This window comes from Streptomyces sp. NPDC012508, assembly GCF_042902595.1.
Lineage (GTDB): Bacteria > Actinomycetota > Actinomycetes > Streptomycetales > Streptomycetaceae > Streptomyces.
The window spans coordinates 1-104155 of record NZ_JBIBEO010000013.1 but is presented as its reverse complement, the minus strand read 5'-3'; the positions used below and the strand labels follow the sequence as shown (position 1 = coordinate 104155).

Sequence of the window (104155 nt, the reverse complement as noted above, 5' to 3'; positions counted from 1 at the left end):
ACGGGGGTGGCGCATGCCATGGCCTCGACCAGCACCATGCCGAAGGACTCCGCCGCGGTGAGTGAGGGGAGGACGAGCACGGCGGCGTTGCGCATGGCGTCGAGCAGGACGTCTCCGGGAACGGTTCCGGTGAACTCCACGCGGTCGGTGATGCCCAGGTGTTCGGCCAGTGCGGCGTGGTCTGCCGCCGCGTCCCCGCCGCCCACCAGGCGCAGCCTGGCTTCGGGCAGCTCGGACGCCAGGAGCGCGAACGCGCGCAGCAGCACGTCGACGCCCTTCCATGGCGAGGCCCGGTCCAGCCTCCCCACGAACACGATCGTGCGCGGCCGGGTGGATGCCCTCGGTCCCGGAGTGAACCGCTCCACATCGACCCCCGGCGTGATCTCCAAAGCTCCGGGACGGCCGAAGGCCAGCGAGACCGGGGAACTTGCGACGAGTGCGTCGGCGCGGGCGAACACCCGGGGCAGGGCGTACCGCTCGTAGGCGCGGACCAGCAGATCGACGTCCTTGTGCCCTTGGAGCATGGACCCGGCGTGATAGGTCATGACGGCAGGCCTGCGCCCGGAGCAGGCGATCGCCAGATCGCCGAGGCCGGGAGCGGGCGCGTGGGCGTGGACGACGTCGACGCGGAGCCTGCGCAGCCAGCGGCGCAGCTGGAACGGCCACAACGGGTTGACCGGTGTGTTGAGATGGCGCACCCAGGTGCCCAGACGGACGACCGGCACGCCGTCCTCGACGCCCACCGAGGTGCGCCAGCCGGTCGTGCTCGCGGTGATCACGGCGGCGCGCATCCCCGGATCCGCCGCGACGGCCTGCGCGACGCGGTGCGCGTAGTGCTCCACACCGCCGCGCCGCGGGGGGAAGTTGGGCGCGACGACAGCGACGGTGCGTGCCCGGCGGGCGGGGTCGGCGGCGCGGTCGAAGACCTCGACGGTACGGTCGCTCTGCCGGTCCCAGGTCAGCTCACGGGCCACGTGCTCCCGGCCGGCGCTGCCGAGGCGCTGCGCCGTGGCGTGATCGCCGAGCACCGCTCCCAGCGCCTCGACCAGGCGCCGACCGTCGCCGGGGGGCACGAGGAGTCCGTTGTCCCCGTCCTTGACGAGCCAGGGGATGCCGCCTACACGGGTCGTCACCACCGGGCGCCCGCAGGCCATCGCCTCGACGAGCACGCAAGGGAAGCTGTCGAAGTGGGTCGGCAGCGCCAGGACGAGGGCGTCGCGGTAGGCCGAGGCCAGATCCGCGCCCTCGACCCGTCCCCGGAACGTCACGTACCGGGAGATGCCGAGCCGGTCTGCGAGCGCCGCGTGGCCGGAGGCCCCCGAGCCGTCTCCGACCACGTCGAGATGCACCTCGGGAAACTCGCCGGCCAGCTGCTTGACCGCTCGCAGCAGGTCGGGGAGCCCCTTGTAGGCGGCGGACCGGTCCAGCGAGCCCACGAACAGGATGCGCGGCGCGTCGGGCACCGGGCTCGCCGGGAAGCTCTCCAGGGACACCCCCGGTGAGATGGTCGTGCACCGGCCTGCGAAGAGTTCGGGCAGGTCGCCCGGGATGTAGTCGGAAGAGCACACGATCTCCTGTGCGCGCCCGGCCGTCCGGGCCAGCATCGTCCGCTCGTAGGCCGCGCAGACCAGATCGGGCAGGAGGTGGCCCTTGCGCATCCGGCCCGTGTGGTAGGTCAGCACGAACGGCAGATCGCCGCAGGCCTGTGCGGCGGCGTCGGCGAACAGGGGCACCGGCGCGTGCGCGTTGACGAGTTCGACTCCCTCCCGCTCGATCACGGTGCGCAGGTGGCGGCTCCAGTACAGGCCCAGCGGTGTGTGGGAGACCCGCAGCGGAGCCGACAGGCGGTACACCGGGAAGCCCTCAGGATGGTCGTACCGTCCGCTGCGCGTTCCGCGCGGCGCGGTCGTGGCGACGACGACCCGCATGCCGTGCCGGGATCTCAGCGATCGCGCGAGATTCCGGACGTACTGCTCCAGTCCCCCGAGGGCGGGGGGGAAATACGGGGCGGCGAGCAGGACGGCGCGCGGTGTCATGACGTTCCTCCTTCGGCGCGTGTCACGTCACATGGATGGGCGTGACGCCATGAGGCTTGTGGTCGGAGTTCCCGGCGCCGCGCGGGACGGCGGGGTGGTCGCGATGACGTCATCAGCGGTCTCCCTTGCTCGGGGAGGGCCTCGGCGCGGCCGCCGGACGGTTGGGGGTTCGCCGGCGGGCGAACAGCGCCAGGCAGGCGTAGACGCCGGATGCGAGATTGCCTATCAGCCATGCCCAGCCGATCCACAGCAGTCCCCTCGGTGCCCACGCGACGGCGAGGCCGACGGTCACCGCCGTGAGGACGACACCGCTCGCGACGAGATGCCCGAGGCGGCCGGCCAGCTTGAGCCCGAAGCTGGCCCACGTCCGCAGGGCGACGGCGAGGGCGCCGAGCGTCAGCACGATCAGCGGGCCCCGGGCGTGGTCCACGTACGAGCCGCCGAACAACCGCAGCACCAGGCCCGCGGCGGCGACGAGGACGACCGAAGCGGGTACCTGCACCGCGGCGAGGATGACGGCCGAGCGCTTGAGCATCTGCGCGAACCGCGTCTCGTCGTAGGAGACCTCGGCGAGCAGGGCCTCTCCCACGTTGTCGGACAGGGTGTTCAGCAGGTTCGCGATCTGGAATGCGACGAAGTAGTAGCCCGCGGCGGCGGGGCCGAGCCAGTGCAGGGCGATCAGCGGTGTCACCAGGATCGGCACCAGGGTCAGCGCGCTGAACGCGTAGCTCGCGGCCGAGAAGCCGGCCTGCGGGAGCAAGGGGGCGCGGCGCAGCCGGAGATCGAAGCGGAAGCCGGCTCTGCGCCACAGGAAGAAGAAGGAGGCGAGCACCGCCGCGGCGCAGGCGCCACCGGAGGCCGTGACGATTCCGTACGATCCGAGGCCCACGAGGAACAGGGGAAGAATGATCTTCGTCAGACCCTGGACACCCCCGTCGACGAGCAGGTTGTACTGGGGCTTGCGGGCACCGATGAAGACGGCGTCGGTCAGCTGGTTGAGGGCGGCGAAGACACAGAACGCCACGAAGGCGGCCGAGAGCACCAGATCGGCTCGCACGAACAGCAGGTCCCGGCCGTACCACCGCAGACCGAAGAGGTAGGCCGACGCCAGGATGGCGGCGGCGCCCGTGACGAGGAGTACCGACTTGGTGATCTGCGCGTTCCGGGTGCCCGCCGGGGCGAGGAAGCGGATGAGTGTGCTGTTGAGCCCGAAGAGGCTGAAGAAGGCGATCAGTTCGGTCGCGGAGATCAGGGTGGTGGCCAGACCCACCTGCTCGGGAGTGTAGAGGCGCGCGACGATGATCCAGAAGACGAAGCCGAGCACGGCCATCGCCAGCGACGAGGCCATGAGGAAGAACGAGCTGCGGGTCAGCTGGTCCTGACGCCGTGTCCGCCTGCCGCCGGAGAGGCGGGCGGCAGGCCCCGGGTACCGCAGCGCAGGCGCCTTCATCGGTAGATCTCCGCTCCCTCGCTGCTGTAGATCTTGTTCTTCGTCTCCTCCAGGAGTGCGGTGGGATACGTGTAGGTCACCAGGTCACCGCGGTAGAACATCGTCGCTTCGCCGTTACGGGCCGTCGTCGTGCCCAGGAGCACGGTGGCGTCGTCGCGGACGAGGAGAGGGTGTATGTCGTTCCTCGCCGTGATCGGGACGACCGTCCCCGCCTTGCTCAGGTTGAAGCGGTTGGTCAGGTTCTCCGACTGGATGTCCCCGAGTTCGTCGGGCGGCGTCCGAGCGGTCAGCCAGGCCAGCGCCGCGCGCTCCTCGGCATGGGGGTAGTAGATGTCGTAGTACGTGCCCGCGTTGTCCAGGTGCAGCTGGGGTGGATTCCCGCCGAAGAGCCGGGGCAGCACGCCGGTCAGGTCGAAGAAGAGCAGCAGGACCACGGAGCAGGCGAGCGCTTCGGTCCATCTCCGTCCCACCCACCGGCACACCCACAGCACACCGGCCGCGATGAAGGGCGCGAAGACGAAGAGGCCCTGCTGGAAGGCGCGTAGTACGCCGTACTCGACGGAGAGCTGCGGCAGAACGGTGAGCATCCCGATGACTCCGACCATGCCGGCGGTCAGTGTCACCTGGTCACGGGTCGGGTGGAACTCCTTGCGCCGTCCCCAGAGGGCGGTGACGACGCCGAGCAGCAGGAAGACCTGCCACAGCCGTGCGGCTGCCTGCCGCAGGAAGTCCCCGACCGCCGACACGTCGACTCCCCGGTCCTCGGCCTCCTGCCCGAGCGAGGTGAGGGGGAGGCGGGGCTCCGGTACGGCCTCGACAGCATCGGCAGAGGTCGCCGACCACGGTACGTACACCCCGGCGGCCCGTTCGGCGGCCGTGCCGCGCAGCGTGACGGTCTGGAAGTCGCGCAGCCGCTCTTCGGGGCTGCTCCGCTCCCCGCCGAACAGGCTGTACGACACATCGGACGACCAGGCCATCGGCTGCCTGCCTCCCGTCACCTCCTGCACGGTGGTGACGAGGGTGGACTTGAGATGGCCGCCCGTGTGGGTCAGCGGGCCGGTCCACACGAGGGCCGCGGCCGCGGCGGCGACGACGATCCACCAGGTCACGAAGGCCGGCTGCCCGGTGGCCACGGGCCGCCCTCGCCGGGTGCGTGAGAGCAGCCGCCAGCAGAAGTCCGCTCCGAGTGCCAGCGCGAGGGCCGCGAGGAAGACGTAGGCCGTGGAGTAGTGCGCCAGGACGACGCCGATGGCCAGCACCACGAACATGATCCGACGGCTGCGCAGCGCCCGGCCCCTGTCGGTGAGCACCACCATGGCGCATCCGAGGAGGACGAAGGCGACCTCCTGACGGGCCAGGAACATCATGTCCGTGAAGAACGTCGGAAAGACCATGAACAGGACGGCAGACAGCAGCGCCACGAACGGAGGCGCCACATTGCGCACCGAGCGATGGACGAGCACGGGTGCGAGCGCGAAGAGGAGAGGCAGAACGACCTTGAAGACGTACGGGCCGGGTATGTCGGTCAGCCGGGTCCAGGCCGTCGGCAGCAGGTTGATGCTCAGGCAGGCGTTGTAGGGGTCGCCGAACGCGGACATGTCCCAGCGGCTCCGGTCCGACGTCAGCTCGAAGACCTCGTACTCGCGCTGTATGTCGTGGCCCGTGATGTACCAGCCGCGCAGCGAGCTGAGGAGCAGCAGTCCGGCGGAGGCGAAGAACAGGCCGACTCCCACGACGGAGGAGGAGTAGCTCCGATGCCTGATCATCAGGAGCGCCAGGAGAGCCGCGATGGTGACCAGCGCGGCGACGCTGACCGACGAGCCCAACTCGTTGTTGAGCCGAATCGGCCCCGCGACGGACAGTGTGAGCGCGAGCGTGCCCAGGACCGTCACGGCGGCAAGGCCGGGCGGCAGGCCCTGCGCACGGGCCCGCAGCCACCATGCGGGAGCGGCCGGGTCCTTGGCCGGAGGGTCCACGACGGCGGCGACGACCATGACGGTCAGGGCCGAGCCGACGGCGAGCGCGGGGCGGGTGAGGGGCCCGTCCACTCCGACGAGCGGAAGCACCGAGTTGACCGCCAGGGCCACCACGATGGAGGACAGGACGCTCAGGCCGACGGCCAGCAGCACGCGCGCGTCCCGGGTCGACACGATCCGGGAGGCGGGCCCGAACCACACCACGGTCGGCGCGCCGAGAAGGAGCCACACACCGGCCAGGGTCGGCAAGGGCATGAGAGCACCGGCCAGGGTCGGCAAGGGGGTGAGAGCACCGGGCAGAAGCTCGACGAGAGTGGCCAGAGCGGTTGCGGCAAGGACGCCCCGGCGGGCGGCGATGCGCCGTCCGATGCGGCCCGCCGCACGCTCCACCGGCGGGACAGTGGTCGTGGGGCCTCCTCCGGGCGGGTTCGCGGTCATGGCTACGCCAGGTCGGGGAGGTTGCGGTTGGGAAGGTAACTGACCCCCGGGCGCCCCGATATGTGGGTGAGCACCCGCTCCAGACGGTGCCAGTCGCGGTGTGCGTCGACCTCCCAGCTGTGGCCCCAGAGGTGGAACACGCCGCCTCGTTCGAGGCAGAGGTCGAACCATCGGAGGGCAAGTTCGTCCCACTGGAGGAACAGGCTGGCGGCTGTCCGCGGCCGTCCCCGCGCCAGGCGCAGGGCGACCGGCCCGTCGACGCGGTGGGCGCAGGCGTGGACGGTGGTGGGCAGTTCCAGAGGCGGACCGGCGGCGAGCGAGTTGCGTCGCACGGTGCGCGCGCACCGGAAGCCCACGGCGCGGGCCGAGTCGATGTGGGCCGCGGTGTACTCGCCGCGCGGGTAGCAGAAGCTCGTGACCGCTGTGCCGACCGTCCCCTCGAGCTCCTCCTTGCCGGCACGCATCTCGTCGGCGGCCGCGCTGTCCGTCAGCCGTGGAAGCCGCCGGTGCGTCAGTGTGTGCCCGCCGATCTCGAACCGCTCGGCCAGCCGGCGGACTCCCGCCGGGGACAGCCGGTCGCGGGCGGCGATCTCGACGTTGCGCGGCGCGATGTAGAACGTGCCGGCGATGCCGTACCGGTCGAGCAGCCCGGCGAGGCGGTCGTCGAGCCGGTGCCCGTCGTCCCAACTCGTCGTCACCACGACACGGCGGTGCGCTCGTGCCCCTGCGGTCATGGCGTACTCCCCGGTGCCGGAGCGCTCTGGGCGGGCAGCCGGAAGTGCAGACTCTGACTGCCGTCCAGCAGCGCGACGCGGACGATGACGGACCCCGCACTCAGCGGCAGTCGGGAGACGACCGTCGCGGGCGCGTCGGGGCCCGGGTCGAGGGCCGTGGTGGTCGTCGCCGTGGTGCGGCCGTCGGACGCTTCGACGGAGATCCGCAGCTGGTGCGTGCGCTCACCGGGCCCGCGGTCGTCCACGGTGACCGGGACGATCACCGAGTCCCCCGCGACGACCGGGGCGCTGGCGAAATACAGCTCGGTGTACCGGGCCGGCACCGGTGAGAAGGACTGCTTCAGTTCCTTGCGGACCGCGGGCGTGGCCACGGCGACCACGGCGGCCACGACGACAGCCAGGAGGACCAGGACGAGCTTGCGCATTCGAGGCGACATGGGCCTCCTGCGCGGGCGGGGGCGGAGCCGGCGCATCGAGCGTCGGCAGACTTCCGACGCCTCGTTCAACGCGTGCTTGGCAACCGACGGACTGCTCATCGCAGGTCACTCCGTGGGAACACCCGTAGCGGGCCCTGAGACGCTTCCAGCGCACACGCGCGAACACTCAGCCCCGAGCACGCAAGGCGCACATGACCTTCCGATCGGGAGTGATCCCCCGTCCACGGAAGATATCCATCATAAAATGATTCCGTCTATTTACGCCGTATACGCCCATAGTGTGCCCTCTCCAGGTCAGAGTCAAGACGGCGAGGGAGGTCTCCCGCGCGGCCCCTCCTCTTTTCGGCCGTACGCCATAAAGTCGGGTGGTGAGGAGGAACGCTCATGGCACAGGACTCGGCAGCCCGGCCCGCCCGTCGGGCGGGCGACCACGGGCACCGCGGCAGGCTCAGCCGTGAGGTCGTGCTGGCGGCGGCCCTGGAACTCGTCGACCGAGAGGGCCTGTCCGCACTGAGCATGCGCCGCCTCGGTGCCGAACTCGGTGTCGAAGCCATGGCCCTGTACCGCTACGCCAATGGCAAGGATGCGCTTCTGGACGGGCTGGTCGAGGCCCTCTACCTGCGGTTGGAACGGAATCTCGACCAGGCGCCGGCCGCCCCCGACGCCGACTGGAGAGCCGGACTGCACCGGATGGCACTGCAGACGTACCAGGCGTGCCTCGCGCACCCCCATGTGGTGCCCCTCCTCGCCACCCGCATGCTGGCGGTTCCCCTGGCGCAACGGCCGCTCGCGGTCCTCAGGAGTCACGAGCGCATGCTCGCCCTGCTCAGGACGGCGGGACTCGGGCCGGTCCAGACCGCAGCCGCCTTCCGTGCGGTCACGGCCTGGATCCTCGGATACGTCTCGGTGGAGCTGGGGGCCATGGTGGACAACCCCGCGGAGCCCGATCCTTCGTTCCGCCTCGGCCTGCACCGCATGCCGGCGCAGGAGCTGCCCAACCTGCGCGAGATCACTCCCGTACTCGCCGAACGGGGAGGCTACGCGGGCCTCATCGCCGGCTTGGACGCCCTGCTCGAACGTTTCACGAGCGAGGAACCGTAAGCCGTGTCAGGCGGGGGACCGGGCCGGGCCCGGCGGCGGGTGCCGACGGGCCCGGAGAGCCGGGCGATCTCCGCGCACCACGGTCCACGGAAGTCCCCACGGTCTGCGCTCAGGCCGTACTGCGGCCGGTGAGGGGCTCGGAGGTGCGGGCCGGGCCTTCCGCGGGGAGGACGGCGGACGCGCTCCTGCGGCGGAACCGGTGTGCGAAGAGCTGGCAGAGGTTCGCCGTGCCGTCGTGCAGGGCGTGCAGCTTCACTTCGCCCCCGCGTACGCGGTACGCGATCGGGACTTCGAGGCAACGGCACCCCGCGAGCGTCGCCGCGTTCTTGATCTCCTGGGAGAACGCCATGCCCGTCGACCGGACGTCGAGGCACTGCCAGACGTAGCGGCGGAAGACCCACATGCCCGACTGGGAGTCGTGCAGTCCGTTGCGGAACAGCATGCGGCTCACCATGCTCAGCACGTGATTGCCCATGGAGTGCGTCGGCTGCATCGCGTCGCGGTTGGCGGGGACGAGCCGATCCGTCGTCAAGAACTCGACGTCCAAGGCCTCCAGGACCTTCAGCAGCCCTGGCAGTGCGTCGAACGGGTATGTGCGGTCGGCGTCACCGGTGGCGATCACGTCCCCGAGCGCCGCGTCGAACCCCGCGTGATAGGCGTTGCCGTAGCCCCGCTCAGGCTGGGAGACCACGCGTGCCCCCAGTGATCGGGCAATGTCCCCCGTGCCGTCGGTGGAGGCGTTGTCCACCACGACCAATTCCGTCTCCCACCCCGCTTCCGCCAGCTCTGTCACGGGAACAGCGGCAATCACCGCGGGCAGATTGGACGCTTCGTTGTATGCAGGCATGACAACCGACAGACTGCTCATCGCAGGTCACTCCGTGTGGAACACCCTTTGCGGGTGGTGAGGAATGTCAGCGCACGCGCGCCCCGAGCCGGCGCGGCACCGCGCGGACTCCGGCCCGACGAAGAAACAGCCGGAAGTATCCGCTGTAGAACAACATCGCCCATTTACGACGTATACATACACTCTGCGCCCTCTCGTGGCCGGCGTCAAGAGCAGCGGTGCCCCAGGGCTCACAGGGGGAGGCCCGAGCGGTGCGGAATCATCGTCCCGGTGCGTCGAGCACCGAGTCGCGATGCTCGACCCAGGCCAGGGCGTCGGCGATTCCCTGCTGCAGGGTGAGCCGGGGCCGCCAGTCGAGCAGCCGGCCGGCAAGGCCGATGTCGGGGTAGGCGCCCTCGACATCGCCGGGCCGACGATCGGTCAGGACCGTGGCCAGCGGAGCGCCGGTCACCTCCTCGAAGGCCTTGACGAGCTCAAGGACCGTGGTCCCGGTGCCGGAGCCGAGGTTGACCGCACGATAGGAGTCCGGCCCGCCCGGGACCACCTGGTCGAAGCGCCGGACGGCGGCGACGTGCGCCCGGGCGAGGTCCCAGACGTGGACGTAGTCACGGATGCCCGAGCCGTCGCGCGTGGGCCAGTCCGTCCCGGTGACGGGGAACGGCTCCCCGGCCAGGTACTTGTCGATCATGACGCCCAGGGCGTGGGACGGCGTCCTGGACTGGAGGCCCGTACGCAGCTTGGGGTCGGCCCCGATGGGGTTGAAGTAGCGCAGGGAGACGGCACGCAGCTCCGTCCCGTGGGCGACGTCCTCCAACGCGTTCTCGAAGGCGGCCTTGGTGCGGGCGTACGGGGACAGCGGCTTGAGCGGTGCCGACTCGGTGATGCCCTGGCCGGAGGCGTAGATCGACGCGGAGGAGCTGAACACGAACCGGTGGCACCCGTTGCGCAGCAGGTGCCCGATCAGGGCCAGGCCTTTGACCACGTTCGCCTCGTAATAGCGCAGCGGCTGCGCGACCGACTCGGGGACGGCGATGAGCGCGGCGCAGCCGATCGCGGCCTCGATGTCGGGGTGGCCGGTGAAGATCCGGTCGATCAGGTCGCCGTCACCGATGTCGCCGCGGTAGAAGTCCCGGCCCTCGACGAACTCGGGCCGCCCCGTGGCCAGGTTGTCCAGGACGACGGGCTTGAGGCCCTCGTCGAGGCAGGCCGAGGCGATGGTCGAACCGATGAACCCGGCACCGCCGGTGATGAGGGTCTTCAAGGTCTTCTCCCCGGTCGACGACGCACACCGCGCACAGCCTAGCGGCGTTTCGTAGCGGTTTGTTCTGACTCGTCGTCATTCGCGACCGCGGAAAGGCGGCTTGTACTCGGCCCCCGGCCCCCCCGGCCCCCGGCTCCGTGGTTCCGCCAGGTGCCGCACGCGTACGCCTTAGACGCGACTTCGGCGGCCTCATGCCAGCAACTCCCGGTACAAGGCCTCGTACTGGGCCGCGAACCGTTCGGGCCCGAAGGACTCCTCCACGGTCGCCCGGCCGCGCTCCGCGAGCATGTCCCAGACCCGGGGCTGTTCGAGCAGCCAAGCCAGCTGCTGGCCTGTCCTGCGGGCATCACCGGCGGGAGCCCGCAGAACCGCGTCCCCGAAGTCGGCGAACTGCGGAAGGTCGCTGAGAATGGCCGGCCGGCCGGTCGCCAGCGCCCGCAGCACCGTGAGGGGGATGTCCGCCGTGCCACCGATCACCGGCGGCGGGAAGAGCAGGACGTGCGCCGAGGCCAGCAGGGCCTGCATGTCGTCGACATAGCCCCGTACCTCCACGTCGGTCAGGCCCCCGGCCCCGGCCCGCTCCCTCAGCTCCCTCCGTAGCGCGCCCGTGTTCTGCCCCGGCCGCCCGCCCATGGCCAGGACCAGTCGGAACACCACCCCGGACCGAGCCGCCTCCGCCGCCGCCTCGAGGGCGGTCAGGGCGCCGCCCTGAGCATCGAGATGTCCGGCGAAGAGAACGGTCGGCACACCCCCGGGGCGCGGGAGGAAGGGCCACTCGCTCAGCCGGATCATGGGCGGGATCACCCGGACGTCGCCGAAGTTCGCGGCGCGCAGCCGCCGGGCCATCGACTCCGACAGCGCGACCGTGGTACCCAGCGGCCGCGTCCTCGCGAGCAGCCGGGCCTCCATCACACCGGGCACGGTGTGGACGACCGGGCGGGCTCCCAGCATCAGGGGGCGTAGCCAGGAGTAGGCGGGAAAGGCGTGCCCGATCGACACGAACGCGTGGACCAGATCGGCGCGGCGTGCAGCGACGGCCCCGGCGAGTGCGGCCTGCAGGCGGACCGGAATCTGCTGCGTGCCGCCCGGCGACCAGAGACGGACCGCCCGTCCGACGGGCGGGGGCGGTCGGCCACGCCGGGCGGGCCACTGGCAGAACCAGAGGAACTCCATGTCGGGCAGGGCTCGGAGAACGTCCCTGGCCAGCCCCACGTCCGAGCCGTCCGCGCCGTCCAGCGGGCTGCCGGTCAGGAGCAGGACACGCGGCGGACGCGCGCTGACGGTCATGATCCACATCCCGGGTAGGCCGCGGGTTCCGTGCCGCCCGGCAGCGGAATCCGGCAGAGCGCGAGCGTCCGGTACGGCTCACGCTCGAAGGCGAACAGCGGCTCGCCCCGCCCGGTCAGCCGCGCGGCCTCGCCGAGGCTGCTCTCCTGCACGTCGAAGACCCGGGGCTGCCGCGCGCCGTCCGGATGCGGCGACCGCACCCCGTCGTCCGGATGCGCCGACCGTACGACCCACGGGTGGTCGTACGGGGTCGCGGCGGTCAGCGGGCCGTCGGCCATGGCTCACCCCTCCGGTCTTTTTTCGGCCGTCGCCCGCGGACGGACCCGTCCACCAGACGGCGCGTCAGGGCCAGGTACCGGCCCGTCATCTCGTCCCATGTGTAGTGCTGCGCCGCCTGCCCGGCCTGCCGCCCGAGCGCCCGCCGCAGCCGCTCGTCGGAGGCCAGCATCCGCATCTGGTCGCCCAGCGCGGCGACGTCGAACGGCGGCACGGCCACATCGCCTCCGTCGCGCATCCACCGCAGTGCGGGCAGATCGAAGTGGAGGACCGGTTTCCCGTACGACATGCCCTCGAGCGCCACCAGGCCGAAGGTCTCGCGGCGCGACGGCATGACCAGGAAGGCACTGTTCCGCAGGAGGTCCCGCTTGAGCGTCTCCCCGGCGAACCCCACCCAGCGGACGCTGCCCGGGTGCGCGGCGAGCAGCGCCGCCAGCTTGCGTTCCTCCGCCTGCGTTCCGCTGCCCGCCAGCAGCAACGGCAGCGGAGGACGGCTCTGCCGGTACGCCTCCAGGAGCAGGTCGAGCCCCTTGACCCAGGTGTCGATCCGCCCGAGGAACAGGATGTGGTCGCCCGCGCCGATCCGTGCGTCGTCGATCTGCCGCTGCTCGACTCCGTTGGCGATGACCTGGACGTCCGCCCGGGGGCTGAGCCGCCGGACGGCGGAGGCGTCGGCCTCGTTCATCACCACGATGTGCCGGTAGCAGCGCAGCCCGAGCCGCTCCACCAGGAAGAACGGGATGTGGTAGCGGCGCCACAGCGCCTCGGCGCTGCGGCCCTGGTCGATCCCGACGACCGGCGCGCGGGAGAACAGCGGCAGGAAGCTCGTCGAGAACGGCGGCGTGAAGTTCTCCAGCCACGCGTCGTGCGGAAGCCTGCGGGCCAGGAAGGGGAGCAGCGTCAGGAAGAGCAGCTGCCCGGCGCGCGGACCGGCCCAGCGGACCGGGAGAGAGACGTACCGGATGCCGTCACGGCGAAGAGAAGCACCGCGCCGGCCGCCCGTCACTACCGTCACGTCGAAGTCGTCCGACAGCCGCCGGGCGACCTTCTCGACCACCAGGGCGCCACCGCCCCGGTGGTCGGGATTGCCCGCGTCGTCGTAGATCGAGACGGCGATCCGCTTCCGCCGCGCCGGGCGCGCCCCCTCCCCGGCGTCCGGAAGACGCCGCGTCCGTACGCAGTCGAGCACCCGCTCCAGCGCCTCCGCCGCCACCCGCGACGGGGCACGCTCGCCGTCGAGCCGCACCACCCGGGGCAGTCGCGAGGCCCAGGCGCGGTATCGCGCCGACCGGAAGGCGGAGGCCGTCCGCTCCCAGCCGCCTCCCCGCGACGCGGCGGGCGCCGTCTCCACCAGCAGGGTCACGTCGTAACCGCATACGAGTCTCACGAAGGCGTCCGATGCCCGATGCCCGGGCGGAAGGCCGAACGCGACCAGCCCGTCCAGCGGTCCGCCGTCCGTGAGGACGATCGCCGGACGGCCACGGAAACGCGCCGCCAGCGCACGGCGGGCGGCTCGTGTCCGTACGGTCAGGTCACCGGCGTCGAGCACGGCGTGGGCACGGCGCGCCCACGATCCCCGGCACATGGGATCGTCAGGGCGCCGTACCGTCTCCTCCCTGTCCCTCACCCGTGGAGGAGACCCGAATCCACGGCACAGCACGCAGCCGTGGCCGTGGAGCGTGGTCACCGCGAAGCCGCGCTGCCGCAGCAGCCCGGCCACGTGCCCGACCAGCGAGGACCTGCCCGCGCCCGCGGGGCCGGACACCGCGATCAGAAGAGGCCGCGCCGTGTTCATGAGCTGCGCCTCCGCAGTCGCTCGGTGACGACGAGCGGCACTCGCAGCGCTACCTCGCGTGCCGCCGTGGAGGCGCGCCCGCGCGACAGCAGGTGCCCGGCGTGCCCCATGCCGGTGCGCAGCGACGTCGACACGGGCAGCGGCAGGGGAAGCAGTACGAGCTCGCCCCGGTCGAGGGCGGCCATCGCGCCGGTCGCGAGGTCCAGGGCCCGGTCCGCTCCCGCGGACCAGCCCTCCCGAGCGGTCTGGGCGCGCGCCTCGGCCACGACCTCGGGCGCCAGCAGCTCGCGCAGCGCGAGGAGTTCGGACAGGTCGAGCGACTGGTTCCGGAACAGCCCGTGGGCCAGCCAGATCCTCAGCCGGTCGGCGGGGCAGGGGACCAGCCAGGCGCGGCCGTCGTGGTCGGGGACGGCGTGGGCGAAGAGGCGGTCCGTCGCCATGACCGAGACGCCGTGCCAGGCCACCGAGGTGTGCAGCTGGGCAGACGGGCCGCCGGGCGGCGCCAGAAGCACCGAGGTCGACCGCTCCAGCCAGCGCGTCGACCGCTTCACGAACCAGCCGCTGAGCGCCTCCTGCGCGGCCTTCCAGCGGTCCGTGGGGACGACCAGGTCGAAGTCTCCGTGTACGAGATCCCCGGACAGATCGGCCTTGACGAGCACCGTGGGGATGTCCGCCGCGCCCAGCCGGTCCGTCGACTCGACGAGGTTGCGGCGGAAGAGGTGGGCGGCGTCGCTCACCGCGTCGAGCGTGGTGGCCAGTTGGCGGGGGTAGGCCCGCGCGAGCCGGCCCTCGACCCGGTTGACGCGGGCGGCGGCCAGCGCGGCCCGCAGTTCCTCGTCGGACGCCGGCCTGGGGTCCCCGCGCCAGACGGCGTCGACGAGCAGGCGGAGGGCGGGCTCGGAGTTCCGTCCCGTGTCACGGCCCGGGCCCACCCGGTCCGGCCGGCTCTCGCGCCGCTCCGTCCCGTCCGACCGGGTGTCGTACGGCTCCGTCCCGTCCGGGTCGGGGTCCGGGGCACCGCCGCGGGCCAGGAACCGCCCCAGAGCCAGGGTGGTGGTCAGGATCGCCGCGAGCAGCCACAGCACCGGATGGGGCCGGAGTGCCGGCAGCACGCTGCCCGGGACCAGGGCGGGAGCCAGGGCTGCGAGCACGGCGGCGTGCGGCGCGACGCCGTGCTCGGCGGACCCATGACGCCCCGCCTCGCGGATGAGCGGGACGCCCAGAGCGACCACCGTCCCGCACATCCCGCCGATCGCCATTCCCCGCACGCCGCCGGCGACCCAGCCGGCCGTCAGACCGGAGACAGGACCGAACAGGCCGATCGACAGCGGACGCGGCACCACGCGCCCGTTCACCGTCGGCGAGAAGGACACCAGGAGGCTCATCGCGCCGAGCGCGAGACCGGCGGCCGCCGTGCCCGCCATGAGTGTGCTCAGCTGCGGATACCCGCCTGGGAAGACGGTGGTGAGCACGACGTCCGGCGCCGTGGCGCCGGCGACGGTCAGGGGCAGTGCCACCATGAACACGCCCGTGGCGCGCGCGGTGAGCGGTGCCCCGGCGCGCCGCAGGGTGAGCATCGGCAGAAGGGCGATCGAGACCGCTCCGGCGAGGTGGAGCGGGACCCGGCCCAGGTACGAGCCGATGCCGAGCAGCCGGGGGAGCGCAAGCGCGTGCACGTAGTCGACCACTGCCACGGTGACCGCCGCGGTGGCGATCCAGCGCGCGCCGCGCGCGACGCCGACCTCGTCGTGGAGGACGGGCGCGCGCAGGGCGACGGGGCCGGCGGTCGTCATGGCCTGATCCCCCGCGGAGGGCTCGGCGTGCCGACGAGTACGCCCCGGCCGCCGGCGGGCGAGACGGTCGCCTCGCGCACGTCGAGCCTCCTCAGGGCCTCCGGCGTCTGCACCTCGTCACAGCCGTGCAGCAGCCGGAAGCCGTCTCCGGGGTCGCGGCCCGACGCGTCGGTCGTGCGCGGCGCCCGACGTGGCGGCCGCTCCGTGGCCTCGGCGCCCGGCGCCATGCGGCGCGTGACGACCGAGAGACCGCTCGCCGTGCGCCGCGAGCGCCGGGTGCCCGGTCGTTCCGGCCCGGGCCCGTCGCCGAGGGCGGCCACCCTGGGGCCGGGCGCCTCGCGCGGCAGGCCGGAGAGGGCCCGGTGGGGCGCGATGCGGGCGTGAACGGCGGGTGCCGCCGGAGTGGTGGGCGGGGCGTGGCCCGCGGCTCGGGAGTGTCCGGCGGGTTCCGATGGTGAGCCGTGCGAGCCGCTGCCGCGCCGGTTGCTCGCGGCGCGGGCGCGGACGGTACGGGAACGCCGGCGCCGGGCGGTGGTCCGCGGGCGGCGTACGGCGGAACGGCAGGTGCGGACCGTGACACGGAGCCGGTCGGTCGCCCGCCGTCCGGGATGGGACGCCGGGCGGCGGGCCGGTACGCAGGGGCTACGGCGCCGGGACTCGGCGGAGGGCCAGTCGGTCACCCGTCGCAGTGGATGCGGAGCGGGTGCCGCCGGGGTCCTGCCGATGAGATGTGACCTCACGGGAAGCTTCTTCCGGCAACCGGCCCTGCCAAGGGTCCTTCGTGCGTGCAAAATGCCTGACTTCAACCGTTAGCATCGGATTTCTGATCCGTCAAGCGTGGTGGGCCCGTTCCGCTCGGCCCGCGAGACGAGGTGACGGCGCAAGCCGGTGCAGCGCGTTGTGCGGGCGCTCGTCGAGCAGCCCGCCCAGGATGCGCGCACCGTCACGGACGGTGCGGGTTCGCGACAGGCCGTGGCGGCAGGGCAGTTCGAGACTCGGCACCTCGGCGATGCGCAGCCCGTAGTGCAGGGCGTGGGTGACCAGTTCGGCGCCCAGCTCCACCCCGCCCTCCCGCAGGTCGAGAAGGTCGACGAAGCCGCGGCGGAAGGCGCAGAAGCCGTACCAGAGGTCGGTCAGATGCTGACCGTACAGCTGCCGGGCGAGGCGCAGCAGCGCGCCGTGGCCGAGTCTGCGTACGAGCGGGTAGTCGGCGAAGTCGCCGCCCGCGATGAAGCGCGAGCCCTTGACGAAGTCGTAGCCGCTCTCCAGGTAGTGCAGGTAGTGCGGGATCTCCTTCGGCGACATGCTGCCGTCGGCGCCCATCAGCACGATGTGCTCGCCGCTGGCGGCGAGCAGCCCCGCGTGCGGGATGTCGCCCGCCTCGCAGTCCCACGGCCCGAGCCTGCGTACGGCCACGGAGGCCTGGGCATCGCCGGGGGCGGTGACCGTGACGGCGCCGGCCTTCGATTCGCCGGACGCGCTCCCGACCAGGACCACCTCACGGACCTCGGCCGGCACCTGCTCCAGCAGCCGGCCGGTGTCGCGGTCCCCGGGGCGTACCGGGATCACCAGACTCACCGTGCGGGTGTCCGCGTCGGGTGAACGGTCGGTCGACCGGCGCATCGGATGTGGCCCGTTACCCATTGGTACGGCTTTCTCCAGAATCGCGGGAGCGACTTTCAGCATCCTGCGGGAAATGCCGCGACGTCAAGGGCCGCGTCCTTCCGTCCGTGCGCCGAATGGCTCAGAGGAATACAATCCGTTCATGGCAGGGCGAATTGAGGACTACGCCCTCATCGGTGATCTGGAGACGGCTGCCCTTATCGGGAAGGACGGGGCTGTCGACTGGTGGTGCGCGCCTCGATTCGACTCACCCGCCTGTTTCGCCGCGATCCTCGGGGACGAGTCCCACGGGAAATGGAGTCTGGCGCCTGTCGGAAATCGCCCGTGCAGTCGCCGGAGTTACCGACGCGATTCGCTCGTCCTGGAATCGGTCTGGGAATCCCTCTCCGGCACCGTGCGCGTCATCGACTTCATGCCGCCGCGCGAACGCGCCCCGCAGATCATCCGGTTGGTGGAGGGCGTCTCCGGACGCGTCGACCTGCACGGTGAGTTGCGCATGCGGTTCAACCACGGCACCGTGACCCCCTGGTCCCGGTCGGTCGACCGGCGTACGGTCGCGACCGTGGCCGGCCCCGACGCCGCCTATCTGCGGTGCGGGCCGGGCACCGAGATCAGCGTCACCGATGAATGCATCTCGCTGGACGTGTCGGTGACGGCCGGTCAGCGCACCTCCTTCGTCCTCGGCTGGAGCCCTTCCCATGCCGCGCCGCCCCCGGAGCCCGACGTGGCAGGGGAATTGGCCCGTACGCTCGCCTTCTGGGACGAATGGTCCTCGCAATTCCGCTACGAAGGTCCTTTCCGAGAGGCCGTCATCCGATCGCTCGTCACCCTCAAAGCCCTCACCTACGAACCGACCGGCGGCGTCATCGCCGCGGCCACCGCCTCGCTCCCCGAACGCATCGGGGGAGAGCGGAATTGGGACTATCGATTCTGCTGGCTGCGCGACTCCACCTTCACCCTGTCCTGCCTTCTGCGCAGCGGATACCGACGCGAGGCCCTCGCCTGGAAGGACTGGCTGGTCCGCGCCGTCGCGGGTGATCCCGCCGACCTCCAGCCGCTCTACGGCGTGGGCGGTCAGCGCAACCTCCCCGAGGTGCGCGCCGACTGGCTGCCCGGCTACGAAGGCTCCAGGCCGGTCCGGTTCGGGAACGCGGCCGTCGACCAGTTCCAACTGGACATCTACGGAGAGGTGCTGAGCACGATCTACTCGGCCGTCCGCGCCGGAGTCGCCATCGACCCGCACGTCTGGAGCCTGATGGCCTCACTCCTGGAGTACGTGGAGAAACGCCGGCGGGAACCGGACGAGGGCATCTGGGAAGTGCGCGGCCCGCGCCGCCACTTCGTCCACTCCAAGATCATGGCCTGGGTCGCCGCCGACCGCGCCGTGCGCCTGGCCCGCGTCGCCGGGCTGCGCACCTCGGTCCAGCGCTGGCAGGCCATGCGCCGCGAGCTGCGCGACGAGGTGTGCGCGCGGGGCTGGAGCGACGTCCAGCAGTCGTTCGTGCAGTACTACGGAGCCCGGCGCATCGACGCGACGGCGCTGCTGATTCCCCGGCTCGGCTTCCTCCCCCCGTCCGACCCGCGCGTCCTGAGCACGATCGAGGCGATGGGCAGGCTCGACGACCGCGGATTCATACGCCGGTACGCGGATGTCGGCAATGGCGAGGTGCACGAGGTGGACGGCCTGGACGGCGCCGAAGGGGCCTTCGTGGCCTGCACGTTCTGGTACGCGGACGCCCTGGCGATGACGGGGAGGCCGGCCGACGCCCGTACCGCCTTCGAGCGGGTCCTCGACGTCCGCAACGACGTCGGACTGCTCGCCGAGGAGTGGGACCCCCACGCGGGCCGCCAGCTCGGCAACACGCCCCAGGCGCTCAGTCACGTGGCCCTGGTGAACACGGCGTTCACCCTCTTCGGAACACGGCGCCACGACCGTTCACCCGCCGGACGGTCCGCCGTGGCATGATCCCGCAGGCATCGGGGGCTGGAGCGGCTGACGCGCTCAGAGCGGCTGACGCCGCCCAGGACGGTTGATCCCCGAGGTCGCACGGGCCCGCCAGGACCGCCCACGCGCCACGACCGCCGAAGGCGCCGGTAGGGCCGCTCGGCGATTCGTTCGGGTGCGCCCAGCGGGCGCGCGGGACCCTGCCGGGTTCGAATCGGAGCATGGCCCCCTACGACAGGCACCGCGCCGACGGCACCCCGCAGTCGCTGACCGGCACCTGGTGGTACGCCGCCGTCGCCGGTGAAGCGGCCGACTCCTTCAGCGCCCGCGTACGCAAGAGGATGCGCCGCGCCTGCCTCGGCGCGGTGCTGCTCATGGCGGTCGTCTACGCCGGACTCGTCCTGACCGCGACGGGCCAGCGCTGGGAGAACGCCGTCCTCGCCGGCCGCTTCACCGACGAGACGCTGGCCGCCGCCCATGAGGCGAACAGCACACTCCAGCACATCACCGTCTACTCCCTCGCCCTCGCCCTGCTCGCCTTGACCGGCATCGGGATGCTGCGCCGGCGCTACACGCTGACCGTCGCCGCCCTGGGCCTCGTCGCCGTCTCACTGTTCCTCGCCGAGGTACTCAGACGCCTCCTCCTGGCCCGCCCCGACCTCGTCGAGGCGCCGGCACACCTGATGCGCAACAGCTTCCCCAGCGGGCACACCGCGATCGCCATGAGTGTGATGTTCGGTCTCGTCCTCGTCGTCCCCTACCGGGCTCGCGGCATCGCCGTGGGCCTGTGCGCCCTGTGGGCGACGGCCGTGGGCGCGTACACCGTGGCGGCCGGCTGGCACCGGCCCAGCGACGCGATCGGGGCCGACCTGCTCGTCCTCGCCCTGGCCTGCGGGCTGCTCGCGGTCCTCGCCCGCCGGGGCAAGGTCGCCCCCGCACGCACGCGCCGCTTCCCGCTGCGGACGCTCTTCGTCGTGGCGCCCCTCTCCCTCGTCGCCGTGGGCGGCCTCGGCACCGGGATCGTCCTCCTCGTCGACTCCATGTACGTCCTGGATCCCACCGACCCGTCCGTCCCCCGCCTCGCCTACCGGGCCGGACACGCGCTCGTCGCAGGGACGGGCGCGGCGGTCACGCTCGTGCTTCTGGCCCTGGTCCGCCGCGTCGACCCGGGCGCCACCCCCGCCCCGTACCGGCTCACGGGCACCCTCGAACCCGAGCCGACAGGGCCCTTTCCCACCGAGGCCGATCACGAGATATCTTGATGTCGAGCAATCTCGCAGACGCAGACGTGGAGCGGAGCACACCCGGTGACTGACTCGACCATCATCTACACCCACACTGACGAGGCGCCCGCCCTGGCGACGTACTCGTTCCTGCCCGTGATCCAGGCCTACGCCTCGACGGCCGGAGTCAATGTCGAGACCCGTGACATCTCCCTGGCCGGGCGCATCATCGCCGGATTCCCCGAGCGTCTCGAGGCGGGGCAGCGCATCGACGACGCCCTCGCCGAGCTCGGCGCGCTGGCGAAGACGGCCGAGGCCAACATCATCAAGCTTCCGAACATCTCGGCGTCCATCCCGCAGCTGAAGGCCGCGATCGCAGAGCTCCAGGCGCAGGGCTACGCCCTCCCGGACTACCCGGACGACCCGCAGACCGACGAGGACAAGGACGTCCGCGCCCGCTACGACAAGGTCAAGGGCAGCGCCGTCAACCCGGTCCTGCGTGAGGGCAACTCCGACCGCCGCGCCCCCGGCTCGGTCAAGAACTACGCCAAGACCCACCCGCACCGCATGGGCGCCTGGAGCGCGGACTCCAAGACCAACGTCGCGACGATGGGCCAGAACGACTTCCGCTCCACCGAGAAGTCCGCCGTCGTCACCGAGGCCGGCACCCTGCGCATCGAGCACGTCGCCGCCGACGGCACCACCACCGTCCTGCGCGAGTCGGTCCCCGTCCTCGCCGGCGAGGTCGTCGACGCCTCCGTCATGCGCGTCGCCGCCCTGCGTACCTTCCTCTCCGAGCAGGTCGCCCGCGCCAAGGCCGAGGACATCCTCTTCTCCGTGCACCTCAAGGCCACGATGATGAAGGTCTCCGACCCGATCGTCTTCGGTCACGTCGTGCGCGCCTTCTTCCCGAAGACCTTCGCCGCCCACGGTGCGGCGCTCGCCGCCGCCGGCCTCTCCCCGAACGACGGCCTCGGCGGGATCCTCAACGGCCTGGCCGCCCTCCCGAACGGCGCCGAGATCAAGGCGTCCTTCGACGCCGAGATCGCCGAGGGCCCGGCCCTCGCCATGGTCGACTCCGACAAGGGCATCACCAACCTGCACGTGCCGTCCGACGTCATCGTCGACGCCTCGATGCCGGCCATGATCCGCACCTCCGGCCACATGTGGGGCCCGGACGGCCAGGAGGCCGACACCCTCGCCGTCCTCCCGGACAGCAGCTACTCCGGTGTCTACCAGGCCGTCCTCGACGACTGCCGCGCCCACGGCGCCTTCGACCCGTCGACCATGGGCTCCGTACCGAACGTCGGTCTGATGGCGCAGAAGGCCGAGGAGTACGGCTCCCACGACAAGACCTTCGAGATCGCCGCGGCCGGCACCGTCCGCCTCGTCGACGCCGCGGGCAACGTGGTCCTGGAGCAGGAGGTCGCCGAGGGCGACATCTTCCGCGCCTGCCAGACCAAGGACCTGCCCATCCAGGACTGGGTCAAGCTCGCCGTCACCCGCGCCCGCGCCACCGGCGCCCCGGCCGTCTTCTGGCTGGACGAGACCCGCGCCCACGACGCCCGGCTGATCGCCAAGGTCGAGCAGTACCTGCCGGAGCACGACACCGAGGGCCTGGAGATCAAGATCCTCTCCCCGGTGGAGGCCACGAAGTTCTCCCTGGAGCGCATCCGCCGCGGCGAGGACACCATCTCGGTCACCGGCAACGTCCTCCGCGACTACCTGACCGACCTCTTCCCCATCCTGGAGCTGGGCACCAGCGCCAAGATGCTGTCGGTCGTCCCGCTGATGGCGGGCGGCGGTCTCTTCGAGACGGGCGCCGGCGGCTCCGCCCCGAAGCACGTCCAGCAGCTCGTCAAGGAGAACTACCTCCGCTGGGACTCCCTGGGTGAGTTCTTCGCCCTGGCCGCCAGCTTCGAGCACCTGGCCACCACCACGGGCAACGCCCGCGCCCAGGTCCTGGCCGACACCCTCGACCGCGCCACCGGCACCTTCCTCAACGAGGACAAGTCGCCGACCCGCCGCGTCGGTGGTATCGACAACCGCGGCAGCCACTTCTACCTGGCCCTGTACTGGGCCCAGGAGCTGGCCAGGCAGACCGACGACGCGCAGCTCGCCGAGGCCTTCGCGGGCCTGGCCAAGACCCTGACCGAGCAGGAGGAGACCATCGTCTCCGAGCTCAACGCGGTCCAGGGCTCCCCGGCCGAGATCGGCGGCTACTACCAGCCCGACCCGGCCAAGGCCGCGGCCGTGATGCGCCCGTCCGCCACCTTCAACGAGGCCATCGCGTCCCTCGTCTGACCCCGGCGCGACAGCTGTGCCGCCCCGGCCGGAATTCCTCCGGCCGGGGCGGTCCCGTCAGTGGCGGATGTGGCATCCGGGTGTGAACCTGGATGGATGAGCTGGGCATCATGGACGACCCCCGGCGTCTACACCGGGCGCGGTGGGGTGCTCACCGACGAAGTCGGTGCGGTCACGGGTGACCTGACCGTGCACACCACCTGGGCAGATGGCGAAGCACGCGTAGCCGTGCAGTACAGCGGTGCCTCCGACTGGTTCACGATGGCGGGCAGTCCGGTGCCGTGCTCCTCCGAGGCGGAGAGCCGCGAACTCCACGAGGCCGCCGTCGAGGCCGTACGGGCGGGGCAGGGCGCGACCTTGCCGTATCTGCCCCACCCACCCGCATAGCCGGCTTCGCGGCCCGGTAACCTCGCGTCCCCGGCCGCGAAGTGTTATCCCACCCGCTCCCACGGGTCTCCTCACGACGGGGACGGACAGACCCAGGTACGAGGGAGCAGGGCACATGCACAGCGACGAGCGCGGCACGGCCGCACTGGTGGACGCGGCGGCGGCGGGCGACGCCGACGCCGGTGAGCTGCTGATACGCGCCTACCTTCCGCTGGTCTACAACATCGTCGGCCGGGCGCTCGACGGGCACGCGGACGTCGACGACGTCGTCCAGGAGACGATGGTCCGCGCCCTCCACGGTCTGCCCGGGCTGCGCGACCCCGAGCGCTTCCGGTCCTGGCTCGTCGCGATCGCGATGAACCAGATCCGCCGCCGCTGGCGCGAACGGCAGAACGGCCCCGTCCCCGGCCTCGACCGGGCCGCCGAGCTGGCCGACCCCGACGGTGACTTCGTCGATCTGACCATCCTGCGGCTCGGCCTCTCCGGCCAGCGGCGCGAGGTCGCCGAGGCCACCCGCTGGCTCGACGAGAGCGACCGCGAGGTGCTCGCGCTGTGGTGGCTGGAGGCCGGCGGCGAACTCAGCCGCGCGGAGCTGGCCGAGGCGCTGGAGGTCACACCCGCGCACGCGGCCGTCCGCGTCCAGCGGATGAAGGAGCGCCTGGAGACGGGCCGGGAGGTCGTACGCGCCCTGGCCGGGCGGCCGCAGTGCGCGGAGCTGGCCCGGCTCACCGCCGACTGGGACGGCCGGCCCTCCCCGCTCTGGCGCAAGCGCCTCGCCCGCCATGTGACGAGCTGCGCCCGGTGCGTCCCCGCCGGCACGAACCTCGCCCCGGCCGAAGCGCTGCTGGTGGGCCTCGCCCTCGTCCCCCCGCTCCTCCTCTGGGCGGCACCTCCGCCGGAGACCGAGACGGTCGCCTGGGCGGAAAGCCAAGCGGACCCGAGCCTCTACGGGACGACGGGATCCGACCCGGCTCCGTACGCCGGCACGCCCGCGGATCCGGTCGCCGGCCAGGCCGCAGGGCCGGCAGCGGGCGGGAATCCTGCCCCGCACGCCGGTACCGGCCCGGTGCCCGCCGACTCCGGCGCCGGGACGAGCGCCGCGGCCGGGGGCTCATTGCGGCGGGCCTGGGTCGCCGGGGCGGCCACCCTCGGCGTACTCGGCGGGATCATCCTGCTGATGCCGTCCGAGCCGGAGGCCCGTGAGCCCGCGCCCCCCGTCACGCCGGTGGCGGCGCCGCCACCGGCGCCGACCACCCCGCCCTCGCCGAGCCCCACCACCCCCGAGCCCACCCCGACCCCGACCCCGACGCCCACCCCGACACGGACGGCCACCCCCGAGGAGCGGTTGAACCGCCTGGTCAACCAGCGGCGGGCGGAGGCCGGGTGCAAGCCCCTGAAGACCGATCCCCGGCTCGCCGAGGCGGCCCGCGCCTACGCCCGTGACATGGTGCGCCGCGGCTACTACGCGCACAGCAGCCCCGAGGGCCGGTTCGCCGACGCGCGCATCTCGGCCGCCGGGTACACCTGGTCGGCCTGGGCCGAGAACCTGGCGCGCGGCACGACCGACCCGGCCGCCGTCTTCGACGGCTGGATGGACGGCGCGATGCACGAGCAGAACATGCTGAACTGCCGCTACCGCGACACCGGCGTCGCCGCCGTGCCCGGGCCCGACGGCACGGTGTGGGTGCAGAAGCTGGCCGCGCCCGCGTCCTGAACCCGTACCGCCGCACCGACCCGCCGGATCAGCGCCGGACGGCGAAGTTCTGGACCCACCAGGGCCCGTTGGACGCCAGCGCCACCCCGACGCCGACGTCCTTGAACGAGCAGTTGAGGATGTTGCGGCGGTGACCGTCGCTCTTCATCCAGTCCTCCATGGCCTCCACGGGGGTCTTGGGGCCGCGGTGGATGTTCTCCGCCCAGCTGGACCATGTGTATCCGGCCGCCGTGATGCGGTCGCCCGCGTCCCGGCCCTCGGGGGTGGTGTGGCCGTAGTAGTCGCGGTCCGCCATGTCGTCCGCGTGGGACTGCGCCGATTCGTGCAGCCGTCCGTCGGCGCGCAGCGGGGAACAACCCGCCTTCTCCCGCTCGGTGTTGGCGAGCGCCACGACCTGCTCGACGAACTGCGCGGCCTTCCCGCCACCGCCCGCCTTCGGCACAGGGGCCACCGCGTTCTCCGGCGCGGGGGCCCGCACCGGGGTCCGCGCGGCGGGCGCCGAGGCCGACGCGGACTCCTTCGGGGCAGGGGCGGGCGCCGAGGGCGCGGACCGGTGCGCGGAGGGGGGCACGGATGGTGCGGCCCCCGAGGGGACGGCCTTGGCCGGGGTGGGTGAGACGGGCGCGGCCGGCGGTGCGGCGGGCGGATCCGACCGGCCGGCGAGGGGCGCCACATTCGTCAGCGCGACCTCCTCCGAACGGGTGTCCACCGCCGACGGGCCTCCCAGGGACGCCACGTACGCCCCGGCCGCGACCGTCAGCGCCACCGTCGCCGTACCCGCGAGAGCCACGGCCGTACGGAAGGACGGCGCCCGGCGGCCATGGCGTCGAGGACTCCCGCCTCTGCGGTGCCGGCCGCCGCCGTGCGTCCGCTGCTCGTCTGGCCTTGGCTCGTCGTGGTGCTGCATGGGCTCCGCTCTCTGCTCCGGGGCCGCCGGACGGTCCGGCGGCAGGGGAGAGCCGCCGGGGCGACAGTCCTCACCCTTTCCTGGCCAGGACCGGCCGACACACCGCGTCAACCTGCCGCGTCACCCCGCCGGGTCAACCCGTAGCGCCACCGCATCACTCGTGCGGCACGACCGCCACCGGGCACGGAGCCAGATGGAGCGCGGCGTGCGCCACGGAACCGATCCGGGGACCGATCGCCCCACGCCGGGCCCGGCGCCCGACCACGAGGAGCCGCGCCCCGCCCGATGAGGTGAGAAGCACCTGCCCGGCGCTCCCGATCTCCACCTGCTCCGTCACCCGGACGTCGGGGTACCGCTCCCGCCACGGGGCCAGGGCCTCGCGCAGCGCCTTCTGCTCGTACGGGACGAGTCCGCCGGCCTCGTCGGCGAGCGCCATCGACCCGGGGCTGTAGGTGTACAGGGACGGCAGGCTCCATGCCCGTACCGCCCGGATCGACGCCCCGCGTGCCGCCGCCGTCTCGAACGCGAAGCCCAGCGCGGGGGCGCTGTCCTCCGGCCCGCCCAGCTGGCCGACGACGATCTCGCCGCCCTCGGGATCCGGCTCCTCGTCGCCGTGCGCACGGACCGCCACGACGGGCCCGGTGGCGCCCGCGATGATCTGCTGGCCGTACGAGCCGAGCAGGAACCCGGCCACCGCCCCGTACCCGCGCGAACCGATGACGAGCATCTCGGCCCGCTTCTCGGTGCTCAGCAGCGCGGCGACCGGCGTGTCGGGCAGGACCTCGGCGGAGAGTGCCAGGCCGGGAAAGCGCGAGGCGATCGCCGACTCTGCCTCGCGCACCACCTCGGCGGCCATCCGCTCCTGGTGGGCCGGATCCTGGGTCAGCGGGAGGTCGAGCGGCTGCCATCGCCAGGCATGGACCAGGCGCAGCGCCAGCCCGCGGTGCGAAGCCTCACGCGCGGCCCAGTCCGCCGCTGCCAGACTCTCGGTCGAACCGTCCACTCCGGCGACGATCTCACGGCTCATCAGGCTGCCTCTCCACTCGACGAATCCGGCCTGTCGGCCGGCGCCTTTCCTCTCCAGCTTGGGTCAAACGACCGCGCGGCGAGAGGGCCGGAGGTCCCGACATGCCGACAGCATGCCGACGACATGCCGACAGCGCCCGTCACGCGAGCAGTCTGAGCCCCGGCCGCGTGCCGTGGAGATAGTGGTCGCCGATGTCGCGCAGGCGGTGCGTTTCGGAGGACCGGGCCGTCAGCGCGCGGGCGTTGCGCCAGAAGCGGTCGAAGCCGGGGCCGCCGCCCGGGGCGTCGGCGGGCTCCGTGGTGTCGACGAGTTCGAGGATCCGGCTGGTGATCCGTACCGCCGCCCGGCTCGTCACGGCCTCGGCCGCGGCGACGAGCACGGCGATGTCGGCGCGCTCCTCGACCCCGAGCGCGCTCCCGGTCACCAGACCGCGCGCCAGGACGTCCGTCGCCCGCTCGACGACGGCCGCGGCGGCATGGGCGGACGTGGCCAACTCTCCGTACGCCAGCAGGAGGAACGGGTCCTCGCGGCCGAAGGGGTCGTCGGACGTGTCGTCGGGCGCGCCCGTGCGCGATCCGGTGCGTCGCGGGACCGCCCGGGTCGCGCGGCTGACGTCCCGGGCCTCGGCCAGCGCTCCCTCGGCGATGCCGAGTCCGACATGGACGAGCAGGAGACGCAGCGCGAGCGGGGCGAGTGTCGTGAAGGGGGCGACGGCGTGCTCGTCGCGGGGGAGCGCACCGAGGACGTTCCGCGCGTCCACCCGTACCTGGTCGAACGTCACCGTCCCGGCACCCGAGAGCCGCTGCCCGACCCGCTCGGCACCGGGCTCGATGAACACGGCGGGGTCCGCGGGGTCCACGAGGAAGACGAGCAGTTCCCCGGTCTGCGTACAGCGCGCCCCGACGACGAGACGGTCGGCGACGCTCACCCCCGAGGCGAAGGAGCGCCGTCCGTCGAGGAGATACCCGCCCGGCGCCGGGGTGAGGGTGAGGCCGGGCTCCGCGGGCGTACGGGACGGCTCGATGCCGCCGGCGAGCAGCCGTCCCTCCCGTGCCGTGCCGTCCTCGAAGGCGGTGTGCGGGGCGCTCGCGGGGACGGGTGCCTCGCCGCCGGTGAGGAAGCGGGCGGTCCAGGAGAGGACGTGGTGGTGGGCGAGGAGCTCGCCTATGGAGCTGTCGGCCGCGGAGATCTCCCGGATCACCGCGCAGGCGGCCCGCCAGTCGGCTCCTCGGCCGCCCGGTCCCGGCGGGGCGAGCAGGGCGGGCAGTCCGGCCTCCTGGAGCCGGGCGACCTCGTCGAACGGGGGCTTGCCCGCCCGGTCCCTGGCCGGGGCGTCGAAGGCGAGGTCGTCGGCGAGCTCCCGGGTGACGCGGGGCCAGATCTCGTCGTCACCACGGCGGTCGGCCGGTCGGGAGGTGGGGCGTAGCGCTGACTTCTTCGGCGTTCTCACGTCACCTCTTAGGTTCCCTAGGTTCCCCACTGGAATGGTAGGGATATTCGCAGAGGGTCGCCGGGCCGCCAAGGGGCGTTCACATCATGGACGGTCGAATCTCGTGAGCCGAGACATCGAGGGCTGTGCCGTGGGGAGTTGTCAGGGGTTGGTCCAGGCGTCCGGGGCCTCCGCGAGCCCGGAGATCTCGTCCGGCAGCTTCGCCGCCGCCAGATCCGCGAGCGACACCCCGTCGAGCACCTGGCGCACATTCGCCCGCAGCGCGATCCAGAGCGTCAGCAGGGACTCGGCCGGGCCCGTGTACGAGAGCTCCGGCGGTCGCACCCCGCGTACGGACACCAGCGGGCCGTCCACGCAGCGGATGACGTCCGCGACGGAGATCGACTCCGCCGGCCTGGCCAGCCAGTACCCGCCGTTCCCGCCGCGCTGGCTCTGCACCAGGCCGCCTCGGCGCATGTCGCCGAGGATCCCTTCCAGGAACTTGTGCGAGATGTCCTGGTCGTCGGCGATCGCCTCGGCCTTCACCGGCCCCGTGTCCTGGGCGGCGGCCAGCTGGAGCGCGGCGCGTACCGCGTAGTCGGCCCTGGCTGAGATGCGCATGCCCGCATTATTCCGCACCTTCGTGACCGGATTCGTACGCCCGGCCAGGAGTGTGCCCGGGGTTGGTCCGCGCTCTTGACGCGGACTGTGACCGCGTCGACACTCAGGAACGGGAACCCGAGTGAACAGGTAGGGAATGATGGGAATCGCCGGAACGCAGGACACCGCCGGGGCCGCCCGGCAGCCGCTCTCACCGGCCCTGACCTCCCGTCGCCACATCGACCTCCTGCGGATCTGCGGCGCGACGCGCCGTCACCGCAGCCGGGGCGCGGGCTCGGCCCGCTGAGCGGCCGCGCCGAGGCCCCTGCGCACGGCTGCGCGCTCTCCTCCTTCCCGTATCGCCGCTGCCTCCGGGCGCGCGCCGACGTCGTCGTGCGCTGCCGTGACCCAGCACCGAGCACCCTCAGGGAGAAGCATGTCCGTCATCCAGCACCACGGTCCGTACGCACCGCCGTACCTCGCCCCGTTCGTCCCCCCGGTGACCGCCCGGCCCGCCTTCTCCGGCCGGATCGGCCAGGACGTCCGCAGCGGCCACTACCCCGTGCCGCACCGCTACCGGCTCCATGTCGCGCGTGCCTGTCCCGGCTGTCTGCGCATCGCCGTCACCCACGGCCTCCTCGGCCTCCAGGAGACCGTTCCGCTGTCCTTCCTCCCGGCCGCCCCCGACACACCCGGCGGTGGTTACGCCGTGCTGCGCGCCCTCTACGAGGCCAGCGCCCACCAGTACGCCGGACCGGCGGCCGCGCCCGTGCTCAGCGACGGGTGGACCGGCCGGATCGTCAGCACCCACGCGCCCGACATCCTGCGCGACCTCGCACTCCGGTTCCGCGGCCCGGACCGGCCCGACCTGCTGCCCGAAGGGTGCGACGCGGAGATCGAGGCGATCGGCGACCTCTGTGCACGTGGCATCGACGGAGCCGTGCGCGACGCGGGGCAGCCGGGGCTCGACACGGAAGCCGTCCGCCGGGGCCCGCTCGTCGTCCTCTTCGCCGCCCTCGGTGAGCTGGAGCGCATGCTGGAGCGGCGGCCGTACGTGCTCGGCGACGCCGTCACCGCGGCCGACGTCCAGGTGTGGGTGACCCTGCTCCAGCTGGACACGGTCCACCGCAGGCACCTCGACGGTGCCACGCGGGACCGGATCGCGGGACACCGGGCGCTGTGGTCCTACGCCCGACGCCTCGCCGCGCACCCGGCGTTCGCACCCCACCTCGACTTCGGGAGCGGCGTCGGCGACGGTCAGGCCGCGAGCGGCTCCCAGTCCTTCCTGACCTCGAAGCGGTATGTGCTCCGGTCGAGCACCCGCCCGTCGCCGTCGACGAGCGCCGCCTCCACCTCGTACAGGCCCCGGGCGCGTGGGCCGTTCGGTACCCGCTCGGGCGGGAGGGCCAGCTCGTACGGACCGCCGTGCCGGAAGTCCCCGAGCGTCACTTCGCGACCGCCGAGTTCGGCTCCGGCCCGGTGCCGGACGTCGACCACCTTCAGGCCCGTCACCGACGTGCCGTCCACCTGGAAGCGGACCACGGCCCGGCACTCCGTGCCTTCCTTGACCGTGAACGGGGCGGACGCCTGCTCCGCCGCGGGCACCGGTACGGAGATGTCCTCGTGTCCGGTGTATTGGAGCTCCAGTCCGAGCAACCGGACGGTGGGACGCTCCCGGGGAGGGACGGCCGGGGCCGTGTCGGCGAGGGAAACCATGGTGTGCTCGCCTCTCAGGGCAGGGCCTCGCGAACGAGGGGGACGGTACGACGACGCACCAGCGGCTACCCGCTAGGCCCCCGCCCATGCGGGGCGGTCGACGCGGCGCGGCGGGCGGGCGGCGCGGCGGGGGAGACGGCGCGCGACGCGCCCGTGTCTCTCAGCCTACGCGGCGCCCCGTGAGCGGCCCGGTGGCGTCCCCGCTGCCTGCCCGTACACCCCGCAGAAAGGCACCCAGTGCCTCCAGGGAGGTCGAGGACGGCTCCCAGTCGAGCTCGCGCCGCGCCCGGTCCGGGGCCAGCAGCGGAATCCTCAGCACCGCGTCGAAGAGGTCGGGCGAGGCGGGCACCACCCGCAGGTGCCAGGCGGCCGAAAGCAGGCTCCGTGCCGCGCCGTTCGGCACCTTCACGGGCCGTGCGTCAAGGAGCGAGGAGAGCACCGCGGTGTCGATCACCGGGTCCGCCGCGAGGTTGAAGGGGCCCCGGACGTCCCGTACGAGCGCGCGGCGGTACGCGTCGGCCGCGTCGTCCGTGTGCAGTGCCTGGAAGCGCAGCCCCTGCAGCTCCGGCAGGACGGGCAGGAGCTCGGGACGGAACAGCCAGCCCGGGAAGTACCGGCCGGCGAAGATCCGGCGCTGCTCACTCGCCGACTCCTCCTTGAAGAGGAAGCAGGGCCGCATCCGCACCACCCGCGTCTGCGGGTGGTCGCGCTCGAAGGTGTCCAGGACGCGCTCCAGATACGCCTTCTCCCGGGTGTACGCGGCGCCCGGCCAGCCATGGGTCGGCCAGGACTCGGAGACGGGCGTGCCGTTCTCCGGCCCCGGCGAGTAGGCGGCGACGGACGAGGCGCACACCAGGGTCGGCACGTGCGCCGCCGCCACCGCGTCGAAGACCCGCAGGGACCCGAGCACGTTGGTCCGCCAGGTCTCGACGGGATCGTGGGTCGGCTGGAACCGCCACGCCAGATGGACCACGGCGTCGGCGTCCGCGATGTACTCCGCGAGCCGCGGCTCGTCGCTCTCCAAAGACAGGTCGACCTCGGCCCACTCGGTCTTCTCCAGCGTCAACGCGGGGGTGCGCCGGGCGAGTCCGAGGACGGAGGCGATCCGTGGCTCGCGCGCCAGAGCCCGCATCAGGCTCGTCCCGACATTGCCCGTGGCACCGGTGACGACGACCTTCAGTTCCGTACTCGCCTTCATGGAACGACCTTCCGTCATTCCCGGCGGACGCGCATGTCGACCGGAAGGCGTGACGCATCGTGTTCGCATGGGTCGCGCGGGTGACGCGGTGACCCGAATATGGAGCGACGGAGGGAAGGGGGCCGCGCCAGGAGGAGCATGATGTTGCTGCCCGACAGAAACAAGATCGACCGGCTGCTGCGGCACTACCGGGCCCAGGAAAGGGTGGTCCTGGCCCGGCCGTGCGACCTGTCGATCCGCAGGAGGTTCGAGGACACGGCGTACACGCTCTGCGTGTTGATGGGGGAGCGGACCGCGCGCGAGGCGGTGCACGCCGCCGAGCGGTACGTGGGACGGACGAGCCCCGCGCCCCGGCAGGCGCTGGAAGGGCTCCCCGGTGCCTGACCGTTACGGCATCCCGGGGCACCTCGTCGCGGCCGATGGGACAAGAGAGGCGTTCCGGGGTAGGTCCGGGGCATGAGAGAGATGGACCCCTGACTCTGTACGACCATGGAGGGAGGCGGGTGATCCGATGACGTCGGAGCGGTTCGCCGTCACGGCCGAACCCGGACCGCAGCCCGGTGCCGTGGTGCTCTCCCTCGCGGGGGAGCTGGACCACGACACGGCGGACACACTGCGAAGCGCTCTGGAGGAGCGGACCGGCGCGGTACGGATCCTGGTCGACTGCGAGCAGCTGAGCTTCTGCGACTCGACCGGCCTGAACGTGCTGCTCCGCGCCCGCCTGCGCGCCCTGGAGGAGGGCGGCCGGCTGGAACTGGCGGCCCTTCGCCCGCCCGTGGCCCGGATGTTCGAGATCACGGGGGCGCGGACGGTGTTCCGGGTGTACGAGGACGTGGCCGAGGCGCTCACCGACCACCCGGCCGGTGGCTAGGCGCGGATGGCGGAGGGAGTCGTGGGCGGGAAAGGCGTGGACGAGGGACAGGTGCGGCGGCTGGTGCTGTTCGGGACCAAGGGCGTCGTGATGCGCTGTCGTGACTTCACGGCGGAGGCGCTGACCGACTGGGGCTGGATCCCGGCCGAGGACGACGAGGGGCGGGAGCGGGCGGAGGACGTCCTGCTCCTGGTCTCCGAGGTCGTCACCAACGCCTGCCTGCACGCCGGAGGCCCCGAGGAACTGGTCCTGCGCCACCGGGACGGACGGCTGCGGGTCGAGGTCTTCGACGGGAACCCGGAGCACCCGCGTAGGCGCCAGCCCCGCGCGCCGTCGCTGCCCGGAGGCCACGGTCTGATGGTCCTGGATCGCCTGGCGCGCGCCTGGGGCTCCGAAGCCCGTGAACGCGGCAAGGTCGTCTGGCTGGAAGTCACCCGCCCCGCACCGCGCGGCGACGCGTGACCGCGTCGGGCCTCGTACGTGGTCACTCGCCCAGCACCTCGTGGCGATGGCTGCCCGACCGCGTCGGGCTCCGTGCGTGACGCCCTCGCTCCCGCGAGGGCGTCAGCGGCTCGGTGGCCCGGTTCTGCCTAGTCGTCCGCCGGGTCCTCCAGGAGGCCCGTTCGGAGCTCGTCGAGGATGCGGGCCAGCAGGCGCGAGATGTGCATCTGCGAGAGGCCGAGCCGTTCGCCGATCTCCGCCTGCGTCAGCTCCTCGCCGAACCGCAGTGCCAGGATCCGCCGGTCGCGCTCCTCGAGCCGCGCGATCAGCGGCTTCAGCGACTCCAGCGCGTCGATCAGCTCGAAGGCCCGCTCCTCCTCACCCAGCCGCCGCGCCCCCACAGTGACGGCCGACTCGTCGTCCCCGGTCGGCGTGTCGAGCGACCGGGCCACGTAGCCGTTCGAGGCCTGCTCGCCCTCGGCCACGCTCTCCTCACCGATCCGCAGATGGCCGGCGAGCTCCGCCCGGGTCGGGCGCCGACCGAGCCGCTGCTCCAGCGTGTCGATGGCCTTCGCCAGCTCGATGCGGAGCTCCTGAAGGCGGCGCGGCACCTGGACGGCCCAGCTGGTGTCACGGAAGAAGCGCTTCATCTCGCCCACGATGGTGGGCAGCGCGAACGCCGAGAACTCCACGTCGCGGCCGGCCTCGAACCTGTCGATCGCCTTGATCAGTCCGATCGTGCCGACCTGGACGATGTCCTCCGTGGGCTCGGCCCGGTTCCGGAAGCGGCGGGCGGCGAACTTGACCAGGCTGAGGTTCAGCTCGATCAGGGTGTTCCGCACGTACGCGTGCTCGGGCGTGCCCTCCTCCAGTGCCTCCAGGCGGGTGAAGAGAGCGGTCGAGAGCGTCTGGGCGTCGGTCGTGCTCACCTCGGTGGGCCGGTCGACCTCGGGCAGACCGTCCAGCGCGCGCTCGCGCACGGCCGCGGCGTCGTCGACCTGGATGCGGGTCGAGACGGTGGGCTTGCGGAGGGTGGACATGAGGGCTCCCTCGACGCGATGGGACGAGCTCTCGCCGCCGGTGCGGCGGCCGGCTCCGTCGTTCGAGCGTCCACAGGCAATCATTCCCCTTCCTGGCGGTTTGACACTGAATGTCCGGGAAGCGGAGACGTATGACGAGTGCACCGAGGGTTGACGGAACGGCCCGCGCCCCTGACCGGTCCCGGCTTTTCACGCTGGGCGACGGCCCGGGCGTGGTCGGGGAATGCCGCGACCTCACGCGGCGGGCGCTCCAGGACTGGTTCGGCACCCGGGCCCTCGTCGGGAACGTCGCGGTGGACGACATCCTGCTGCTCGTCTCGGAGGTCGTCGCCAACGCGTACGAGCACGGGGGAGCCCCCTACGAGCTCCGTCTCGACCGCACCGGCGGCCGGCTGTGGGTCCAGGTCAGCGACACCAGCCCCGTCCGCCCCCGGCCGCACGGCCCGCACCGGGCAAGCCGCACCTCGGGACACGGGCTCTACCTGCTCGAACGGCTCTCCGTCGGATGGGGCTCCGTCCCGCGCGGCCAGGGCAAAGCGGTCTGGTTCGAGGCGGCGGTGACCGACGCCGCCGACCCTGCGGGCCCTGCTTGGAGCGACGCTGCCGACCCCCGCGGGCGCTGCCTGGAGTGACACTGCCGACCCCGCGCGCGGTGCCTCGGGCGGTGCCTAGAGTGGAGAAGCGGAACGGTGTCGCCGCGGCTGCGCCCGGTAGGCGTATCAGGCGCCGCGTGGCACGAGCACCGCGCCCGTACCGCTCTCGTACCCCCTCCGTGGAGCGTGAGGTCCGCGATGGAGAGTTCCCCCCGGCAGCCCCACCCCGATCCGTACGCGCCCGCCTACCGACTCGGTGAGGACGGGCTCGGCGAGCTTCTGGCCGGGCTCACCGCCGTACGGGACGGTGACCTCGCCGTCCGGTTGCCGGAGTCCGCCGGAGGCATCCTCGGCGAGATCGCGGCCGTCTACAACGACATGGTCGACCGGCTCTCCCTGGTCACCTCCGAGGTCACCCGGGTCGCCAGCGAGGTGGGCGGACAGGGCCTGCTCGGCGGCCGGGCCCGCGAACTCCGTGTGAGCGGCGTCTGGCGCGAACTGACCTCGGGCGTGAACACCATGGCGGACAACCTGACCTCCCAGGTCCGGTCCATCGCCCAGGTCGCCACCGCCGTCGCCCAGGGCGACCTCACCCGGAAGATCCGCGTCGACGCCCGCGGCGAGATCCTGGAGCTGAAGGAGACCATCAACACCATGGTGGACCGGCTGTCCTCCTTCGCCGAGGAGGTCACCCGGGTGGCCCGTGAGGTCGGTACGGAGGGCAAGCTCGGCGGCCAGGCCACCGTCCACGGCGTCTCCGGCACCTGGAAGGACCTCACGGACAACGTCAACTCGATGGCGGACAACCTGACCAACCAGGTCCGCAACATCGCCCAGGTGACCACGGCAGTCGCCCAGGGCGACCTCACCAGCCGGATCGACGTCGCGGCGCGAGGCGAGATCCTGGAGCTGAAGACCACGATCAACACCATGGTCGACCAGCTCTCCTCCTTCGCCGCCGAGGTCACCCGGGTGGCCCGTGAGGTCGGTACGGAGGGCAAGCTCGGCGGCCAGGCCGAGGTCGAGGGCGTCTCCGGCACCTGGAAGCGCCTCACCGAGAACGTCAACGAACTCGCCGGAAACCTGACCCGCCAGGTCCGCGCCATCGCCGAGGTCACCAGCGCCGTCGCCGAGGGCGACCTCACCCGCTCCATCACCGTCGAGGCACCCGGCGAGGTCGGCGAGCTGCGGGACAACATCAACGCGATGGTCGAATCGCTGCGCGTCACCACCCGCGCCAACGAGGAACAGGACTGGCTCAAGACCAACATCGCCCGCATCGCCGCCCTGATGCAGGGCACCCGCAGCCTGCCGGACGTCGCCGAACTCATCATGACCGAGGTACCGCCCCTGGTCTCCGCCCAGTACGGCGCCTTCTTCCTCGCCCGGCACGACGACCGCGGCACCGAACTCGTCGTGACCGCCTCCTACGGAGCGCCCGACGAACCCGACGCCCCGGCCCGTCGCTTCCGTCTGGGGCAGTCCCTCGTCGGCCAGGCCGCCGGCGACCGGCGCACCCTCGTCGTCGAAGGGGTGCCCGCCGGGTACGCCACCATCGCCTCGGCGGCCGGTTCCGGCGAACCGGCCATGCTGATCATCCTGCCGATCGTCGTCGAGGACCAGGTCCTCGGCGCCGTCGAACTCGCCTCCCTCCGGCCCTTCACAGCCATCCACCGAGACTTCCTCGAGCAGTTCGTCGACACCGCGGGCGCCGTCGTCAGCTCGCTCGTGGCCAACCTCCGTACCGACGAGCTCCTCGGCCAGTCCCAGCGGCTGACCGACGAACTGCGCTCCCGGTCGCAGGAGTTGCAGGCCCGGCAGCAGGAACTCCAGGACTCCAACGCGGAACTGAAGGAGAAGGCGGCGCTGCTGGCCGAGCGCAACAAGGACATCGAGTCCAAGAACCTCGTCATCGAACAGGCCCGGCAGGAACTGGAGGCACGCGCCCATCAGCTCTCCCGGACCTCCATGTACAAGTCCGAGTTCCTCGCCAACATGAGCCACGAGCTGCGCACGCCGCTCAACAGCCTGCTGATCCTGGCCCGGTTGCTGGCCCAGAACCCGGAGGGGAACCTGACGGAGAAGCAGGTCGACTACGCCGAGGTCATCCACTCCGCAGGATCCGACCTGCTCCAGCTGATCAACGACATCCTCGACCTGTCCAAGGTCGAGGCGGGCAAGATGGACATCCGTCCCGAACGGTTCGCGCTGCACCAGCTCCTGGAGTACCTGGAGGCGACGTTCGGGCCGGTGGCCGACGAGCGCGCGCTGACCTTCTCGATCACCGTCTCCTCGGACGTACCCGAGGAACTCACCACCGACGAGTCGCGGTTGCGGCAGATCCTGCGCAACCTGCTCTCCAACGCGCTGAAGTTCACGGACGAGGGCGGGGTGGAGTTCAGCATCGAGTACGCGGGCGACGACGAACCGCCCGTCGCGCTGCGGGGTGGCGGGCCCGTGCTCGCCTTCCGCGTCAGCGACACCGGCGTCGGCATCCCCGCCGAGCGCCTCGAAGGGATCTTCGGCGCGTTCCAGCAGGGTGACGGGACGACCGCCCGCCGCTACGGCGGTACCGGTCTCGGGCTCTCCATCAGCCGCGAGGTGGCCGGGCTGCTGGGGGGTGCGATCGACGTCGACTCCACCCCGGGCAAGGGGAGCCGGTTCACGTTCTATCTGCCCGCCCCGCAGCCCGCCCCGGCGGGAGCGCGGGCCGCCGCGGCCGGCGCCGACGCGGGCCGGGCCACGAACGCCGGATCCCCCGGGGCCCACCCCACCGGCGCCCAGGACTCCAGGACCGCCGGGCGTACCGTCCTCGTGGTCGACGACGACGTGCGCAACGTCTACGCGCTCACGGAGGTGCTCGAACGCCACGGTGTCCAGGTGCTCCAGGCCGACAGCGGAGACGCGGCCCTCACCCTCCTGGAGCGGCACGACGAGGTCGAACTCGTCCTGATGGACGTGATGATGGCGGGCATGGACGGCTACGCCACGACCGAGGCGATCCGCCGCCTCCCGGGCCGCGGCGGGCTTCCCGTCATCGCCGTCACCGCCAAGGCCATGCCGGGCGACCGCGCCCGGGCCCTCGCCGCCGGCGCCAGCGACTACGTGGCGAAGCCCGTGGACGCCGACGAACTCATGGGCAAGGTCCGGCAATGGCTGACCGCACCGACGCGATGACGCGGCAGCGAAGTCGCGTGGCCTTGGTGCGAAGGCTCAGGGTCGTGGACCCGCCGGGCGCCCTCGTCAGCGTACGAGCACGGCGACGAGGCTCGTGTCGTCGTCCGTGTCGCCGTCGGCGACGTCGAGAAGGCGCTCCACCTGTTCGTCCGGTGAGAAGCCGCTGACCAGTTCCGCCTGCGCCGCGAGCCGCGCGAGCCCGTCGTCCAGGCCGTCGTGACGGCGTTCGATCAGCCCGTCCGTGAACAGCAGCAGCGTGTCGCCCGGTCGCAGCGCGGTGCGCCGTTCCTGGTACGCGTACGAGGGCACCGCCCCCAGCAGGACGTCCTGCGGCGGGTCGATCAGCCGCGCCGCGCCGTCGCGCACGAGGAGCAGCGGCAGGTGCCCCGCGCTCGCCCAGACCAGCTCCCGGTCCGCCGGGTCGTACAGCGCGCACACCGCGGTCGCCGTCGGATGCCCGCTCGTGCGCAGCGTCATCTCGTTGAGCCACTCCATCAACCGCCGCGGCGACTCCCCGGTGATGGCCAGCCCCCGCTGGGCGTTGTGGAGCGCCACCATCCCGGTCACCGAGTCGATGCCGTGCCCGGCCACGTCCCCGACCGCCACGAGGACCTTGCCGCTGGGCAGCGGCTGGACGTCGTACCAGTCGCCGCCCACCCGGTACTCCGCTGCCGCGGGCCGGTACCGGGCCGCCACCACGAGACCGGAGAACTCCTGGAGATCGGGGACCTCGGGCACGATCGCCTGCTGGAGCTGCTGCGCCATCTGGTGCCGCAGTTCGGCCCGTGTCCGTACGGCCGTCAGCTGGTCGAAGGTCGCGGTCAGCGCCGCCTCGGTGCGTCGGCTCGCGGACACGTCCTGGTACACCCCCGCGAAGCCCGTGACCGTCCCGCCGTCGAGCAGCGGCTCCGCCGCCACCCGGACATGGCGGACGGCCCGGTCGCCTACGACGATCCGCAGCACGGCCTGAGCCCCGGTGCGCCGCTCGGTGAGCACCCTGAGCAGATCGGTCAGCGCCTCCCCGTCCTCCGGGTGCACCAGACCGCGCAGCCCGAGCAGGGGCACGGGAGGCTCCTCACGCCCTCGGCCGAAGACGGCGTACGCCTGCTCCGACCACACCGTGTCACCGCCGGTCAGGCTGTCCTGGAACAGCGCCACGCTCTGCAGCCGGGACACCGCGCGCTCGGACGCGAGCCAGGGATCGGTGACGGCGTGCCACAGCACCACCACCCGCTCGTCCCCGGCCGGCAGGACCCGTACGTCGAGCAGCGGCGCGTCGTCGTCCTGCCCGGGGGTCGCCGACGCCGGGAGCCGCGCCACCCGCTGGGTGCGCGCCGTCCGGTGGGCACGCCGGGCCAGATGGGCGACGTCGGCGTGGACCCGGGGGAGGGCGAGCGCCAGGGACCGGTCCTCCGGCGGGTGCGCGCCCCCCAGAGCCGCCACGGCGGACTCGTTGAGATGCTCGACCGTGGGAGGCGACGCGGGCAGGCCCACCCGCAGCAGCATCGCCGGGTGGGAGAGCGCGTCCAGGACGTCCACGAGCGCCGGAGCGCCCGACGGGGAGGAGTCCGTCGCGTCGAGCACGGTGCCCGCCACCTCGATCAGGCCCATCAGGGCCTTTCGCAGGGGCTCGTCGAAGGTCGTGGGGCCCGGCCAGGCGGCCAGCGCCAGGCCGACCGTCCCGCCGCGCAGCCGCAGCGGGAGGACCGCCCGCCCGGCGCGTGGAGCGGGGCCCGGCAGCACCTCCGCCGCCTCGGGGCCGGCGTCCAGCCAGACAGGCTCGCCGTCGGAGAGGACGGAGCGGAACGCGGGCGGGGCCGCAGGGGGGATCCACTGCCAGGCCGCCGCCTCCGCCGCACCGACGCCGGCGTGTCCGGCCAGGCGCAGACAGCCCCACGCGTCCCGGCGCCAGAGCCACAGGCTCTCCGCGCCGAGCGGGGCGAGCCCGCCTTCGAGCAGGGCGTGCGCCGCCTCGCCGACGGTGTCCAGCGTCTCGGCCGCGCTGGCCGCCCGCCGCGCCCGGCGCTCGTCGGGGGTGCTGAAGACGACGGGAGGGGGAGGGGCGGGCTCCGCACGCGCGGGAGCCGAGGAAGAGGAGGAGAGCGACGACGTGGAGGTGGGAGAGGCGACGGAGGCGGCCGGAGCGTCGCCGGACGCTCCGGCGACGCCGTTGACGATGTCGGCGGACAGGTCCTCGACGCCGAGCCCGGTCGCGTGGGACAGGGCGGTCAGGTGCTCCGCCGCGTCGGCGGGGGAGGCGCCCAGCTGGGCCGCGAGGACGCCGGTCGCCAGATCGATCAGATGGCGGCGGGTGAGTTCGGCGCGCAGTCGCCTGTTCTCGGCCGAGAGGCCGGCGGCACCGGGCCCCTCGGGCCCCTCCGCAGACGTCGTCACGACTCCTGCCGTCCCTCCACCACACGGATGTCCCTAGATGCTCCTATTCGCTCTGGATTCTACCGTTGTGCGTGATGGCGGGGCGTGTCCGAACGCTCGTTGCGGGTACGCGCTCGGCGGAACGGATTCGGCGTCCAGGTGGGAGGTGCCCGGCGATGGACCGAGCCCGACTCTCACCGCGCGAGCGGCGCGTCCTGGCCGAGATCGAGGAGACGCTCGGCGAGGACGCTTCGCTGGAGCGCGGATTGCGCACGATGAGCGCCGAGCGCGCGGGCCGCCGGGCGTGGGAGCAGCCTGGCCCGGGTCCGGGCGGCCGACGCGAGGCGATGGCCGTCACGTTGCTGGGGGGCCTCGCTCTCGTCCTGCTCGTGCTCGCGGTCGTGACCGCCGAGCCTGCCCTGATCTGGGCCTTCGCGGCCGTGTGGGTGATCACCCTGTCCGGTCTGCTGCGCCTCGTCATCCGCTGGTCCCGACGGCTGAAGCCGAACGCCTGGCCGCCCTGACACCGAGGCGTCGCGGTTCGACCGACCCCACGCCCCACACCCCCACGCCCCACATCTCCACGCCTCCACGCCCTCACCTCCACATCCACGCCCCGACATCGGAGAGGAGCACGTCATGCCGCGCGGATCGAGCCCCAAGCGGGAACGGCAGTACGAGCACATCAAGGAGAGCGCCCTGGACAGGGGCGAGAGCAAGAAGCGCGCGAAGGAGATCGCCGCGAGGACGGTCAACAAGGAACGCGCCCGCTCCGGCGAGTCGGAGACGGCGAGCAAGAGCTCGACGCAGGACATGTCGTCCTCGAAGCGGGGCGGACAGCGCTCGCACAGCGGCTCGGAGGGGCCGACGTACGACCAGCTCTACGCCGAGGCGCAGCGGCGCAACATCCAGGGCCGCTCGTCGATGAACAAGGCCGAGCTGAAGCGTTCCCTCGGCCACTGAGACCGGCCCGGCGTCGGCGAGGACCGCTGTCGGCCGGCGACGACGATCGGCGGAGGACCCGTTGTCAGTGGTGACCGGCACGATGGACACATGACGACGACTCCGGTTCTCGCCGATGCCGCCGCGTACGCGCGTGCGGTCGAGGACGCCCAGCAAGCCGCTGCCGCCTACTACGCGGGCGGCACGTCCCCGCTCGACGACGACGCCTACGACCACCTCGCCCGGGCGATAGCGGCCTGGGAGGCCGACCACCCGGACGAGGTGCGGAGCGACTCCCCGACGGGCAAGGTCGCCGGGGGCGCGGCCGTCGGCGACGTGCCGCACACGCGGCCGATGCTCTCGCTCGACAATGTCTTCTCCGCCGAGCAGTTCACCGCCTGGGCGGCCTCGCTGGAGCGCAGGATCGGCCGGAGCATCGAGCGGTGGAGCGTCGAGCCCAAGCTCGACGGCCTCGCGATCGCCGCGCGCTACGAGCAGGGCCGGCTCACGCGGCTCATCACCCGGGGAGACGGCACGGCCGGGGAGGACGTGTCGCATGCCATCGGGACCATCGTCGGGCTGCCGGAGCGGCTCACCGAGCCCGTCACGGTCGAGATCCGCGGCGAAGTGCTGATGACCACCGAGCAGTTCGAGGCCGCCAACCCCGTACGGGTCGCCCACGGCGGCGAGCCCTTCGCCAACCCGCGCAACGCGGCGGCGGGCACCCTGCGCGCCAAGGACCGTCCGTACCGCGTCGAGATGACGTTCTTCGCGTACGACCTGCTGCCGCTGGACGAGCCCGGGCAGGGGGCGGAGAGCACGGCCGCACTCGACGAGACGGCCCACAGCGAGCTGCTCGCCCGCGCCGTCGCCCTCGGCCTGCACGCCTCGGGCGCCACCGCCGTCCCCGGCCGGATGGTGACCGGTGTGGCGGAGGTCCTCGCCCGGGTGGAGGAGATAGCGGCCCTCCGCGCGGAGCTGCCCTTCGGGATCGACGGCATCGTCATCAAGGCGGACCTCGCCGCCGACCGCCGCGCGGCGGGCGAAGGCTCCCGGGCGCCCCGCTGGGCGATCGCGTTCAAGCTGCCCGCCGTCGAGAAGGTCACCCGGCTCCTCGCCGTCGAGTGGAACGTCGGCCGTACGGGCATCATCGCGCCGCGCGCCGTCCTGGAGCCGGTGGACATCGACGGCAGCACCGTCACGTACGCGACGCTGCACAACCCCTCCGACATCACCCGCCGCGACCTGCGGCTCGGCGACCAGGTGATGGTCTACAAGGCGGGCGACATCATCCCCCGGGTCGAGGCGCCCGTCGCCCATCTGCGGACCGGCGAGGAGCAGCCCATCGACTTTCCCGGCGCGTGCCCGCAGTGCGGCTCGGAGATCGACCGGAGCGAGCAGCGCTGGCGGTGTGCCCGGGGGCGGAACTGTCACCTCGTCGCCTCCCTCTCGTACGCCGTCGGCCGCGACCAGCTGGACATCGAGGGCCTCGGCGGGTCCCGGATCGTCCAGCTCGTGGACGCCGGCCTGGTCTCCGACGTGGCCGACCTCTTCACCCTCACCCGCGAGCAGCTGCTCGGCCTGGAGCGGATGGGCGAGACGAGCACGGACAACCTGCTCGCCGCCCTCGCCACCGCCCGCACGCGTCCGCTCGCCCGCGTCCTGTGCGCCCTTGGCATCCGAGGCACGGGCCGCTCCATGTCCCGCCGGATAGCCCGTCACTTCGCCACGATGGACGCGGTCCGGGCGGCCGACGCGGACGCGATGCGGGAGGTGGAGGGGATCGGGGCCGAGAAGGCGCCGGTCATCGTCGCCGAGCTGGCCGAGCTGGGCGCGGTCGTCGACAAACTGGTCGCCGCCGGGGTGAACATGACGGAGCCCGGAGCGACCCCGCCGCCCCCGCCCGGGCCCACCGCGGACGCCGACGCCCCCGTCGGGGGTCCGGACGCGGGCTCCGATGCCACCCCCGTGGCTGCGCCGGGGCCGCTCGCCGGCCTGGCGGTGGTCGTCACGGGCGCCATGAGCGGGCCGCTCGAGGCGCTGAGCCGCAATCAGATGAACGAACTCATCGAGCGCGCCGGGGGCCGTTCGTCCTCCAGCGTCTCCAAGCGCACCGGGCTGGTCGTCGCGGGCGAGAAGGCCGGGTCCAAGCGGGCGAAGGCGGAGGAGCTGGGCATCCGTCTGGTGGACCCGGAGGAGTTCGCCGTGCTGCTGGGCGACTTCCTGCCGGCCTGACGGCACACGCGACAGGGCGCCGGTCGTGCGGCGTTCAGCGGGCCTGTGGCGAGGGGCCCTCCGTAAGCGCCGCACGACCGGCCGTCACAGGCCCCCGTCACAGCCCCCGTCGCCCCGCCCGGTCGACCGGCGCCGCCACACCCAGAGGGAGAGCGCGGCGCCGAGCGACGCCCCCACCAGGGCCAGCGGAAGGCCCGCCCAGGGACGGGAGGGCACGTCGTCCCGGGACACGACCTTCCCGGGCCCGCTCAGGGCGTCCACGTCCTTGGACACCGCCGCGCCCGGCCGCCCCTCGGCGGCGGACCCACCCGCCCCGGGACCGACCTCGGGACCCGCCTGAGGAGCCGGCTTCTCGCCGGGGTCACCCGCGGGCTTCTCGCCCGGGCTTCCCGCGGACTTCGCCGTGGGCTCCCCGGCGGGCTTCTCGCCGGACTTCGTCACCGGCTTCGTCACCGGTTTCGTCTCCGGCCGGGTCTTAGCCCTGCCGCCTCCGGACCTGGGAGCCAGTGAGCCCACCGGCTGGACCTCACCCGCCGCGTCGAAGCCCCAGTCGAGCAGCGTCCGCGCCTCCTCGTACACCGCGAACCCGCCGCCCGACTGCGGGTTCATCACCGAGACCACCAGCGTCCGCGAGCCCCGCCGCGCCGCCGCGATCAGCGTGTTGCCCGCGCCGCTGGTGTAGCCGTTCTTCACACCGATCAGCCCGGGATAGCGGTCCACCCCGTCGTCCCCGGTCAGCAACCGGTTGGTGTTGCGGATGCCGTACGACCAGTCGCCCGAGGGGAAGTCCGCGTACCGGGTGGAGCAGTACCGGACGAACGCCGGGTCCTGCAGCCCGGCCCGCCCGAAGAGCGCCAGGTCGTAGGCCGAGGACACCTGGCCCGGCGCGTCGTACCCGTCGGGGGAGACCACGCGTGTGTCGCGTGCCCCCAGTGCGCGGGCCTTCGCCTGCATCTGACGGGACATGGACTCCCAGCCGCCGTTCATCGCCGCGAGCACCCGCACCGCGTCGTTCCCGGAGCTGAGGAAGACGCCGTTCCACAGGTCGGACACCTTGTACGTGTATCCGGCCTGGACCCCGACCATGCTGCTCCCGCTGCCGATCCCCTCCAGCTCCGACTCGGAGACGGTGTGATGCTCCTCGTGATCCATGCGCGGGAGTGCGGTGACGGCGAACAGCGTCTTGAGCGTGCTCGCCGGAGGCAGCCGCCGATGGGCGTTGCGCGCCGCCAGGATCTCGCCCGTGGAGGCGTCCGCCACCACCCAGGACAGCGCGGAGACGGAGTCCGGCGCGTCCGGCCCGTCCGCGAGGGGCTGGACCTGCGTGCCCGTGCGGTACAGCCGGGCGGGATCGATGAAACGTTCGACAGGGGGCGTGGGTTCGGTGACGGTGGATGCCGTGGCCGCCGGGGCGGGCAGCACGAGCAGCAGCGCAGCGGCACCGGCGGCCGCATGACGGACAGCTGACATGACGATCATTCAGTCACCGTAAGAAGCAGGCGCGGTACCCGCAGATCGGAGTGCGCCGACCGGCGTACGGAGGGTGGCATTCGGGCGGTGTCGGCCCGAGGGAGCGGTGTGGCGCGGCGCGGGCTCACGAGCCGTGCGCCGTGGGCGACGGCCGGGCCGTCGTACGCGCAAGGCATGCTGGTGACGTGTCCTCACTTCCGTACCAGAGCACGCCCGTTCCCCCGGAGCCCTCGCCCCGTCCGCCCACCGCGGATCCTCCGGGCGCACCCTTCGGCGCGCCCGCGTTCCGGGCCGATCGGCAGCCGCGGCCGGCCCCGGCCGGCCACATGATCGTCTGCGGCGACGATGTGCTGGCCCACCGGCTCGCCGGTGAGCTCCACGACGTCTACGGGGAGAGGATCACGCTGCTCGTGCCCGCCCGGAGCGACGCACCGCAGCAGAGCACCGGCCGCCCGGGCCGCGCCGCCTGGCTCTTCGGCCGGGTGACGGCTGCGATGACACGCACTCCCGTCGGAGAGCAGCGCGAAGCCTCCGAGGGCGGCCGGTCCGTCCGGGTGGTCGAGACGACCGAGGTCGACGAAGCGGTCCTGCTGGACGCGGGCGTGGAGAGGGCCGCCGCGCTCGCCCTCGTCCATGACGACGACGAGACGAACATCCGCGGCGCGCTCGCCGCCCGCCGGCTCAACCCGAGGCTGCGCCTGGTCATCCGGCTCTACAACCGCAAGCTCGGCCAGCACCTGGAGACACTCCTCGACCAGGCCGCCTCCGTCGCCGAGCCCGGTCTCGACCCCAGGGCGCTCGACGGCTCCACGACCGTGCTCTCCGACGCGGACACCGCGGCGCCCGCCCTCGCGGCCACCGCCGTCGCCGGCACCAGCAAGGTCGTCCAGGCCGGCGGCCTGCTCCTGCACGCCGTCGAGCGCACCCCGCCCGCCCGTGGCGAGGTCGCCGACCCGGGGCTGTGCACGCTCGCCCTGCTGTCGGCGACCACCAACGATCCGGCGGGTGTGGAGGGCTCGGAGCGGAGCGGAGCCCAGGGGCCGCTGCTCCTGCCCGACGACCAGGCCGTCGCGGCCGCCCGCGGCCGGGGCACGGTCGCCCTCGAAGCGATCAGCTACGCCGGACCCACTCTGTCCACCAAGCGGTTCGGCGCCTCCGCCCTGCCTGTGGGCTCGCTGTTCTCCCGGCGCCTGCGCTGGTCGCTCGCGGGCGTGGCGGCCGCCGTCTGCGCGATCGCCCTCGCATCCTCGCTCACCACCGGCGACCACCCCCTGCACGCTGCCTACCTCACCCTCCTCGACATCTTCGCCATCGGCGATCCGGCCGTCGACGAGACGACCGGCCGGCAGGTGCTGCAGATCCTCGCGGGCTTCGTCGGGCTCCTCCTGATGCCCGTCCTCATCGCGGGCATCCTGGAAGCCCTCGGCACCTTCCGTACGGCGACGTCGCTGCGCCGCCCGCCCCGCGGACTCTCCGGTCACGTGGTGCTCCTCGGCCTCGGCAAGGTCGGTACGCGCGTCCTCGCCCGGCTCCTCCGGCTGAACATCCCCGTGGTCTGCGTCGAGTCGGACCCCGAGGCGCGGGGTATCGCACTGGCCCGCAGACTGCGCGTGCCCACCGTCATCGGCGACGTCACCGAGGAGGGCGTCCTGGAGGCCGCCCGGATCCACCGGGCCCACGCGCTGCTCGCGCTGACGAGCATCGACATCACGAATCTGGAGGCCGCGCTCTCCGCCCGTTCCGTCAAGCCGGACCTCCGGGTCGCGCTGCGGCTGTACGACGACGACTTCGCCACCGCCGTCTACCGGACGCTGCGCGCCGCCCACCCCGAGGCCCTGACCCGCAGCCGCAGCGTCTCGCATCTGGCCGCGCCCTCCTTCGCGGGCGCCATGATGGGCCGCCAGATCCTGGGCGCCATCCCGGTGGAGCGCCGGGTGCTGCTCTTCGCGGCCGTGGAGGCGGCGGACAACCCGTTCCTGGAGGGCCGGACGGTCGCCGAGGCCTTCCGCCCCGGGGCCTGGCGGGTCATCGCCCTCGCGACCGGTTCGGCGCCGCTCGGCCGGCACAGCGCGGGGCTCGTCTGGCAGCTGGAGCCCGACCGCGTCCTGGCCGCCGGCGACCGCGTCCTCGTCGCCACCACCCGCCGCGGCCTCGCCGAGCTGCTCGGCCGCCACCCCCGGCCGTCGCGCCAGGACTGGCCCGACTCCGTCCACCACAGGCCGAGTTGAGACCCACGACGTCCGCCGTCCGGCCCCGTAGTATCTGACCGCTCGTGAGCCGCCTCGGTCCGTCCCCGCCTTGAGGAGTGTCCCGATGAACGCCACGCCCCACCGCCTCGACCCCACCGGCGGCTGCCCCCACGCGGCCAACGCGCGGCTCCTCGCCCAGGGGGCCGTGACCCCCGTGGTCCTGCCCGGCGAGGTCGAGGGCATGGCCGTCCTCGGCCACGACGCACTGCGCGACTTCCTCGCCCACCCCGAGGTCGCCAAAAGCGCCCAGCACTTCACGGCGCTCGCCGAGGGCCGCATCCCCGACGGCTGGCCGCTGCGCACCTTCGCCACCGTCCGGGGCATGACCACCGCCGACGACGCCGATCACCGCCGACTGCGCTCCCTCGTCGGCAAGGCGTTCACCGCCCGCAGGGTCGAGGCGCTGCGGCCGCGGATCGAGACGCTCACCGCCGGTCTTCTGGACCGGCTGGAGGAGGCCGCCCGCGAGGGCGACGGAGTCGCCGACCTGCGCCGCCACTTCGCCCTGCCGCTGCCGCTCGGTGTCATCTGTGAACTCCTCGGCGTGGACGAGGAGCACCAGGACCGGCTGCACCACCTCTCCAACCAGGTCGTCGCCACCGACATCGGTCCGCAGGAGGCCATGGCCGCCGACCGGGAGCTCCTCGAGGTCCTCACCGTCATCGTCGCCGACCGGGCCCGCCGGCCCGGGGAGGACCTGACCAGCGCGCTGATAGCCGCCCGCGACGAGGGCGGCGACCGGCTCTCCCAGCCGGAACTCATCGGCACGCTGGTCCTGATGATCATCGCCGGCCACGAGACCACGCTGAACCTCGTCACCAACGCCGTTCGCGCGCTGTGCGCCCACCGCGACCAGCTCGCCCACCTTGCCGAGGGGCATGCCGACTGGTCCGATGTCGTCGAGGAGACCCTGCGCTGGGACAGTCCCGTGAGCTACTTCCCGTTCCGCTACCCCACCCGCGACCTCACCGTCGACGGCACGCTCATCCCCAAGGGCACGCCGGTCCTGGCCGCCTATTCGGCGGCCGGGCGGGACACGAAGGCGCACGGCCCGGACGCCGACCGCTTCGACATCACGCGCGTCCCCGCGGCGAAGCACCTCTCCCTGGGCCACGGCCCTCACTACTGCCTGGGTGCCCCACTCGCCCGTATGGAGGCGGCGATCGCGCTGAAGGCGCTCTTCACCCGCTTCCCCGGTCTGGACCTCGCCGTGCCCGAGGAGGACCTCGCCCGGCACTCCAGCTTCGTCGGCAACAGCGTCCGCGCCCTTCCGGTACGCCTGCGGTAGTGCCTCACCGGACGACTGCGGTCGTGCCTCACCCCGCCCGGCCGAGGTCGTTAGCGGGGGTGGCGCGCAGAGCCGAGACGAGGCGCAGCAGATGCGCCTCGTTGCCGGAGAGGCCCGCGGCGCGCAGTGCCTCGTCGGCCTCCGCCATGGGGTGGGTGAGCATCGCCGCCGCGTAGGGCACGAGGTGCGGATCGGTCAACACGGCCTGCGTCGACTCGAGCAGGCGAAGGTACGCCTGGGCTGCGGCGCGCTCACGGACGGTGATCGTGGTCATGTCGGGCTCCCTCTCGACAGGTTGGCGACCTCCACCCTCTCGTACGGGTCTGACAATCAGGGTTCGCGTCGCCCGTCCCGCCATGCGGCGAGCCGTTCGAGGAAGACGCGCTGACCCGCGACGAGGAGCGGAGCGGCCGCCTCCGGGGCGAACCAGCCGACCCGGTCGATCTCCGGGAACTCCCGCGCCACGCCCGAACCGCGCGGCCACTCCATGGTGAACGTGCCCGGCACGATCCGGGTCGGGTCGAGATCCGCCTCGACCGCCCAGATCGTGACGGTCTTTCCGTTCGACTGCCGCGCCTCGCCGAGCGAGATCCGCTCGCCGTCCGGCGCCGGCAGGCCGAGCTCCTCCTCGAACTCGCGGCGTGCGGCGGCCTCCGGTGTCTCCTCGGGGCCGTACTCGCCCTTCGGGATCGACCAGGCCGCGACGTCCTTCGACGACCAGAAGGGCCCGCCCATATGGCCGATGAGCACTTCGAAGCCGCCGTCCGCCGTTCCGCGGAAGAGAAGGAGCCCTGCACTGCGCTTGTCCGGCATACGGCCCAGTGTGGCCGAGCGGGTCAGATCCCGCAGCTGCTCGCCGACCAGAAGCGCGAGGCGCGGGTGTCCACGTGCGCGTGGTCCCCGTGACCCGGGTAGCCGGGGCCGAGGATCCCGTTGAAGCCGTGGTTGCGCGCCTGCTTGGCCAGCGTGCACAGCGAGGGCGACCCGGTCAGGTCGATACCGTCGCCGTACAGATGGCGGCTGTCGGAGGCGCCGCCCACCGCCGCGTTGCAGGCGTGCGAGCGGAAGCCGCTGCTCACCGAGATCGGTACGTCGCCCAGCGCGTGCCGCAGCGCCTCGAGCTTCCACATGGCGCGCAGGGCGTTGGACTTGGCGGTGGCCGCGCTGACGGCGCCGCCGGAGAAGTCGCCGTTGCACTTGTTGAGCTCGGCGTAGGTGAAGTGGATCGGCGTGCAGTCCGCGTCCTGGAGGGCGTACAGCTTGGAGAAGGTCGCGGGACCGGCGATGCCGTCCGCGGCGAGCCCGTACGCCTGCTGGAAACGGGTCACGGCGGCCTTGGTGGCGGGGCCGTAGTCGCCGTCGACGGCGAGGACACCGCCGTAGCCGGGGTAGCCGGCGACGCGGATCTGCAACTGCGTCACGTCCGCCCCGGACATGCCCGAGGACAGGGTGCGCCCCCAGGTGTAGCAGGCGTCGGCGTGGGCGGTATCGGAGGTGGCGACCGTACCCGTGAGGGCGGCTACCACCACCAGGACCGTGGCGAGCAGGGATCTGACCATGCGCCGGACCATGACACCTCCGTGTCGTCGGTAGAAGACGGGATCTCCGGGATCTCCGTCGGAACTGTCCATCATGAACATGACCATGAGGATGGGGCGAGGTGACCGGGGGGTCAACGGTTCGGAGCATCTGCCAGTGGCCCAGGCCACTGGCGGTTCAGGCCGCTGGCGGTTCAGGCGGTGACCCGTACCTCCACCGGTCCGCCCGCCGGGTCGACCTCCCGCGCCCACCCGGCGGGCACGCGTACGGAGCGGTGCGGCCACGCCGTGCCCAGGAGCCGTGCGCGGTGGAGCACCCGGCCGTCCTGGACGACCTCGACCAGCGGACGCGTCAGCGGCTCGCGGACCCGCAGCAGAAGCGGCCCCCCGGCCGTCGCATCAGAGACACGGTTCGGCGCCACCCACCGGACCGGGACCTCCGCCGTCAACGGCACCGCGGATTCGGGCCAGGGCTCGCCCGACAGATACCGCAGCACGCCATCGGCCGCCCCGCGCCCCTCGGTCGCCGCGGTGCCCGCCGGCTCGATGCCACGCAGCACGTTGCCCGCCGCGAAGATTCCCGCGGACGCGGTACGGAACGCGCCGTCGACCGAAGGCCCGCGCGTCGCGGTGTTCAGCAACAACCCGCCGGACCGGGCCAGTTCGTGGTCCGGGATCCAGTCGCCCGTGAACACGGCCGTGTCGCAGCGGATCGTGCCCGTCCGCCCGTCGGCATGACGCACACGGATCGCCGCGAGCCTGCCACGGCCCAGCAGTTCGGTGACCGTCGCCCCCGTGAGCAGCGGCGGGAGCGCCAGAGCCCCGAACCGCCGGGGCCCGCGCGGCTGCGCGGTCACCATCGCGACCACGTCCACCCGCGCCCTGCGGAGCGCCCGCACCGCGTGGTGGGCGACCGGCTCGGCGCCGATCACGACGGCACGCCGCCCGAGCCGCTCCCGCCGCATCCCGTACAGATGCGTGGACTGCTGGAGCTCGCCGGTCGTCAGCACCCCGGCGGGCCGCGTCCCGGGCACCAGCCTTGCGCTGCGCGGCCGTTCACGTGCTCCTGTCGCCAGGACCACCGCCCGCGCCGTGATCCGTTCCAGGCCGGTCGGTGCCGTGACCTCCAGGGTGAGCGGCCCCGACCAACCGGTGGCCGAGACGCCCGTACGGAGGGTGGCGCCGGCCCGGACCGCGGTCCGGGCCAGCCGGCGGGCGTATCCCGGGCCGTCCAGCGGCCGCCCGAGGTCGGCCAGGCCGAATCCGCCGTGGGCGCAGTGCCGCGGCACGCCTCCCGCCTCCCGCTCGCGCTCCAGGACCTCGATCCGGTACCGCCCGCCCTCCGCCGAGGCCAGCCGTGCTGCCGCGGCCAGACCAGCGGGCCCGGCGCCCACCACGAGCACGTCCACGACCCGGTTCACCGCTCCGACCACGGTGGCCCCGCCTCCTCCACCATCGACCTGACCGTCGCCCCGCAGAAGAACCCCTGGCACCGGCCGCCGCGCGCACGCGTCCTGCGCCTCAGCCCGTCGAGCGACGCCGGCGGAATCGTCGAGGCGAGCGCGTCCCGGATCTCCCCCCGGGTCACCCGCTCGCAGTGACAGACGACGGATCCGAACTCCGCGTCACCGGCGATGAGTTCGGCGTCACGGTACGGGCGCGGGAACGCCTCGCCCAGATTCGGCATCCGGACCGGCGCGAGCGGGCGCTCCGGCCCGAGGACGAGCCCGCCCTCCACGAGCAGCTCGACCATGTGCGCGGCGATCGCCAGGGAGGCCGTCAGACCGGTGGACCGGATGCCACCCGCCGTGACGTACCGCAGCCCGGGGTGGGCTGCGCACCTGTAGTCGTCGTACTCGGTGGCCGCCCTCAGACCGGCGTAGACCGCTGTGACCTCCTCGTCGAGGAGCGCGGGCAGGATGCGGCGCCCCTGGGCGAGCAGGCCCTCAAGGCCCTCCGCCGTCGACTCGGTGGCCGTGCGGTCGTCGAGGTTCTCGGCCGTCGGCCCGAGCAGCACCTTCCCGTGCACCGTCGGTGCGACCAGCACGCCCTTGCCGAGCGCGCCGGGCACAGGAAGGAGGATGTGCCGGAGGAGCGAGCGGGCGAACGAGTCGAAGACGATCAACTGGCCGCGCCTCGGCGTGACCGTGAAGTCCGTGCGGCCGAACAGCGCGTCGAACCGGTCGGCGTGGAGCCCGCACGCGTTGACCACATGGCGGGCGCGCAGCACTCCGCGGGGTGTGACCAGCCGATGCGGGGTGCCGGCGCGTCGCCCCGGGTCGGCCTTCTCCACCCGGCAGTTGAGGTGGAGGTCGACGCCGGAGCGTACGGCCTGGGTGGCGTACGCGAGCGTCGTCGTCCACGGGCAGATGATCGACTCGCCCGGGACCTCCAGCGCCCCGAGCGCCCCCGGCCCCACGTGCGGTTCCCGTGCGCGCAGTTCCTCGCCGCCCATGACCCGCGTGGTGCGGTGGCCGTTGCGAACGGCCTTCTCCGCGAGACGGGGGAGCGCGGCCTGCTGCTCCTCGTCCCAGGCGACGAGCAGCGCGCCGACCGGTTCGACGGGAATGCCGGTCTCCCGCGCGTAGTCGGCGAGCAGGCGCCGGCCGTCCCGTACCAAGCGCGCCTCCAGCGAACCCGGCACGGCGTCGAAACCCGTGTGCAGAATCGCGGTGTTGGCCTTCGACGTGCCGTCGCCGACGTCGCCGGACGCCTCGACCAGCGCGACCCGCAGCGGCCGCCGGGCCAGCTCGCGCGCCACGGCGCAGCCGACCACCCCGGCGCCGACCACGACGACGTCGTACGCCGCCCCGGAAGCCGAGGTGTCCGGCAGCGCCCCTCTGCGGGTAACGGTTCCGGGCCGTGGTTCCGCCGTCATACGGGAGACGACCCCCCGGCGCCGTCGAGGAGCGCCGCCACGGCCGTACGGAACCGCTCCAGGCGCTCGGCGGCCTCCGCGCCGGTCACTGCGGGCTCGTAGACGGCCGACGGCTTCCACTCGGGTACGGCGTCGTGGACGGCGAGGCCGGGATCGAGCCCGAGACGGGCGACCGCGCCCACGCCGAGCGCCGTGGCATCGGGCAACGCGGAGACCTCGACGGGGAGTTGGAGCAGATCGGCCTGGGTCTGCATGAGCAGCGCGGAGCGGGTGAGCCCACCGTCCACGCGCAGCGAGGTCAGCGGCCGGCCGAGGTCGCTCGCGGCCGCGGCGGCCAGCTCCACGACCTGCGCCGCGATTCCCTCGCAGAGCGCCCGGACCAGATGTCCGCCGGTGGTGTCCAGGCCCAGGCCGTGCAGGGAGCCCCGGACGTCGCCGCGCCACCACGGCGCGGCGAGGCCCGCGAGTGCCGGGACGAAGGTGACCCCGCCGCTGTCCGGCACCGTCGCGCCCACCGTGTCGAGGTCCCCTGCGCCCGAGAGCACCCCGAGGTCGGTGAGCCAGCGGACGGCGGACGCCGCCGTGTACACCTGGCCGTCCAGGCAGTAGCTCGTCCGGCCCGCGAGACGCCAGGCCACACAGCTCACGAGCCCCGAGTCGCCCCGGCGCGGAGTCGTGCCCGTCTGAGCCAGCAGGAAAGCCCCTGTTCCGTACGTGCACTTGGCCGCGCCCGGGGCGGTGACGCTCTGGGCGAGGAGCGCCGCCTGCTGGTCCACGAGGAGACCGGTCAGCGGGATCGGCGGTCCGAACGCGGTCGTGGTGCCGACGGGCGTGTCGGCGTCGACCACGCGGGGGAGCCGTTCGCCGCCCAGACCGAAGACGTCGAGGGCGGGGGCGGACCAGGACACCGTGTCGAGGTCGAGCAGACCGGTCCGGCCCGCCGTCGCGGCGTCGGTGACGAACTCGCCCGTGAGGCGGTGCACGAGCCAGGAGTCACTCGTGGTGACGACGCCCGCTCCGGTGAGACGCCGACGGATCCAGGCCATCTTGGGAGCGGCGAAGTAGGGGTCGAGCGGCAGTCCGGTCCACCGTCTCAACTCGGCGGCGTGGACCGATAGTTCGGTGCAGAGCTCTGCCGCCCTGCGGTCCTGCCAGACGATGGCGTCGGTGAGCGGCGCGCCCGTCGCCGGATCCCAGGCGAGGACGGTCTCCCCCTGGTTGGCCAGGCCCACGGCCACGACCGGGGTGTCCGCCTCGGCGAGCGCGGCGCGTCCGGCGGTGACCACGGAGTCGTACAGCTCCGTCGGATCGACCTCGACGAGCCCGCCGGGCAGGTAACGGGGCCGCACGGGCGCGGAGCCGGTCCCGATGACCCCACGCTCGGGGCAGACGACGAGCGCCTTGGTCCCCGAGGTTCCCTGGTCGACGGCGAGCACCGGGCCCGTCATCTCGTACTCCCGTCCTCGAAGGGGCAGCTGCCTTGATCGCGGAACCGGCAAGACTGGTGCACCCGTTCCCTCCCGTCAAGCCGCCCACGACGGGTCCGTCGGCTTCGACGGAAGAGATGACGCATGTTCATATTCGGTCCGTGGCCGGATAGTTACGGTCAGATCCGAAAGTGGATCGCGATCGTCCAACGGACCCTATAGTGATCGCCGATCAACGGCCCGGGAAGCCCATCGGGGGACTGACCACCCCCTTCACCCACCGAGGACCCATGTCACCCACCGCACGCCCCGCCCCCTGATGGCTGGACACGGCTTCCGGCCCGTCTACCATCCGGCGGGCCACGACCACGCCTTGCGCCACGCCGTCCAGGACCTGCGGACCGGCCGCTGGGTGTCCACGGCCCGATTACTCGACGAGACGTCCGGCTGGGCCGACTGGACCCGGCGTACCCAGGTGCTCGCCACCGTCGCCGCGTCCGGCGACGTCGTCCGGACCTGGCGGACCGAGCAGCCGGACAGCGTCTCCGCCACCGTGATGCACACCCGTGTCGCCGTCGAACGAGCCGTACGCGCCCACCGCGGCGGCCATCCCCGCACCCGCGAACTGTGGCAGGAAGCCTGGACCGCCTGCCGCGAGGCCTCCGAACGGGCGCCCGCCGACCCCGTCCCCTGGATCTGCCTCCTCGCCCTCGCCGCCCTCGACGACCGGCAGCGCATGGCGGAGCACCGGCTCACGCCGCCGGCCCCCCTCCTCCCGCCAGGCCCCTGGGGGCTCCTCGCCGAGGTCGACAGACGTGACCCGCAGAACCGCGAGGCCCACCACCGGATGCTGCAGTTCCTCTACGCCCGCCACACGGGCTCCCTCTCCGAGGCCGTCAACTACGCCCAGTGGGCGGCGGCCTCGGCCCCCACGGGCTCCGCCCTGCACGCCCTGCCGCTCTACGTACGGGTCGAGCGCTACCGGCGGGACCGCGGCCACCAGCACGCACTCGACCTGCACTGGGTCGCCGAGGACGCCCTGCGGGACGCCCAGCGCGCCCTGCACCACTGGTTCCTCTTCTGTGCCACCGCCGAGGCCTCCCTCCTCGACCTGAACCACCTCGCCCACGCCCTCTACGGCGCCCAGAACTTCACGGACGCCGCCCGCGTCTTCGAAGCCCTCGGGCCCTACTACACGGTGCTCCCCTGGGCCTACCGCACCGACCGGCCCGACGACCGGGACCTCGCCACCGAAATGTTCGTACGCGCCCGCGCCCGCTGTCTCGACCCGTGACCGCCCGGGCCCCCGGCCCCCGCCCCCCGCCCGCTCAGGCCCCGCTGACCCCCTACCACCGGAGGTACCGGCATGTCCCGCACCGTCCCCGACGAGATACGCAAGCCCCCCGCCGGCCCGCACGACGACGCGGCCCGGCTGAGGGAGCTCGGCTACCAGCCCGTCCTCGCCCGACGGATGGACGGATTCGGCAACTTCGCCATCAGCTTCTCCGTCATCTCCATCCTCTCCGGCTGCATGACGCTCTACGGCTTCGGCCTCGGCACCGGCGGACCCGCCGTGATGATGTGGGGCTGGGCGGGCGTCGGACTGTTCGTGCTCTGCGTCGGGCTCGCGCTCGCCGAGGTCACCAGCGCCTACCCGACCTCGGGCGCGCTCTACTACATGGCCGACCGGCTGGGCGGCCGGCGCTGGGGCTGGTACACCGGCTGGCTCAACCTCCTGGGGCTTCTCGGCGCGATCGCCGGCATCGACTACGGCGCCGCCCTGTTCACCGGCGCCTTCCTCAACCTCCAGTGGGGCATCGTGCCCACGGCCGGTTCCACCTTCCTGATCTTCCTCGCGATCCTCCTGCTGCACGCCGTGCTCAACCTCTTCGGCGTACGGCTCGTCAGCGTGCTGAACTCCGTCAGCGTCTGGTGGCACCTCGGCGGTGTCGCGGTGATCGTCGGCGCTCTGGCGTTCGTCCCCGACCGCCACCAGTCCGTCGAGTTCGTCTTCACCGAGTTCGTCAACGACACCGGCTGGGCCAACCCCTTCTACGTCGCCGCCGTCGGCCTGCTCCTCGCCCAGTACACCTTCTCCGGCTACGACGCCTCCGCCCATCTCTCGGAGGAGACCTCCAACGCCTCGGTCAGCGCCGCCAAGGGCATCGTGCGGGCCATCTGGGTCTCCTGGATCGCCGGGTTCGCCCTGCTCGCCGGACTGACCTTCGCGATCCAGGACTACGCGGGCACCCAGAACAGCGCCACGGGCGTCCCGCCGGCCCAGATCCTCCTCGACGCGCTCGGCTCGGGGGGCGCCGCCGCGCTGCTGCTCGTGGTGATCGTGGCCCAGCTCTTCTGCGGCAACGCCGAGGTGGCCGCCGCCAGCCGAATGGTCTTCGCGTTCAGCCGCGACAACGCCCTGCCGGGATCGACGCTCTGGCGCAAGGTCAGCCACCGTACGCAGACCCCCGTTCCGGCGGTCTGGCTCGCGGTCGGCGTCGCCGCGCTCCTCGCCGTACCGTCGCTCTACTCCGCGACCGCCTACGGCGCCGTCACCGCGATCAACGTCATCGGCATCACGCCGGCCTACGCCATCCCGATCTATCTCCGTCTGCGCGCGGGCAAGCGGTTCACCCCGGGGCCCTGGAACCTGGGCCGCTGGAGCCGCCCGATCGGCTGGACCGCGGTGATCTGGGTCGCCGTCGTCACCGTGCTCTTCTGCCTGCCGCAGAAGTCACCGGTGACGATCGACTCCATGAACTACGCGGTCATCGCCCTGGCCGTCGTCCTCGTGCTGTCCAGCGTGTGGTGGTACGTGGCGCGGCGCTCGTACGGCACACCGTCGGCGTACGGGACGGCCCGCGAGGAGGCGGAGATCGCGGAGGGGATCGTCTAGGGGATACGGGATCCCGGATCACGGACACCGGATCCTGGATCAGGGATACCGGATCCGAGATCACGGATCCTGGATCACGGATCCTGGATCACGGATCCTGGATCACGGATCCTGGATACCGATCAGGGACATTGGACATCGGATGTTGGATCCAATGAGTGGGATCCCATCCCCTCCCTCACCCGCTGAACTCGTACGTCCAGGAGACCCCCTGCGCCGCGCAGTCGATGTCCGTGATCTCCAGCGCGTGCCCGTGCTGGTCGCACACCACCCGGTGCACGGCCAGCCGGGGCGCGCCGCCCCCGACCCCCGCCGTGGCGGCGGGCGGTACGGCGATCGACTCCCGTCGGGTGAGCCGGAGCCCCGCCTGGTGCATCCAGTGGTAGAGCAGCCGTAGGTCCGGCTGGAGGCTGGAACCCCGGGTCCGCCGGTACTTCGCGAGTTGGGGGATCTCCGCGAGCGCGGCCCGGGAGAACCAGGACACCGACCGCTGCATCGGGGTGCCGCCGGGGGAGAGGACGACGTGCCGGTGGACGAGCGTCGGCTCGCCGGGTACCAGCCCGAGCCGGCTCACCAGCCCGGCCGGCGGCGCCTCCCACAGCAGTGAGGAGCGCACGAGGGCTTCGGCGGCGTCCGCCCCACCGGGAAAGAGTTGCCGACGTATGGTCAGAGCCGGTTCGCGGGGCTCGTGTTCGGTGCCGGCCGCGAAGGTGCCGCGGCGGTCGGTGACGACGAGCCGTTCCTCGCGCAGCAGTTGGAGCGCGCTGCGTACCGTCTGACGGTTGACGTGGTAGCGGTGCGCGAGGGAGCGCTCGGACGGGAGGCGGGTGCCGGGTGCGATACGCCGCTCGGCGAGGTCGCCACGCAGGGCGGCGGCGACCTTCAGATAGAGCGGGACCGCCGCGTCCTGCTCGGGTTCGGGCTCAGTCATGTTCCAACCCCTCTCTTTGCTCAGCGTGACAGTCTGACTCGCGGGGGTGATCAATTCCTATCATTGGTCTAAACCATTAAGGAAGAGGGGGCGACGGGAGTGGCCGAATCCGGGACCGCTCGGGGTGCGCGCGGACCGCTCTGACCTTGTAATGAGTCACAACCCCAAGTGGCTGCGGAAGAAGCGGGTGAGGCCGGATGACGACACCGGCAGCGCGGGCCGAGGTGGGCAAGGCGGCCCGCAAGATCGTGGCGCGGTCCTCGCACGGCCGCTGGATACCCTCGTCGCAGCGGCCCGACCCGCTGACCGTGCTGGAGCGGCAGTCCGTCGACCGGCTGCCCGAACTGGTCCCCATCCGGTACGGCAGGATGGTCGTCTCGCCGTTCGCGTTCCTGCGCGGCGCCGCCGCCGTCATGGCCGCCGATCTCGCCGCGCAACGCCACACCGGCCTCACCGTGCAGCTCTGCGGCGACGCCCACCTTCTCAACTTCGGCGTCTTCGCATCACCCGAACGGGCGCTTCTGTTCGACGTCAACGACTTCGACGAGACGCTGCCGGGCCCCTTCGAGTGGGACGTCAAGCGGCTCGCCGCCAGCGTGGCCGTCGCGGCCCTCCAGAACGGCACCACCAAGGCCAAGGCCCACCGGGCCGCCCTGGTCGCCACCGAGGCGTACCGCGTCGCCATGCGCCGCCTCTCCGGCCTCGGCGAGCTCGCCGTCTGGTACGAGCGGATCGACGCCGACGACCTGGCGCCGCTGGTCCGCGGCAACCGCCGCGCCAGGGTCGAGAGCCGCCTCGCCCGCGCACGCCGCCGGACCAGCCTCCAGGCGTTCGGCAAGCTCACCACCGTGGACGAGAGCGGTGCCCGCCGCATCGTCGACGACCCGCCGCTGCTCGAACGGACCGTCGGCCTGGACCGCGTCGGCCTCGGCAAGATCTTCAGCGACTACCGCAGCTCGCTCTCCGAGGAACGCCGTATCCTCCTGGACCGGTTCCGGTTCGTCGACGCCGCCCGCAAGGTCGTCGGCGTCGGCAGTGTCGGTACCCGCTGCTTCATCCTCCTCCTGGAAGGGCGTGACGACGGCGACCCGTTGATGCTCCAGATCAAGGAGACCGGCCGGTCGGTCCTGGAGCCGTACCTGTCGCCGAGCGTGTACGCGCACCAGGGGCAACGGGTCGTCTGCGGGCAGCGCCTCACGCAGGCCGCCGGCGACATCTTCCTCGGCTGGATGACGGGTCCGGAGCAACGGCACTTCTACTGGCGGCAGTTGCGCGACATGAAGGGCTCGGCCGAGGTCGAGACGATGTCGCCGGCGATGCTCCGCGCGTACGCGGCTCTCTGTGGCCGAGCTCTGGCCCGCGCACACGCCCGTTCCGGCGACCGCATCGCCATAGCCGCGTACCTCGGCTCCTCGGACGTCTTCGACCGCGCCGTCGCCGACTTCGCGATGCGGTACGCGCACCAGAACGCCGACGACTACGCGGCCCTGAGCGCGGCGATCGCCGCAGGCGTGATCACGGCGGCGCCGGGCGTGTGAGACGACCGGCCCCGCGCCGCCGCCGGAGTACCGTCCTACGCCCGCGCCGCCGCCGGAGTACCGTCTTACGCCTCGCGCCGCATCGGCGGCTCGGCGGGCGTCCGGGGCACCGGGCCGAAGAGCACCGCCCGGGCCACGGGCGGGGCGAACAGCGAGGTCATCGGGGCCGTCAGGGTCAGGACCGAGCGGAACGCGGCTCCGACGACCGGATCCCCTCCGTACCGCTGCTGGAGGCGGCGCATGTACCAGCCCACCGGCCTGTCCATCGCCCGCGATCCGATCGCGTTGCCCGTGGCACCCGGCATGCTCTTGTCCGCACCGGCCGAGATGTCCCAGGCCTGCTTCGAGGAGTCGAGCATCGCCTTCTGGACAATCCGGGTGGTCGCCGTCGCCCGAGGATCGGCCAGCGCCCCGCGGAGCGCGAGCGCGTTCAGCGCGGCGACGGTCATGCCCTGTCCGTAGATCGGGTTGAAGGCGCACAGCGCGTCGCCGGTGGCGAGGAATCCGGCCGGGCGGCGGCCCGGACGGTCGTACCGGCGGCGGACGTTGGCGGTCTGCCGGAAGCCGTGGACGGGGGACTCGGGCGTGGCCCTGGCCAGCCACTCGCTCAGGATGGGGTGCGGGAGCTTCCTGGCGAAGTCCTCGAACCCGTCGTCGTCGGTGGGCGGCCGGTCGTTCCGGAGCCCGGACAGGGTGACCAGATGGAGCCCGCCCCCGATGGGCAGCACGACACCGCCGTAGACCTGTTCGGGGTTGGGGACCACGTTGAAGCCCACCGCGTCCGTGTCCGGATCCACGGCGGCGCGGTACATCCGGGTCGCGTAGGAGAGACCGGTGTCGATCGTCTCCTCGTGCGGCGCCTCCGCCCCGATCGCCGCGAGCCAGTCCGAGGCGTGCGTCCCACGGCCCGAGGCGTCGACGACCAGATCGGCCTTCAGGGGACGGCTCTCCCGCGCGCTCCCCGCGCCACGCTCACGCAGCAGAACACCGCGCACCCGCGACGCGTCACCGATCAGCCCGACGGTCTCGGTGCCCTGCACCGTCTCGACGCGGGGGTCGGCGAGGACCCGGCGGCGCACCAGCCACTCCAACTGGGCCCGGGGCCCGGTGTAGAGGTGGGTGGTCGCCGGAAGGCGGCTGAACCAGCGCCCGTTCTGCCACTGGATCATGTCCTCGGGCATCCCTACCCGGGGAGCGCCGAGCTCGCGCAGCTCACCCGTAAAGCCGGGAAGCAGTTCATCGAGGGCCTGTTGCCCCGCGTCGAGCAGTACGTGCACGTGCCGGGAGTGCGGAACGCCCGGCCGGGTGTCCGGTCCCTCCGGGAAGCGGTCGCGCTCGACGACCGTGACCCTTTCGGCGTGTTCACTGAGTACGCGCGCCGCCAGCAGGCCCGCGAGACTTCCCCCGATGACCACCGCGTGACGTGTCCCGCGGTGCCCCAACTCGTCCGTCATCCCCGCCCTTTCCCCGTAGTCGGTCGGTCTACGACGTCCCAGTATCCACGCTCTCCCTGGGCACATCGCGCGCGCCGAGACGCAGATGCTCGATGTGGTAGACGGCCTCGTCGAGGAGTTGGGCCACGTGGTTGTCGTAGAGGCTGTACTCGATCCGGCGGCCCTGCCGTACTCCGGTCACCAGGCCGAGGGCGCGCAGCAGGCGCAGCTGGTGGGAGACGGCGGACTGCTCCATGTCGACGGCGGAGGCCAGTTCGGTGACTCCGCACGGCCCCTGGCGCAGCTTGGTGAGGATCATCAGCCGGGAGGGCGTCGCGAGGGCCTGGAGCGTGGCGGCGATCGTGGCCGCGGACTCCGCGTCCAGGTGGGTTGCCGGGGTCGTTCCGCCGTTCGCTCCGTGTCCCATGCGTTCATCGTAGCCGCGGCGATAAACTCATGAATGAAGACCTCTTCATGTATTCCGCTATGGTGGTGAGCGCCGGCCCCCGGACGGCCCAGCCGTTCTCCGACGGCGCCCCGCCGTCCCCGACCGAAGAGGTGTCCACCCATGGCTTCACCGGTGCTCGACGCCCGGACGGCGTCCGCGGACAAGGCCCCGCCCTCCCCCCGGCGCACCCGCGTCTCCGACCTGCCCGAGGTCCGCTGGGCTGCCCTGTCGGCCCTCGCCTTCCTGTTCGCCCTGCCGCTGGACCTGGCCGGCGCGCCCGCCTGGACCTGGGGTCCGCTCTACGCGGTCTGCTACGCCGCCGGCGGCTGGGAGCCCGGCTGGGAGGGCCTCAAGGCGCTCCGCGAGAAGTCCCTCGACGTCGACCTGCTCATGGTGGTCGCGGCCATCGGCGCCGCCGCCATCGGCCAGTACCTCGACGGCGGCCTGCTCATCGTGATCTTCGCCGTCTCCGGCGCACTGGAGGCGCTCGCCACCCGCCGTACCGCCGACTCCGTACGCGGACTGCTCGACCTCGCACCCGCGCGAGCGGTACGCCTCACGCGTGCCGGCGCCGAGGAGCCGGTGGAGGTCGCCGACCTGCGGATCGGCGACACCGTTCTCGTACGGCCGGGGGAGCGGCTGCCCGCCGACGGCACCGTGCTCGACGGCGCGAGCGACGTCGACCAGGCCACCATCACCGGGGAGTCGCTGCCCGCGCCCAAGACGCCCGGCGCCGAGGTCTACGCCGGAACCCTCAACGGCACGGGCGCCCTGCGTGTACGGGTGGACAAGGACGCGGGCGACTCCGTCATCGCCCGGATCGTCGCGCTCGTCGAGGAGGCCAGCGCAACCAAGGCGCCCACCCAGCTCTTCATCGAGAAGATCGAACAGCGCTACTCCGTCGGCGTCGTCGTCGCCACGCTCGCGCTCTTCGCGATCCCGCTCGCGCTCGGTTCCGACTTCACCCCCACGCTGCTCCGCGCCATGACCTTCATGATCGTGGCCTCGCCCTGCGCGGTCGTGCTCGCCACCATGCCCCCGCTGCTCTCTGCGATCGCGACCGCCGGCCGCCACGGCGTACTCGTCAAGTCGGCGGTGGTCATGGAACGGCTGGGTACCGTCGACCGGGTCGCGCTCGACAAGACCGGCACCCTGACCGAGGGCGCGCCGCGCGTCACCGGTGTCGAGGGCGACCCCGAGGCGCTCGCCCTCGCCGCCGCGGCCGAACTCCCCAGTGAACACCCCCTGGGACGCGCCGTGGTGGCCGCGGCACGCGCGCGTGGTCTGCGCGTCCCCGAGGCGAGCGACTTCGCCTCGGTACCGGGCGAGGGCGTCCGGGCCAAGGTCGAGGGCCGGGAGGTGCGCGTGCGCCGGGCCGGGGGCGCGCACACCGACACCGCCGTCGAGGTGGTCGTCGACGGCACCCGTGTCGCCGTCCTCACCCTCGCCGACCGGCTCCGTGACGGAGCTGCCGAGGCCGTCGCCGCCCTCACCCGCCTCACCGGCACCCCGGTCACCCTGCTGACCGGCGACAACGCGGGCGCGGCCGCCCGGGTCGCGGAACGCACCGGCATCACCGACGTACGGGCCGGGCTCCTGCCCGAGGACAAGGTCGCGGCGGTACGGGAGTGGGAGCGGGCCGGCTCCCGGGTCCTGGTAGTCGGCGACGGAGTCAACGACGCCCCGGCCCTGGCAGCCGCCCACACCGGCATCGCCATGGGCCGGGCCGGCTCCGACCTGGCCCTGGAGACCGCCGACGCCGTCGTCGTACGCGACGAACTGGCCACCGTCCCCGCGGTGGTGGCCCTCTCAGGCCGCGCCCGCAGGCTCGTGATCCAGAACCTGGTGATCGCCGGCACCTGCATCGGGGCCCTGGTGATCTGGGACCTCACCGGCCACCTCCCGCTGCCCCTCGGCGTGGCCGGCCACGAGGGCTCCACGGTCCTGGTGGGGCTCAACGGCCTCCGCCTGCTCCGCGACGCGGCCTGGCGGAAGGCGGCAGCGGGGGAGTGAGGGCGGTGATCGGGACGTGACGGGGCGCCGGTGTGTGCGGGCGCCGGCGGGATGCGGGAACGGCCGGGCCTCCCGGCGCGTCCCTCGTGTCAGCCCTCCAGCTCGGCGAGCGCGTGGGTCAGCCACTCCACCCAGAAGCGTTCCAGGTCGATCCCGCCCCGAAGGACGAGGTGGCGCAGCCGGTCCGGTTGGCTCTCCCGGCGTGTGGGCGGGAAGTCCCGTACCTCGATGGCCAGGTATTCGTCCAGCTGCCGCTGGTGCAGATCGAGATGGTGCCGCAGTTCGTCCCGCATACCCGGCGCGCCGACGACCGCCGCCGCCCGCATCCGCAGCAGGAGGGCGGAGCGCATCGGTTTGGGATCCTCGCTGCGGGCGACCCACTCGGCCAGCTCGGCGCGCCCCTCGGGCAGTACCTCGTACTCCTTCTTCTGCCCCCGCGCCGGCACCGGAGCGGGCAGGGCTCGGATGTGCCCCGCCTGCTCCAGTTTGCCCAGCTCGCGATAGATCTGCTGGTGCGTGGCCGACCAGAAGTAGCCGATCGACCGGTCGAAGCGGCGCGTCAGCTCGAGGCCGGAGGACGGCTTCTCGAGCAGCGCCGTGAGGATCGCGTGCGGGAGGGACATGCACGCATCCTAGGTTCGGGGCGCCTGGACGATCACAGGCCGGCCGCCAGCCGTGTGCCCTGGTCGATGGCGCGCTTGGCGTCCAGCTCGGCGGCCACGTCGGCACCGCCGATGAGGTGCGCCGTGCGGCCCGCCGCGATGAGCTCCTCGTACAGACCGCGGCGCGGCTCCTGGCCGGTGCACAGGACGACGGTGTCGACGGGGACCGTCTGCGGCTCGCCGTCGACGGTGATGTGCAGGCCGTCGTCGTCGATCCGCTCGTACGTCGCGCCCGCGACCATGGTGACGCCGCGGTGCTTCATCTCGGCGCGGTGGATCCAGCCGGTGGTCTTGCCGAGGCCCGCGCCGACCTTGGTGGTCTTGCGCTGGAGCAGATGCACCTGGCGCGGAGGCCGGGGCCGCTCGGGGGCGCGCAGACCGCCGCGCGTCTCGTAGGAGGTGTCCACGCCCCACTGCTTGAAGTACGTCTCGGGGTCCTGGCTCGCGCCCTCGCCGCCGTCGGTGAGGAACTCCGCGACGTCGAATCCGATGCCGCCCGCGCCGACGATCGCGACGCGCTCGCCGACCTCGGCGCCGTCGCGCAGGACGTCCAGATAGCTGAGGACGCTCGGGTGGTCGACGCCCTCGATCTCCGGGGTGCGCGGCGTGACTCCGGTGGCGACGACGACCTCGTCGTATCCGTCCAGGTCGCCCGCCGTGACCGTGGTGTTGAGCCGGACGTCGACACCGCGCTCGGCGAGCTGCGTACGGAAGTACCGCAGCGTCTCGTCGAACTCCTCCTTGCCGGGGACCCGCTTGGCGATGTTCAGCTGGCCGCCGATCTCGCCCGCCGCGTCGAACAGGGTGACGGAGTGGCCGCGTTCGGCGGCCGCGACGGAGAACGCGAGTCCGGCCGGGCCCGCTCCGACGACGGCGAGCCGCTTGGCGAGCCGGGTGGGGGAGAGGACGAGTTCCGTCTCGTGGCAGGCGCGCGGGTTCACCAGGCAGGAGGTGATCTTCAGGCTGAAGGTGTGGTCCAGGCAGGCCTGGTTGCAGCCGATGCAGGTGTTGATGGTGTCGGCGCGGTCCGCGGCGGCCTTGGCCACGAAGTCCGGGTCGGCGAGGAAGGGGCGGGCCATGGAGACGATGTCGGCGCGGCCCTCGGCGAGGATCTGCTCGGCGACCTCGGGGGTGTTGATGCGGTTGCTGGTGACGAGGGGGATGTTCACCGAGCCCATGAGCTTCTTGGTGACCCAGGTGTACGCGCCCCGCGGGACGGAGGTCGCGATGGTGGGGATGCGGGCCTCGTGCCAGCCGATGCCGGTGTTGATGATGGTCGCGCCGGCGGCCTCGATCTCCTTCGCGAGGGAGACGACCTCCTCCAGCGTCGAACCGCCCGGGACCAGGTCCAGCATCGAGAGGCGGTAGATGACGATGAAGTCCTCGCCGACCCGCTCGCGGATCCGGCGGACGATCTCCAGCGGGAAGCGGACCCGGTTCTCGTAGCTGCCGCCCCAGCGGTCGGTGCGGTGGTTGGTGGCCGCCGCGATGAACTCGTTGATGAGGTAGCCCTCGGAGCCCATGACCTCGACGCCGTCGTACCCGGCGGCCCTGGCGAGCTCGGCGCAGCGGGCGTAGTCCTCGACGGTCTGCTCGACCTCGGCGTCGGTGAGCTCGTTCGGTACGAAGGGGCTGATCGGCGCCTGGATCGCGCTGGGTGCGACGAGCTCGGGGTGGTAGGCGTACCGGCCGAAGTGGAGGATCTGCATCGCGATCCGCCCGCCCTCGCCGTGCACGGCGTCGGTGATGAGCTTGTGCTCGGCCACCTCGTCCTCGGTGCTGAGCTTGGCGCCGCCGTCCCAGGGACGGCCGGCCTCGTTGGGCGCGATGCCGCCGGTCACGATGAGTCCGACCCCGCCGCGGGCGCGCTCGGCGTAGAAGGCGGCCATGCGCTCGAAGCCGTTCTCGGTCTCTTCGAGGCCGACGTGCATGGAACCCATGAGCACCCGGTTGGGCAGGGTGGTGAACCCGAGGTCGAGCGGGCTCAGCAGATGCGGGTAGGGGGTCGAGCTCATGGGGCGCCTCCTCGCGCGGTGTCGTCATGACTGTTGTAGACGAGCCGAGGGGGCTTGTGCAACAAGTTGCATAAAGGTGGGGAAGTGATCTGCACGACGTCACGACACGCCACGGCCCCCGGCGGGGGTCCGCCGGGGGCCGTGGTGGGCTTGGTGGGAGTGGATCACCGCGGCCCGTCAGGGCGTCGTGACCCAGCTGTCCAGGTCCTCCGCCGTGCGCGGGCCCTCCGCGTCCGGGGCGAGCAGGCCGTGCGTGCGCAGCAGCCGTGTCACGGCCATGCCCCAGGGACGGCGCAGCCGCGCCGCCGCGAGCAGCGCGTCGTCGGCGAGCAGCTCCTCGACGGGGCCCGTCCGCAGCCCCGCCGGGGACAGGACGGCGGCCTCGTCCGCCCAGCGCAGCGCCAGGTCGACGTCGTGGGTCGCCATCACGACCGTCGTGCCCGACTCCCGCAGCCGGCCGAGCACCTCCAGGAGCCGCTCCTGTCCGTGCGGATCGAGCCCGGCCGTCGGCTCGTCCATGATGAGGACCCGGGGGCGCATCGCCACGGCGCCCGCGATCGCGGCCCGCTTCCGCTGTCCGTACGAGAGCAGATGGGTCGGCCGGTCCTCCAGCGCGACGATGTCCAGCGCCTCCAGCGCCTCGCGGACCCGGAGCCGAACCTCCTCCTCCGGCAGCCCCAGATTCATCGGGCCGAACGACACGTCCTGCCCGACCGACGCGGCGAAGAGCTGGTCGTCCGGGTCCTGGACGACCAGCTGCACCGTCGTACGCAGCCGGGTCAGCCCCTTCCGGTCGTACGACACGTCCTCGCCGTCCAGCCGGAGCGCGCCGCTTCCGCAGCGCAGGCCCCCGCTCAGCAGCCGCAGCATCGTCGTCTTGCCGCCGCCGTTGCGGCCGAGGAGCGCCACCGCCCGGCCTTCCGGCACCGCGAAGTCGATGCCGTCGAGGACGACGGGCCCGTCCTCGTACGCGAACGTGGCCTTCACCAGCTCCACGACAGGTGGCGCAGGATTCACGGCAGGGACCTTTCCAGTACGAGAGTGAGGGCGACGAGACCGGCGAGCAGGCCGGCCGTCGACGCGAGGAAGCGGCCCGAGACCGCCGCCTCAGGCACCAGGACCCGCAGCGTCCCGTCGTAACCCCGACCGGCCAGGCCCGTCTGCAGGCGCTGCGCCCGGTCGAAGGCGCGGACGAACGCCGTCGCGCCCAGCCCGGCGAGGGAACGCCAGGTCGCCGCGCGCGTGGTCAGTCCCAGCCGGGCCGCCTGCGCCTGCCGGATTTTGGATATCGCATCCAGAAGAAGAAAACTGATCCTGTACATCACCAGGGCCACGTCCACCACGGGCGCCGGCACCCCGGCCCGCACCAGGCGGGGCAGTACGTCGGACACGGGCGTCGTGAAGGCGAACAGCAGCACGCCCAGCGACGCGGACGAGGTCCGCAGCAACAACTCACCCGCGTGAACGGGACCGTCGTGCGCGAGCGCCACCATGCCGCGGTCCCCGCCCACCTCGAAGAGCAGCGGGATCGCCCCCGTCACACAGAAGCCCAGAGGGATACGGAACGCGCGCCACAGCTGACGCCCCGGCACCCCGGCCGGCCCGAGGAGGACGGCCAGGGTGGCCGCCGCGACCAGGACGGCACCGGGCCACGGCGGCAGGCACACCGCGCAGAGCGTCAGACCGAAGCCGAGCACGGCTTTCTCGCACGGGTGGCGGCGGCGCCAGCGACTGCTGTGCGCCGCCGCGTCGATCGGCAGCACCGGCGGCTACTCGCCGACGGACGCCGACCGCAGCGCCTTCGCGTCGGCGCGGGCCTCGCCCTGCTTGCGGCCCTTGTGCAGACCGAAGTAGTACGCGAGCACCCCGGCGCCGATGGCGGCCTGCAGGGCGAAGAGCGCCGACTCGATCTCACCGGAAGCGGGCTCGTACAGCGGGGAGAACCACGGCTCGTAGTCGGGATCGATCTCCGAGATCGCCGTCTCGGCCTCGGCGTCGGCGCCCGTGAACGGCTCCTCCTTGTGGTCGCCGAGCCCCAGGACCAGCGGGAGCACGGCCAGCGCCGCGACGACGAGCAGCAGCAGCGTGTTGATCTTCGCGTTCCGGCTCATCAGGCGCTCGCCTCCGCGTTCTCGTTCTTCTTCCGGGACGGGAGCAGGATGCCGAGGCGGGTCAGGTCCGCCTTGCTGGACTGCGTGAGCAGCCGCATGACGAGTACCGTCAGCAGACCTTCACTGACGGCGAGCGGCAGCTGCGTGACGGCGAAGATCCCGCCGAACTTGGCCAGCGCACCCAGCACACCGCTGCCCGGGTCCGGGAAGGCCAGCGCGAGCTGGACGCTGGTCACGCAGTACGTCGACAGGTCGGCGACGAACGCCCCGAAGAACACGCTCACCATGAGCGGCACGTCGAAGCGGCGCAGCAGCCAGTACGTACCGAAACCGGCCCACGGCCCGACGATCGCCATGGAGAAGACGTTGGCGCCGAGTGTGGTGAGCCCGCCGTGGGCGAGCAGCAGCGCCTGGAACAGCAGCGTGATCGTGCCAAGGACCGCCATCACGGGCGGACGGAACAGGATCGCGCCCAGTCCCGTCCCGGTCGGGTGCGAGCAACTGCCCGTCACCGACGGAATCTTGAGCGCGGACAGAACGAAGGTGAACGCACCGGACGCACCGAGCAGCAGGGTGGACTCGGGGTTGGCCTTGACCTCACGGGTCAGGGCGCGGACACCGTGGACGACAAAGGGAGCGGACGCGACGCCCCAGGCGGCCGCGTGCACAGGGGGCAGATACCCCTCGGCTATATGCATGGTTGGGAGACCCTCTCCAGCACCTCGTGGATGGACAACGCACCCTGGCCGGTCTCCTGGCTGACGGGTCATGCCGCCGCGGCTCCGCCTTCCCACACCTCCGCGGTCTCCCGCGGCGGTCCAGTGGCTTCCCCGGAGGGATGGAGCCGGACTTCCCGATCACAGTGGCGAGGGCCGCACCGGTACCGCACCGGTTTCCCGTACACCAAGGCGCTGTGACATTAGTGGGTTGACCAGGTACATCACAACACGGGTGCTCCCGGGGACGGTGTGTGACGGATCTCCCGCGCGCCCCACGCACCCCTGTCGGCCCCCTGCGCACGCCTCCCGCGCCCCGCCTCACACCTTCCGGTACGTGTACGCCTCCGAGGCCGCTGCCACCACCGCGTCCAGGTCCCCGCCGGCGCTCGCCGTGACGAGGGCGGCGACGGCGCCCTCGACGAACGGTGCGTCCACGAGGCGCGAACCCTCCGGCAGCTCGTCCTCCTCGGCGAGGAGCGCCTTGACGGTGAGGACGGCACTGCCGAGGTCGACGAGGAGGGCCACTCCGGCGCCCCCGTCGACCGCCTTCGCCGCCTCGACGATCCGCTCGGAACTCGTGCCGAGACCCCCGCCGGGAGCGCCCCCGGCCGCGGCGACGGGCGCGGTCGGCCCACCGCCCGCGAGCCCCTGGGCCAGCACGGCGACGGCGTCGGCCACGGCCGCGCTGTGCGAGACCAGCACGATGCCCACCGTTCCCGCCACGCCCACCTGACCGGTCACGCGGCAGCCACCTCCGCAAGGGCGGCGATCAGCAGGGCCGACGAGGTGGCCCCGGGATCCTGATGCCCGATGGAACGTTCGCCCAGATAGCTCGCCCTGCCCTTGCGCGCCTGGAGGGGTACGGTCGCGAGGGCGCCGCGCTCGGCCGCGTCCCGGGCGGCGGCGAAGGAGTCACCGAGCGCCTCGGCCGCCGGAACGAGCGCGTCCAGCATGGTCTTGTCCCCGACCTGGGCTCCGCCGAGCTGCCCGACGGCGGCGACCCCGGCGGCCAGGGCCGCGGCCAGGTCCTCCCGCGTCACCGAAGGGGCATCGCCGAGCGCCTTGCCGGTCCGTCGCAACAGCGTCCCGTACAGCGGCCCGGACGCGCCCCCCACGGTGGAGATCAACTGCCGCCCCGCGGCGACGAGTACGGCTCCCGGGGTCTCGGGCGACTCCTTCTCCAGCACGTCGGCCACGGCGGCGAACCCCCGCTTCAGATTGGCCCCGTGGTCCGCGTCGCCGATCGCCGAGTCGAGCTCGGTGAGGCGCTCGGCCTCACGGTCGATCACGGCCGCGGCCGAGGTCAGCCAACGACGGAAGAACGCGGCGTCGCACTCGCTCACTTCGGGCATCCCCTCTCACCGGCCCCAGCGCAGCGCCGGAGTCTGCACGGGCGCGTCCCAGAGCCGCAGCAGCTCCTCGTCGGCCTCGCAGAGCGTCACCGAGCAGCCGGCCATGTCGAGCGAGGTCACATAGTTGCCGACCAGCGTGCGGGCGACCGGGACCCCGCGCTCGCTCAGCACGCGCTGCACCTCGGCGTTGAACCCGTACAGTTCGAGCAGCGGCGTCGCGCCCATCCCGTTCACGAGGGCGAGGACCGGTCCGGACGGCCGCAGGTCCTCCAGTACGGCGTCGACGGCCACGTCCGCGATCTCTCCCGAAGTCATCATGGGCCGCCGCTCACGCCCCGGCTCCCCATGGATGCCGATACCCAACTCCAGCTTGCCCTCGGGAAGTTCGAACGTGGGGCTGCCCTTCGCTGGTGTGGTGCAGGCGCTCAGCGCCACACCGAAACTCCGTGACCGCTCGTTCACCCGGCGCGCGACGGCCTCCACCCGCTCCAGCGGCGCACCCTCCTCGGCAGCCGCCCCGGCGATCTTCTCCACGAAGAGCGTCGCCCCGGTCCCGCGCCGCCCGGCGGTGTACAGACTGTCCGTCACCGCCACGTCGTCGTCGACGAGCACCTTGGCGATCTGGATGCCCTCGTCCTCCGCGAGCTCGGCGGCCATCTCGAAGTTGAGCACGTCACCGGTGTAGTTCTTGACGACGAACAGCACGCCGGCCCCGCTGTCGACGGCGGCGGCGGCGCGCACCATCTGGTCGGGCACGGGCGACGTGAACACCTCCCCGGGGCACGCGGCCGCCAGCATCCCGGGCCCGACGAACCCCCCGTGCAAGGGCTCATGCCCCGACCCGCCCCCGGACACCAGCCCCACCTTCCCGGCGACGGGCGCGTCGCGGCGCAGGACGACACGGTTCTCGACATCGACGGTGAGCTCGGGATGCGCGGCGGCCATCCCGCGCAGCGCATCGGCGACGACGGTCTCCGGGACGTTGATGAGCATCCTCATGGGTACCTCCTGGTGAGAGTGACAGGCGATCCGCTGAGCAGGGTTTTCGCAGGTCAGAGCGGGCGAGACCGGTTGTTGATCTTGGCGGTTCGCGGCGTCCGGCGGCGGTCCCGGGCGGTACCGATGCTGACCTGTTGCTGACTTTCCTGACTGCCCGTCAGGGATGGGTTGGGCTGGGCGGTCTTTGCACTTGTGCATGATGGCGCAATTATCGGCATGGGAGTGCGGTTGCGCACCGGTGCGTCGAGGCCGCAGGTGCCCGATCCCGTGTCGGCAGGCTTCGTGCGGCGCCTCGGGGCTCGGCCGTGGCCAACTGGACAGCGAGTGTCCGCGTGGAGAGCGTGCTCGAAACGCAGGCCACGGAAGGGGCGGCGGGTAATACAGTTCTTGGCCGTGGACTCCCCGGATGAGGAGTCCGTTGCGGCGTCCTGGGGAAGTGATGCGCGATGGGGCTGTCGGGCGGGACGGCGGACAAAGCGGGCAACCGATATGAGGACTGGTGGACCGCGCTGAAGGTTGCGGACCTCCTGCGCGGAGAGGCCTCGCGGATCCGTCTTGAGCCTGTGGGGCAGGCTGGTGAAGGCATTGAGTTCCAGCTCGTGGCCAAGGGTGAAACCTGGTGCGATCAGGTGAAGGACGTGCCTTCGCGGGGGCCCTGGACGCTGCGATCCGCGGCAGCCCTTCTCCAGGCCGTCGCGAGTCACCTTGCAGCCGGCAGGAAGGTGCGACTCGTTCTCTCGACCGGATCGCCCGCATTGCGCGACCTTGCCGACCGCGCCAGGGCCGCCGTGACCCTCGCTGAGTTCGAAGAGATTCTTACCGGCCCTCAAGGGAACGACTTTACGGCTCTGTGCGGAGTTTGAGCCGACGACGGCAAACCCGCAGAGCGGGAGACGATCTGGCGATATCTTCAGTCCGTTTACGTCAAGGAGTACTCACCAGAGAACCTGCGTGAGCTCGTCCACATCATTTACGAGCAACTTTTCGTAGGGAACCCTGAGGGAATCGTCAGGCAACTGAGTGGATACCTGGACGACAACCTCCACAAGTGGCTCACCGGGTCGGAGATCCGTAACCATTTGCTCTCTCTTGACGGAGTTCGACTCCGGCTGTTGGCCGGAGACAGCAATACGCTCAATGCCTTGGCGGCCACCACGGACGGGTTCCTGCGGCACGTGCGGGACAGGGCGCCCGCCCTTGGACTGGCCGCGCGTCCTCACCTCGACCAGCTGCACGGTCGGTTGGTGGTCGAGGACGGTCCGCAGATCGTGCTGTGCGAGGGAGGGGCGGGCTCGGGCAAGTCGACGGTTGCCGCCGATGTACTGGAACGTCTCGCAGGCCATGGGTGGCCGACCGCCGTCGTTCGTATGGACCGAGCCGATCCGTCGGTGCGAACGGCGAGGGACCTCGGCGCCATGATGAATCTGCAGGATTCGCGGGGGGTCCTGCTGCCCGGAGTCGCCGATGGGGGGCCTGGGCTCTTCGTCATCGATCAACTGGACGCCGTCAGCCTGTACAGCGGTCGCATGGCAGATGTCTTCGAGGCCGTTGAGGATGTGCTCGCTCAGCTCTCGGCAGCGCCGAACATCAAGGTGCTCTTGGTGGTCCGCACCGTCGACATCGAACAGGACGGCAGGCTCAGCAGACTGATGACGGCGGACGCCCGAGCGGAGAGATTCCCCGTGGGGGAGCTGACCGAAGAGTCGGTGCGCGCCGTACTCACCGCGGGTGGGAACACCCCCGACAGCCTGAGCCCGGTGACTCTGGACCTGCTGCGCACCCCCCTGCACCTGGCGGTCTTCGGCACCCTCCCCCCTGCTGCCCGCCCTATGCCCTACCGGACTCTGCAGCAGCTCTACGGCGGTTACACCAAGGAGGTGCGCAGACGCATAGGAATCAGGAGGGAAGGCTTCGACTGGCAGGGGATCACCGGCGCCCTCTGCGCCTCCATGAGCGACCGGGAGAGTCTGCAGGCGCCCCTCTCCCTCCTCGACGGCTACGCGCCGGAGGATGTCGAGGCATTGAAGTCGCAAGGGGTCCTGGTGGGAGACCAGGAACACATCGGCTTCTTCCACGAGACGTACTTCGACTACCTATTCGCCCGGTCCTTCCTCGCGACCGGAAGGGACGTCCACGACTTCCTGGCCAGCTCCGGACAGCACCTCTTCAGACGGGCGCAGACCCGCCAGATCCTCGAGCACCTCGCCGGTACGGACCGCGACCGGTTCCGCGAGACCACGGCACGGCTGCTTGGCTCCACACGGATCCGCTCCCACCTGCACGACGTGATCACGAGGTGACCACCCCGACCCAGACGACCAACTACGAGCTCGAGGTCTGCTGACCGACCCCGACGTCGAACTCCATCGGTTCAGAGGCCGCGACGGCCCGTCAGTCGAAGATCGCGTACAGGTTCCTCATCAGGGACGCCGGTCGCTCGCGGGGGCGCGGCGGCGGCTCCTGCGAGGCGGTTCCGACGTACCGCCCCGGGGCGAGCGCGTAGCCCTGCTCGCGTACCGCGGCCAGATCCACCGAGCGGCGGAAACCGGGCTCGTCCCGGTACACGAGACCGGCGTCCCGCGCCGAGGGCGTGCCCCGCCATGCGTGGTAGCTGGTGGCGATCCTGTCGATGTCGTCCAAGGTGAGCACACGTTCCGTGCGGTCCGCCATGGTGCCCGTCCGACGGGCGTCGACGAACAGGATCTGCCCCCGGCGATCCGTCAGGTCCTTCGCACCCTGGGAGGACTTGTCCTCGGTCAGGATCCAGAGGCAGGCCGGGATCGACGTCGTACGGAACAGTCGGCTCGGCAGCGCGATCAGGCACGCGACGCGATCCGCCTCCGCCAGCCCCCGGCGAATGTCCCGCTCGGCGCGGGACGTCGAGCTCATCGACCCGTTGGCGAGGACGACCCCGGCCGTCCCTCCGCGCGCCAGCTTCGCCAACGCGTGCTGGAGCCACGCATAGTTGGCGTTCTGCCTGGGGGGAACGCCGTATGTCCAGCGGGAATCGCCCGCATCCCGGGCCCAGTCCGAGACGTTGAAGGGCGGGTGGGCCATCACGAAGTCGGCCCTGAGATCGGGGTGTTGATCGTCGGCGAAGGTGTCGGCGGGCGCGGCCCCGAGGTCGCCGACGGTGTCGACTTCGTGGATGGCGAGGTTCATCCTGGCAAGACGCCAGGCCCGCTCGTTCGTCTCCTGGCCATGGACCGAGAGGAAGCCGACGGCTTTCCGTGAGGCATGCGTCTCGGCGAACAGGGCCGCCTCGACGAGCATGGCACCCACACCGCACGCCGGGTCGTACGCCCGGCCGCCGTACGGCTCCAGGACCTCCACGATCAGCTGCGCCAGTGACTGCGGGGTGTGGGACTCGGCGCCCCGCTTGCCCTCGTCGCGCGCGAAGGAGGCGAGGAAGTACGCATACACCTGGCTCAGCGTGTCCCGTGCGGTCATGCGTCCGCGGGAGATGAAGCGAGGGTCCCCGATGAGGTCGACGAGGGCGGCCAGGCGCCGTGAGTCGAGGTCGACGCGGAGGAGGGCCGGCGGAAACATGTCCCGGAGGGCGATGTTCTCGCGCATGAGCGCGTCCACGGCGGAGGCGAGGCGGTAGCCCGCGTCGGGTCGGCTCAAGTCGGCGGTGATGCGGGACCAGCGGGCCGCCTCCGGAACCCAGAGGATCCCGTGGGAGTCGTACTCGTCGCGGTCTTCGAGGAGGGAGTTCCGCAGTTCCTCGGGGACGCCCTCGGCGGCGAGTTCTTCGTCGAGCTCGGCCCGGCGCTCCGCGAAGGCGTCGGAGAGGTACCTGACGAAGAGCAACCCGAGGACGAAATCCTTGTACTCAGTCGCGTCGACGGGACCACGAAGGACGTCCGCCGCCTTCCACATGACGTCGTGGACCGCCTCGACGGCGGCGGCGCCGATGCGCTCCCGTTGCCCGGTGGGGTCCTTCTCACGCGGTGGCACGAGGGTGCCGCCTCCTTCCGTGACCGATCCTCCGATTGTCCACGACCGGGGTGGGAGCTGTCCCGGGAGCGCTGTAACGTAGCGGGGACCACAAGTTCTTCTTGATCCGGGGGCGGGCGAGGATGTCGACGATCGGTCTGGCCGCGGCAATCGACGAGCTGCGGCAGGAGCTGTACGAGGCGCAGCGGCTCGGCGTCGGCGAGCAGTTCGCGTTCGGTGTCGAGGAAGCGGAGCTGGAGCTCCAGCTCGAACTGCGCAAGTCCGTGAAGGGGGACGGCAAACTCTCTTTCGGCGTGGTCACCGCCGGCGCGAGCGGCGAGCACGCCACGGTCCGCACCCACAAGCTGACGCTCAGGCTCTCCGTCAAGGACCGCGCCACCGGCGGAGCCGGTCCCGAGATCGGCGACGACGAGACCGGGTCGTGGGACGAGGAGTGACGTGGATCCGCGCAGACTGGCGCTGATCCGCAGCGGAACCGACGATCGGCCCCACCGCGTGGGCTCCGGCTATCTGATCACCCCCCGGCTGGTCCTGACCGCACGTCATGTGCTGGAGGACCGCGCCACCGGACTGCCGTGGCCGGCGTTCCGCGTGCGCATTGGCCATCACGGCTACGGAGAGACGACCGCCGCGTCGGCGGAACTGCTCTGGCAGCACCCGGACGGACGGGACGTCGCCCTGCTCCGCATCGACCGGGACGTCGACCTGTCCGGAACCGTCCGCTGGGGCCGCCCCGTCGGTACCGCCCCGCTGTCCTACCGGGGGCTCGGCTACCCCCTGTCGGCCAAGGGCGACACCCGCGACCCCGAGAACCTGCGCGGCGAACTGCCGCCCCTCTCCGGCGCCGCGGACCGCTTCGTCCTGGACCAGGGCCCCTCGCCCGTACCCCGTGCCGACGAGAAGAACGCCTGGGGCGGCGCCTCCGGTGCCGCCATTTTCTGCGGCGACCGCCTCGTCGGCGTCGTGACCCAGGAGGTGCACTCCTACGGAGCCCGCCGCCTGATCGCCCTGCCGGCGCGCACCTTCGCGCAGGACGACGACTTCGTGTCCCACCTCGTCGAGCACGCCGGCACACCCCCCGAACTGGGCACGGTCGGGGCACCCCTGCCGAGCGCGCCACCCGCCGCCGAGCGCACCCCCGCCGAGCGCGAACTCGCCGGGATGCTCGACACGTTGTTCCCGGACCGCGCCTCCCGCATCGGCCACGCCCGGGATCTGGCACGGGAGCTGGAGTACGAGACCGACGGCTACGAGCCCACCACTGCCGACCTCGTGGCCCTCCTGAAGGCCCACCCCCGCGCCCTCGCGTCGCTCGGCGCGGCCCCGGCGAGGAGCGCGACGGGGCCGGTCAGGACCGCGTGGACGCAGCTCTTCGCGAGGGCTCGCGTCCTCGCCCCCGGCTCCCTGCTCTCCACCGACGAGTACGGGTCCCTGCTCGACCTGCTGTGCCGGGTCCACGAGGAGCAGCCGAGGCTCCTGCCCCGGGCGGCCCCCGAGGCGCTGCCGTACGCCGTCCTGCCCGAGAGCCTCACCCGTCCGCACCTCGGCGAGGACGACCTGCGTGCCGCGATTCACGGGCTGGAGGAGCTGTCCGACAGCGAGAGCGTCCCCGAGGGCACCCCGCCGGTCCCGGCGCTGCTGCGGCTCGTCGAGTACGTGGCCGCCTCCGCGGCGCACCCGCTCGGCGACGAGCTGCGCGCGTGGTCGAGCACGGTCGCGGACCGGCTCGGCGTCCACGCCGGAGCCCTGGGCGAGCGGCGCGACGACGCCAACCGCTGGGCCAAGCGCCGGAGTTCGCCGGTGACGCGGGTGGTGATGGAAGTGGAACGCGACACCGCGACCGCGGAGGAACGCTACCGGTGCCGGATCCTGCTCGCCCGCGAGGACTGCTCGTACAGAGTCCTCAAGGAGTCGGAGACGGTCTCGAAGACCCCGGGGGAGGCGGCGCGCGCCCTCGGCGAGGCGGTCGCCACCGCCCGCCAGGAGCCCGGTCAGGGCGACCACGTGCCCTGGGTGACCGTCGTGGTCGACCGCTCGGGACTCGACCTGGCCGTCGACGAGTGGAGGCCCGAAGGACCGGACGACATCCTGGCCGCCTGGCCCATCGGCACCGAGTACCACGTCTCCCTCAGCTGCCCCGACCTCGTCGCCGACAGAACCGTTCGCGAGCTCGACCAGAAACGCCGCTGGAAGCTGGGCCGCTCGTCGACGCTCACCACCAGCCGCACCCACGGTCACGGGGGACAGCTGCGGATGCTGCTGGGGACCGAACACCGCGACACCGCGCGGGTCGTCCTGCACGGCCCCGCTGACCAGCGGAAGTCCTCGCTCATGATCTGTCTCGCCCTGGGCGTCCCCGTCGTGCTTTGGGACCGCGACGCCGACGGCTACGAGGACGCCGACAGGCTCGGCGGTCTCGCACCGGACGGCGGGCTCGACGCCCTCCCCGAGCGGGTCCGGGAGTTCCGGAGCCACTCCGCCGCCCACCCCGAGGAGCGGCGGGCCCGCCCCTCGCTCGTCTGGGAGCCCGACGGACGCCACCCCACGCCCGAACCGCTGCACCTGAGAGACCCCTGGAGAGGAACGCACGCGTCATGACGACCTCGGAGCCCCTGGCCGGCCCTGACCCCCGACGCCTGCCCTCCGCCGACGGGCCCGACGACTGGCGGCTCTTCCAGGGGGACGGCGAACGCCGCGAGGTCCCGTTCCCCTCCGCACCGCCGTGGCGCCGGTTCGACCGGCCGGAGTCGCCGAACGCAGTCGTGGCCCCGCGCCCGAGGCCGTACCTCATCGGCCCAGACGAGGCCGACGTCGTGAACGCGGCGCTCCACCTCCGCCGCCCCCTCCTCGTCACCGGCCAGCCCGGCACCGGCAAGTCCTCGCTGGCCCACGCCGTCGCCCACGAACTCGCACTCGGCGCCGTCCTCCAGTGGCCCGTGAACAGCCGCTCGACCCTGCAGGACGCCCTCTACCAGTACGACGCCGTCGGCCGGCTGCGCGAGGCCACCCTCCGCCGTGACGCGGACGGCACGGAACCCGACATCGGTCAATACATCAGGCTCGGCCCGCTCGGCAACGCGCTCGTCCCCCGGGACCGCCCCCGGGTGCTGCTCGTCGACGAACTGGACAAGGGTGACATCGACCTGCCCAACGACCTGCTGACCATCTTCGAGGAGGGCGAGTTCACCATCCCCGAACTCACCCGCCTCCCCGAGGACCAGGCCCCGGTCCTCGTCCAGACCGACGAACCGGACGCCCCCGCCCCCATCACGCGCGGCTGGGTGCGCTGCTGCGAGTTCCCGGTCGTGATCATCACCAGCAACGGCGAACGGGACTTCCCGCCCGCCTTCCTCCGCCGCTGCGTCCGCCTCGACCTGCCCGAGCCCGACGAGCGGCGCCTGCGCGAGATCGTTGCCGCCCACCTCGGCCCCGCCGCCCTGGACGACGTGGACGACCTGCTGCGCGAGTTCCTCGGCCGCCGCGCCACCGGCGAACTCGCCACCGACCAGCTGCTCAACGCCGTCTTCCTCCGCAAGGGCGGCGTCGACCTCGACGCCGGCTCCCTCCTCAAGGCCGTCCTGCACCAGCTCGGCGAAGCCGTGTGACCCCGTGATCGAGCGCGTGACGAAGATTCTGGCGGACAGCGGCGCCGAACTGTCCCAGGAGGAACTCCTCGACGCCCTGTGGCTCGCCGGGAAGCTCCCGCGGGCCGCCTCCACACCGCTGGCCCGCGCCGCCGGCGTCCCCGACGCACCCCCACCGTCGGCCGGAGCACCGCACCAGGAGCGCCCGCCGTCACCGCCGACCGACGACGCGGCGTCCGACGCGACCGCCGTAGAACCGCCCGCCACCACCCCCACGGGCTCCGCGCCCGCCCGCCCGCTCCTGGCGGCGGAACGGCGACCCGCACCCGGGGACGCGGAGCCGGACACAGGGGACGCACCGTCCCCCGCGATGCCCGTCCGAGCCCCCGACACCCGCCCCTTCGGAGCGGAGCGGCTCCGCCTCGGCAAGGCCCTCCGACCGCTGCGGCAGCGCTTCCCTGACCCCGGCCGCCGGGAACTCGACCTCGCGCGGACCGTCGCGGCCATGGCCGACACCGGACTTCCCGAGACCGTCACCCGCCCGGCCCGCACCCGCTGGTTGTCCCTCGCCCTCGTCGTCGACGACGGCGTCTCCATGGTCCTCTGGCAGCGCCTCGCCGCCGAGATCAGGGAACTCATGGAACGCGCGGGCGCCTTCCGCGACGTCCGCGTGTACGGACTCGACACGCGCGCCGCCACGCCCGGCTTGCGCACCAGCCCGTACCGGCACCGAGGACGCCCCCGGTTGCCGAGGACACTGTGCGACCCGACCGGGAACACCCTCGTGGTCGTCGTCAGCGACGGCGTCGGCGACGCCTGGTGGGATGGCGGGATGCGCGGGGTGACCGAGCAGTGGGCCCGGTGCGGCCCCACCGCGATCGTCCAGGCCCTGCCCTCCCGGCTCTGGGCGAGCACGGGGATCGCCGCCCGGCCCTGGCGGGTCACCACCCGTCGCCGCGGCGGGCCGACGCACGACTGGCACGTGACCGACCCGGACCTGCCGCCCGACCTCGTCCGCTACGACCCCGTACCCGTCCCGGTCCTCGAACCGACTCCCGCGGCCGTCGCCGACTGGGCCCGGCTCATCGCCGCTCCGGGCGGCACCGCGCTGCTCCCGCTCTGGGACGCCGCCTCGCCCGCCGACCGCCCGGCCGACGCGGCCGCCACCCGCCGGAGCGACGACGCGGGCGCGGTCCTGCGCTTCCGGGAGGCCGCGACCCCCGAGGCGTACCGGCTCGCGGCGCACGTGGCCGCCGTCTCGCCCGTCACACCACCCGTCATGCGCCTCGTGCAGGCGGCCCTCGGATCCCCCACGGACCCCGGACACCTCATGGAGGTGTTCCTGGGAGGCCTGATGCACGAGGTGGGGGCGGACGAGCCCGAACGGCTGCCCCACCACCGGCGCTTCGACTTCTCCGACGAGGCCCGCCGCCTGCTGCTCAGCGCCGTGCCCGCGAAGGAGCTCCTGCGCACCACGGATGCCGTCACCCGGCGGATCGAGGCCGCCGTCGGCCGCGCCCCGGTCTTCCCTGCCTGGGTCGGACACCCGGACGGCACGGCCCGGGTCGGGGATACGGGACGCTCCTTCGGCTGGCTCCGGGACCAACTGATGGCGCGGCTCGGCATCCCGCCCGCGGACGCCGGCCCGCTGCTGTCGGCGGCGGACCGCGACGGCACGCGCCGCGGCCGGGCCGAGGTGCCGTCGCTGTACGAGTACGAGTTCGAGCCGTCCGACGACGAGCCGGGGGAGACGCCGCCGGCCGGCTGGGTTGCGCTCCTGCCGGAGGACCCGGTGCGGATCGGCCGGTTCCGGCTCTGGGCGCGAAGTGCGAGCGGGTGGCTGCACGTCGTGATGTTCCTGGCCAGGGACGAGGACGACACGCCCGTCATGATCCGGATGGGCTCGGAGCTGCACGTCGCCGATCCGGCGGCCGCGCTGTCCCTCGTCCGTACGGAAGCCGAGTGCCTGCTCAGGATGGCGGGCACGAACGCTCCCTCGCTCGTCGACGTGGGGGCCCGCGCCGTCGGTCAGCCGCCCTGGCTCGCGGCGACCTGCGTCCACCGCAGGACGGGCGACGTGTCGTCGGGTCCCGCTCCCAACCTGCGGGCCCTCCTCGACGAGTACGGGGGAACGGTCCCGGAGGAACTCTTCCTGCGGATCGGCCTCGGGCTGTCCCAGGCGCTTGCCCGGGCCCACGGGCTCGGCATCGTGCACGGCTCGCTCGCCCCCCGGTCCGTGCTCGTCTCCGACCACGACGTTCGGCTGGTCGGATGGGCGACGGCGACCCTGGACGGCACCGACAGCCCGTACCGCGACGAGCTCCCCACAAACCAGGAGTACCTCAACGCGGACGACGATGGTCCCGCGCTCACTCCCCGGAGCGATGTCCACGCGGCCGGCGCTCTGCTCCTCGCCTTCCTGGCGGGAGAGTGGGGCGACCCGAGGGCCGAGGACATGGAACGGGGCCCACTGGCGACGCCCGGCGTCGATCCGGAGCTCGTCCGGACGCTGTGGCGCTGTCTGCAGCGCGACCCCGCCCTCCGGCCGTCCGCCGCCGACCTGGCCGAGGCGTTCGCCACCGCGTCCGGCGGCGGGGGGGCCGGCCGAGCGCCGGCGGATTCCCTCGTGGCGATCACCGAGGACGTCCACCAGCTGCGCCTGCTCGCCGGCGAGAACCTGAGGGTCTACGGCGTCGAGTTCGGCCGCCTCCTCACGACGTACGCGAACCGGTTGGCATCCCTCGGGCGTCGACAGGAGTCTCTCGACGCCGCGGAGGAAGCCGTACGCGTGTACCGGGAGCTGGTCGTCGCGGAGGGCGAGTCTCACCTCTCCGAGCTGGCCGGCGCCCTCAGCAACCTGTCCGTGGGCCTGGGCGAGGCCGGCAGGGAGAGCTACGCTCTCGCCGCGGTCACCGAAGCGGATTCCCTGTACCGGGAGTTGACGCGGCAGGACTTCTCCGTCTACGGCTGGGGTCATGCGATGGTCCTGAACAACCTCTCCCACCGCCTGGCCGAGGCGGCACGGGGGGAGGAGGCGCTCCAGGCCGTCGAGGAGGCGGTCGCGATCGACCGGAGGGTGACCGCGCGGGGCCCGTCTGGCCGCGACGACGGCCTCGCGATGAGCCTGACGAACCTCGGGACCCGGCTCGGCGAGCTGGGACGGAGCCACGAAGCGCTGCGGGCCGTCACCGAGGCGGTCCGGGTCTATGACTCCTTGCCGTCCGACCGGGCGCGACGGGTCTGGAGGGACTTCGCGGTGAGCCTCAGCAACCTCGCCGTGCTCCTGGGTGATCGGGGACGTCATGACGAAGCCCTCGACGCCCTCGACGAGTGCGCCGCCGTGGCACGCAGGTTCGGTGGCGAACCGTCCGGAGCGGCCGCGGAGGTCCTCGAGCAGGCCGCGCGCGTGCGGGGATGGCTGGAGGAGCTCCGCGAGGAGGCCTCCGCGCGGTAGGCCGCGCAGGGTGGCCGGTGGTGGGCGCAGTCGGCCACGCGAATGAGCTGTGCATGCCAAGAGGGGATCCCCACACCCTGCCTCCGACCCAAGGGGGACGCAGTGAAGACACCGGCGTACGTCACGAGGGGCGCCCTCACCCTCACCGGCGCGCTCGCCCTGGTCATCGCCCTTCCGGCCAGCGCTCTCGCCGCCCCGCCCACCGCCCTGCCCGCCAGCGCCGACGGCCTCGAACAGACCTTCCAGACGGCACGTAGCAGTCGGAGATGAACGCGCGCGTGCCGAGGGCGGTGCGGCGGAGGTGGCGTATCGCCGTGGACTTACCCGCGTAGGAGGGGCCCTCCAGGGCGATGGTCAACACGTCGGCGCCTCCGCCTGGTAGGAGCGCTCGGCGTAGACACGGTCAACGCCATCGACCGCCGCTGGGGCAAGCTCACCACGAGAGACCTGGCGACCTTCGCCAAGGGCTGCGACGACCTGGCGGGCGCCCTCGACGAATGCGCAGGCCTCATCGTCGCGTGCAAGGTCGCGATCATCGGAAAGCTGACCGCAACGGCCGCAACCGCAACGGCCGGTGTCGTCGGCATGTTCTTCACCGCCGGTCTCAGCGGTCTCCTGTCCGCGGCTGCCATCGCCGCGGCACGGCTCATCATCCAGGAGGCGATCGACTACGCCATCGATCAGATCACCTCGATCGTCACCGACAAGATCGAGGCCAAGGTCCTCGCGGAGATCGACAAGCTGTTCTCCGACAAGCTCGGCGGCGGCGGTACCCATGACGTCATGGCCATGGGCAGCGCCGACATGGCGCAGGAGTTGGTCATCGAGTTCGACGAGTTCGAGCAGGCGGCCGGTGGCTACCAGGAGACCGCCACCAACTTCGACAAGAAGAAGGGTGAGTTCACGGCCGGCGGGACCGGGCGCAAGACCTCGGTGAAGAAGGACAGCAGGTTCCACAAGCTGTCCACCGTCATGGACAAGGCCGAGGACGCCGTCGACAAGAAGGCCGACGAGATGGTCAAGACCCTCGAAGACCACGGCGGCAAGATCGACAAGAGCAAGAAGGACCACAAGGACAACGACGACCAGAAGAAGAAGGACTTCGACAACTGCAAGCACGACGACGATGAGAAGGATGTCCGCACGTACATCCTCAACGCCGACGGCAGTGTGGACCGGCTCCTGCCGAACGGAACCATCACCCCCGGCGGTCTCGACGACACGGACAAGCTGAACCTCGCCAACATCACGACCGACGGCAAGGTATGGCGACCGGAGACGGACACGGAGAAGCGGAAGTGGAACACTCCGACCGACCACACCGGCACCGTGTCGTCGAAGAAGATCGACCCGAGCACCAGCGACCTGGCCCAGGCGACACAGCTGGCGAGGCAGGCACACGACTAATACAAGGGCAAGAACTACGCGGCCGGCAGGTACATCGACCCGCAGAGCGGCCGGGAGTCCATCCTCGGCGGACGCAGTGAAGGCGGATTCCACTCGGAAAAGCAGATCGGCCATCCCCTGTTGCACACCGGGAAGGCATCCGGGCTCAAGGAAATGTTCACGGAACGAGAACCGTGCCAGAAGAACCCTCAATGCAACAGGTGGCTGGACTACTACTTCAAATCGGCCAACCCGGACCTGGAAGTCACACACGCCGCGAACTACGACCAACACAGCCCCGGGCAAGGGAAAGAGCACAAGAAGTATATGGACAGCCTCATGAAAGCCCATGGGAAGAGCTAGAGTAGGATGAACGCCATGAATTCCCCCGTGACCCACGGCGACCTGACGGTGCTTTATGGACTGGACGGTGTGGTGCTGTACCCCATCCAGGACGACAGTCCACTCGATGTCGCGACCGCCCAGTTCCTCGGGTCCGTCGGCCTGCCGAACGACAGGTTCTTCACTTCCCGTGCCGGGGTGACGGGAGATGAGCGGGACCCCTACGAAGTGGGCGCTCTCTTCGCGCTCGACAATCGCTACTGCCCTGAGGAGTCTCGGAGTTGGCAGGTCCTCGGCTACCTGCCCGCGGCCCTTGTCACCCTCGCTCCCTCTTCGGGCGAGGTGTACATCTTCCAGGAGAGCGCGCGTGAGTACCAGCTTGCGCACCGGGACATCGCCGCACTCGTGCACTGCCTGACCGAATTCCGGAAACTCGAAGACGCGTACAAGGAGCCCGACCCCGATGTCGAGGACCTCGTCGATACGTTCCGCGAAGCGGTCAACGCATTCGACTCGACCCCGCTGAACGACCCCGAGTCGGAATGGAACCGCATGCTCGAGGAAGTGCTCGAGGAAATGTGGTAGACCGCCCGAGCTGACGTTCTGCGGGCGCCCCTGGCACGGTCAGTCGGACTCGTCGGGCTCGTCGGCCCCGTCGGTGTCGGCGGGCTCAGGGAGGGGCCGCGGTTCGAGCGGGCGGACGGCCGGGCCCTGGAGGACCGAGCCGTCGACGGCGAACCGGGATCCGTGGCAGGGGCACTCCCAGGCGCGCTCGGCGTCGTTGAAGAGGACCAGACAGCCCAGGTGGGTGCAGCGCCCGGAGACAGCGTGCGTCGCGCCCTTCTCGTCGCGGTAGACCGCACAGCGCCGCCCTCCGACCCGCACGAGGGCTCCGGTACCGGGCGCGATCTCGTCGACGGTGTCGGCATGGGAGGGCCGGAGCCGGTCGCCCACGAAGTGCTTGAGAACCGACCCCTGCGCCTTCAGCAGGGACGGTGCCTCGCGTGCGTGGAGGCGGCGCGGGTCGTACAGGGAGGCCCAGGGCAGTGCGCCGCCCGTGATCAGCGCGCTGAGGAGCCGGCCGGACATGACGCCGTTGCTCATGCCCCAACCGCCGAAACCGGTCGCCACGTACACATGCCGGGAGCCTGGGTGGAAGAGCCCGACGAAGGGCACCCTGTCCGCGGTCGTATTGTCCTGCGCCGCCCAGCGGTGGGTGATCCGCGCGGACGGGAAACGCTCCGCGGTCCAGGCCGCGAGCTGCTCGTAACGCTCGCTCACGTCGCCCACGCCCGGCCTGAACTTCTCCCCGGTGACGATGAGCAGCCGATCTCCTTCACCGTACGGAGCGGTGCGCACCGACCGGGTGTTCTGCTCCTGGGTGAGGTACATGCCCCGCGGATCCTCGTCGGCGGGAAGTGCTGCCGCGACCACCAGCTCGCGGTGCGGCTCGAGCCGCGCGAACAGCAGGGCGCGGTCGAAGACCGGATAGTGCGTGGCGACGACGACGTCACGGGCCACGATCTCCGTCCCGCCCTCGGTGGTGAGGCGGCAGGGCTCGCCCTCGTCGAGCGAGACGATCCGCGTACGTTCGTGCACGATCCCGCCGCGTTCGACCAGGTCGGCCACGAGAGCGAGCAGGAACTTGCGCGGATGGAACTGTGCCTGGTCGTCCACGCGGACCGCGCCCGCGACGGGAAAGGGCAGACCGGTCTCCGAGACGAACGACGCGGCCAGTCCGGCCTCGCGCGCCGCGTCTGCCTCCGCCCTCAGAGTCTCGACCGCTTTCCGCGACTCCGCGTACGTGTATCCCGGAACGCGCTCCAGCTCGCAGTCGATCCCCAGCTCCGACGCGACCCGGTCGACGTGCTCGGCGGCCTCCTGTTGCGAGCGCGCGTACTGCCGCGCTCCTGCCACGCCGAGCGACTTGCGCAGCTGGGCGTAGAGGAGGCCGTGCTGGGCGGAGAGTTTCGCGGTGGTGTATCCGGTGACTCCCGCCGCTACGCGGTCGCCCTCGAGCAGGGCGACCCTCCGTCCGGCGCGTGCGAGTTCCCAGGCGGTGCAGATCCCGGCGACGCCGGCACCGACCACCGCGACATCGACTTCCAGGTCGCTGGTCAGGGAGGGGTGTTCGGGGCCCGTCCCCGTCTCCATCCAGTACGACTCGTAGGTGCCGGGCAGGTGTGTCATGTCAGCCGCCTCTTCCGTACGCGGACCAGTGAGCGGGGTCGGACGGACCATGGCAGGTGAACGGGCCCGAACTCGACGAGTTCGGGCCCGCACGAGACCAGAGGCTGGGAACCCCGGAGCCCGGGCCGCGACGCCGGTCCGGGCGGTCAGCCCGGGCGCTTGCGGCCGCTGCGCGGCTCGTCGGCGTCCACTCCGGTGAACGCGGAGTCGTCCTTGGTGCCGCTGGGGCGCTTGGAGCGTCCCCGCGGACCGGTGTCGTGCATGCCCTTCTCGGGCGTGCCGGCCTGCTTCTCGCCGCGTCTGCCGTCGTGGCTGACGGTGTCGCCGGGGACTTCTCGCGTCTCCTCCTTGGAGACCTGACGTCCCTTGCCGGGCGGAGGAGCGTGCTCCTCGGGGTGGAAGGAACGTTCGGCGCTGGGATTGTCCTGCTGCCGCGTCTCGTCCACGTCGGGCGACCATCCGTGGTGCCCGGACCCGCCGCGGCGGGTCGGTCCGTCGCCCTGCGGCGACTTCGAGGACTTCGGTTTCCCGGCCATGAGCCGACCTGCCTGTCCGTTGCGGAGATACGCCTCTCAGTCCTCACGGTACCTCCAGCGGCACCAGGAGGCAGAACGACGACGGCCGGTTACATTCAGGCGAAACGGGGGAGACGCGGGAAAGCGATCAAGCGAGGCGAATCGGCAATACTGGCAGCGAGGAGTGCCTCGACGTGCCGAGCAGGCGGGAGGCCGGGCGTGGGTGAGGAACGAGATCTGCTGGCAGGGCTGAGCGTGGACGGCAGGAGGCCGGAGCAGCCGGTACTGCTGGACGGTGAGGGCAGGCCGATCCGGACGTGGCAGGAGAACTATCCGTACACCCGCAAGGTGCCCAGGGCGGAGTACGAACGCACCAAGCGCATTCTGCAGATCGAGTTGCTGAAACTGCAGCGGTGGGTCAAGGACACGGGCGCACGCCTGATCGTGATCTGCGAAGGCCGTGACGCCGCGGGCAAGGGCGGGACCATCCAGCGTTTCACCGAGCGCCTCAACCCGCGTGGTGCCCGCGTCGTGGCACTCGACAAACCGACGACCCGTGAAGCCGGCCAGTGGTACTTCCAGCGCTACGTCGCCCACTTTCCGGGGCCGGGCGAGATCGTCTTCTTCGACCGGTCCTGGTACAACCGGGCCGGCGTGGAAAAGGTCATGGGATTCTGCACAGCCGAGCAGTACGACCTCTTCCTCGCCCAGTGCCCGGCGTTCGAGCGGATGCTGGTCCAGGACGGCATCTGTCTGGTGAAGTTCTGGTTCTCGGTCTCCCGGGCGGAGCAGCGAACCCGGTTCGCGATCCGCCAGGTCGACCCGGTCCGCCAGTGGAAACTCTCCCCGACCGACGTCGCCTCACTCGATCTCTGGGACGCCTACACGCAGGCCAAGGTCGCCATGTTCCGCACCACCGACACGGCCGAGGCGCCCTGGACCGTGGTCAAGGCCAACGACAAGCGGCGCGCCCGGCTCGAGGCCATCCGGTACCTGCTCACCCGCGTCGATTACGACCGCAAGGACCCCGAAGCGGTCGGCACCCCCGACCCGCTGATCATCGGCTCCGCGGACACGCTTCTCGAGCCGGGGGAGGAGGACACCGCCCTGTCTCCCACCCCGCTGGCCGACCGCCTCATGGGACCCGGGCAACACCCGCCCACTCGTGCGGCAGGTGGATAGCGGGCCGGGTCGACGTCGAATCGCGTGAGTCTCGAGGAGCGCGGACGATGGAGGTCGTCGACGCCCGCCGTTCAAGGGCAGCCCTCCCGCGGTGTCGCTCAATAGAGCGGCAAATGTGACAGATGAGCGGCAGGTGCTTAGATCGGCCCCGCCGGGGCAGTCGCATTCCAGACCTACCCGGCGTCGTGGGCCGGGGCGGTCGGCAGGCCCGAAGTCGTCGATCTCGCAGGAGTCGCAGTGGTCGTCCGGATGGGTGTCGAAGAAGAGTTCCATGTGATCGATGTCGAGAGCGGCGCGCTGACACCTCGGGCCGACGCCGTACTCGGGCGGCTCTCCCGGCACAGGGACGACTTCACACAGGAGCTGGCCCAGTCGGTCGTCGAGTCGAACAGCGGTGTGCACGCCGTCCTCGACGAGCTCTACGCAGACCTGGCCGCGTCACGGCGGCGTCTGAACGAGGCCGCTTCCTCCCAGGGCCTCGCGATCATGGCCGCCGGTGCGGCCCCGATCGCGCGGCTCGGAGCCGTGCACGCGACCGACGACCCCCGCTACCACGCGATGACGGAGGAGTACCGCCGAGTCGCCGACGAGCAGCTGATCTGCGGCGCCCAGGTGCATGTCGACGTCCCCGACCGAGACACCGCTGTACGGGCGCTCTGCGCGGTCAACCCGTGGATTCCGCCCCTTCTGGCACTGTCGGCCAGCTCCCCGTACTGGCTCGGGGCCGACACGGGCTATGCGAGCTGGCGCACCATGATCTGGCAGCGCTGGCCCACCTCGGGACCGGCCGGATGCTTCACCGGCGCGGAGGACTACGACGCCGCCGTCGACGAGCTGATCGTCTCCGGTGTCATCAGCGATCCCGGGATGATCTACTACGACGTCCGCCCCTCCGCGCATCTGCAGACGCTCGAACTGCGGATCTGCGACTCCTGCCCGCGCGTCGAGACGGTGGTGCTGGTCGCGGCGCTGTTCCGGGCACTCGTCGTCGACGCCTGCGCCCAGGCCGAGGCCGGAGGCGACGCCGCCTGTGACGACCGGCACGAATGGCTGCGGACGGCGACATGGCGGGCTGCCCGCTCCGGCCTCGAGGGCGACCTGATCGACCCCGCCACCCACCGACCGGCGCCGGCTCCCGAGGTCGTACGCGGCATGCTCCGTCGCCTGCGCCCGACGCTGGAGGCCTACGGGGACTGGGAGACCGCTCACGGTCTGGCCGAGGAGGCCCTGGCCCGCGGCAGCGCCGCTCACCGCCTGCGCCGGGCGGCGTCCGACGACGACCTGCTGGCGGCGGTGGACCTGTTCCTGGCCGAGACCCGCGGTGAGGACTGGAGCGGTCGCAGGCGGGCGGGCTCGCGACGCGGCGCGACCCGCTCCCGAGCGCAGGGCATGCCGGCGAAGGCCTTCTGGAGGTGACTCACCGGCGTCCCGACCCACGCGGCACGCCGGCCGCCGGTCTCGCCTGTCACGAGCGGACGACACCCTGCTGCCGGACGGTACATCGAGGAGAGAAACCCATGCTGATGTCACGCAACGTGTCGAGGAGAGCAGGACTCATGCCGACACGCGTCTTCCCCACCGCCACCCCGCCTCGGACGTTCTCGAGGCTCGCGTGGTGTCCGTTCGTCCTGGAGGTGCCGGGTGTGCGGCTTGTGCGGTGAGATCCGTTTCGACGAGGGACGGCCCGATCTGGCGGCGGTCGAGCGCATGACCGACCGGATGGCGGCCCGCGGCCCGGACGGCCGCGGCATGTGGTCACAAGGGCCCGTGGCCCTGGGCCACCGACGCCTGAAGATCATCGACCTGTCGGAGCGCGGAGCCCAGCCGATGACGGACAGCGACGCGCTGATGACCTGTGTCTTCAACGGCTGCATCTACAACTACCGGCAACTCCGCGAGGAACTGCGGCAGCTCGGCCACCACTTCGTCACCACCTCGGACACCGAAGTGGTGATCAAGGCCTACCGCCAGTGGGGGACCGACTTCGTCCAGCACTTCGTCGGCATGTTCGCCGTGGCGCTGGTGGAACACGACACGGGCCGGCTCGTGCTCGCCCGTGACCGGCTGGGCATCAAGCCTCTCTACCTCGCCGAACTGCCCGGCCGTCTGCGCTTCGCCTCCACGCTCCCGGCCCTTCTCGCGGGCGGCGGGGTGGACACCTCACTCGACCCGGTGGCGGTGCACCAGTACATGAGCTGGCACGCGACGGTCGCCGCACCGCGCACCGTCCTCGCCGGCGTACGCAAGCTCCCGCCGGCCACCGTCCGTGTCGTGGAACCGGACGGATCGCATCGCGACCACCTCTACTGGCAGCCCTCCTACACGCGCCGCAGCGCGTTCGCCGGGATGGGTCCGGACGACTGGCGGGACGCCGTCCTCGACGCGCTCCGGACGGCTGTCCGCCGACGGACGGTGGCCGATGTGCCGGTCGGCGTCCTGCTGTCGGGCGGCCTCGACTCCAGCCTCATCGTGGCACTGCTGGCCGAGGAGGGGCAGAAGGACCTTGCCACGTTCAGTGTGGGCTTCGAGTCGGAGGCGGGTGAGGAGGGTGACGAATTCGCCTACTCCGACCAGGTCGCGCGGCACTTCGACACCGACCACCACCAGCTGATGGTCCCGTCGGACCGGGTCTCCACCGCCCTGGGCGGTGCGATCGCCGCCATGAGCGAACCGATGGTGAGCCACGACGTCGTCGCCTTCCACCTGCTGTCGGAGCTGGTCTCCAAGGAGATCAACGTCGTACAGAGCGGCCAGGGGGCCGACGAGGTGTTCGCCGGCTACCACTGGTACCCCGCGCTGGCCGACGTCGAGCGGGCGCGGGAGCCCGAGCGTTACCAAGAGGTCTACTTCGACCGCACGCACGCCGACCTCGCGCGCATCCTGCAGCCGCACATGCTGCCCGACCACGACACGTCCGCCGAGTTCGTCCGTACGCACATGGCCGCGCCGGGCGCCGAGACCGCGCTGGACGCGGCACTCCGGCTCGACGCGCAGGTCATGCTGGTGGACGATCCGGTCAAGCGGGTCGACAACATGACCATGGACTGGGGCCTGGAGGCGCGGGTGCCCTTCCTCGACCACGAGCTGGTCGAGCTGGCCGCCGCCTGCCCGCCGGAACTGAAGCTCGCCGAAGGCGGCAAGGGCGTACTCAAGCGAGCCGGGCGCACCGTCCTGCCGCGCAACATCGTCGACCGCCCCAAGGGCTACTTCCCGGTGCCGGCCATCCGGCACATGGCGGGTCCCGTCCTCGAACGGGTACGGGACGCCCTGTCCGCACCGGAAGCCCGGGCGCGCGGGCTCTTCCGCGACGAGTACGTCGCCTCGCTTCTGGCGGCACCCGACGACCACCGCACGAACCGAGGGGCGAACGCCCTGTGGCAAGTAGCGTTGTTGGAGACATGGCTGCAGACGCACGGAATCAACTGACGGACGAGCCCGTGTCGACGGCTCCCGTCGCGGAGCTGCTCGCCGACGCGCCCGGCCCGCGTGACACCCCGCGACCGTGGGTGGCCCACGGCTGCTGGTATCCCTCGCCCGACCCCCGAGGCGAGCACGTGGCGTTCATCTGCGACCGCGAAGGCGCGCCACAGCTCTGGGAAGGGCCGGTGGGGAGTGACGACGTACACCTGCTGGACACCGGTCCGGACCACGTCACGGAGGTCTCCTGGTCCCCGGACGGCAACTGGATCGCGTACACCGTGGCACCCGGCGGGAGCGGCCACACGCGCGTGCTCTGCGTCCGCCCCGACGGCTCGGGCCGCCGGATCCTGGCAGGCGCGGAACCGGGGAGTTCGGCCTATCTGGGGTGCTGGACGCCGGACGGCTCGGCCCTGGCGGTGACAGTCGCCGAGCCTGTGGGTGAGAGGGCGGACCAGCGCACCGAGACGGACCGTCCCGTCGGCTGGACGGAACGGGACGGGCACGCCACCCTCCTCGACGGTGTTCCCGCCGGCGAGGAGGGCGACCGGACTCCGGCGGCGGTCCGTGACCGTCTCACGGCATATCTCGTCGATCCCGCCGGGGCGAGCGCGCCCCAGCTCCTCGCCGACGAGACCGAGGCGGCGACACTGCGCGTGTGCGACCTCAGCCAGGACGGCCGCCTGGCCCTGCTGCGCCGCGGGCCCCGGGGGAGACGCGAGGCCGTTGTCGTACGCACGGCGGACCAGACCCCGACGTGCTCGCTTTCCGTCGCCGACGGGGATCCGTGGATCGGCCGCTTCTCGCCCGACGCCCGTACGGTGTGGCTGCGTAGCGACCACGACCGCGAGTTCGCGGCGCTGCTGGCCATCCACCTCGACGGTGCCGACGAGCGGAAGGACCTCTCCGTGGTGATCGCGCGAGAGGGATGCGACCTTGAACTGCTCACCTTCGTGGAGCGCGACCGGCGAGCGGCCCTGGCCTGGAACGACGGAGGGACGAGCCTGCTCCAGACCGTCCCCCTGACCGGTGGATGGACCGGGCCGCCCGCGCCGCGCGAGGTGGAGCTGGCGCACGAGGTGGTGACCCGGGTGACGCCCGCGGGGCCGGACGGCATGGTGGTCGCGCTGTCGGGTTCACGGCGCCGCCCGGGGGTGTGGTCCGTGCCGGCTTCGGCGCCACCCGCGCGTACACCCTGGTCGGCGAGCGACGCCGCCTCCGTACCCCAGGGGCTCACGCCCGTACGGCCCGTACCCCTGCGGGCCACGGCTCGCGACGGGCTGCTGCTGGGCGGCTGGTACCACCGGGCTCCCGGCCGCAGCCCGGGCGAGCCCGCACCGTGCGTCCTGCATCTGCACGGTGGCCCGGAGGAACAGGAACGCCCGGTCTTCGACCCGCTGTACCAGGAACTGCTCGGCCGGGGCATGGACGTCTTCGCCCCCGACGTCCGCGGCTCCTCCGGCTGGGGCCGCTCCTTCGTCGACGCCGACCTGGGCGAAGGCCGCTTCGCGGCGATCGACGACGTCGCCGACTGCGCGACCCACGCGGTCGCGTCAGGGCTCGCCGATCCCTGGCGGCTCGCCGTGATGGGGCACTCGTACGGCGGCTACCTCACACTGGCCTCCCTCGTGTGGCACCCCCACCTCTTCCGCACGGGCATCACGGTGTGCGGGATGTCCGACTTCGCCACGTTCTTCGCCGGAACGGAGCCATGGCTCGCGGAATCCGCCGCTCACAAATACGGTCATCCTGAACGAGATCGTGCTCTGCTGCGCGCGCTGTCGCCCATGAGCCGCATCGACGAGCTGCGCGTGCCCCTGCTCGCGGTGCACGGGGAGCACGACACGAACGTCCCGCCCGGGGAGTCGGAGCAGATCGTCAGCGCCGCACGCGCACGGGGGCTGGAGGCGGAGCTGCTGCTGCTGCGCGACGAGGGCCACGACTTCCGGCGGGCCGGCAACCGGCGGCTGTTCCGCCGCACCGCCGCGGAGTGGATGCACCGGTGGCTGCTCGGCTGACTGCCCGCCGACCGAGCCAGATGCCCCGCCGACCAATGCCTCGGGATGGGCGGTGTGGGACCCCACCGTGACCGCACCCCGGTGCGTGCGGGCAGGGGAGGCGTTTTTGCCCCCTTTCATGGGGAAGCCGGAGTTCCATGGACCACTCGAAGGCACCCGTGCTCGACGCGCTGGCCGCTTACCACGCAGAGAACCAGACCCCCTTCACACCGCCCGGCCACAAGCAAGGGCGCGGCGCTGACCCCCGCGTGCGGGCGGTCCTCGGCGACAGCGTGTTCCGGTCCGACGTCCTCGCCTTCAGCGGCCTGGACGACCGGACCTCGTCCCACGGCGTGATCGCGCGTGCCCAGGAGCTGATGGCGGACGCGGTCGGCGCGGAGCACACGTTCTTCTCGACCTGCGGCAGTTCGCTCTCGGTCAAGGCCGCCATGTTGTCCGTGGCCGGGCCCTACCAGAAGCTGCTCGTGGGACGAGACGCGCACAAGGCGGTGGTGTCCGGCCTCGTCCTCGCCGGCATCGTGCCGATCTGGGTCGATCCTCAGTGGGATCCGGAGCGCCACCTGGCCCATCCGCCGTCCGCGGACGCCTTCCGCGCCGCGTTCGCCGACCACCCCGACGCGCGGGGAGCCCTGGTCACCACGCCGACGCCGTACGGCACGTGCTCCGACCTGTCCGCCATCGCCGACGCATGTCACGAGCACGGCGTGCCCCTGATCGTCGACGAGGCGTGGGGCGCCCATCTGCCGTTCCACCCGGACCTGCCGACCTGGGCCATGGACGCCGGCGCGGACGTGTGCGTCACCTCCGTGCACAAGATGGGCTCAGGGCTCGAACAGAGCTCGGTCTTCCACCTGCAGGGCGACCTGATCGACCCCGAGGTCCTCAAGAGCCGCGAGGACCTCCTGGGAACCACCAGCCCGTCCGTCCTCGTCTACGCGGCCCTCGACGGCTGGCGCCGCCAGATGGCCCAGCACGGGCACGCCCTCTACGACGACACGCTCGCCCTGGCCACGTCCGTACGGGCGCGGATCGCCGAGATCGACGGGCTGCACGTCCACGGGCGCGACGACTTCTGCGGGCCCGGCCGCGCGGCCGACCTCGACCCCCTTCAGGTCATCGTCGACATCAGCGCACTCGGCACCAGCGGCTACCGGATCGCCGACTGGGTCCGAACCCACCACCGCATCAATCTGCACCTGTCCGACCACCGGCGCACCAGCGCACAGCTCACCCACGCGGACGACGCCGACAGCGCCGACGCGCTGGTCGCCGCGCTGAGCGATGTCGTCGACCACGTCCACGAGCTGCGCCCGGCACCTCGGTTCCATGTGCCCGACCCGTCGGAGCTGCGTCTGGAGCAGGCCATGCTGCCGCGTGACGCCTTCTTCGGGCGGGTCGAGCAGGTGCCGTGGGAGGAGGCCGCCGGCCGCGTCTGCGCCGAGATGCTCACTCCCTACCCACCCGGCATCCCGGCCGCGCTGCCCGGAGAGAGGCTCGACGCCGGGGTCCTGCGCTATCTGCGCGGCGGTGTCGACGCCGGGATGGTCGTACCGGACGCGGCCGACACCGAGGTCAGGACCGTACGCGTGACCGTCGAGGAGTAGGCCTCACCGCGCCGCCGCGTAGCGTCCGTCACTGCCCCGCGGCGGCCTTCGCCTTCAGGCACGCCCAGGCACGCTCCCGTACGTCCGGACGCAGCAGGACGTCGGCCGCCGTGCACGCCAGCGCCTCCGCCGCGGCCGACATCACCCGCCGCGCCCGGGGCCCCACCGCCGCCTCCGCGAACTCGGGCGTGTGGCGGGATCCGTCCGAACCCATGATGGCGACCCATGGATGGATCCCGGGCACCCGTGTGCTGACGTTTCCGAAGTCGGACGACCCCAGGTACACGCCCGGCGCGGGGTCCGACAACCGGATGCCACCGCGGCCGAGATGGCCGGTGAACAGGCCCGACAGCACCTCGTTGTCACGGACGTGCTCGTACCGTCCTCCCACGTCGGTCACCTCCACCCGGGTACGGGTCGCCAGCGCCACGCCCTGCGCGCAGGAACGCAGCTCTTCCACCAGCTCCTCCAGCGCAGACGTGGTCCCCCCACGCAACCCGAACAGGCCCTCCGCGTATTCGGGGACGATGTTCGTGGCGCGCCCGCCGTCCGTCACGATGCCGTCCACGTGCGATCCCGGGGGAAGCCGCTTGCCCAGGACGCCGAGCGTGTTGAAGAGCTGGATCAACGCCCCCAGCGCGTCGATCCCCTCCGTAGGGCTGCCGGTCGGGTGCGCGGCGCGGCCGTGGAACCCCACCCGGACCTGAGCGCTGGCCGTCAGCGGCGCCCACGCCCAGTCATGGACGCCCGGATGGAACATGAGCGCCGCGTCCACGCCCTCGAACAACCCCGCCGCCACCTCCGCCACCTTGCCCCCGCCGCGTTCCTCCGCGGGCGCTCCGACAGCCAGCAGCGTCCCCTCGAACTCGCCGAGCGCGGCCCGCACGGCGAGCGCCGCCCCGAGGCCTGCCGACGCGATCAGATTGTGGCCGCACGCGTGCCCGAGAAGGGGCAGTGAGTCGTACTCCATCAGCAGGGCGACGCAGGGACCTTCCCCGGGCCCGCCCGCCGGCCCCGAACGTGCCACGAACGCGGTCGGCAGATCGGCCACCCCGCGTTCCACCTCGAAGCCCTCCCGCTCGAGCTCGCCCGTCAGCAGGCGGGCCGCCCGATGCTCCTCGTAGGCTGTCTCCGGTTCGCGATGCAGCGCGAGGCTCACGTCCCACAGCCGGTCCTCGCGGGCGGCCACCTCCTGCCCGATGCGGGCATACAGGGACTCCGGGACCTGTGACACGGGGCCTCCTCGGGCCTGGTCGATCGCCGCGCCACCCCCGGTCCCCGGCGGTCGCGGTTCATGAACACCGGATCACTCGCCGGTGCAGGAACGCCACCTGACGCGGCGACACCGACCAGGCAGTGCGGGGCGGAGTCTCAGTGGGCGCCCGCGTAGACGCGGCTCGCGAACTCCGCGATCTGCTTGTCGGTGAGGTTCTGGGCGAGGTTGGCCTCCGAGATCATCCCGCAGAGACGGTGATCGTTCTGCATGTCGATCACCGGCAGGCGCTTCACCTGGTGCTCCTCCATGACATGCAGGGCGTCCGTCGCCGACGCCTCCGCGTCGATCCAGTGAAGCTCGCCGCCGAGGGAACCACACTCGACCTGGGCCGGGTCATCGCCGACGGCGACACACTGGACGACGATGTCGCGGTCGGTGACCATTCCCTTCAGCCTGTCGTCATCACCACAGATGGGCAGCGCGCCCACCTGCATCTCCCGCATCATCTTCGCCGCATCACGCAAGGACTCGTGCTCACCGACGCACTGTGTGCCCTCTGTCATGATGTCGCGGGCCTTGAGCGGCTTGTTCTCTGCCATGATCGCTCCTCCCGTCGTGGCACCACACGGTTGCGTAAGGGCGGCTTCCCTGTTCTCCCCTCGCAACACGCGTTTCCGTGGCTCGCCCGGCGACCGTGCCTACGGCTCCGTGACGAGGTGCAGCTGCGACACGGGTACTTCCGTGGTCGCGTCGACGTTCTCGCCGTCGTACCAGTCCACGGTGGCCGTGTCGCCGGACAGTGCGGTGATTCTGCCCATCGGGAGGTCGGCGAGCGAGACCGGTGTGGAGCCGGCGGTCTGCCCCAGATCCTGCGTGGTCACCCTGTCCCCGACTGCGAATCCGCTGGCCATTGCTTCCTCCGAGATCAGACGTGACATGAAGCCTTCCCCCGACTGAGGCCCTGCCTCAGGGGCCACGCCGCGGCAGGGCCTCCTTTCACCCGCCTGGCGAACGTCTCAGGGTCTCGAACGCCTTCCCACCGTGGAGAGTTGCCACGAAGCGGGTGGACGCCGCCGGGGCGCGTGAACGATCATGTCGGGATGGCACTTACGTACGAGGTCGAGCTGTTCGAGCACTCAAGGGGCCGCTTGGAGGCGATCGCGTACCGGCTGCTGGGGTCGGCCGGCGATGCCGAGGACGCCGTGCAGGAAACGTACCTGCGGTGGCACGCGGCGGACCGGGAACGGATCGTGACGCCGGAGGCCTGGCTGACGAAGGTGCTCACCAACCTCTGCCTCAACCACCTCACTTCGGCACGGGTCCGACGGGAGACCTATGTGGGGGAGTGGCTCCCGGAGCCGGTCCTGGCCGGTGACCGGATGCTCGGTCCTGCCGACACCGTGGAGCAGCGCGAGTCGGTCTCCATCGCGATGCTCACCCTCATGGAGCGGCTGTCGCCCAACGAGCGCGCCGTGTACGTACTGCGCGAGGCGTTCGGCCACGCCCACCGTGAGATCGCGGAGATCCTCGACCTCACCGAGGCGAACTGCCAGCAGATCCACCGACGTGCCAAGCAGCACCTGGCCACCGACCGGGCCCGCGCGGAGATCGACGCGGCCGCCGCGCGGAAGGTCGTCGAGGAGTTCCTCGCGGCCGCCCTCAGCGGGGACACCGAGCCGTTGGTCCGGCTGCTCACCGGCGACGCCGTCAGCGTGGCCGACGGTGGGGCCAAGGTCCCGGCCCGCAGGGCCCCGGTCGTCGGTGCCCTTCGGATCGCGCGCTACCTGCGTGGTGTGTTCCGGCGGACCGAGGCCAAGCAAGCCCGTTTCGGACGTCGTCCCACGCTCCATGCCGCCGTCGTCAACGGCGGTCCCGCCGCGCTGGTCGCGGTCGGCGAGCAGGTCGTCGGCATCATCTGCCTCGACGCGACGCCCGACGGCGTGCGGGGGCTCCAACTCCTGGTCAACCCCGACAAGCTGGAGCGCATCACGCGGCAGTGGGTGGCCACCGGTCCTCATCATCCCGTCGCCGAGATGTGGTGACGCGCGTCACATCCGGCACCTGTCAGGGATCGCGCGGCTGTCCGGTTCAGGAGGTGAATCCCCACCGGAACAGGAGCCAGCCATGAAGCACCGCATCGTCGTCCTCGGAGCCGGGTACGCCGGAGCCACCGCCGCCGGTCGCCTCGCCAGGCGGCTGCACCACGACGACGTCGAGATCACCCTGGTCAACGGCGACCCCGAGTTCGTCGAGCGGGTGCGCATGCACCAGCTGGCGAGCGGACAGGATCTGCCGAGCCGCCCGCTGCGCGACGTCTACGCGGGCACCGGCGTGCGAGTCCGGACGGCGCGGGTCACCGCGGTCGACGTGGACCGCAAGACCGTCGAGCTCGCACCGAACGCACAGCCCGCGCAGGGCGCCGGCGAGCGCGACCCCGAGAGCCGTGGAGCCGAGACCCTCGGCTACGACACCCTCGTCTACGCCCTGGGGAGCACCGGCACCGACCACGGCGTCCCTGGTGTCGCCGAGTACGCCCACGACGTCGCCGGGAAGCAGACCGCACTGCGGCTGCGGGCCCGCCTGGGCGAGGTGGAGCCCGGTGGCACCGTACTGATCGCGGGCGGCGGCCTGACGGCCATCGAAGCGGCCACCGAGATCGCCGAGGCCCACCCGCGCCTCAAGGTCGCCGTCGCCGCCCGCGGCGGAGTCGGCGACTGGCTCAGCGACAAGGCCCGGCGCCACCTGAGCGGCGTTTTCGACCGGCTCGGCATCACGGTCCACGAGCACACCGACATCACACGCGTCCAGGCGAACAGCGTGGTCACCAGGGCTGCCGGCGAGATCCCGGCGGACGTGACCGTGTGGACCGCGGGCTTCGCCGTGCACCCGATCGCGGCCGCCACCACCCTGGAGGTCTCCGACACCGGGCAGATCGTCGTGGACGGCACCATGCGCTCGGTCTCCCACCCCGACGTGTACGCCGTCGGCGACGCTGCGCTCGCCCAGGGAGCGGGAGGCAAGGCGCTGCGCATGTCCTGCGCCACGGCCACCCCGATGGCCTGGCAGGCCGCCGACGCCCTGGCGGCGCGCCTGACCGGCCGCAAGGTCCCCGAGACCACGATCGGCTATGCCGCGCAGTGCATCAGCCTCGGCCGCCGCGACGCCATCTTCCAGCGCGTGACCGAGGACGACCAGATGACGTCCACCGTCATCACGGGCCGCGCCGGAGCCCGTATCAAGGAGCTGATCTGCTCGGGCGCGGCCTGGAGCGTCTCGCACCCGACCATGCTCCTCCCGACCCGCCGCCGCCGGCTCGCGCCGGTCACCGAGGCGGAACCCCGCCTCGTCACCCTCTGACCGACCCGCGGACGCGGCGCGACGAGCACAGCAGCCGGCGCCCCTCGCTCCCGGTCGTACACGTGGAACCCGTGGCCGGTCCTGCGGCCGAGCAGGCCGGCCTCCACCAGCGCAGGAGTCGATCGAGCGGGAGTTCAGGCCACGGCCCAGCGCTCCGCGATCAGCGCGGCCTGCTCCTGCAACGCCGAGATCAACTCCTGGGCGGCCTGGTTCGAGGCCGTGCGCAGGACCGCGACGCTGATCTCCCGCGCGAGGGCGGGCCCGGCCAGACGCCGTACGACCAGGTCGGGCCGCGGGGCCCCCAGGGCGAGTCGGGGGATGAGCGCCACACCCGTCCCGGCGGCCACGAGGCCCTGGACCACCGCGTAGTCGTCCGTACGCATCGCGTGCAGCGGCTCGAAGCCCTCCTGGCCGCACGCCCACGCCAGCACGCGGTCGCACGGGTCGTGCGGGTCGGCCGCGCCCACCCACGCGGTGTCCCGCAGATCGGCGAGAGGGACCCGGTCGAGCGCCGCGCACGGGTGGTCCTCGGGCATGACCAGAAGGAGCGGATCGGACAGCAGCGGGTGGACCTCGACCTCCTCGTCGAGGTCGAGGCGGTCGCCGGGCTGGGAGAAGACCAGCGCGGCCTGGAGCTCCCCGGCGCGCAACGCGCGCAGGAGCAGGGGGAGTTCGCCCTCGGTGAGCGAGATGTGGACGCCCTGCTGGTGGAGGCGCTTGACGGCCGGCGCCAGGAGCAGAGCTCCAGCCGTGGGAAAGGTGCCGATATGGATGGTGCGCATGCCGCGCTCGGCAAGGTTGCGCACCTCCAGCTCGGCGTGGCGAAGGCGTTCGAGCACGGCCTCGGCGTGCGGCAGCAGGGCCTCGCCGAGCTCGGTCAAGGTGGCACCTCGCGGCCCGCGCTGGACGAGCTGAGCGTTGAAGTGCGCTTCCAGGGAGGCCAGATGGTGGGTGATCGTGGGCTGGCTGTAGTGCAGCGCACGGCCGGCGGCGGCCAGCGATCCCTCCTGGGCGATGGAGCGGAGTACCTGGAGATGCCTCACATCGAGCATATAGAGATCCTATGGAGGGGTCATGAAAAGTCCACCATTCCTCAATGACTGGAGGAGTGTCACGCTCCCGGGGTGAACACGCGAACGACCCATTCCCGCACCCCGAACCCCACCGATTCCGGCTCCGGTCAGCTGTCCGCCCCCTTCGCCGAGGCGGTGCTCGCCCACGCCGGACGGGACTGGCTGAGGCTGAACGTCCCCGGACATGCCGCGGCCCCCGGATCGGACCTCGCCGGGTTCTTCGGCTCGCGGATCACGGCCCTGGACTTCCCGCCGCTGCTCGACGGCATCGACCTCGGCGCGGACACCCCGCTCGACAAGGCGCTGGCGCTCGCCGCCGAGGCCTGGGGCGCACGGCGCACCTGGTTCCTGACCAACGGCGCGTCGCAGGGCAACCAGATCGCCTCGATGGTCGCCCCCTCGCTGGGGCGCACGCTCGTCGTACAGCGCAGTGTGCACTCCAGCGTGATCGACGGGCTCGTGCTCTCGGGCATGGACGCGGTCTTCGTCCAGCCTTCCGTCGACCCCGAGCAGGGAATCGCCCATGGCGTGACCGCCGCGGACGTGGCAGCTGCGCTCGAGCGGACACCCGACGCGGCAGCTGTGTACATCGTCTCCCCGAGCTACTTCGGCGCCGTGGCCGATGTGCGCGCCATCGCGGACACCGCCCATGCCGCGGGCGTTCCGCTGATCGTCGACGAAGCATGGGGGTCCCACTTCGGCTTCCACGCCGACCTTCCCGCGGGCGCGCTCTCCTTGGGCGCGGACCTGGTGACGTCCAGCACGCACAAGCTCGGTGGCAGCCTGACGCAGTCGGCCATGCTGCACGTGGCCGAGGGTCCCTTCGCGGACCGGCTCGAACCGCTCGTGGACCGGGCGTTCCGGCTGGTGCAGTCGACGAGCGCGAGTGCCCTGCTGACCGCGTCGCTGGACCTCGCCCGGAGGACCCTGGTCGTCGACCCGGGCGCGACGGCCACATCGGTCGCGGCCGCGGACAGGGTGCGGAGCGTGGTGCGCGCGCTGGGCCGCTTCTCCGTGGTGAGCGACCGGTTCGACGCCTTCCCCGACATCGTCGGCTTCGATCCGCTGCGGATCGCCATCGACACCCGCGCCGGCGGGATCACGGGGCACGAGGCCAGGCGGCTGCTCTTCCGGGACCACCAGGTCATGGTCGAGGTGGCGACCGACGCGGCGATCGTCGCCGTGATCGGCGCGGGCTTCGTCCCCGACACCGACCGGTTCCTCGAAGCGCTCCACACCCTGCCCTCCCCGCTCGCCGGATCCGGCACCGACCCGGCGGCCATGCTGCACCTGCCGGCACCCGGCCCCGCGAAGCTCACGGCACGCGAGGCGTTTCTGAGCCCGACCCGGGTTCTGCCCGCGGAGCAGGCCGTCGGACGGATCTCCGCGGACACTCTGGCCGCGTACCCGCCCGGCATCCCCAACGTCCTGCCGGGCGAGGTCATCACCGCCGAGGTCGTCCGCTTCCTCCAGCGGACCGCGACCGCGCCGAACGGCCATGTCCGCGGGGCGCTCGACCTGGGCGTCACCCGGCTGCGCGTCGTCGACTGAGACACCGGGCACGACCCCGCTCTGGCCGCCCCACCGGCCCCCAGCCGTTCCGCACCCCATCTCCACCGCCCCGCACACCCCACCGTCCCCCACCCCCCCGCCGCCCCGAACCCACACCGTCCCTGAGAGAGAGCACGACCATGGCCGCACGCATTCCGATCCGTCAGTCGATCGCCGCTGCCGTAGCCGCGACGACAGCCACGCTGCTGCTGGGCGCCTGCGGCGACCAGACCGGCGCAAGCCAGAGCTCCGGTGGCAGCCAGGCCGGCGGAGCCGGGAGCGAAGCCCCCTTGTTCGCCAAGCTTCCGAAGAAGTACCAGGACGCCGGTGTGATCAAGGTCGGTACGGACGCCGCCTACGCTCCGATGGAGTTCATCGAGAACGGAAAGATCGTCGGTGTCGACCCCGACATCGCCGACGCCCTCGGCAAGCAGCTCGGCGTGAAGTTCGTCTTCACCAGCGGTACGTTCGACAGCCTCATCACCTCCCTCAACTCCGGGCGACAGGACATCGTCATGTCGTCGATGAGCGACACCAAGGCCCGCCAGGAGGGTCTGGACGGGAAGGGCCAGAAGACCGGTAACGGCGTGGACTTCGTCGACTACTTCGTCGCCGGCTCCGTCGTGTACGTCCAGAAGGGCAATCCGCGTCGGATCACGTCCATCGCGGACCTCTGCGGACAGACGGCCGCCGTACAGCGAGGCACCACGTTCGAGACCGTCGTCAAGACGCAGTCGAAGGACTGCGAGGCGGACGGCAAGCCGGCCATCAAGATCGAGTCCTTCCCGACCGATGCCGAGGCCCAGACCCGGGTGAAGGCGGGCGGCGCCGTCGCCGGCGTGAACGACTACCCGGTGGCCCTGGACCTGGCGCGCAAGGCCGACGGAGGAAAGGCCTTCGAAGTCGTCGGCGGCCAGATCGAGGCCGGCCCCTTCGGTATCGCGGTCGACAAGAAGAACACCCAGCTGCGCGACGCGCTGAAGGAAGCGCTGGACGCGATCATCAACGACGGTTCGTACAAGAAGGCGCTGGACAAGTGGGGTGCGGGCTCGGGGGCCGTGACCTCGGCCGAGATCAACGGCGGCTCCTGACCTCTCGCGTACCACTGAAGGGCAGTCGCTGTGACTGACAAGATCGACAATCTTTCGGCCGGGACGTCACCGGCCCCCGCCGGAGACCGGCCGGAACCCATCAGGGCCATACCGGTCCGCCACTACGGACGCTGGGTCGCCGGCGTCGCCGTGATCCTCCTCGTGGTCCTCCTGGGCCGCGCCTTCTCCCAGGGCAACGTCCGCTGGGCCACCGTGCCGGAAAAGCTGTTCGACTCCGCCGTCCTGAGCGGTCTGGGCAACACGGTGCTCATCAGCGTCGCCGCGATGGCACTGGGCCTTGCGCTGGGCGTGCTGTTCGCCGTCATGCGGCTCTCCAGGAACCCGGTCACCAGCTCGGTCGCCTGGCTCTACATCTGGATCTTCCGCGGCACGCCGGTCTATGTGCAGCTGCTGATCTGGTTCAACCTCGCCCTGATCTTCCCGGTCTTCGACATCGGGTTCTACAAGGACGAGATGACCGACGTCATGACGCCCTTCCTGGCCGCCCTGCTGGGTCTCGGCCTGAACGAGGGCGCGTACATGGCGGAGATCGTCCGGGCCGGCATCCAGTCGGTCGACGAGGGGCAGACCGAGGCCTCGCAGGCCCTGGGCATGAGCCAGGCGAAGACGATGCGGCGCGTGGTGCTGCCGCAGTCGATGCGGGTGATCATCCCGCCGACGGGCAACGAGTTCATCAACATGCTGAAGACCTCCTCCCTGGTCGTGGCCGTGCAGTACCCGGATCTGCTGCGCGCCGCGCAGGACATCGCCTCGACCTCTTTCGCGGTCATGGAGATGCTCTTCGTCGCCTCGATCTGGTACCTGATCCTGACCAGCGTGTTCAGCGTCGGACAGTTCTACCTGGAACGGCATTACTCCCGCGGCTCGTCGCGCTCCCTGCCCCTGACGCCGTGGCAGAAGATCACGGCGAACCTCTCCCTCTTCTCCGACCGTAAGGCGGTGGCCAAGTGACCGCGATGGTGAAGGCCGAGGGCGTCCACAAGTCCTACGGCGCCGCGCACATCCTGCGGGGTATCGATCTCGAGGTCGCTCCCCGTGAGGTGTTCTGCCT

The 104155-nt window shown here is 72.1% G+C and carries 87 protein-coding genes, 3 pseudogenes and 1 riboswitch; of the genes and pseudogenes, 43 read left to right on the top strand and 47 right to left on the bottom strand.

What is annotated here, in order from left to right; all coding sequences use genetic code 11:
* From ACFY8U_RS35395 to ACFY8U_RS35375, 5 genes are all read right to left on the bottom strand, one after another.
* The coding region (locus ACFY8U_RS35395) for a glycosyltransferase family 4 protein (RefSeq protein ID WP_389576226.1) at positions 1–2036 on the bottom strand (2036 nt) is incomplete at its 3' end.
* Positions 2037–2148: 112 nt separating this feature from the next.
* Complete coding sequence (locus ACFY8U_RS35390) at positions 2149–3486, bottom strand: lipopolysaccharide biosynthesis protein (protein ID WP_389576225.1); 1338 nt, start codon at positions 3484–3486, stop codon at positions 2149–2151.
* Positions 3483–5852, bottom strand: a complete 2370-nt coding sequence (locus ACFY8U_RS35385; RefSeq protein ID WP_389576224.1) for a hypothetical protein — start codon at positions 5850–5852, stop codon at positions 3483–3485. Before ACFY8U_RS35385 ends, ACFY8U_RS35390 begins: the two co-directional genes overlap by 4 nt.
* A 50-nt stretch (positions 5853–5902) precedes the next feature.
* The gene (locus ACFY8U_RS35380) at positions 5903–6634 is read right to left on the bottom strand and encodes a polysaccharide deacetylase family protein (RefSeq protein WP_389576223.1); all 732 of its coding nucleotides are present in this window, start codon (positions 6632–6634) and stop codon (positions 5903–5905) included.
* Positions 6631–7071 carry a hypothetical protein gene (locus tag ACFY8U_RS35375; RefSeq protein ID WP_389576222.1) on the bottom strand — a complete coding sequence of 147 codons (441 nt, stop codon included), beginning with the start codon at positions 7069–7071 and terminating at the stop codon, positions 6631–6633. Before ACFY8U_RS35375 ends, ACFY8U_RS35380 begins: the two co-directional genes overlap by 4 nt.
* A gap of 384 nt (positions 7072–7455) precedes the next feature.
* On the opposite strand from ACFY8U_RS35375, the gene ACFY8U_RS35370 reads away from it, so the two are divergent.
* Complete coding sequence (locus ACFY8U_RS35370; protein ID WP_389576221.1) at positions 7456–8172, top strand: TetR/AcrR family transcriptional regulator; 717 nt, start codon at positions 7456–7458, stop codon at positions 8170–8172.
* Positions 8173–8281: 109 nt separating this feature from the next.
* On the opposite strand, the gene ACFY8U_RS35365 is transcribed toward ACFY8U_RS35370, so the two are convergent.
* The 8 genes from ACFY8U_RS35365 to ACFY8U_RS35330 all read right to left on the bottom strand — a co-directional run bounded on the left by ACFY8U_RS35365 (position 8282) and on the right by ACFY8U_RS35330 (position 17054).
* Positions 8282–9019: a glycosyltransferase family 2 protein gene (locus ACFY8U_RS35365; protein WP_389576220.1), complete on the bottom strand. Its 738-nt coding sequence runs from the start codon at positions 9017–9019 to the stop codon at positions 8282–8284.
* A 259-nt stretch (positions 9020–9278) separates the two neighbouring features.
* Positions 9279–10280, bottom strand: a complete 1002-nt coding sequence (galE, locus tag ACFY8U_RS35360; protein WP_389576219.1) for a UDP-glucose 4-epimerase GalE — start codon at positions 10278–10280, stop codon at positions 9279–9281.
* 189 nt (positions 10281–10469) lie between these two features.
* Positions 10470–11567, bottom strand: a complete 1098-nt coding sequence (locus ACFY8U_RS35355) for a glycosyltransferase family 4 protein (protein ID WP_389576218.1) — start codon at positions 11565–11567, stop codon at positions 10470–10472.
* Positions 11564–11845 carry a hypothetical protein gene (locus tag ACFY8U_RS35350; RefSeq protein ID WP_389576217.1) on the bottom strand — a complete coding sequence of 94 codons (282 nt, stop codon included), beginning with the start codon at positions 11843–11845 and terminating at the stop codon, positions 11564–11566. Before ACFY8U_RS35350 ends, ACFY8U_RS35355 begins: the two co-directional genes overlap by 4 nt.
* On the bottom strand, positions 11827–13638 hold the full coding sequence (locus ACFY8U_RS35345; RefSeq protein ID WP_389576216.1) for a glycosyltransferase family 4 protein: 1812 nt from the start codon (positions 13636–13638) through the stop codon (positions 11827–11829). The genes ACFY8U_RS35350 and ACFY8U_RS35345 overlap by 19 nt, the downstream gene beginning before the upstream one ends.
* Positions 13635–15431 carry a hypothetical protein gene (locus ACFY8U_RS35340; protein WP_389576215.1) on the bottom strand — a complete coding sequence of 599 codons (1797 nt, stop codon included), beginning with the start codon at positions 15429–15431 and terminating at the stop codon, positions 13635–13637. Before ACFY8U_RS35340 ends, ACFY8U_RS35345 begins: the two co-directional genes overlap by 4 nt.
* Entirely contained in the window at positions 15428–16111 is a 684-nt protein-coding gene (locus ACFY8U_RS35335; protein WP_389576214.1) for a hypothetical protein, read from the bottom strand. The genes ACFY8U_RS35340 and ACFY8U_RS35335 overlap by 4 nt, the downstream gene beginning before the upstream one ends.
* 151 nt (positions 16112–16262) lie before the next feature.
* Positions 16263–17054: a glycosyltransferase family 2 protein gene (locus ACFY8U_RS35330; RefSeq protein WP_389576213.1), complete on the bottom strand. Its 792-nt coding sequence runs from the start codon at positions 17052–17054 to the stop codon at positions 16263–16265.
* Positions 17055–17196: 142 nt separating this feature from the next.
* Between ACFY8U_RS35330 and ACFY8U_RS35325 the strand changes: the two genes are divergently transcribed.
* The 5 genes from ACFY8U_RS35325 to ACFY8U_RS35305 all read left to right on the top strand — a co-directional run bounded on the left by ACFY8U_RS35325 (position 17197) and on the right by ACFY8U_RS35305 (position 24627).
* Positions 17197–19020: a glycoside hydrolase family 15 protein gene (locus ACFY8U_RS35325; RefSeq protein WP_389576212.1), complete on the top strand. Its 1824-nt coding sequence runs from the start codon at positions 17197–17199 to the stop codon at positions 19018–19020.
* 200 nt (positions 19021–19220) lie between these two features.
* Entirely contained in the window at positions 19221–20261 is a 1041-nt protein-coding gene (locus ACFY8U_RS35320; RefSeq protein ID WP_389576211.1) for a phosphatase PAP2 family protein, read from the top strand.
* Between the two features lie 45 nt (positions 20262–20306).
* On the top strand, positions 20307–22526 hold the full coding sequence (locus tag ACFY8U_RS35315; RefSeq protein WP_389576210.1) for an NADP-dependent isocitrate dehydrogenase: 2220 nt from the start codon (positions 20307–20309) through the stop codon (positions 22524–22526).
* 96 nt (positions 22527–22622) lie between these two features.
* Positions 22623–22913, top strand: a complete 291-nt coding sequence (locus tag ACFY8U_RS35310; RefSeq protein WP_361433854.1) for a hypothetical protein — start codon at positions 22623–22625, stop codon at positions 22911–22913.
* 115 nt (positions 22914–23028) lie between these two features.
* Entirely contained in the window at positions 23029–24627 is a 1599-nt protein-coding gene (locus tag ACFY8U_RS35305) for a sigma-70 family RNA polymerase sigma factor (protein WP_389576209.1), read from the top strand.
* 28 nt (positions 24628–24655) lie between these two features.
* Here ACFY8U_RS35305 and ACFY8U_RS35300 read toward each other — a convergent pair whose 3' ends face one another.
* The 4 genes from ACFY8U_RS35300 to ACFY8U_RS35285 form a co-directional block, all read right to left on the bottom strand.
* The gene (locus tag ACFY8U_RS35300; RefSeq protein WP_389576208.1) at positions 24656–25417 is read right to left on the bottom strand and encodes a CAP domain-containing protein; all 762 of its coding nucleotides are present in this window, start codon (positions 25415–25417) and stop codon (positions 24656–24658) included.
* Between the two features lie 271 nt (positions 25418–25688).
* Positions 25689–26561, bottom strand: a complete 873-nt coding sequence (locus ACFY8U_RS35295) for a universal stress protein (protein WP_389576207.1) — start codon at positions 26559–26561, stop codon at positions 25689–25691.
* Between the two features lie 139 nt (positions 26562–26700).
* On the bottom strand, positions 26701–28011 hold the full coding sequence (locus ACFY8U_RS35290; RefSeq protein ID WP_389576206.1) for an acyl-CoA dehydrogenase family protein: 1311 nt from the start codon (positions 28009–28011) through the stop codon (positions 26701–26703).
* A gap of 141 nt (positions 28012–28152) precedes the next feature.
* A complete protein-coding gene (locus ACFY8U_RS35285; protein WP_389576205.1) occupies positions 28153–28611 on the bottom strand; it encodes an RrF2 family transcriptional regulator in 459 nt (152 codons plus the stop codon).
* Between the two features lie 139 nt (positions 28612–28750).
* Here ACFY8U_RS35285 and ACFY8U_RS35280 point away from each other — a divergent pair, with 139 nt between their 5' ends.
* Both ACFY8U_RS35280 and ACFY8U_RS35275 read left to right on the top strand, forming a co-directional pair.
* Positions 28751–28897, top strand: a complete 147-nt coding sequence (locus tag ACFY8U_RS35280) for a hypothetical protein (protein WP_389576204.1) — start codon at positions 28751–28753, stop codon at positions 28895–28897.
* A gap of 129 nt (positions 28898–29026) precedes the next feature.
* Positions 29027–29728: pseudogene (locus tag ACFY8U_RS35275) on the top strand (glutathione S-transferase C-terminal domain-containing protein); the annotation flags it as partial.
* Positions 29729–29847: 119 nt separating this feature from the next.
* Here ACFY8U_RS35275 and ACFY8U_RS35270 read toward each other — a convergent pair.
* Both ACFY8U_RS35270 and ACFY8U_RS35265 read right to left on the bottom strand, forming a co-directional pair.
* On the bottom strand, positions 29848–30306 hold the full coding sequence (locus ACFY8U_RS35270; protein ID WP_361763741.1) for a hypothetical protein: 459 nt from the start codon (positions 30304–30306) through the stop codon (positions 29848–29850).
* 160 nt (positions 30307–30466) lie between these two features.
* Positions 30467–31504 (bottom strand): NAD-dependent epimerase/dehydratase family protein, encoded by a 1038-nt coding sequence (locus ACFY8U_RS35265; protein WP_361608044.1) that lies wholly within the window; start codon positions 31502–31504, stop codon positions 30467–30469.
* Positions 31505–31645: 141 nt separating this feature from the next.
* On the opposite strand from ACFY8U_RS35265, the gene ACFY8U_RS35260 reads away from it, so the two are divergent.
* The 3 genes from ACFY8U_RS35260 to ACFY8U_RS35250 all read left to right on the top strand — a co-directional run bounded on the left by ACFY8U_RS35260 (position 31646) and on the right by ACFY8U_RS35250 (position 32837).
* Complete coding sequence (locus tag ACFY8U_RS35260; protein WP_389576203.1) at positions 31646–31888, top strand: DUF5133 domain-containing protein; 243 nt, start codon at positions 31646–31648, stop codon at positions 31886–31888.
* A gap of 127 nt (positions 31889–32015) precedes the next feature.
* On the top strand, positions 32016–32375 hold the full coding sequence (locus ACFY8U_RS35255; protein ID WP_389576202.1) for an STAS domain-containing protein: 360 nt from the start codon (positions 32016–32018) through the stop codon (positions 32373–32375).
* Between the two features lie 6 nt (positions 32376–32381).
* Positions 32382–32837, top strand: coding sequence for an ATP-binding protein (locus ACFY8U_RS35250; protein ID WP_389576201.1), 456 nt, complete (start codon positions 32382–32384; stop codon positions 32835–32837).
* Positions 32838–32965: 128 nt separating this feature from the next.
* On the opposite strand, the gene ACFY8U_RS35245 is transcribed toward ACFY8U_RS35250, so the two are convergent.
* Entirely contained in the window at positions 32966–33856 is an 891-nt protein-coding gene (locus ACFY8U_RS35245) for a SigB/SigF/SigG family RNA polymerase sigma factor (protein ID WP_389576200.1), read from the bottom strand.
* Positions 33857–33987: 131 nt separating this feature from the next.
* Here ACFY8U_RS35245 and ACFY8U_RS35240 point away from each other — a divergent pair, with 131 nt between their 5' ends.
* Both ACFY8U_RS35240 and ACFY8U_RS35235 read left to right on the top strand, forming a co-directional pair.
* Positions 33988–34488, top strand: a complete 501-nt coding sequence (locus ACFY8U_RS35240; RefSeq protein WP_389576199.1) for an ATP-binding protein — start codon at positions 33988–33990, stop codon at positions 34486–34488.
* Between the two features lie 159 nt (positions 34489–34647).
* Positions 34648–37626 carry a HAMP domain-containing protein gene (locus ACFY8U_RS35235; RefSeq protein ID WP_389576198.1) on the top strand — a complete coding sequence of 993 codons (2979 nt, stop codon included), beginning with the start codon at positions 34648–34650 and terminating at the stop codon, positions 37624–37626.
* Positions 37627–37692: 66 nt separating this feature from the next.
* Here ACFY8U_RS35235 and ACFY8U_RS35230 read toward each other — a convergent pair whose 3' ends face one another.
* Entirely contained in the window at positions 37693–40020 is a 2328-nt protein-coding gene (locus ACFY8U_RS35230) for a SpoIIE family protein phosphatase (RefSeq protein ID WP_389576197.1), read from the bottom strand.
* 155 nt (positions 40021–40175) lie between these two features.
* Here ACFY8U_RS35230 and ACFY8U_RS35225 point away from each other — a divergent pair, with 155 nt between their 5' ends.
* The 3 genes from ACFY8U_RS35225 (at position 40176) to ligA (ending at position 43176) form a co-directional block, all read left to right on the top strand.
* On the top strand, positions 40176–40523 hold the full coding sequence (locus ACFY8U_RS35225) for a hypothetical protein (RefSeq protein ID WP_389576196.1): 348 nt from the start codon (positions 40176–40178) through the stop codon (positions 40521–40523).
* Between the two features lie 115 nt (positions 40524–40638).
* Positions 40639–40962, top strand: a complete 324-nt coding sequence (locus tag ACFY8U_RS35220; RefSeq protein WP_361608020.1) for a plasmid stabilization protein — start codon at positions 40639–40641, stop codon at positions 40960–40962.
* 90 nt (positions 40963–41052) lie between these two features.
* Entirely contained in the window at positions 41053–43176 is a 2124-nt protein-coding gene (ligA, locus tag ACFY8U_RS35215) for an NAD-dependent DNA ligase LigA (RefSeq protein ID WP_389576195.1), read from the top strand.
* A gap of 84 nt (positions 43177–43260) precedes the next feature.
* Here the strand turns inward: ligA and ACFY8U_RS35210 are convergent, their stop codons facing one another.
* Complete coding sequence (locus ACFY8U_RS35210) at positions 43261–44655, bottom strand: serine hydrolase (RefSeq protein ID WP_389576194.1); 1395 nt, start codon at positions 44653–44655, stop codon at positions 43261–43263.
* Between the two features lie 317 nt (positions 44656–44972).
* Here ACFY8U_RS35210 and ACFY8U_RS35205 point away from each other — a divergent pair, with 317 nt between their 5' ends.
* Positions 44973–46874: an NAD-binding protein gene (locus ACFY8U_RS35205; RefSeq protein WP_389576228.1), complete on the top strand. Its 1902-nt coding sequence runs from the start codon at positions 44973–44975 to the stop codon at positions 46872–46874.
* A gap of 85 nt (positions 46875–46959) precedes the next feature.
* Positions 46960–48183, top strand: coding sequence for a cytochrome P450 (locus tag ACFY8U_RS35200; protein WP_389576193.1), 1224 nt, complete (start codon positions 46960–46962; stop codon positions 48181–48183).
* Positions 48184–48211: 28 nt separating this feature from the next.
* Here the strand turns inward: ACFY8U_RS35200 and ACFY8U_RS35195 are convergent, their stop codons facing one another.
* The 6 genes from ACFY8U_RS35195 to ACFY8U_RS35170 all read right to left on the bottom strand — a co-directional run bounded on the left by ACFY8U_RS35195 (position 48212) and on the right by ACFY8U_RS35170 (position 54047).
* Entirely contained in the window at positions 48212–48457 is a 246-nt protein-coding gene (locus ACFY8U_RS35195) for a hypothetical protein (protein WP_361608008.1), read from the bottom strand.
* A 56-nt stretch (positions 48458–48513) separates the two neighbouring features.
* Entirely contained in the window at positions 48514–48996 is a 483-nt protein-coding gene (locus ACFY8U_RS35190) for an NUDIX domain-containing protein (protein WP_389576192.1), read from the bottom strand.
* 23 nt (positions 48997–49019) lie between these two features.
* A complete protein-coding gene (locus tag ACFY8U_RS35185; protein ID WP_389576227.1) occupies positions 49020–49754 on the bottom strand; it encodes a D-Ala-D-Ala carboxypeptidase family metallohydrolase in 735 nt (244 codons plus the stop codon).
* Between the two features lie 161 nt (positions 49755–49915).
* Positions 49916–51154, bottom strand: coding sequence for an FAD-dependent oxidoreductase (locus ACFY8U_RS35180; RefSeq protein WP_389576191.1), 1239 nt, complete (start codon positions 51152–51154; stop codon positions 49916–49918).
* Positions 51139–52599, bottom strand: a complete 1461-nt coding sequence (locus ACFY8U_RS35175; RefSeq protein ID WP_389576190.1) for an FAD-dependent oxidoreductase — start codon at positions 52597–52599, stop codon at positions 51139–51141. Before ACFY8U_RS35175 ends, ACFY8U_RS35180 begins: the two co-directional genes overlap by 16 nt.
* Complete coding sequence (locus ACFY8U_RS35170) at positions 52596–54047, bottom strand: FGGY family carbohydrate kinase (protein WP_389576189.1); 1452 nt, start codon at positions 54045–54047, stop codon at positions 52596–52598. The genes ACFY8U_RS35175 and ACFY8U_RS35170 overlap by 4 nt, the downstream gene beginning before the upstream one ends.
* A gap of 298 nt (positions 54048–54345) precedes the next feature.
* On the opposite strand from ACFY8U_RS35170, the gene ACFY8U_RS35165 reads away from it, so the two are divergent.
* Together ACFY8U_RS35165 and ACFY8U_RS35160 are read left to right on the top strand one after the other, a co-directional pair.
* Entirely contained in the window at positions 54346–55320 is a 975-nt protein-coding gene (locus ACFY8U_RS35165; RefSeq protein WP_389576188.1) for a hypothetical protein, read from the top strand.
* A gap of 72 nt (positions 55321–55392) precedes the next feature.
* Positions 55393–56922: an amino acid permease gene (locus tag ACFY8U_RS35160; RefSeq protein ID WP_361763690.1), complete on the top strand. Its 1530-nt coding sequence runs from the start codon at positions 55393–55395 to the stop codon at positions 56920–56922.
* A 178-nt stretch (positions 56923–57100) separates the two neighbouring features.
* Here ACFY8U_RS35160 and ACFY8U_RS35155 read toward each other — a convergent pair whose 3' ends face one another.
* Entirely contained in the window at positions 57101–57853 is a 753-nt protein-coding gene (locus tag ACFY8U_RS35155; protein WP_389576187.1) for a GntR family transcriptional regulator, read from the bottom strand.
* A gap of 197 nt (positions 57854–58050) precedes the next feature.
* Here ACFY8U_RS35155 and ACFY8U_RS35150 point away from each other — a divergent pair, with 197 nt between their 5' ends.
* On the top strand, positions 58051–59391 hold the full coding sequence (locus ACFY8U_RS35150; protein ID WP_389576186.1) for a DUF2252 domain-containing protein: 1341 nt from the start codon (positions 58051–58053) through the stop codon (positions 59389–59391).
* Positions 59392–59456: 65 nt separating this feature from the next.
* Here ACFY8U_RS35150 and ACFY8U_RS35145 read toward each other — a convergent pair whose 3' ends face one another.
* Together ACFY8U_RS35145 and ACFY8U_RS35140 are read right to left on the bottom strand one after the other, a co-directional pair.
* Entirely contained in the window at positions 59457–60845 is a 1389-nt protein-coding gene (locus ACFY8U_RS35145; protein WP_389576185.1) for an FAD-dependent oxidoreductase, read from the bottom strand.
* Positions 60846–60873: 28 nt separating this feature from the next.
* On the bottom strand, positions 60874–61251 hold the full coding sequence (locus ACFY8U_RS35140) for an ArsR/SmtB family transcription factor (protein WP_389576184.1): 378 nt from the start codon (positions 61249–61251) through the stop codon (positions 60874–60876).
* Between the two features lie 141 nt (positions 61252–61392).
* On the opposite strand from ACFY8U_RS35140, the gene ACFY8U_RS35135 reads away from it, so the two are divergent.
* Positions 61393–63285 carry a heavy metal translocating P-type ATPase gene (locus ACFY8U_RS35135; RefSeq protein WP_389576183.1) on the top strand — a complete coding sequence of 631 codons (1893 nt, stop codon included), beginning with the start codon at positions 61393–61395 and terminating at the stop codon, positions 63283–63285.
* Positions 63286–63374: 89 nt separating this feature from the next.
* Here the strand turns inward: ACFY8U_RS35135 and ACFY8U_RS35130 are convergent, their stop codons facing one another.
* The 9 genes from ACFY8U_RS35130 to dhaK form a co-directional block, all read right to left on the bottom strand.
* Positions 63375–63908: a PadR family transcriptional regulator gene (locus ACFY8U_RS35130; protein ID WP_361433920.1), complete on the bottom strand. Its 534-nt coding sequence runs from the start codon at positions 63906–63908 to the stop codon at positions 63375–63377.
* Positions 63909–63940: 32 nt separating this feature from the next.
* Complete coding sequence (locus ACFY8U_RS35125; RefSeq protein ID WP_389576182.1) at positions 63941–65962, bottom strand: FAD-dependent oxidoreductase; 2022 nt, start codon at positions 65960–65962, stop codon at positions 63941–63943.
* A gap of 177 nt (positions 65963–66139) precedes the next feature.
* On the bottom strand, positions 66140–66979 hold the full coding sequence (locus ACFY8U_RS35120; RefSeq protein ID WP_389576181.1) for an ATP-binding cassette domain-containing protein: 840 nt from the start codon (positions 66977–66979) through the stop codon (positions 66140–66142).
* The gene (cbiQ, locus tag ACFY8U_RS35115; protein ID WP_389576180.1) at positions 66976–67725 is read right to left on the bottom strand and encodes a cobalt ECF transporter T component CbiQ; all 750 of its coding nucleotides are present in this window, start codon (positions 67723–67725) and stop codon (positions 66976–66978) included. The genes ACFY8U_RS35120 and cbiQ overlap by 4 nt, the downstream gene beginning before the upstream one ends.
* 6 nt (positions 67726–67731) lie before the next feature.
* A complete protein-coding gene (locus ACFY8U_RS35110; RefSeq protein WP_389576179.1) occupies positions 67732–68073 on the bottom strand; it encodes an energy-coupling factor ABC transporter substrate-binding protein in 342 nt (113 codons plus the stop codon).
* Positions 68073–68771: an energy-coupling factor ABC transporter permease gene (locus ACFY8U_RS35105; protein ID WP_389576178.1), complete on the bottom strand. Its 699-nt coding sequence runs from the start codon at positions 68769–68771 to the stop codon at positions 68073–68075. Before ACFY8U_RS35105 ends, ACFY8U_RS35110 begins: the two co-directional genes overlap by 1 nt.
* A 28-nt stretch (positions 68772–68799) precedes the next feature.
* Positions 68800–69024, bottom strand: a riboswitch (cobalamin riboswitch).
* Between the two features lie 86 nt (positions 69025–69110).
* The gene (locus ACFY8U_RS35100; protein WP_389576177.1) at positions 69111–69533 is read right to left on the bottom strand and encodes a PTS-dependent dihydroxyacetone kinase phosphotransferase subunit DhaM; all 423 of its coding nucleotides are present in this window, start codon (positions 69531–69533) and stop codon (positions 69111–69113) included.
* The gene (dhaL, locus tag ACFY8U_RS35095; protein ID WP_389576176.1) at positions 69530–70144 is read right to left on the bottom strand and encodes a dihydroxyacetone kinase subunit DhaL; all 615 of its coding nucleotides are present in this window, start codon (positions 70142–70144) and stop codon (positions 69530–69532) included. Before dhaL ends, ACFY8U_RS35100 begins: the two co-directional genes overlap by 4 nt.
* Positions 70145–70150: 6 nt before the next feature.
* Positions 70151–71143 carry a dihydroxyacetone kinase subunit DhaK gene (gene dhaK, locus ACFY8U_RS35090; protein WP_389576175.1) on the bottom strand — a complete coding sequence of 331 codons (993 nt, stop codon included), beginning with the start codon at positions 71141–71143 and terminating at the stop codon, positions 70151–70153.
* Between the two features lie 446 nt (positions 71144–71589).
* Between dhaK and ACFY8U_RS35085 the strand changes: the two genes are divergently transcribed.
* Both ACFY8U_RS35085 and ACFY8U_RS35080 read left to right on the top strand, forming a co-directional pair.
* Positions 71590–72006, top strand: a complete 417-nt coding sequence (locus tag ACFY8U_RS35085; RefSeq protein ID WP_389576174.1) for a hypothetical protein — start codon at positions 71590–71592, stop codon at positions 72004–72006.
* A 279-nt stretch (positions 72007–72285) separates the two neighbouring features.
* A complete protein-coding gene (locus ACFY8U_RS35080; protein ID WP_389576173.1) occupies positions 72286–73443 on the top strand; it encodes a hypothetical protein in 1158 nt (385 codons plus the stop codon).
* 91 nt (positions 73444–73534) lie between these two features.
* On the opposite strand, the gene ACFY8U_RS35075 is transcribed toward ACFY8U_RS35080, so the two are convergent.
* On the bottom strand, positions 73535–75103 hold the full coding sequence (locus tag ACFY8U_RS35075; RefSeq protein ID WP_389576172.1) for an N-6 DNA methylase: 1569 nt from the start codon (positions 75101–75103) through the stop codon (positions 73535–73537).
* 122 nt (positions 75104–75225) lie between these two features.
* Here ACFY8U_RS35075 and ACFY8U_RS35070 point away from each other — a divergent pair, with 122 nt between their 5' ends.
* The 8 genes and pseudogenes from ACFY8U_RS35070 to ACFY8U_RS35035 all read left to right on the top strand — a co-directional run bounded on the left by ACFY8U_RS35070 (position 75226) and on the right by ACFY8U_RS35035 (position 84454).
* Positions 75226–75540, top strand: coding sequence for a trypco2 family protein (locus tag ACFY8U_RS35070; protein WP_389576171.1), 315 nt, complete (start codon positions 75226–75228; stop codon positions 75538–75540).
* Position 75541: 1 nt separating this feature from the next.
* Positions 75542–77701, top strand: a complete 2160-nt coding sequence (locus tag ACFY8U_RS35065; protein ID WP_389576170.1) for a trypsin-like serine protease — start codon at positions 75542–75544, stop codon at positions 77699–77701.
* The gene (locus tag ACFY8U_RS35060; RefSeq protein ID WP_389576169.1) at positions 77698–78708 is read left to right on the top strand and encodes an AAA family ATPase; all 1011 of its coding nucleotides are present in this window, start codon (positions 77698–77700) and stop codon (positions 78706–78708) included. Before ACFY8U_RS35065 ends, ACFY8U_RS35060 begins: the two co-directional genes overlap by 4 nt.
* Positions 78709–78724: 16 nt before the next feature.
* The gene (locus ACFY8U_RS35055) at positions 78725–82141 is read left to right on the top strand and encodes an SAV_2336 N-terminal domain-related protein (protein ID WP_389576168.1); all 3417 of its coding nucleotides are present in this window, start codon (positions 78725–78727) and stop codon (positions 82139–82141) included.
* Between the two features lie 102 nt (positions 82142–82243).
* Entirely contained in the window at positions 82244–82411 is a 168-nt protein-coding gene (locus ACFY8U_RS35050) for a hypothetical protein (RefSeq protein WP_389576167.1), read from the top strand.
* Between the two features lie 315 nt (positions 82412–82726).
* On the top strand, positions 82727–83548 hold the full coding sequence (locus ACFY8U_RS35045) for a hypothetical protein (RefSeq protein WP_389576166.1): 822 nt from the start codon (positions 82727–82729) through the stop codon (positions 83546–83548).
* A gap of 15 nt (positions 83549–83563) precedes the next feature.
* Positions 83564–83890, top strand: a pseudogene (locus ACFY8U_RS35040) (nucleic acid/nucleotide deaminase domain-containing protein); the annotation flags it as partial.
* Positions 83891–83905: 15 nt separating this feature from the next.
* On the top strand, positions 83906–84454 hold the full coding sequence (locus ACFY8U_RS35035) for an SUKH-4 family immunity protein (RefSeq protein ID WP_389576165.1): 549 nt from the start codon (positions 83906–83908) through the stop codon (positions 84452–84454).
* A 39-nt stretch (positions 84455–84493) separates the two neighbouring features.
* Here ACFY8U_RS35035 and ACFY8U_RS35030 read toward each other — a convergent pair whose 3' ends face one another.
* Positions 84494–86059: an FAD-dependent oxidoreductase gene (locus ACFY8U_RS35030; protein WP_389576164.1), complete on the bottom strand. Its 1566-nt coding sequence runs from the start codon at positions 86057–86059 to the stop codon at positions 84494–84496.
* A gap of 146 nt (positions 86060–86205) precedes the next feature.
* Entirely contained in the window at positions 86206–86595 is a 390-nt protein-coding gene (locus ACFY8U_RS35025; protein WP_389576163.1) for a hypothetical protein, read from the bottom strand.
* 198 nt (positions 86596–86793) lie between these two features.
* On the opposite strand from ACFY8U_RS35025, the gene ppk2 reads away from it, so the two are divergent.
* The 5 genes from ppk2 to ACFY8U_RS35000 all read left to right on the top strand — a co-directional run bounded on the left by ppk2 (position 86794) and on the right by ACFY8U_RS35000 (position 94795).
* Entirely contained in the window at positions 86794–87756 is a 963-nt protein-coding gene (gene ppk2, locus ACFY8U_RS35020) for a polyphosphate kinase 2 (protein ID WP_361433950.1), read from the top strand.
* A gap of 249 nt (positions 87757–88005) precedes the next feature.
* The gene (locus ACFY8U_RS35015) at positions 88006–89172 is read left to right on the top strand and encodes a glutamate--cysteine ligase (RefSeq protein ID WP_389576162.1); all 1167 of its coding nucleotides are present in this window, start codon (positions 88006–88008) and stop codon (positions 89170–89172) included.
* A 225-nt stretch (positions 89173–89397) separates the two neighbouring features.
* Entirely contained in the window at positions 89398–91182 is a 1785-nt protein-coding gene (locus ACFY8U_RS35010; RefSeq protein ID WP_389576161.1) for an N-acetylglutaminylglutamine amidotransferase, read from the top strand.
* Positions 91155–93191, top strand: a complete 2037-nt coding sequence (locus ACFY8U_RS35005; protein ID WP_389576160.1) for a S9 family peptidase — start codon at positions 91155–91157, stop codon at positions 93189–93191. Before ACFY8U_RS35010 ends, ACFY8U_RS35005 begins: the two co-directional genes overlap by 28 nt.
* 137 nt (positions 93192–93328) lie before the next feature.
* Positions 93329–94795, top strand: a complete 1467-nt coding sequence (locus tag ACFY8U_RS35000; RefSeq protein ID WP_389576159.1) for an aminotransferase class I/II-fold pyridoxal phosphate-dependent enzyme — start codon at positions 93329–93331, stop codon at positions 94793–94795.
* Positions 94796–94823: 28 nt separating this feature from the next.
* On the opposite strand, the gene ACFY8U_RS34995 is transcribed toward ACFY8U_RS35000, so the two are convergent.
* The 3 genes from ACFY8U_RS34995 to ACFY8U_RS34985 all read right to left on the bottom strand — a co-directional run bounded on the left by ACFY8U_RS34995 (position 94824) and on the right by ACFY8U_RS34985 (position 96922).
* Positions 94824–96029, bottom strand: a complete 1206-nt coding sequence (locus ACFY8U_RS34995) for an amidohydrolase (RefSeq protein ID WP_389576158.1) — start codon at positions 96027–96029, stop codon at positions 94824–94826.
* 137 nt (positions 96030–96166) lie between these two features.
* The gene (locus ACFY8U_RS34990) at positions 96167–96610 is read right to left on the bottom strand and encodes a CBS domain-containing protein (RefSeq protein WP_389576157.1); all 444 of its coding nucleotides are present in this window, start codon (positions 96608–96610) and stop codon (positions 96167–96169) included.
* 99 nt (positions 96611–96709) lie between these two features.
* Positions 96710–96922, bottom strand: coding sequence for a hypothetical protein (locus ACFY8U_RS34985; RefSeq protein ID WP_389576156.1), 213 nt, complete (start codon positions 96920–96922; stop codon positions 96710–96712).
* 189 nt (positions 96923–97111) lie between these two features.
* On the opposite strand from ACFY8U_RS34985, the gene ACFY8U_RS34980 reads away from it, so the two are divergent.
* Positions 97112–98053 (top strand): RNA polymerase sigma-70 factor, encoded by a 942-nt coding sequence (locus ACFY8U_RS34980; RefSeq protein WP_389576155.1) that lies wholly within the window; start codon positions 97112–97114, stop codon positions 98051–98053.
* Positions 98054–98135: 82 nt separating this feature from the next.
* The gene (locus ACFY8U_RS34975) at positions 98136–99368 is read left to right on the top strand and encodes an NAD(P)/FAD-dependent oxidoreductase (protein WP_389576154.1); all 1233 of its coding nucleotides are present in this window, start codon (positions 98136–98138) and stop codon (positions 99366–99368) included.
* 134 nt (positions 99369–99502) lie between these two features.
* Here ACFY8U_RS34975 and ACFY8U_RS34970 read toward each other — a convergent pair whose 3' ends face one another.
* Positions 99503–100420: a LysR substrate-binding domain-containing protein gene (locus tag ACFY8U_RS34970; RefSeq protein WP_389576153.1), complete on the bottom strand. Its 918-nt coding sequence runs from the start codon at positions 100418–100420 to the stop codon at positions 99503–99505.
* A 72-nt stretch (positions 100421–100492) separates the two neighbouring features.
* On the opposite strand from ACFY8U_RS34970, the gene ACFY8U_RS34965 reads away from it, so the two are divergent.
* From ACFY8U_RS34965 to ACFY8U_RS34950, 4 genes and pseudogenes are all read left to right on the top strand, one after another.
* Entirely contained in the window at positions 100493–101992 is a 1500-nt protein-coding gene (locus tag ACFY8U_RS34965) for an aminotransferase class I/II-fold pyridoxal phosphate-dependent enzyme (protein WP_389576152.1), read from the top strand.
* Positions 101993–102132: 140 nt separating this feature from the next.
* Positions 102133–103083, top strand: coding sequence for an ABC transporter substrate-binding protein (locus ACFY8U_RS34960; RefSeq protein ID WP_389576151.1), 951 nt, complete (start codon positions 102133–102135; stop codon positions 103081–103083).
* Between the two features lie 30 nt (positions 103084–103113).
* On the top strand, positions 103114–104055 hold the full coding sequence (locus ACFY8U_RS34955) for an amino acid ABC transporter permease (RefSeq protein ID WP_389576150.1): 942 nt from the start codon (positions 103114–103116) through the stop codon (positions 104053–104055).
* Positions 104056–104060: 5 nt separating this feature from the next.
* Positions 104061–104155, top strand: a pseudogene (locus tag ACFY8U_RS34950) (ectoine/hydroxyectoine ABC transporter ATP-binding protein EhuA); the annotation flags it as partial.

Excerpts from the sequence above, each read along its gene's own strand:
- ACFY8U_RS35390 (WP_389576225.1), bottom strand. The coding sequence starts at position 3,486 with ATGAAGGCGCCTGCGCTGCGGTACCCGGGGCCTGCCGCCCGCCTCTCC.
- ACFY8U_RS35380 (WP_389576223.1), bottom strand. The coding sequence starts at position 6,634 with ATGACCGCAGGGGCACGAGCGCACCGCCGTGTCGTGGTGACGACGAGT.
- ACFY8U_RS35375 (WP_389576222.1), bottom strand. The coding sequence starts at position 7,071 with ATGTCGCCTCGAATGCGCAAGCTCGTCCTGGTCCTCCTGGCTGTCGTC.
- ACFY8U_RS35370 (WP_389576221.1), top strand. The coding sequence starts at position 7,456 with ATGGCACAGGACTCGGCAGCCCGGCCCGCCCGTCGGGCGGGCGACCAC.
- ACFY8U_RS35365 (WP_389576220.1), bottom strand. The coding sequence starts at position 9,019 with ATGCCTGCATACAACGAAGCGTCCAATCTGCCCGCGGTGATTGCCGCT.
- ACFY8U_RS35355 (WP_389576218.1), bottom strand. The coding sequence starts at position 11,567 with ATGACCGTCAGCGCGCGTCCGCCGCGTGTCCTGCTCCTGACCGGCAGC.
- ACFY8U_RS35350 (WP_389576217.1), bottom strand. The coding sequence starts at position 11,845 with ATGGCCGACGGCCCGCTGACCGCCGCGACCCCGTACGACCACCCGTGG.
- ACFY8U_RS35345 (WP_389576216.1), bottom strand. The coding sequence starts at position 13,638 with ATGAACACGGCGCGGCCTCTTCTGATCGCGGTGTCCGGCCCCGCGGGC.
- ACFY8U_RS35340 (WP_389576215.1), bottom strand. The coding sequence starts at position 15,431 with ATGACGACCGCCGGCCCCGTCGCCCTGCGCGCGCCCGTCCTCCACGAC.
- ACFY8U_RS35330 (WP_389576213.1), bottom strand. The coding sequence starts at position 17,054 with ATGCGCCGGTCGACCGACCGTTCACCCGACGCGGACACCCGCACGGTG.
- ACFY8U_RS35325 (WP_389576212.1), top strand. The coding sequence starts at position 17,197 with ATGGCAGGGCGAATTGAGGACTACGCCCTCATCGGTGATCTGGAGACG.
- ACFY8U_RS35320 (WP_389576211.1), top strand. The coding sequence starts at position 19,221 with ATGGCCCCCTACGACAGGCACCGCGCCGACGGCACCCCGCAGTCGCTG.
- ACFY8U_RS35310 (WP_361433854.1), top strand. The coding sequence starts at position 22,623 with ATGAGCTGGGCATCATGGACGACCCCCGGCGTCTACACCGGGCGCGGT.
- ACFY8U_RS35305 (WP_389576209.1), top strand. The coding sequence starts at position 23,029 with ATGCACAGCGACGAGCGCGGCACGGCCGCACTGGTGGACGCGGCGGCG.
- ACFY8U_RS35295 (WP_389576207.1), bottom strand. The coding sequence starts at position 26,561 with ATGAGCCGTGAGATCGTCGCCGGAGTGGACGGTTCGACCGAGAGTCTG.
- ACFY8U_RS35285 (WP_389576205.1), bottom strand. The coding sequence starts at position 28,611 with ATGCGCATCTCAGCCAGGGCCGACTACGCGGTACGCGCCGCGCTCCAG.
- ACFY8U_RS35280 (WP_389576204.1), top strand. The coding sequence starts at position 28,751 with ATGGGAATCGCCGGAACGCAGGACACCGCCGGGGCCGCCCGGCAGCCG.
- ACFY8U_RS35270 (WP_361763741.1), bottom strand. The coding sequence starts at position 30,306 with ATGGTTTCCCTCGCCGACACGGCCCCGGCCGTCCCTCCCCGGGAGCGT.
- ACFY8U_RS35265 (WP_361608044.1), bottom strand. The coding sequence starts at position 31,504 with ATGAAGGCGAGTACGGAACTGAAGGTCGTCGTCACCGGTGCCACGGGC.
- ACFY8U_RS35260 (WP_389576203.1), top strand. The coding sequence starts at position 31,646 with ATGTTGCTGCCCGACAGAAACAAGATCGACCGGCTGCTGCGGCACTAC.
- ACFY8U_RS35255 (WP_389576202.1), top strand. The coding sequence starts at position 32,016 with ATGACGTCGGAGCGGTTCGCCGTCACGGCCGAACCCGGACCGCAGCCC.
- ACFY8U_RS35250 (WP_389576201.1), top strand. The coding sequence starts at position 32,382 with ATGGCGGAGGGAGTCGTGGGCGGGAAAGGCGTGGACGAGGGACAGGTG.
- ACFY8U_RS35245 (WP_389576200.1), bottom strand. The coding sequence starts at position 33,856 with ATGTCCACCCTCCGCAAGCCCACCGTCTCGACCCGCATCCAGGTCGAC.
- ACFY8U_RS35240 (WP_389576199.1), top strand. The coding sequence starts at position 33,988 with ATGACGAGTGCACCGAGGGTTGACGGAACGGCCCGCGCCCCTGACCGG.
- ACFY8U_RS35235 (WP_389576198.1), top strand. The coding sequence starts at position 34,648 with ATGGAGAGTTCCCCCCGGCAGCCCCACCCCGATCCGTACGCGCCCGCC.
- ACFY8U_RS35225 (WP_389576196.1), top strand. The coding sequence starts at position 40,176 with ATGGACCGAGCCCGACTCTCACCGCGCGAGCGGCGCGTCCTGGCCGAG.
- ACFY8U_RS35220 (WP_361608020.1), top strand. The coding sequence starts at position 40,639 with ATGCCGCGCGGATCGAGCCCCAAGCGGGAACGGCAGTACGAGCACATC.
- ligA (WP_389576195.1), top strand. The coding sequence starts at position 41,053 with ATGACGACGACTCCGGTTCTCGCCGATGCCGCCGCGTACGCGCGTGCG.
- ACFY8U_RS35210 (WP_389576194.1), bottom strand. The coding sequence starts at position 44,655 with ATGATCGTCATGTCAGCTGTCCGTCATGCGGCCGCCGGTGCCGCTGCG.
- ACFY8U_RS35205 (WP_389576228.1), top strand. The coding sequence starts at position 44,973 with ATGATCGTCTGCGGCGACGATGTGCTGGCCCACCGGCTCGCCGGTGAG.
- ACFY8U_RS35200 (WP_389576193.1), top strand. The coding sequence starts at position 46,960 with ATGAACGCCACGCCCCACCGCCTCGACCCCACCGGCGGCTGCCCCCAC.
- ACFY8U_RS35195 (WP_361608008.1), bottom strand. The coding sequence starts at position 48,457 with ATGACCACGATCACCGTCCGTGAGCGCGCCGCAGCCCAGGCGTACCTT.
- ACFY8U_RS35190 (WP_389576192.1), bottom strand. The coding sequence starts at position 48,996 with ATGCCGGACAAGCGCAGTGCAGGGCTCCTTCTCTTCCGCGGAACGGCG.
- ACFY8U_RS35185 (WP_389576227.1), bottom strand. The coding sequence starts at position 49,754 with ATGGTCCGGCGCATGGTCAGATCCCTGCTCGCCACGGTCCTGGTGGTG.
- ACFY8U_RS35175 (WP_389576190.1), bottom strand. The coding sequence starts at position 52,599 with ATGACGGCGGAACCACGGCCCGGAACCGTTACCCGCAGAGGGGCGCTG.
- ACFY8U_RS35170 (WP_389576189.1), bottom strand. The coding sequence starts at position 54,047 with ATGACGGGCCCGGTGCTCGCCGTCGACCAGGGAACCTCGGGGACCAAG.
- ACFY8U_RS35165 (WP_389576188.1), top strand. The coding sequence starts at position 54,346 with ATGGCTGGACACGGCTTCCGGCCCGTCTACCATCCGGCGGGCCACGAC.
- ACFY8U_RS35160 (WP_361763690.1), top strand. The coding sequence starts at position 55,393 with ATGTCCCGCACCGTCCCCGACGAGATACGCAAGCCCCCCGCCGGCCCG.
- ACFY8U_RS35155 (WP_389576187.1), bottom strand. The coding sequence starts at position 57,853 with ATGACTGAGCCCGAACCCGAGCAGGACGCGGCGGTCCCGCTCTATCTG.
- ACFY8U_RS35150 (WP_389576186.1), top strand. The coding sequence starts at position 58,051 with ATGACGACACCGGCAGCGCGGGCCGAGGTGGGCAAGGCGGCCCGCAAG.
- ACFY8U_RS35145 (WP_389576185.1), bottom strand. The coding sequence starts at position 60,845 with ATGACGGACGAGTTGGGGCACCGCGGGACACGTCACGCGGTGGTCATC.
- ACFY8U_RS35140 (WP_389576184.1), bottom strand. The coding sequence starts at position 61,251 with ATGGGACACGGAGCGAACGGCGGAACGACCCCGGCAACCCACCTGGAC.
- ACFY8U_RS35135 (WP_389576183.1), top strand. The coding sequence starts at position 61,393 with ATGGCTTCACCGGTGCTCGACGCCCGGACGGCGTCCGCGGACAAGGCC.
- ACFY8U_RS35130 (WP_361433920.1), bottom strand. The coding sequence starts at position 63,908 with ATGTCCCTCCCGCACGCGATCCTCACGGCGCTGCTCGAGAAGCCGTCC.
- ACFY8U_RS35125 (WP_389576182.1), bottom strand. The coding sequence starts at position 65,962 with ATGAGCTCGACCCCCTACCCGCATCTGCTGAGCCCGCTCGACCTCGGG.
- ACFY8U_RS35110 (WP_389576179.1), bottom strand. The coding sequence starts at position 68,073 with ATGAGCCGGAACGCGAAGATCAACACGCTGCTGCTGCTCGTCGTCGCG.
- ACFY8U_RS35105 (WP_389576178.1), bottom strand. The coding sequence starts at position 68,771 with ATGCATATAGCCGAGGGGTATCTGCCCCCTGTGCACGCGGCCGCCTGG.
- dhaL (WP_389576176.1), bottom strand. The coding sequence starts at position 70,144 with ATGCCCGAAGTGAGCGAGTGCGACGCCGCGTTCTTCCGTCGTTGGCTG.
- dhaK (WP_389576175.1), bottom strand. The coding sequence starts at position 71,143 with ATGAGGATGCTCATCAACGTCCCGGAGACCGTCGTCGCCGATGCGCTG.
- ACFY8U_RS35085 (WP_389576174.1), top strand. The coding sequence starts at position 71,590 with ATGGGGCTGTCGGGCGGGACGGCGGACAAAGCGGGCAACCGATATGAG.
- ACFY8U_RS35070 (WP_389576171.1), top strand. The coding sequence starts at position 75,226 with ATGTCGACGATCGGTCTGGCCGCGGCAATCGACGAGCTGCGGCAGGAG.
- ACFY8U_RS35060 (WP_389576169.1), top strand. The coding sequence starts at position 77,698 with ATGACGACCTCGGAGCCCCTGGCCGGCCCTGACCCCCGACGCCTGCCC.
- ACFY8U_RS35045 (WP_389576166.1), top strand. The coding sequence starts at position 82,727 with ATGTTCTTCACCGCCGGTCTCAGCGGTCTCCTGTCCGCGGCTGCCATC.
- ACFY8U_RS35035 (WP_389576165.1), top strand. The coding sequence starts at position 83,906 with ATGAATTCCCCCGTGACCCACGGCGACCTGACGGTGCTTTATGGACTG.
- ACFY8U_RS35030 (WP_389576164.1), bottom strand. The coding sequence starts at position 86,059 with ATGACACACCTGCCCGGCACCTACGAGTCGTACTGGATGGAGACGGGG.
- ACFY8U_RS35025 (WP_389576163.1), bottom strand. The coding sequence starts at position 86,595 with ATGGCCGGGAAACCGAAGTCCTCGAAGTCGCCGCAGGGCGACGGACCG.
- ACFY8U_RS35015 (WP_389576162.1), top strand. The coding sequence starts at position 88,006 with ATGGGTGTCGAAGAAGAGTTCCATGTGATCGATGTCGAGAGCGGCGCG.
- ACFY8U_RS35005 (WP_389576160.1), top strand. The coding sequence starts at position 91,155 with ATGGCTGCAGACGCACGGAATCAACTGACGGACGAGCCCGTGTCGACG.
- ACFY8U_RS35000 (WP_389576159.1), top strand. The coding sequence starts at position 93,329 with ATGGACCACTCGAAGGCACCCGTGCTCGACGCGCTGGCCGCTTACCAC.
- ACFY8U_RS34990 (WP_389576157.1), bottom strand. The coding sequence starts at position 96,610 with ATGGCAGAGAACAAGCCGCTCAAGGCCCGCGACATCATGACAGAGGGC.
- ACFY8U_RS34985 (WP_389576156.1), bottom strand. The coding sequence starts at position 96,922 with ATGGCCAGCGGATTCGCAGTCGGGGACAGGGTGACCACGCAGGATCTG.
- ACFY8U_RS34980 (WP_389576155.1), top strand. The coding sequence starts at position 97,112 with ATGGCACTTACGTACGAGGTCGAGCTGTTCGAGCACTCAAGGGGCCGC.
- ACFY8U_RS34975 (WP_389576154.1), top strand. The coding sequence starts at position 98,136 with ATGAAGCACCGCATCGTCGTCCTCGGAGCCGGGTACGCCGGAGCCACC.
- ACFY8U_RS34970 (WP_389576153.1), bottom strand. The coding sequence starts at position 100,420 with ATGCTCGATGTGAGGCATCTCCAGGTACTCCGCTCCATCGCCCAGGAG.
- ACFY8U_RS34960 (WP_389576151.1), top strand. The coding sequence starts at position 102,133 with ATGGCCGCACGCATTCCGATCCGTCAGTCGATCGCCGCTGCCGTAGCC.